This is a genomic window from Desulfoluna butyratoxydans (assembly GCF_900699765.1).
Taxonomy (GTDB): domain Bacteria; phylum Desulfobacterota; class Desulfobacteria; order Desulfobacterales; family Desulfolunaceae; genus Desulfoluna; species Desulfoluna butyratoxydans.
In genome coordinates, this window is record NZ_CAADHO010000011.1 from 8,623 (window position 1) to 123,965 (window position 115,343).

The 115,343-nt window shown below is 57.6% G+C and carries 101 protein-coding genes, 6 tRNA genes and 2 riboswitches (1 of these 109 running past the window's edge); of the genes, 61 read left to right on the forward strand and 46 right to left on the reverse strand.

What is annotated here, in order from left to right:
• The first annotated feature begins 433 nt into the window (after positions 1 to 433).
• Both MSL71_RS22080 and MSL71_RS22085 read left to right on the forward strand, forming a co-directional pair.
• Positions 434 to 952, forward strand: a complete 519-nt coding sequence (locus tag MSL71_RS22080; RefSeq protein ID WP_180145055.1) for an REP-associated tyrosine transposase — start codon at positions 434 to 436, stop codon at positions 950 to 952.
• Between the two features lie 174 nt (positions 953 to 1,126).
• Entirely contained in the window at positions 1,127 to 1,975 is an 849-nt protein-coding gene (locus MSL71_RS22085; protein ID WP_246317876.1) for an HAD family hydrolase, read from the forward strand.
• A 58-nt stretch (positions 1,976 to 2,033) separates the two neighbouring features.
• On the opposite strand, the gene MSL71_RS22090 is transcribed toward MSL71_RS22085, so the two are convergent.
• The 3 genes from MSL71_RS22090 to MSL71_RS22100 all read right to left on the reverse strand — a co-directional run bounded on the left by MSL71_RS22090 (position 2,034) and on the right by MSL71_RS22100 (position 4,336).
• Positions 2,034 to 2,594 (reverse strand): rhodanese-like domain-containing protein, encoded by a 561-nt coding sequence (locus MSL71_RS22090; protein WP_218951111.1) that lies wholly within the window; start codon positions 2,592 to 2,594, stop codon positions 2,034 to 2,036.
• A 175-nt stretch (positions 2,595 to 2,769) separates the two neighbouring features.
• On the reverse strand, positions 2,770 to 3,798 hold the full coding sequence (gene dctP / locus MSL71_RS22095; protein ID WP_180145058.1) for a TRAP transporter substrate-binding protein DctP: 1,029 nt from the start codon (positions 3,796 to 3,798) through the stop codon (positions 2,770 to 2,772).
• 337 nt (positions 3,799 to 4,135) lie between these two features.
• On the reverse strand, positions 4,136 to 4,336 hold the full coding sequence (locus tag MSL71_RS22100; protein ID WP_180145060.1) for a cold-shock protein: 201 nt from the start codon (positions 4,334 to 4,336) through the stop codon (positions 4,136 to 4,138).
• Positions 4,337 to 4,829: 493 nt separating this feature from the next.
• Here MSL71_RS22100 and MSL71_RS22105 point away from each other — a divergent pair, with 493 nt between their 5' ends.
• Positions 4,830 to 5,432 carry a hypothetical protein gene (locus MSL71_RS22105; protein ID WP_180145063.1) on the forward strand — a complete coding sequence of 201 codons (603 nt, stop codon included), beginning with the start codon at positions 4,830 to 4,832 and terminating at the stop codon, positions 5,430 to 5,432.
• A 296-nt stretch (positions 5,433 to 5,728) separates the two neighbouring features.
• Positions 5,729 to 7,093 carry an acetyl-CoA hydrolase/transferase family protein gene (locus MSL71_RS22110; RefSeq protein ID WP_180145066.1) on the forward strand — a complete coding sequence of 455 codons (1,365 nt, stop codon included), beginning with the start codon at positions 5,729 to 5,731 and terminating at the stop codon, positions 7,091 to 7,093.
• 103 nt (positions 7,094 to 7,196) lie between these two features.
• Here MSL71_RS22110 and MSL71_RS26760 read toward each other — a convergent pair whose 3' ends face one another.
• The 8 genes from MSL71_RS26760 to MSL71_RS22145 form a co-directional block, all read right to left on the reverse strand.
• On the reverse strand, positions 7,197 to 7,319 hold the full coding sequence (locus MSL71_RS26760) for a hypothetical protein (protein WP_281374545.1): 123 nt from the start codon (positions 7,317 to 7,319) through the stop codon (positions 7,197 to 7,199).
• A 1,363-nt stretch (positions 7,320 to 8,682) separates the two neighbouring features.
• Entirely contained in the window at positions 8,683 to 9,981 is a 1,299-nt protein-coding gene (locus MSL71_RS22115; RefSeq protein WP_180145069.1) for an acetyl-CoA hydrolase/transferase family protein, read from the reverse strand.
• A 22-nt stretch (positions 9,982 to 10,003) separates the two neighbouring features.
• Complete coding sequence (locus MSL71_RS22120) at positions 10,004 to 10,339, reverse strand: hypothetical protein (protein WP_180145076.1); 336 nt, start codon at positions 10,337 to 10,339, stop codon at positions 10,004 to 10,006.
• A complete protein-coding gene (locus MSL71_RS22125) occupies positions 10,332 to 11,783 on the reverse strand; it encodes a 4-hydroxyphenylacetate 3-hydroxylase family protein (protein WP_180145078.1) in 1,452 nt (483 codons plus the stop codon). Before MSL71_RS22125 ends, MSL71_RS22120 begins: the two co-directional genes overlap by 8 nt.
• A 1,119-nt stretch (positions 11,784 to 12,902) precedes the next feature.
• Positions 12,903 to 13,274 carry a hypothetical protein gene (locus MSL71_RS22130; protein ID WP_180145081.1) on the reverse strand — a complete coding sequence of 124 codons (372 nt, stop codon included), beginning with the start codon at positions 13,272 to 13,274 and terminating at the stop codon, positions 12,903 to 12,905.
• A 266-nt stretch (positions 13,275 to 13,540) separates the two neighbouring features.
• Positions 13,541 to 14,251 (reverse strand): nuclease-related domain-containing protein, encoded by a 711-nt coding sequence (locus tag MSL71_RS22135; RefSeq protein ID WP_180145084.1) that lies wholly within the window; start codon positions 14,249 to 14,251, stop codon positions 13,541 to 13,543.
• Positions 14,252 to 14,327: 76 nt separating this feature from the next.
• On the reverse strand, positions 14,328 to 15,761 hold the full coding sequence (locus MSL71_RS22140) for a hypothetical protein (RefSeq protein ID WP_180145087.1): 1,434 nt from the start codon (positions 15,759 to 15,761) through the stop codon (positions 14,328 to 14,330).
• A 481-nt stretch (positions 15,762 to 16,242) separates the two neighbouring features.
• Positions 16,243 to 18,027 (reverse strand): sigma 54-interacting transcriptional regulator, encoded by a 1,785-nt coding sequence (locus tag MSL71_RS22145; RefSeq protein WP_218951112.1) that lies wholly within the window; start codon positions 18,025 to 18,027, stop codon positions 16,243 to 16,245.
• A gap of 415 nt (positions 18,028 to 18,442) precedes the next feature.
• On the opposite strand from MSL71_RS22145, the gene MSL71_RS22150 reads away from it, so the two are divergent.
• Positions 18,443 to 18,883 (forward strand): acyl-CoA thioesterase, encoded by a 441-nt coding sequence (locus MSL71_RS22150; RefSeq protein ID WP_180145090.1) that lies wholly within the window; start codon positions 18,443 to 18,445, stop codon positions 18,881 to 18,883.
• A gap of 16 nt (positions 18,884 to 18,899) precedes the next feature.
• Here the strand turns inward: MSL71_RS22150 and MSL71_RS22155 are convergent, their stop codons facing one another.
• Positions 18,900 to 20,165, reverse strand: a complete 1,266-nt coding sequence (locus MSL71_RS22155; RefSeq protein ID WP_180145094.1) for a 3-dehydroquinate synthase family protein — start codon at positions 20,163 to 20,165, stop codon at positions 18,900 to 18,902.
• A gap of 479 nt (positions 20,166 to 20,644) precedes the next feature.
• Between MSL71_RS22155 and MSL71_RS22160 the strand changes: the two genes are divergently transcribed.
• On the forward strand, positions 20,645 to 23,473 hold the full coding sequence (locus MSL71_RS22160; RefSeq protein ID WP_180145097.1) for an FAD-binding and (Fe-S)-binding domain-containing protein: 2,829 nt from the start codon (positions 20,645 to 20,647) through the stop codon (positions 23,471 to 23,473).
• 142 nt (positions 23,474 to 23,615) lie between these two features.
• Positions 23,616 to 24,413, forward strand: coding sequence for an alpha/beta fold hydrolase (locus MSL71_RS22165; protein WP_180145099.1), 798 nt, complete (start codon positions 23,616 to 23,618; stop codon positions 24,411 to 24,413).
• 377 nt (positions 24,414 to 24,790) lie between these two features.
• Here MSL71_RS22165 and MSL71_RS22170 read toward each other — a convergent pair whose 3' ends face one another.
• Complete coding sequence (locus MSL71_RS22170) at positions 24,791 to 25,612, reverse strand: SDR family NAD(P)-dependent oxidoreductase (protein ID WP_180145102.1); 822 nt, start codon at positions 25,610 to 25,612, stop codon at positions 24,791 to 24,793.
• Between the two features lie 221 nt (positions 25,613 to 25,833).
• Here MSL71_RS22170 and MSL71_RS22175 point away from each other — a divergent pair, with 221 nt between their 5' ends.
• The 12 genes from MSL71_RS22175 (at position 25,834) to MSL71_RS22230 (ending at position 40,216) form a co-directional block, all read left to right on the forward strand.
• A complete protein-coding gene (locus tag MSL71_RS22175) occupies positions 25,834 to 27,645 on the forward strand; it encodes an acyl-CoA dehydrogenase (RefSeq protein ID WP_180145505.1) in 1,812 nt (603 codons plus the stop codon).
• A 158-nt stretch (positions 27,646 to 27,803) separates the two neighbouring features.
• Positions 27,804 to 28,397: a hypothetical protein gene (locus tag MSL71_RS22180; RefSeq protein WP_180145105.1), complete on the forward strand. Its 594-nt coding sequence runs from the start codon at positions 27,804 to 27,806 to the stop codon at positions 28,395 to 28,397.
• A gap of 649 nt (positions 28,398 to 29,046) precedes the next feature.
• The gene (locus MSL71_RS22185; RefSeq protein WP_180145108.1) at positions 29,047 to 29,970 is read left to right on the forward strand and encodes a cytochrome c3 family protein; all 924 of its coding nucleotides are present in this window, start codon (positions 29,047 to 29,049) and stop codon (positions 29,968 to 29,970) included.
• A 54-nt stretch (positions 29,971 to 30,024) separates the two neighbouring features.
• Positions 30,025 to 30,702 (forward strand): sulfate respiration complex protein HmcE, encoded by a 678-nt coding sequence (gene hmcE / locus MSL71_RS22190; RefSeq protein ID WP_180145110.1) that lies wholly within the window; start codon positions 30,025 to 30,027, stop codon positions 30,700 to 30,702.
• Between the two features lie 79 nt (positions 30,703 to 30,781).
• A complete protein-coding gene (gene hmcF / locus MSL71_RS22195; protein ID WP_246317878.1) occupies positions 30,782 to 32,170 on the forward strand; it encodes a sulfate respiration complex iron-sulfur protein HmcF in 1,389 nt (462 codons plus the stop codon).
• A 621-nt stretch (positions 32,171 to 32,791) separates the two neighbouring features.
• Positions 32,792 to 33,739: a cytochrome c3 family protein gene (locus MSL71_RS22200; protein ID WP_180145113.1), complete on the forward strand. Its 948-nt coding sequence runs from the start codon at positions 32,792 to 32,794 to the stop codon at positions 33,737 to 33,739.
• Positions 33,740 to 33,876: 137 nt separating this feature from the next.
• Positions 33,877 to 34,554 carry a sulfate respiration complex protein HmcE gene (gene hmcE, locus MSL71_RS22205; RefSeq protein WP_180145116.1) on the forward strand — a complete coding sequence of 226 codons (678 nt, stop codon included), beginning with the start codon at positions 33,877 to 33,879 and terminating at the stop codon, positions 34,552 to 34,554.
• Positions 34,555 to 34,595: 41 nt separating this feature from the next.
• Positions 34,596 to 35,987 (forward strand): sulfate respiration complex iron-sulfur protein HmcF, encoded by a 1,392-nt coding sequence (gene hmcF / locus MSL71_RS22210; RefSeq protein ID WP_180145119.1) that lies wholly within the window; start codon positions 34,596 to 34,598, stop codon positions 35,985 to 35,987.
• 440 nt (positions 35,988 to 36,427) lie between these two features.
• On the forward strand, positions 36,428 to 37,330 hold the full coding sequence (locus tag MSL71_RS22215; protein ID WP_180145121.1) for a universal stress protein: 903 nt from the start codon (positions 36,428 to 36,430) through the stop codon (positions 37,328 to 37,330).
• A 135-nt stretch (positions 37,331 to 37,465) separates the two neighbouring features.
• Entirely contained in the window at positions 37,466 to 38,257 is a 792-nt protein-coding gene (locus MSL71_RS22220; protein ID WP_180145125.1) for a DUF3786 domain-containing protein, read from the forward strand.
• A 122-nt stretch (positions 38,258 to 38,379) separates the two neighbouring features.
• Positions 38,380 to 38,874 (forward strand): Lcl C-terminal domain-containing protein, encoded by a 495-nt coding sequence (locus MSL71_RS22225; protein WP_180145128.1) that lies wholly within the window; start codon positions 38,380 to 38,382, stop codon positions 38,872 to 38,874.
• 208 nt (positions 38,875 to 39,082) lie between these two features.
• Positions 39,083 to 40,216, forward strand: coding sequence for an amidohydrolase (locus tag MSL71_RS22230; RefSeq protein ID WP_180145131.1), 1,134 nt, complete (start codon positions 39,083 to 39,085; stop codon positions 40,214 to 40,216).
• Positions 40,217 to 40,281: 65 nt separating this feature from the next.
• Here the strand turns inward: MSL71_RS22230 and MSL71_RS22235 are convergent, their stop codons facing one another.
• The 3 genes from MSL71_RS22235 to MSL71_RS22245 form a co-directional block, all read right to left on the reverse strand.
• Entirely contained in the window at positions 40,282 to 40,629 is a 348-nt protein-coding gene (locus tag MSL71_RS22235; RefSeq protein WP_180145134.1) for a hypothetical protein, read from the reverse strand.
• A 413-nt stretch (positions 40,630 to 41,042) separates the two neighbouring features.
• Positions 41,043 to 41,732, reverse strand: coding sequence for a DsbA family protein (locus MSL71_RS22240; RefSeq protein WP_180145137.1), 690 nt, complete (start codon positions 41,730 to 41,732; stop codon positions 41,043 to 41,045).
• Positions 41,733 to 41,819: 87 nt separating this feature from the next.
• Complete coding sequence (locus MSL71_RS22245) at positions 41,820 to 42,869, reverse strand: TOBE domain-containing protein (protein WP_180145141.1); 1,050 nt, start codon at positions 42,867 to 42,869, stop codon at positions 41,820 to 41,822.
• A gap of 155 nt (positions 42,870 to 43,024) precedes the next feature.
• Between MSL71_RS22245 and MSL71_RS22250 the strand changes: the two genes are divergently transcribed.
• The 10 genes from MSL71_RS22250 to MSL71_RS22295 all read left to right on the forward strand — a co-directional run bounded on the left by MSL71_RS22250 (position 43,025) and on the right by MSL71_RS22295 (position 47,336).
• Positions 43,025 to 43,924, forward strand: coding sequence for a sulfite exporter TauE/SafE family protein (locus MSL71_RS22250; RefSeq protein ID WP_180145144.1), 900 nt, complete (start codon positions 43,025 to 43,027; stop codon positions 43,922 to 43,924).
• A gap of 103 nt (positions 43,925 to 44,027) precedes the next feature.
• Positions 44,028 to 44,954, forward strand: coding sequence for a glycyl-radical enzyme activating protein (locus tag MSL71_RS22255; protein ID WP_180145147.1), 927 nt, complete (start codon positions 44,028 to 44,030; stop codon positions 44,952 to 44,954).
• A gap of 37 nt (positions 44,955 to 44,991) precedes the next feature.
• Positions 44,992 to 45,807 (forward strand): SDR family NAD(P)-dependent oxidoreductase, encoded by an 816-nt coding sequence (locus MSL71_RS22260; RefSeq protein ID WP_180145161.1) that lies wholly within the window; start codon positions 44,992 to 44,994, stop codon positions 45,805 to 45,807.
• A 241-nt stretch (positions 45,808 to 46,048) separates the two neighbouring features.
• A tRNA-Val gene (locus tag MSL71_RS22265) sits at positions 46,049 to 46,124 on the forward strand.
• 6 nt (positions 46,125 to 46,130) lie between these two features.
• Positions 46,131 to 46,206: transfer RNA gene (locus MSL71_RS22270), tRNA-Lys, on the forward strand.
• Between the two features lie 61 nt (positions 46,207 to 46,267).
• Positions 46,268 to 46,343, forward strand: a tRNA-Val gene (locus MSL71_RS22275).
• A gap of 6 nt (positions 46,344 to 46,349) precedes the next feature.
• Positions 46,350 to 46,425, forward strand: a tRNA-Lys gene (locus tag MSL71_RS22280).
• A gap of 36 nt (positions 46,426 to 46,461) precedes the next feature.
• Positions 46,462 to 46,537, forward strand: a tRNA-Val gene (locus MSL71_RS22285).
• Between the two features lie 5 nt (positions 46,538 to 46,542).
• Positions 46,543 to 46,618, forward strand: a tRNA-Lys gene (locus MSL71_RS22290).
• Between the two features lie 277 nt (positions 46,619 to 46,895).
• On the forward strand, positions 46,896 to 47,336 hold the full coding sequence (locus tag MSL71_RS22295; protein WP_180145165.1) for a hypothetical protein: 441 nt from the start codon (positions 46,896 to 46,898) through the stop codon (positions 47,334 to 47,336).
• 225 nt (positions 47,337 to 47,561) lie between these two features.
• Here the strand turns inward: MSL71_RS22295 and rarD are convergent, their stop codons facing one another.
• The 9 genes from rarD to MSL71_RS22340 form a co-directional block, all read right to left on the reverse strand.
• Positions 47,562 to 48,470, reverse strand: coding sequence for an EamA family transporter RarD (rarD, locus tag MSL71_RS22300; RefSeq protein ID WP_180145174.1), 909 nt, complete (start codon positions 48,468 to 48,470; stop codon positions 47,562 to 47,564).
• A gap of 273 nt (positions 48,471 to 48,743) precedes the next feature.
• Positions 48,744 to 49,235, reverse strand: coding sequence for a hypothetical protein (locus tag MSL71_RS22305; RefSeq protein ID WP_180145177.1), 492 nt, complete (start codon positions 49,233 to 49,235; stop codon positions 48,744 to 48,746).
• A 144-nt stretch (positions 49,236 to 49,379) separates the two neighbouring features.
• The gene (locus MSL71_RS22310) at positions 49,380 to 49,691 is read right to left on the reverse strand and encodes an IscA/HesB family protein (RefSeq protein ID WP_180145180.1); all 312 of its coding nucleotides are present in this window, start codon (positions 49,689 to 49,691) and stop codon (positions 49,380 to 49,382) included.
• 95 nt (positions 49,692 to 49,786) lie between these two features.
• Complete coding sequence (locus MSL71_RS22315) at positions 49,787 to 50,632, reverse strand: FAD/NAD(P)-binding protein (protein ID WP_180145183.1); 846 nt, start codon at positions 50,630 to 50,632, stop codon at positions 49,787 to 49,789.
• Positions 50,633 to 50,644: 12 nt separating this feature from the next.
• Positions 50,645 to 51,685, reverse strand: a complete 1,041-nt coding sequence (locus MSL71_RS22320; protein ID WP_180145186.1) for a 4Fe-4S dicluster domain-containing protein — start codon at positions 51,683 to 51,685, stop codon at positions 50,645 to 50,647.
• Positions 51,686 to 51,836: 151 nt separating this feature from the next.
• Positions 51,837 to 52,784 (reverse strand): 4Fe-4S dicluster domain-containing protein, encoded by a 948-nt coding sequence (locus MSL71_RS22325; RefSeq protein ID WP_180145190.1) that lies wholly within the window; start codon positions 52,782 to 52,784, stop codon positions 51,837 to 51,839.
• The gene (locus MSL71_RS22330) at positions 52,781 to 53,218 is read right to left on the reverse strand and encodes a hydrogenase iron-sulfur subunit (RefSeq protein ID WP_180145193.1); all 438 of its coding nucleotides are present in this window, start codon (positions 53,216 to 53,218) and stop codon (positions 52,781 to 52,783) included. The genes MSL71_RS22325 and MSL71_RS22330 overlap by 4 nt, the downstream gene beginning before the upstream one ends.
• Positions 53,219 to 53,427: 209 nt before the next feature.
• Positions 53,428 to 56,463 carry an FAD-dependent oxidoreductase gene (locus MSL71_RS22335; RefSeq protein ID WP_180145196.1) on the reverse strand — a complete coding sequence of 1,012 codons (3,036 nt, stop codon included), beginning with the start codon at positions 56,461 to 56,463 and terminating at the stop codon, positions 53,428 to 53,430.
• Between the two features lie 11 nt (positions 56,464 to 56,474).
• Positions 56,475 to 57,755 (reverse strand): (Fe-S)-binding protein, encoded by a 1,281-nt coding sequence (locus tag MSL71_RS22340; protein ID WP_180145199.1) that lies wholly within the window; start codon positions 57,753 to 57,755, stop codon positions 56,475 to 56,477.
• A 1,128-nt stretch (positions 57,756 to 58,883) separates the two neighbouring features.
• Here MSL71_RS22340 and MSL71_RS22345 point away from each other — a divergent pair.
• Entirely contained in the window at positions 58,884 to 60,608 is a 1,725-nt protein-coding gene (locus MSL71_RS22345) for a methyl-accepting chemotaxis protein (RefSeq protein WP_180145202.1), read from the forward strand.
• Positions 60,609 to 60,913: 305 nt separating this feature from the next.
• Here the strand turns inward: MSL71_RS22345 and MSL71_RS22350 are convergent, their stop codons facing one another.
• From MSL71_RS22350 to MSL71_RS22365, 4 genes are all read right to left on the reverse strand, one after another.
• Entirely contained in the window at positions 60,914 to 61,510 is a 597-nt protein-coding gene (locus MSL71_RS22350) for a hypothetical protein (RefSeq protein WP_180145205.1), read from the reverse strand.
• Between the two features lie 234 nt (positions 61,511 to 61,744).
• Positions 61,745 to 62,578, reverse strand: a complete 834-nt coding sequence (locus MSL71_RS22355) for an ABC transporter ATP-binding protein (RefSeq protein ID WP_246317880.1) — start codon at positions 62,576 to 62,578, stop codon at positions 61,745 to 61,747.
• Positions 62,575 to 63,594 carry a FecCD family ABC transporter permease gene (locus MSL71_RS22360; protein WP_246317882.1) on the reverse strand — a complete coding sequence of 340 codons (1,020 nt, stop codon included), beginning with the start codon at positions 63,592 to 63,594 and terminating at the stop codon, positions 62,575 to 62,577. Before MSL71_RS22360 ends, MSL71_RS22355 begins: the two co-directional genes overlap by 4 nt.
• Complete coding sequence (locus MSL71_RS22365; RefSeq protein ID WP_180145207.1) at positions 63,591 to 64,505, reverse strand: ABC transporter substrate-binding protein; 915 nt, start codon at positions 64,503 to 64,505, stop codon at positions 63,591 to 63,593. The genes MSL71_RS22360 and MSL71_RS22365 overlap by 4 nt, the downstream gene beginning before the upstream one ends.
• 135 nt (positions 64,506 to 64,640) lie before the next feature.
• Positions 64,641 to 64,849: riboswitch (cobalamin riboswitch) on the forward strand.
• A 204-nt stretch (positions 64,850 to 65,053) separates the two neighbouring features.
• On the opposite strand from MSL71_RS22365, the gene MSL71_RS22370 reads away from it, so the two are divergent.
• From MSL71_RS22370 to MSL71_RS22415, 10 genes are all read left to right on the forward strand, one after another.
• Positions 65,054 to 65,785, forward strand: coding sequence for a DUF2162 family putative transporter (locus MSL71_RS22370; RefSeq protein WP_180145210.1), 732 nt, complete (start codon positions 65,054 to 65,056; stop codon positions 65,783 to 65,785).
• A 21-nt stretch (positions 65,786 to 65,806) separates the two neighbouring features.
• Entirely contained in the window at positions 65,807 to 66,451 is a 645-nt protein-coding gene (locus tag MSL71_RS22375) for a MotA/TolQ/ExbB proton channel family protein (protein WP_180145213.1), read from the forward strand.
• Positions 66,448 to 66,831 (forward strand): DUF2149 domain-containing protein, encoded by a 384-nt coding sequence (locus MSL71_RS22380; protein WP_180145216.1) that lies wholly within the window; start codon positions 66,448 to 66,450, stop codon positions 66,829 to 66,831. The genes MSL71_RS22375 and MSL71_RS22380 overlap by 4 nt, the downstream gene beginning before the upstream one ends.
• 109 nt (positions 66,832 to 66,940) lie before the next feature.
• A complete protein-coding gene (locus MSL71_RS22385; protein WP_180145219.1) occupies positions 66,941 to 68,947 on the forward strand; it encodes a helical backbone metal receptor in 2,007 nt (668 codons plus the stop codon).
• A gap of 467 nt (positions 68,948 to 69,414) precedes the next feature.
• Positions 69,415 to 73,338, forward strand: a complete 3,924-nt coding sequence (locus tag MSL71_RS22390) for a cobaltochelatase subunit CobN (protein ID WP_180145221.1) — start codon at positions 69,415 to 69,417, stop codon at positions 73,336 to 73,338.
• Between the two features lie 255 nt (positions 73,339 to 73,593).
• The gene (locus MSL71_RS22395) at positions 73,594 to 74,373 is read left to right on the forward strand and encodes a sirohydrochlorin cobaltochelatase (RefSeq protein WP_180145225.1); all 780 of its coding nucleotides are present in this window, start codon (positions 73,594 to 73,596) and stop codon (positions 74,371 to 74,373) included.
• A 376-nt stretch (positions 74,374 to 74,749) separates the two neighbouring features.
• Positions 74,750 to 74,955: riboswitch (cobalamin riboswitch) on the forward strand.
• 73 nt (positions 74,956 to 75,028) lie between these two features.
• Entirely contained in the window at positions 75,029 to 77,218 is a 2,190-nt protein-coding gene (locus MSL71_RS22400; RefSeq protein ID WP_180145228.1) for a TonB-dependent receptor plug domain-containing protein, read from the forward strand.
• Between the two features lie 549 nt (positions 77,219 to 77,767).
• Positions 77,768 to 78,427, forward strand: a complete 660-nt coding sequence (locus tag MSL71_RS22405) for a MotA/TolQ/ExbB proton channel family protein (protein ID WP_180145231.1) — start codon at positions 77,768 to 77,770, stop codon at positions 78,425 to 78,427.
• 173 nt (positions 78,428 to 78,600) lie between these two features.
• Entirely contained in the window at positions 78,601 to 79,011 is a 411-nt protein-coding gene (locus tag MSL71_RS22410; protein ID WP_180145234.1) for an ExbD/TolR family protein, read from the forward strand.
• Positions 79,008 to 79,766: an energy transducer TonB gene (locus MSL71_RS22415; protein ID WP_180145237.1), complete on the forward strand. Its 759-nt coding sequence runs from the start codon at positions 79,008 to 79,010 to the stop codon at positions 79,764 to 79,766. Before MSL71_RS22410 ends, MSL71_RS22415 begins: the two co-directional genes overlap by 4 nt.
• Positions 79,767 to 79,883: 117 nt before the next feature.
• On the opposite strand, the gene MSL71_RS22420 is transcribed toward MSL71_RS22415, so the two are convergent.
• Positions 79,884 to 80,135: a hypothetical protein gene (locus MSL71_RS22420; protein ID WP_218951113.1), complete on the reverse strand. Its 252-nt coding sequence runs from the start codon at positions 80,133 to 80,135 to the stop codon at positions 79,884 to 79,886.
• Positions 80,136 to 80,516: 381 nt separating this feature from the next.
• Here MSL71_RS22420 and MSL71_RS22425 point away from each other — a divergent pair, with 381 nt between their 5' ends.
• Together MSL71_RS22425 and MSL71_RS22430 are read left to right on the forward strand one after the other, a co-directional pair.
• Positions 80,517 to 81,443, forward strand: a complete 927-nt coding sequence (locus MSL71_RS22425; protein WP_180145240.1) for a transposase — start codon at positions 80,517 to 80,519, stop codon at positions 81,441 to 81,443.
• A gap of 238 nt (positions 81,444 to 81,681) precedes the next feature.
• Positions 81,682 to 82,440 carry a hypothetical protein gene (locus MSL71_RS22430; protein ID WP_180145242.1) on the forward strand — a complete coding sequence of 253 codons (759 nt, stop codon included), beginning with the start codon at positions 81,682 to 81,684 and terminating at the stop codon, positions 82,438 to 82,440.
• Between the two features lie 41 nt (positions 82,441 to 82,481).
• Here the strand turns inward: MSL71_RS22430 and MSL71_RS22435 are convergent, their stop codons facing one another.
• Both MSL71_RS22435 and MSL71_RS22440 read right to left on the reverse strand, forming a co-directional pair.
• Positions 82,482 to 83,153 carry a GAF domain-containing protein gene (locus MSL71_RS22435; RefSeq protein ID WP_180145245.1) on the reverse strand — a complete coding sequence of 224 codons (672 nt, stop codon included), beginning with the start codon at positions 83,151 to 83,153 and terminating at the stop codon, positions 82,482 to 82,484.
• Positions 83,154 to 83,250: 97 nt separating this feature from the next.
• Complete coding sequence (locus tag MSL71_RS22440; RefSeq protein ID WP_281374546.1) at positions 83,251 to 83,934, reverse strand: Crp/Fnr family transcriptional regulator; 684 nt, start codon at positions 83,932 to 83,934, stop codon at positions 83,251 to 83,253.
• A 497-nt stretch (positions 83,935 to 84,431) separates the two neighbouring features.
• Between MSL71_RS22440 and MSL71_RS22445 the strand changes: the two genes are divergently transcribed.
• The 5 genes from MSL71_RS22445 (at position 84,432) to MSL71_RS22465 (ending at position 87,887) form a co-directional block, all read left to right on the forward strand.
• Entirely contained in the window at positions 84,432 to 85,190 is a 759-nt protein-coding gene (locus MSL71_RS22445) for a TPM domain-containing protein (RefSeq protein ID WP_180145248.1), read from the forward strand.
• A 5-nt stretch (positions 85,191 to 85,195) separates the two neighbouring features.
• Positions 85,196 to 85,876 carry a TPM domain-containing protein gene (locus MSL71_RS22450; RefSeq protein ID WP_180145251.1) on the forward strand — a complete coding sequence of 227 codons (681 nt, stop codon included), beginning with the start codon at positions 85,196 to 85,198 and terminating at the stop codon, positions 85,874 to 85,876.
• Positions 85,877 to 85,953: 77 nt separating this feature from the next.
• Positions 85,954 to 86,424 (forward strand): hypothetical protein, encoded by a 471-nt coding sequence (locus MSL71_RS22455; protein WP_218951114.1) that lies wholly within the window; start codon positions 85,954 to 85,956, stop codon positions 86,422 to 86,424.
• Between the two features lie 55 nt (positions 86,425 to 86,479).
• Entirely contained in the window at positions 86,480 to 87,019 is a 540-nt protein-coding gene (locus MSL71_RS22460; RefSeq protein WP_180145254.1) for a GNAT family N-acetyltransferase, read from the forward strand.
• A gap of 13 nt (positions 87,020 to 87,032) precedes the next feature.
• Complete coding sequence (locus MSL71_RS22465) at positions 87,033 to 87,887, forward strand: LuxR C-terminal-related transcriptional regulator (RefSeq protein ID WP_180145257.1); 855 nt, start codon at positions 87,033 to 87,035, stop codon at positions 87,885 to 87,887.
• Between the two features lie 55 nt (positions 87,888 to 87,942).
• Here MSL71_RS22465 and MSL71_RS22470 read toward each other — a convergent pair whose 3' ends face one another.
• The gene (locus MSL71_RS22470) at positions 87,943 to 88,746 is read right to left on the reverse strand and encodes a DUF3786 domain-containing protein (protein ID WP_180145260.1); all 804 of its coding nucleotides are present in this window, start codon (positions 88,744 to 88,746) and stop codon (positions 87,943 to 87,945) included.
• Positions 88,747 to 89,266: 520 nt separating this feature from the next.
• On the reverse strand, positions 89,267 to 91,669 hold the full coding sequence (locus tag MSL71_RS22475; RefSeq protein WP_180145263.1) for a DNA polymerase II: 2,403 nt from the start codon (positions 91,667 to 91,669) through the stop codon (positions 89,267 to 89,269).
• A gap of 154 nt (positions 91,670 to 91,823) precedes the next feature.
• Here MSL71_RS22475 and MSL71_RS22480 point away from each other — a divergent pair, with 154 nt between their 5' ends.
• Positions 91,824 to 92,267, forward strand: a complete 444-nt coding sequence (locus tag MSL71_RS22480; RefSeq protein WP_180145266.1) for a hypothetical protein — start codon at positions 91,824 to 91,826, stop codon at positions 92,265 to 92,267.
• Here MSL71_RS22480 and MSL71_RS22485 read toward each other — a convergent pair.
• The 4 genes from MSL71_RS22485 to MSL71_RS22500 form a co-directional block, all read right to left on the reverse strand.
• The gene (locus MSL71_RS22485; RefSeq protein WP_180145268.1) at positions 92,248 to 93,594 is read right to left on the reverse strand and encodes a uroporphyrinogen decarboxylase family protein; all 1,347 of its coding nucleotides are present in this window, start codon (positions 93,592 to 93,594) and stop codon (positions 92,248 to 92,250) included. The two genes, MSL71_RS22480 and MSL71_RS22485, sit on opposite strands and share 20 nt — an antisense overlap.
• Positions 93,595 to 93,927: 333 nt before the next feature.
• Complete coding sequence (locus MSL71_RS22490; RefSeq protein WP_180145271.1) at positions 93,928 to 94,380, reverse strand: hypothetical protein; 453 nt, start codon at positions 94,378 to 94,380, stop codon at positions 93,928 to 93,930.
• 105 nt (positions 94,381 to 94,485) lie between these two features.
• Complete coding sequence (locus MSL71_RS22495; RefSeq protein WP_180145273.1) at positions 94,486 to 95,046, reverse strand: class I SAM-dependent methyltransferase; 561 nt, start codon at positions 95,044 to 95,046, stop codon at positions 94,486 to 94,488.
• Between the two features lie 243 nt (positions 95,047 to 95,289).
• The gene (locus tag MSL71_RS22500) at positions 95,290 to 95,760 is read right to left on the reverse strand and encodes a MarR family transcriptional regulator (RefSeq protein WP_180145276.1); all 471 of its coding nucleotides are present in this window, start codon (positions 95,758 to 95,760) and stop codon (positions 95,290 to 95,292) included.
• Between the two features lie 239 nt (positions 95,761 to 95,999).
• Here MSL71_RS22500 and MSL71_RS22505 point away from each other — a divergent pair, with 239 nt between their 5' ends.
• The 10 genes from MSL71_RS22505 (at position 96,000) to MSL71_RS22550 (ending at position 102,984) form a co-directional block, all read left to right on the forward strand.
• Positions 96,000 to 96,722, forward strand: coding sequence for a MipA/OmpV family protein (locus tag MSL71_RS22505; RefSeq protein WP_180145279.1), 723 nt, complete (start codon positions 96,000 to 96,002; stop codon positions 96,720 to 96,722).
• Between the two features lie 122 nt (positions 96,723 to 96,844).
• The gene (locus tag MSL71_RS22510) at positions 96,845 to 97,456 is read left to right on the forward strand and encodes a TetR family transcriptional regulator (RefSeq protein WP_180145283.1); all 612 of its coding nucleotides are present in this window, start codon (positions 96,845 to 96,847) and stop codon (positions 97,454 to 97,456) included.
• Between the two features lie 112 nt (positions 97,457 to 97,568).
• Positions 97,569 to 98,381 carry a glycerophosphodiester phosphodiesterase gene (locus MSL71_RS22515; protein ID WP_180145287.1) on the forward strand — a complete coding sequence of 271 codons (813 nt, stop codon included), beginning with the start codon at positions 97,569 to 97,571 and terminating at the stop codon, positions 98,379 to 98,381.
• Positions 98,382 to 98,630: 249 nt separating this feature from the next.
• The gene (locus tag MSL71_RS22520; RefSeq protein ID WP_180145290.1) at positions 98,631 to 99,272 is read left to right on the forward strand and encodes a hypothetical protein; all 642 of its coding nucleotides are present in this window, start codon (positions 98,631 to 98,633) and stop codon (positions 99,270 to 99,272) included.
• Positions 99,273 to 99,453: 181 nt separating this feature from the next.
• On the forward strand, positions 99,454 to 100,035 hold the full coding sequence (locus MSL71_RS22525) for a GNAT family N-acetyltransferase (RefSeq protein WP_180145293.1): 582 nt from the start codon (positions 99,454 to 99,456) through the stop codon (positions 100,033 to 100,035).
• A gap of 51 nt (positions 100,036 to 100,086) precedes the next feature.
• Positions 100,087 to 100,452, forward strand: coding sequence for a hypothetical protein (locus MSL71_RS22530; RefSeq protein ID WP_180145296.1), 366 nt, complete (start codon positions 100,087 to 100,089; stop codon positions 100,450 to 100,452).
• Positions 100,453 to 100,487: 35 nt separating this feature from the next.
• Entirely contained in the window at positions 100,488 to 101,168 is a 681-nt protein-coding gene (locus tag MSL71_RS22535) for an HAD family hydrolase (RefSeq protein ID WP_180145299.1), read from the forward strand.
• 119 nt (positions 101,169 to 101,287) lie between these two features.
• Positions 101,288 to 101,734 carry a DUF6144 family protein gene (locus tag MSL71_RS22540; protein WP_180145302.1) on the forward strand — a complete coding sequence of 149 codons (447 nt, stop codon included), beginning with the start codon at positions 101,288 to 101,290 and terminating at the stop codon, positions 101,732 to 101,734.
• Positions 101,735 to 101,741: 7 nt separating this feature from the next.
• Positions 101,742 to 102,503 (forward strand): helix-turn-helix domain-containing protein, encoded by a 762-nt coding sequence (locus MSL71_RS22545; protein WP_180145305.1) that lies wholly within the window; start codon positions 101,742 to 101,744, stop codon positions 102,501 to 102,503.
• Between the two features lie 133 nt (positions 102,504 to 102,636).
• Entirely contained in the window at positions 102,637 to 102,984 is a 348-nt protein-coding gene (locus MSL71_RS22550; RefSeq protein WP_180145308.1) for a DUF3795 domain-containing protein, read from the forward strand.
• Positions 102,985 to 103,273: 289 nt separating this feature from the next.
• On the opposite strand, the gene MSL71_RS22555 is transcribed toward MSL71_RS22550, so the two are convergent.
• The 5 genes from MSL71_RS22555 to MSL71_RS22575 form a co-directional block, all read right to left on the reverse strand.
• Positions 103,274 to 103,729, reverse strand: a complete 456-nt coding sequence (locus tag MSL71_RS22555) for a DUF3592 domain-containing protein (protein WP_180145311.1) — start codon at positions 103,727 to 103,729, stop codon at positions 103,274 to 103,276.
• A 127-nt stretch (positions 103,730 to 103,856) separates the two neighbouring features.
• Positions 103,857 to 105,422 carry an amidohydrolase gene (locus MSL71_RS22560; RefSeq protein WP_180145313.1) on the reverse strand — a complete coding sequence of 522 codons (1,566 nt, stop codon included), beginning with the start codon at positions 105,420 to 105,422 and terminating at the stop codon, positions 103,857 to 103,859.
• 170 nt (positions 105,423 to 105,592) lie between these two features.
• Positions 105,593 to 106,423: an ABC transporter permease gene (locus tag MSL71_RS22565; RefSeq protein ID WP_180145316.1), complete on the reverse strand. Its 831-nt coding sequence runs from the start codon at positions 106,421 to 106,423 to the stop codon at positions 105,593 to 105,595.
• Positions 106,423 to 107,352, reverse strand: coding sequence for an ABC transporter permease (locus tag MSL71_RS22570; RefSeq protein ID WP_180145319.1), 930 nt, complete (start codon positions 107,350 to 107,352; stop codon positions 106,423 to 106,425). Before MSL71_RS22570 ends, MSL71_RS22565 begins: the two co-directional genes overlap by 1 nt.
• 261 nt (positions 107,353 to 107,613) lie before the next feature.
• Positions 107,614 to 109,206, reverse strand: a complete 1,593-nt coding sequence (locus tag MSL71_RS22575) for an ABC transporter substrate-binding protein (RefSeq protein WP_218951115.1) — start codon at positions 109,204 to 109,206, stop codon at positions 107,614 to 107,616.
• Positions 109,207 to 109,465: 259 nt separating this feature from the next.
• Between MSL71_RS22575 and MSL71_RS22580 the strand changes: the two genes are divergently transcribed.
• Together MSL71_RS22580 and MSL71_RS22585 are read left to right on the forward strand one after the other, a co-directional pair.
• A complete protein-coding gene (locus tag MSL71_RS22580; RefSeq protein WP_180145324.1) occupies positions 109,466 to 110,476 on the forward strand; it encodes an ABC transporter ATP-binding protein in 1,011 nt (336 codons plus the stop codon).
• Positions 110,473 to 111,429, forward strand: coding sequence for an ABC transporter ATP-binding protein (locus MSL71_RS22585; protein WP_180145326.1), 957 nt, complete (start codon positions 110,473 to 110,475; stop codon positions 111,427 to 111,429). The genes MSL71_RS22580 and MSL71_RS22585 overlap by 4 nt, the downstream gene beginning before the upstream one ends.
• A gap of 71 nt (positions 111,430 to 111,500) precedes the next feature.
• Here the strand turns inward: MSL71_RS22585 and MSL71_RS22590 are convergent, their stop codons facing one another.
• The 3 genes from MSL71_RS22590 to MSL71_RS22600 form a co-directional block, all read right to left on the reverse strand.
• Positions 111,501 to 112,250 (reverse strand): nitrogenase component 1, encoded by a 750-nt coding sequence (locus tag MSL71_RS22590; RefSeq protein WP_180145329.1) that lies wholly within the window; start codon positions 112,248 to 112,250, stop codon positions 111,501 to 111,503.
• Between the two features lie 79 nt (positions 112,251 to 112,329).
• The gene (locus tag MSL71_RS22595) at positions 112,330 to 113,733 is read right to left on the reverse strand and encodes an ammonium transporter (protein ID WP_180145333.1); all 1,404 of its coding nucleotides are present in this window, start codon (positions 113,731 to 113,733) and stop codon (positions 112,330 to 112,332) included.
• A gap of 51 nt (positions 113,734 to 113,784) precedes the next feature.
• Entirely contained in the window at positions 113,785 to 114,123 is a 339-nt protein-coding gene (locus tag MSL71_RS22600) for a P-II family nitrogen regulator (RefSeq protein WP_180145336.1), read from the reverse strand.
• Positions 114,124 to 114,733: 610 nt separating this feature from the next.
• On the opposite strand from MSL71_RS22600, the gene MSL71_RS22605 reads away from it, so the two are divergent.
• Positions 114,734 to 115,343, forward strand: partial view of a FecCD family ABC transporter permease gene (locus MSL71_RS22605; protein WP_180145339.1) — the 5' portion only. It continues 509 nt past the right edge of the window; 610 of the gene's 1,119 nt are visible here — the first part of the coding sequence; its start codon is at positions 114,734 to 114,736; the stop codon falls past the right edge of the window.

Sequence of the window (115,343 nt, forward strand, 5' to 3'; positions counted from 1 at the left end):
GGGACCCGAGCAAAGATGGGCACGCTTCGCTTTGCCCATCCTACGTGTGACACACTTCAATCGGTGGCGATAAATCGAGGAGATGTAGGATGGGCAAAGGCCAAGCCGTAACCATTAGGGTGATGATGGCCTGGGTGCCGTGCCCATCGCGCGTGACGAAGGATTCCAAATGGGGTGTGGATCTCACACATGGATATGGTGTTTGAATGGGGGACCCGAGCAAAGATGGGCACGCTTCGCTTTGCCCATCCTACGTGTGACACATTTCAATCGGTGGTGATAATTCGAGGAGATGTAGGATGGGCAAAGGCCAAGCCGTAACCATTAGGGTGATGATGGTCTGGGCGCCGTGCCCATCGTGTGTGGGGATCAAAGCTTGTCACACGGCAACCGGTGGAGATATTTCGAGACAGAGCAAGAATGCGAGGATGCCATGAGATATCGAAGAGTATATCAACCTGGTGCACGGTATTTTTTTACGGTGGTCACGGAAAACCGGTGCCCTTTGCTTATTGAGCACATCGATCGGTTGCGCGAGTCTTTTCGGTTGTGTGTGAATCGGCACCCGTTTGAAATTGAGGCGATCGTCGTGTTGCCGGATCATGTGCATACCCTGTGGAGGCTTCCGGACGGTGATATCAATTTTTCCATGCGATGGATGGTAATCAAACGCCATTTCTCAACGGGATTGCCGAGGGGTGTTATCGGGTCTTCCAAAGCGAAAAAACGGGAGAAGGGCATTTGGCAAAGGCGGTTTTGGGAGCATATGATTCGCGATGAAGAGGATTGGCGACGCCATGTGGATTACATCCATTACAATCCGGTCAAGCATGGGTATGCCTCAAAGCCTGAGGATTGGGAATACGGTTCTTATCAACAGGCGGTTCGCAAGGGGTGGTATGAGGCGGGAGTCGCGATTGATGTGGAGACCCTGGTGTTGGATTTTGAGTAACATGTTGGGCTGTTAGAGGAAGATGGGCACGCTCCGCTTTGCCCATCCTACGTATGACGCACGGTGACCGGTGGCGATGGTTTGCGGACTGCATGCCCCTTGCGCTGTCGGCCCTGTCTGTTTTATTGTGTTTCCGTCTTCTTTCTTTTCGATTTTGCTTCAGGGAGGTTGCCTGTGTCCAATCTGATTCCCATGGCCATTGCGTATGATTTTGACGGAACCCTGTCTCCGGGGAACATGCAGGAGTATGACTTTATTCCGAGGCTGAAGGTGGCGTCCCGGGATTTCTGGGCGGAGGTGGATGCGTATGCCCGGGAGCAGGATGCCGACCAGATCCTGGCGTACATGGGGCTGATGCTCAAAAAAGCCCGGCAGCATGAGGTGCCGGTAAGGCGGGAAGATTTTCATGCTTTCGGGGCGGGCATCGAGCTGTTTGACGGGGTGGAAGGGTGGTTTGATCGCATCAATACTTACGGGGCGGAGAAGGGGGTGAAGGTGTGTCATTACATTGTCTCGTCCGGGCTGCGGGAGATGATCCGCGGGACGGTGATCGCAACGTGTTTTGACGCCATTTTTGCCTCGGGGTTCATGTACGACCACCACGGCATCGCAAGCTGGCCTGCCCTGGCCGTGAATTACACCACCAAGACACAATACCTTTTTCGCATCAACAAAGGGAGTCTGGATGTTTATGACAACTCCCTCATCAACAAGCGCATGCCCCGGGAAGACCGGGTGGTTCCGTTTTCAAACATGGTGTTTATCGGGGACGGGGAGACGGATATTCCGTGCATGCGGGTGGTGACGAGCATGGGAGGCAATGCCATTGCAGCCTATGCGCCGGGGAGCAACGGGGCAAAGAGTCGGGCTGCCGGACTGGTGGACGACGGCCGTGCCACCCTCATTGCCCCGGCGGATTACACGGACGGCAGCCCCATGGACCGGAGCGTCAAGGCCATGGTGGACAAGGTGGCGGAAAATGGGCATGTGAAAGCCGTGGGGATAAAAGAGGCTGACGAATAGGACTTTGTGAAGAGCCTCCGGCGGGGCGCCGGAGGCTGAACAGGATCGGGTGGGCCCGTTAAGGCAGGTAGAGAAGCTCCCGGTTCAGGTCGTAGGTCCATTCCGCCCCGGCGTTTTTCCAACCGTTTACTGTGCGTTTGCCGTAGTCTTCATGGCCCGTCTCTTTCAGGGTGTCTCCCTCAAATCCATCCACAATATTGTAGACCTGGGTATACCCTTCCTTGGCCAGGATATTGATGGCCATGGCGCTTCGCCCGCCGGACCGGCAGAGAACAAGAAGGCGGGTTTCCGGTGGGTAGACTTTTTTGACCTGCTCAACAAAATCGGGGTTGGAGGACATGGTGATACGCTCGCGAATGGGCTCCATGAGCATCACGGGGATGTTGCGGGCCATGGGGGGATGGCCGATGAGCATGTACTCTTCCTGGGTGCGGACATCAAGGATTGTCGTGGCTTCGGGGTGTTTCTGCCATTCGGCCCAGGCGTCTGCGGCGGTGATGTAAAGGCCGAGGCTTGTCTGTTTCATCAGGGGAACCGAAGAAGGCTCGGCAAAAGCCCCTCCGGCAGGGATCACCGTTAAAAGAACGAAGGTGATGACATACATGAGTCGCTGGCGCATGGGAACTCCTGTTGCTGTAATCAAGCGCGGCGCAGGGCCTTTGGGGCCGTGCCGTGTCAGTCAATGGGCTGTTTTCCTTTTAAAAGGGCTCATTGTGGGGGAACGCCGCGCTGGTGTCAAGACGATATTTCCGAGTGTTTTGCTATGAAACCTTCGGTAAGCTTTGGGCCCTCTGCTATTTGTCTGCGTACGACGCCGCGAGCTCCTTCATCCACTTGCGAGACATCTCTTTTTCAAACCCGGGCCACACGCTTTCCCGGACATAGTCGGCCATGGCGCGGAGCTCATGCCTCGAAAATTCATTGACCGTAATGCCTGCCTCCGTCATCTTCCTCCGGTAGGAGATCTCCTCCTGCTCGGCAACCTCAAAGCTCTTGAGACTTTCTGCGGCAAAGGCCTCGGCCACCACTTTCCTGTCAGCCTGGCTGAAGGAACGGAAGACCTTGGTGCCCATGATGTACTGAGAGTTCACAACGTTTGAGTTCAGCTGGTAATAGGTGGTGATGGCTTCGCGGAATCCCGAGTAGGTCAGACGGGGAGGGCCGCCGACCCATCCATCCACCACGCCTGCCTTAAGGGCTGCAAGGACATCCGAGTAGGGCAGGGCGGTGGTTCGAAACCCCAGTGCCTCCATGCCGGTCTTGACCGCGGCTGAGTCGGATATACTCACAACAACACCCTTGTCTGTGCCCAGAGAACGCAGGTTCTTGGCCTCCCCGGTGGTTCCCACCCCCATAAATCCTTCCGTGTAATAGCCGAAAAAGGTGACGTTTTTTTTGTCGAGGAGTGTTCCGACTTGCATGGGGATGAAGGCGTCCGGAGCAAAGATTTTCCTTAGCTCCCCGTAGTCCCGGGCGATGTAAGGCAGGTCTCCGGTGTTCAGCCGTGGGTCGTCCTGGGAGGGAATCCAGATGTGCGCGGCGTCAATGGTGCCGTTCTGGACCCCTTCGAAGACCTGGCCCGGCTCTCCCAGCTGGTTCTCCGGAAAGACGGTAATGTTCACCCTGCCGTCGGTTCCTTTTTCTATGGCCTCCTCAATGCGCAGGGCGGCAGCATGGGCCGGGTGGTCTTCAGGGTACTGGGTGGCCATGCGAAGGGTCACGGGTTTTGTGTCCGTTGGTGTGTCTGAACTCTCTTTGCCGCATCCCGCAGAAAGTCCCAGGGCCAGGAGGGCCGCTGCCGCCGTGTTGAAAAATCTGTTCATGGAAAGGTGCTCCTTTACGGGGGTTCATCCATAAAACAAATGGGTTTACCGCCATGCCCAAAAACGGGCTCATGGGGTCGACTAAAGGGGAGAATGCTTGATAACCGGCTGTTCCGGATCGGAAGGGGCAAGCTCGTGTGTGATGGATCCGGTGAGAAGAAAACTTATTTTATCCGGTTTGCAGTGGCAAAATCAACACCGGGTTATGGAAGGGGAATGGCTCGCGGGGTGTGTGCGCAGGCTGGAGGGAAGGCTCGGGCACAAAATAAAAAAGCCCCCTCACTGTAAAGCGAGGGGGCTTTCAATATGCTGAAAAGGCCGTCAGGCCCTAATCAAGCTACTGCACGGTTACGTTGACAGCAGCGGGACCTTTCTGGCCCTGCTCGATGTCGAAAGTAACACGGTCGCCTTCATTGAGAGTCCTGAAGCCGCTGGAGTTGATTCCAGAGTGATGTACAAATACATCGGGGCCGTTTTCCTGCTCAATAAAACCAAAACCTTTAGATTCGTTAAACCATTTTACGATTCCATTAGCCATTGTGACGTTTCCTTACTTGGTATGTGTTAATTTTTGTTCGATACTTCAGGGTCTGCCACTTCTTGAAATGGATCTTCCTTAAGATAACGAAACACTAAAGCCTCCGGTGAGGCACTGGAAACGTATAGTCTATGAAAATGTTCGATTGGTCAAGACTTTTTTTCAGTTTTTTTAACCAATTGGCATTCTCAGGGGACAAATGGGTTGAAAATGAAAGGGCGTGGCTTGGGGGCCGATCGGCCGGAATTGCCTGATTCTGTATGGGTTTTTCGCAGGCGGCCCATATCCGTTGCCGCAGTGTTTCAACCCCGTTGATTTCTGGGGGCCTGTGCCCTGCTGGAAACCGGCTGCCCGTGGGGGCCTCAGGCTTTTAAGCGCTTTTGGCCCTTTGCAGGAACTTCTTGAATTGTCGTAAACGGCGGTGATAATCTGCCTATGTTCGCTTTGCAATAACATGATTAACGTAACAATAACGCACGAACAGGAGGATGACGTGAAAACCAACGTATCAGTATTTCTGTGTGCCGTTGCCCTTGGGGCTCTTATGGTTTGTTCAGCGCCCCTTTATGTTATGGCCGATGACGGGAAAACCGCAGCCGTTTCCGAGATGGAGTCCGGGTTTGAGCTGGGCAGCGGAAAGGTCATCACGGCGGAGGTCGTGGGAATCGACTACGCTGATCGTGTGCTCATGCTTTCCGGACCGGATGGCGACGTGGTGCACTATGAGGTGAGTGAGGACGCACGGAATTTCGATCAGATAGATATCGGCGATCGGGTTCGGGTGGAATATTACGGATCGGTGGCCCTGTACCTGGGGGACCACGGGATGAAACCCGCCACCCGCAGTGGGAGCGTTACCGGCAGGGCGGCCAAAGGGGAAAAGCCTGCAGGGATCCTGGTGGAGACCGTGGATGTCTCTGCCGAGATCGTGGCCATCGACAGGGAAAACCGAAGCGTGACCCTGAAGTTGCCGGACGGCAATGTCATTACCACCCGGGTCGATACCTCGGTGGAAACCTTTGACACGCTAAAGGTGGGCCTCTCCATCCATGCGCGATATACCGAGGCCATTGCTGTGTCCGTGGAAAAATCCTGACGTGGCACAGCCTTTTTAGCATGGTGATGTTACCGATTCGACACATGTTGGTGCTCTTTGGCCCCATGTCTTGATTGTTTCATGTATTCAGCGGGTTGCCAGGCAGCTTCGGCCGGAGTGTGGCGTAATAACCCCAGCCACGACAATGAACATGTGTCTTGTCGAGAAAAGACGTTCAGATGTAAAGCGATTGTTAATTCAGATGGTTAATAAATTACCCCGAAGGTTGGCATAACTCCTGAAATGCCGAGTAGTTGTTGGTATTCAATTTCCATAACGAAAGATAAGGGGTACTTATGATCATCGATTTTACGAAGGATGAGTATAAAGCGAAACTGGTATCAGCTGATGAGGCCGTGAAGGTCGTAAACAGCGGAGACTGGATAGAGTATGCCTTCGGCGTGAATGCTCCCAATGAACTGGACGCCGCCCTCTCCAGACGAAAAGATGAACTGGCAGGGGTCAACATTCGATGTGATATCGGTGCCATGCCCCACCATACAAACGATGTCGACCCAACGGGTGACCATTTCTATTGGAACAGCTGGCATTGCGGTGGCCTGGACCGCAAGTATTACAAAAAGGGCCTGCTCTCCTACGTGCCCATGAAGTTCCATGAAAAGCCCTTTATGGTGCGCAACAACTGCACCAGCGCCAAGGTCTGCATGTTTACGGCCAGCCCCATGGACCGTCACGGGTACTTCAGCTTTGGTTCCGGTGCCCCTGCCACCATGGCTGCCATCGAGATGGCGGACTACGTCCTCGTGGAGGTCAACGAAAATTGCCCCAGGGTCCTTGGGGGCAACCAGGAGTGCGTGCACCTGTCCCAGGTGACCCATGTGGTGGAGAGCTCAAATCCTGCCCTTCCGACCCTGCCTGCGGCCAACCCGTCCCCGGAAGAACAGAAGATCGCCTCCTATATCATCGAAAAGCTTTACGACGGCTGCTGCCTCCAGCTTGGCATCGGGGGCATCCCCAACGCCGTGGGGGCCATGGTGGCCAAGTCCGACCTGAAGGACCTGGGCGTGCACACCGAAATGTACGTGGACGCGTACCTGGAGATGACCAGGGCCGGAAAGATTACCGGCCGGTATAAAAACATCGACAAGTACAAGCAGGTCTTCTCCTTTGCCATGGGAACCCAGGACCTCTACGACTTCATCGACGACAACCCCGGCGTCATCTCCTATTCCGTGGATTACACCAACAGCCCGGTGGTGGTGGCCAAAATCGATGACTTTGTCTCCATCAACGCCTGCATTGAGGTGGATGTCTTCGGCCAGGTCTGCTCCGAGAGCGTCGGCACCAAGCACATCAGCGGCACCGGCGGCCAGCTCGACTTTGTGGAAGGGGCCTACAAATCCCAAAACGGCCAGAGCTTCATCTGCATGACCTCCACCTTCAACACCCCCAACGGGCCGGTGTCCCGCATCAAGCCCACCCTGACCCCCGGGGCCATCGTTACCTCTCCCCGTACCGCCACCCATATGATCGTAACAGAGTACGGCATTGCCCAGATGAAGGGCAAAAGCACCTGGGAACGTGCCGAAGCCCTTATCTCCATCGCCCACCCCGATTTCCGCGAGGCGTTGATCAAAGATGCCGAAGCCATGGGGATCTGGAGGGCCTCCAACAAAAAAGGGGCCACCAAAGTCGCCTGATCAATGCGGCGACTGCTTAATGATGTAAGGTCTTGCTTCGGAACAGGTTGAACGAGGCGGGTTCGGGCGGAAGGGATGGGTTCATCTCTTCCGCCTTTTTTGATCAGGAGGCGTTGGGATACTGACCCAGCTCAACGGCAGATTCCAGCATGGCGATAACGTTTTCAGGGGGCACGTCGGACCGCATGTTATGGACGGAAGCCAGGTCGCCGATGCGTTTAGCCACTCGAGTCCTGTGGGATGGGCAAAGGCATAGCCGTATTCGTTGGGGTGGAGACGGCCTTGGCGCCGTGCCCATCGCGTATGGCGTGGGCTTCCTTCATGGGGTAGGGCCGTGCGGGTTAACGATGCAAAGATGGGCACGCTCCGCTTTGCCCATCCTACGTGTGACGCATGGCGACCGGAGCGGTTCTCCCGAGTCCTGTAGGATGGGCAAAGGCATAACCGTATTCGTTGGGGTGGAGACGGCTTTGGCGCCGTGCCCATCGCGTATGGCGAGGGTCTCCTTCATGGGGTAGGGGCGTGCGGGTTATCGATGCAAAGATGGGCACGCTTCGCTTTGCCCATCCTACGTGTGACGCATGGCGACCTGAGCCGTGAGCCCGAGTCCTGTAGGATGGGCAAAGGCAAAGCCGTATTCGTTGGGGTGGAAACGGCCTTGGCGCCGTGCCCATCGCGTATGGCGTGGGCCTCCCTCATGGGGTTGGGACGGTGGGGGACCGGCGCAAAGATGGGCACGCTTCGCTTTGCCCATCCTACGTGTGACGCATGGCGATCGGAGCCGTTAGCCCGAGTCCTGTAGGATGGGCAAAGGCATAACCGTATTCGTTGGGGTGGAGACGGCTTTGGCGCCGTGCCCATCGCGTATAGCGAGGGTTTCCTTCATGGGGTAGGGGCGTGCGGGTTAACGAGGCAAAGATGGGCACGCTTCGCTTTGCCCATCCTACGTGTGACGCATGGCGACCGGAGCCGTTAGCTCGAGTCCTGTAGGATGGGCAAAGGCATGGCCGTATTCGTTGGGGTGGAGACGGCTTTGGCTCCGTGCCCATCGCGTATGGCGAGGGTTTCCTTCATGGGGTAGGGGCGTGCGGGTTAACAAGGCAACGATGGGCACGCTTCGCTTTGCCCATCCTACGTGTGACGCATGGCGATCGGAGCCGTTAGCTCGAGTCCTGTAGGATGGGCAAAGGCATAACCGTATTCGTTGGGGTGGAGACGGCTTTGGCGCCGTGCCCATCGCGTATGGCGAGGGTTTCCTTCATGGGGTAGGGGCGTGCGGGTTAACGAGGCAATGATGGGCACGCTTCGCTTTGCCCATCCTACGTGTGACGCATGGCGACCGGATCCGTGAGCCCGAGTCCTGTCGTGTGTGTGGATGAAACACGTGATGGGTTTGGGATGCTTCCCATCCGGCCCGCCCCGTCTGATGTGGGAGCGTACGGGGCGGGCGGTGGGAAGAAGTCGGGAGGTCAGGCACTGGCGTTGATATGGAGGGAGGCCTTGGGTCCGACTCCGGCGGCGCCGATGGAGGGACAGCGCCGCCGGAAAGTCTGGGAGAGGGACTCAAGGGTGCCGGCCGAAAACAATCCCTATTTGTCTCTGTAGATCTCCTCGAATTCGTACCAGAGGGTATCTCTGAACTCGGGTGCAGAGATATCGATGAGGGCTTTGGCCCTCTGTTCAAGGGTTTTCCCTGTCAGGTGGGCGAGGCCGTGCTCGGTGACGATGTAGTCCACATCGTTCCTGGGCGTGGTGACGGCCTGGCCCGGAGCCAGGGTGCTGACGATTCGTGACATGGTACCTTTTTTTGCCGTGGCAGGCATGGCGATGATGCTGCGACCGTTTTTCGAGCGCCGGGCGCCGCGGACAAAGTCCACCTGGCCCCCGGGGCCGGAAAATTGCCGGGCCCCCATGCTGTCCGCCGCCACCTGGCCCAAAAGGTCCACGGCGATGGCAGAGTTGATGGAGACCATGTTGTCGTTCTGGGAGACGATAAAGGGGTCGTTGACGTAATCCACCGGGTGCATCTCCACCATGGAGTTGTGGTCCAGCCACTGGTAGAAGGACTGGCTGCCCATGGCAAAGGTGATGATGATTTTCCCCGGGTGGAGCTGCTTGCGGCGGCAGGTGACGACCCCTTTTTCCACCAGGTTCATGACCCCGTCGGAGATCATCTCCGAGTGAATACTCAAATCTTTCTTTTCGTCCAGGAAGGTGAGGACCGCGTCGGGAATGGCGCCGATGCCGAGCTGCAGGCAGTCGCCGTCTTCAATGAGCCCGGCCACATGGGAGCCGATGGCTTTCTCCACCTCGCCGATGCGGGGCAGGGGGAGTTCGATCATCTGGCGATCGCTTTTTACGAAAAAGTCGATGTCCGAGGCGTGGACGTACGCGTTGCCCCCGATGGTGGGCATGTGGGGAGAGACCTCCGCGATGACGATTTTCGCGGACTTGGCCGCCTCCAGGGTGTAATCCACGGAGATGCCCAGGCTCATGTTCCCCATCTTGTCCGGCTCCGAGACCGTGATCAGGGCCACGTCCACGGGCAGGTGTCCGTTTCGGAACAACAGGGGGATTTCGCTGAAGTAGCAGGCCGTGAAGTCGGCCCGGCCTTCGGCAATGGCCTTGCGGGACCCGCCCCCTGCGAAAATGGAGTTGTGCCTGAAGTTCTTCTCGTATTCCGGCAGGCAGTACGCGCTCTTGCCCATGGAGACCATGTGGACGATCTCCACGTTTTCAAGCTCGTCGGCCCGGTCCACCAGGGCGTCCAGGATGGGCTCGGGGGAGCCGCAGGCGTGGCCTGCCACCACCCGGTTGCCCGATTCGATTTTCTGTGCGGCCTCCTCAAGGGTGATCTGTCGGTTTTCGTAATGTGCGTTCCAGTTCATGTGCTCTCCTCATCCAACCACTTCAGAGTGTGCTCCCGGCCAGGTCACGGCTCGGTTCGGATCGTATGTCGTCGATAAATCGGCGGGCGTCGGCCTCGCACCGGATCCTGAGAACAGGCAGGGGCCGGAAGTCCGAGGCATCCACACAGCATGTGGGGCAGCCCGCTACAATGAGTATGGCTTCCAGCCCTTCCGCGTCCGGGGAGAGCAGGGTGACCAGTCCGCGGAGCTCTCGCTCCATGGCCTTGACCTGCCCGACCCGGTCGTAGCGGGGGGCACACCCCCCGCAATACTTCAGGCCGATACGCCGTGGGCCGGGTGGGAGGCCTTTCAGGCCCCCCGGATCCGACTTACTCATCGTCCTTTGTGATGCCGCACAGGCGCTTGGCAACTTTTTGCTTCTGCTTGAGGTTCACCTGGCGCGAGATCATGATGCGCTGGGCCTGGGGAGAACCGGCGCCGTGCATGGACTCGGTGAGGTAGCCCACGGCTGCGGTGCCCAGGGTGAGGTTTTCGATGAGGCGCAGCATGCGCATGCGGTCTTCGGTATCCACCTCGTCGTTGCCCTTGAAGTACTTTTTCACCCATTTGCCCACTTCCGGAGAGCGGTAATCGTCTTCAGAGGGCAGGGTCACCATAAGGCCCCCTGCGATGTCCTGGGCCAGCCGGGAGATCTCGTAGGGGAAGCGCGTGACGTTCTGCTTGCAGACGTTGGCCAGCAGGGTGTTGACCAGATAGGTACCGGACTTTTCTTTGTGGCCTTCGGCCGCACAGGCAACAGAGCCGCAGAAGAGGGTTTCGTTGAGATGGTTCATCTCGATGATTTTGTCTTTGACGTGGGAGGCCTTCTGGGCGCCGTTAAATTCGGCGATGGTCTGGGTGGCTCCGATGAGGACGTCGCCCACGCCAGCCTTGCAGGCATAGCTCTGGCGGTGGTAGGAGGCGAACTGCTCCACAAGCTGGCCGGCAAAGTCCCACTCCTTGTACATGAAGATGCGATCCCAGGGCACAAAGACGTCGTCAAAGACCACCAGGGCCTCATGGCCGCCGAACAGCACGTTGCCGCGGTCGATGTTGCCCTCTTCAAGCTTACGGGTGTCGCAGGACTGGCGGCCCATGATGTAGGTGATCCCTTCTGCGTCGCTGGGCAGGGCAAAGCTGATGGCGTAGTCCTTGTCCTCTTCGCGCATGGAGATGGTGGGCATGATGATGATCTCATGGGAGTTCACCGCGCCGGTCTGGTGGGCCTTGGCGCCGCGGACCACGATGCCGTCTTCCCGCTCTTCCACCACGTGGAGGAACATGTCGGGGTCTGCCTGCTTGTGGGGGGGCAGGCCGCGGTCGCCTTTGGGGTCGGTCATGGCGCCGTCGCAGACCAGATCGTTCTCCTGGACAAATTCGAGATAAGCAAGAAAGCGCTTGTTGTATTCGGTGCCGTACTTGGCGTCGATATCAAAGGTGGTCATGGACAGGGCGTTCATGGCGTCCATGCCCACGCAGCGCTGGAAGCAGCATCCGGTCAACGAGCCCAGAAGGCGGCACATCTTGGTTTTTTTAACAAGGTCCTCGGTGCTCTGGTGGATATGGGTGAAACGGTTGATTTTTTTGCCGGTGATGTGGCTGGTGGCCGTCATCAGGTCTTCGTACTCGGGTTTGTGGGCACAGTCATAAGTGGCGGCCACGGCGTTCATGGAGGGGCGAATGATGGGATCGTCCACGACATTTTCTACTTTTTTACCGAACTGGTAGACGTTCAGATTGAGTTCTCTCAAACTTGCTTCGTATTCCGCTGCGGTTTTCATATCGCTTACTCCTTGTTCTAACTTCATGGATGGAACGTCCCGACATCAGGGCGTTAACAAGAGATTGAATGGGGTGAAAGCCGGCCATCCAAAATGACTGGTGATAGATATTCCAAGAAGCATGCCAGGAAGTCATTTTTCAGTCTTAATTTACTTGATTGGTTTCGATTGTTCATAATAATAGCCTGTTACGCTGAGGGCTGTGCAGCCCGGGCCATGGGCACCCCTTCGGCAGCCCATTGGGATGAGAGATGCACGGCGGCATCGCTTTCGCGGGTCCGGGGTCAGAAATTGCATGCAAACAAGGGGTTGGACGGGAGATGCATGGACGCATTGTGATGCGCTGGTGCATCGCAATGCCATGACTCTAATTGTGAGTGAGTGGGAAAGTCTGTATCGGTCTGAATTTATGTTGAAATCTATAGTTTGTAGAGCTCTGAATATGGTGCATAAATTCACCCTACGGGATGTGGAGACACGGGCGGGTTATGTCGATTGAGGGGCATCGGGGCTCGTAGGGTGCGTCCCACGCACCAAAACGAAAGCCGTCGGTACCCTGGACGGATACGCAGCATGACAGCCACCGCCGCCGGTGCTGCAAACCTTTTCCGTAAATAGGAAGTGTCTGGCGCTTCGAACATGGAGCATAAATGCACCCTACAGGGTGTGGAGACGCGGACTTATGATGAAAATTGAGGGGACATCGGGGCCCGTAGGGTGCGGCTCCCGCACCGATTTACTTAACGCAAACCATCGGCTTTGGGTTAACCACCTGCCAATCGGCATGTCCTCATGAAATCGGCTAATTCAGAGGCATGAATCGCCTGCGGTGCGCACGGCGCACCCTACAACACCCCGTGGCACCAACAAAAAAACCACCGATCGACACCACGTAGGGTGCGTCCCACGCACCGAGACGAAAGCCGTCGGTGTCATGGGCAGATACGCAGCATGATGACCACCGGTGCTGGGGATTTTTATGGGGAGGTTGGGCGGGGATGGAACGACTGGGCGCGATACGTTTTTAAGGAGAGGGTTTACAGGCACAAAAAACCGGAAACCGTCTTGACTGACCCTGAGATCTCTTTTTTTGTTCTATCACCTATCACCTATCACCTATCACCTATCACCTATCACCTGTTTTCCCTGCTTTATCGCCGCCACCCCCATGGCAAGGGTGGTGATGAGAAAAAGGGAGAGGGACACCAAGGTGACCATGAGGTGAGAGGAGGGCGGTTGCTGGCTCAAGGTGGCGGCGGTGCCCGCAGAAAAGAGGACCATCAAAAGGGAGACCACGGCGCATCCGATGGCGCCGTTCTTTTTGTCGGACAGGGCCAGGGTGAAGGAGAGAAGCAGCAGGGTGACTTTGATGAGGGAGAGGCCCTTGAGCACGAAGATGCCGTAGCCAAGGTCCAGGGTCCATGCCGCCGTGAGGGTGGCCAGGGCGATTTTTCGGGTGGGGGAAAGCGTCAGGCGGTGCAGGCTGTTCATGGCAAAACTCCCTTTTGTATGTGATTAACCTGGATATTTCACGAGTCGAGTGCACCCATATTCAAGGCATCAGAGCTGCAGATGTAGTGTTTTACCTCAAAGCTCTGATAACGCAGAAGATGGGTGCATTCGGCTCGCCCGAAGGGTGAAGAAATCAAACAGCAAACGCTGATTTACATTTTCACAATAGCTGACATTTTTATTGAATCCATTTGAAATCATATTATTTTTCTTTTGAATGGTTGTTTTCTCATGAAAGATCCGGGTTAAGCGGTGTAGCGCTTGAGGAGATAGGCGGTGATGGAGTCCACCATCTCCTTGGAGATGATCTCTTTACGGCCCGACTCAATGAAAGAGGGCAGACGGCTTGCCTCCACCATCATGATGCCGTCCACGGCCTTGGTCCGGCTGGGGTGCGCTTCATGGGGAACAATGACGGGCATGGGCATGATCTCCTGGCTCCAGCCTTTGCGGATGACGATGTTCAGCAGGTGGCAGATGCGCCATGTGCTGGTGCAGAGGCTGTCCAGAGAGGTCTGGCCCGCGTGGAGGATTTTTTCCTTTACGTGGAGCTCGCCCTCTTTGCGGACGCGGCCCAGGACAAAGATGCCCCAGGGAGAGATGACAAGGTGGTCGATACGGAAGAGCTCCAGGGTGAGGTTATTGAAGACGTAACAGCGGTCGGAAAGGGCCTCCAGATGGGTGATGACCTTTTCTTCCCGGGCCACGGCTTCCCCAAACCGGTCCTTTTTGAAGAGCATGGTCAGGGCAAGGGGATTGGAGCGAAAGGAGACAAAGCCGATGATGGCGGCGCAGACCACGGTGATGGCGGCAATGGGACCTGCCTCGGCCATGGGGTCCTCGGAGAAGGCGAGCATCATCCCTGCCAGGACCACGGTGACGGTGCCCATGAGAAAAAGGTGGCGCGTGACGGTCTGCTTGAGCCCTTCAACGGGGTTGCCTTGAATGTATGCCATGGCGTGAACTCCTTCTGGGGTGTGATGCCGCCCCACCGCAAAGGGGCGGGGCGGCGTCGTGTCGGTTTACACCGCGTTAGGCGACGTTGCCCACGTGTTCTTCGATCTCTTTGTTGATTTTTTCAGGAGAATCTCCGGGGAAGACAGGCTCTTCCTGAATGTAGGCCTTGCGCTTGTCTCCGCCCAAGTAGATGAGGGCGCACATGACGATGGCAGCCCCCAGGCCCCAGGCAGCCCCGCGGGTGGCCACGATGGCGCCGGTGACCCCTGCAATGCCCAGGTCGTTGTAGGACCGGGATTTCAGGACGCCGATGCGGACACTTACATAACCCTGGATCAGCATGGTGGAGGCCAGGCCGATGCCCAGGATGGGCTTCACCGCCGAGACAATGGGAGCCAGGAAGTAGCCGGTCCAGGTCCCGAAACGGAAGGAGGCTGCGCCGCCGCTGATGGAGTCCATGGCTTCCGGCCCGTGCTTGTATCGTTCGCACAGGACCACCTGCATGGCCGCCCACAGGGGTCCGCACATGGAGATGTCCGGACCGATGACGCTCATGATGGTGTTGCGCACGCCGAAGATGATGTGGGATCGGTTGGGGTTGTAGTCGATGTCCTCATCGGGGCGGTACTTCTGGGCGTCGTCGAGAAGGGCCTGGCTCTGAATCACGTCGCCGAAGATAACGAGGTAGGCGCTGACCACCATGGGGATACTGGAGATAAACATGTGGCCCGAGGGCATGGGGATGTTGCCGAGGATGGTGAAATCCCTGAAAAGGGTCGCAAAATCAGGGGAGGTGATGATCTCTCCGGTGAAGGTGGGCCAGGAGAGCTCACCGGTGAGGGGCCCCACAAACACGGCCAGGGCCAGGGTGGGCATCATGCCGAGGTTGGCAAGGTAGAAGAAGAATTTGTTTTTGGTTCGAAGGCTCTTGAAGTGCTCTGAAAACAGGAGGTAGAAGGCAAGGCCCACGCAGATGACCACGGTCCAGGGGAAGTTGTCGAAGCTTTTCAGGCCGTTGCCGGGCTTAAAGACGATCATGACGGCGGCAAAACCCGCCCCCAGCACGATGCCGGACTGCATGGCGTTGGGGATGATGGAGACAAACTTCTTGGCCAGCCCCGAGACCCCCAGGATTACACAGAAAATCCCGAACATCATCTCAAAGGCGATGAGACACTGCATGCGCTCCACCCCGGGGGCGTAAGTCTCCACATAGGCGATGAGAAGGGGGATGGCCGGGGTGACCCAGCCAGGCACCACCGGGTCGCCGAAGGTGACGTGGGCAAGGTAAAGGGTGCCGTTCATGATAACGATGGCCAGGGCCACCTCAAAGGACATGCCCAGTTTGCCGGTGAGGACGGGAATAATGGCCAGGCAGACGGTGCACATCAACAGGCCCTGAAGGTAATCCGGCCATTCGAAACGGTAGTGAATAAAGGGCAGCCTGAGCGTTAGGGGCCCCATGGGGATCCCGGACTGCTTGCCACCGTGTTCGCGGTATTTACTCATGCTTCATTCTCCTTCCAACATCTGACGTTCAGTGCTCCGGGCAACGGCAAGCAATGTGTTCCCTGCAATCCGTCCGGTCTGACAGTGTATGTGATGCACACAGACTGTCACCCGACGAGGAATCCACCTGCCGAAGACCGATCATGACCGGCTTTCGAAGGTGGTATTTCGCAAGGAGCATGCCAAGCCGCGGGAATGACTTACTCCGGTGGTAAAAAGGGTCGGCCCCTGCCCGGAGGACCCTCTGAGTGTCCAATGTTTACGGGGCTTACGGCCATCACGTCACAGGAGAGATGTTTGACGGGCGACAGGTGCGGACGAAGGGGAGACGCGGTACACCGGCGATGCACGGCGGCATCTCCGGTGGCGAGAATTTGGTGGGTAGAGTCAGGTAACATGCTAAAATACTTTTTGAAACGGTCTATAGTGATCGGGTGATGCCGTGGGGCATCGCAAAAATGCAGCCATGCATCGGTTCGGGTCAGGGGCGCAAGCCGTATCGGGACGCCTTGCGCACCACGGTGGATTGGTTGATTCCCAGGGCTTCGGCCGCTTTTCGGGTGGTGCCGTGGGTTTTCAGGGCCTCCGTGATGGCCCGGGCCTCCACCTCTTCGAGGAGCTCCTTCAGCGGTTTTCCCGTCAATGAGGGAAGCCCTCCGTTTCCGTCCGGGTTTCGGATGGAGTCCGGGATATCCGCTGCACCGATCAGCTCTCCCGGAGTGATCACCACCAGGCGCTCGATGACGTTCTCCAGCTCCCGGACGTTGCCGGGCCACGGGTGGGCCGTGAGGATGTCCACGGCTTCCCGGTCGATCTGCTTGGCAAACTCAAAGCGTTTGTTGTACTTGGCCAGGAAGTGCTGGATCATGGGCACAATGGCTTCGGCGCGTTCCCGTAAAGGGGGGATGTGGATGGGGACCACGTTGAGCCGGAAGAAGAGGTCCTTGCGGAAGGTTTTTTCCTGAACCATCTTTTCCAGGTCGCGGTTGGTGGCGGCGATGATGCGCACGTTGACCGTGATGGGGCGGGTGTCCCCGATGCGGGTGACCTCCTTTTCCTGAATGACGCGCAGGAGCTTGCTCTGCAAGGGCAGGGACATCTCCCCCACCTCGTCCATAAAGATGGAGCCGTTGTCGGCGGCCTCAAAAAGGCCTGCCTTGCCCTTTTTGGAGGCCCCGGTAAAGGAGCCGGGGGTGTAGCCGAAGAGTTCGGCTTCCAGGAGAGCTTCGGGGATGGAGGCGCAGTTGATTTTGATAAAGGGCTTTCCCTTGCGCTTGCCGTTTTCGTGGACCATTTCAGCCACCATCTCTTTGCCCACCCCGGATTCGCCCTGGATGAGCACCGTGGAGTCCACCTGGGCAATGCGCATGGCAAGGGCTTTAATCTCCAGCATCTTTTTGGAGCGGATCACATACTGGCCGTCTCCCTGCTCCTGGCGCAGGCTGTTGATCTCCACCTCGTAATGGGAGCGCAGGGTCTGCATGGAACAGAGTTCATGCTGGAGGCGGTTGAGCTGGGTGACGTCCCGGACGTTGGTCACCACCCGCGTGATCTGCCCTTCTTTGTCCAGCACCGGGGTACCGGTGACCATGATGGTCTTGCCGTTTTTGACCTCCTGGAACACCGACTCGGGCTGCCTGCTCTTCAGGACCTTTAAGGTGACAGACTCGCTGTAGTACCCTTTGCTGACGAGCTCTGTCATGGATTTGCCCATGATCTCGGAACGCTTGATGCCGGTGAGGCGCTCGTAGGCGCGGTTGAGCCGGGTTACCGTGCCGTTTCCGTCGGTGACGAAGATGCCGTCGAAGGAGGACTCGATGATGGCCTGGAGTTCTTCGTTGGTATCGCTGGAGTGCTTCAGCTCATTGCCCAGGGCTTCGATGCCCGTGATATCCTGAAGAAGGGCCATGGCCCCCACCACGTTGCCGTCGTTGATGATGGGGGTGCGGTTGGCAAGATAGAGCTTTCCGGCGATGCGGATTTTTTTGGCGGCCTCGGTCTTTCCGGTGTTCACAATGTGGGTGAGCCGGGTTTCCGGGATGATGGAGGCAATGGGCGTGCCGATAACCTCGTCCCGGGACCGTCCCACCACTTTGGTGAAGGTCTGGTTGCACAGCACGACACGGCTGCGGCTGTCCACTCCCACCACGGGGTTGTGGATGGAGTCCATGAGCACGATGATCTGTGCCGAGATATTCTGCATGAGGTTCTGGAAAAATGATGCGCCAGCATCGCCTCGGGCCACGGGGTTGGTCTGCTTGGTCATACAACCTCTCTCCACCTGCAACAAACCGGGCTCTCGTCCAAAACGGGGTGTCGGGGCCGCATCATCCTTGATGGGCTGGCCGTCATCGCACCAGATTCGAAAAAGATCCGGGCTTGATTCACCTGGATCATCTGTTCACGCGGCAGGACATCGTCGTCCTGTCGGCAAAATTGGAAATCCATGGGATGCCATGGGTGTGCCTGGAAAACAGTATGTGTTGTAACAGGCAAAAGATGACGGGATCAATCCTTTTCTGACAGCGGGAAAACAAGGAATGAGTTGCCTTGTTTCGGGTTCCATTTTCGGTTGCTTTCAGCTATCACTGGAATCCGGCCGATGGTCTGGTTGAGAAAAAATACGTGTCCTTCAGGCCTCCGGGGCCATGGACCCAAGATACTTTGCACAGGAAATAATCATGCCTCGAATCAAGCTTGCGCTGAAAGAAGAGTACCCGTTTACCTGCGATATCCAGGTGCGGGTGGGGGACCTGAACTACGGCGGTCATGTGGGAAATTCAGAAATGGTGGGGATTCTCCACGACGCCCGTGTGGCCCTGTTTCGGGCCATGGGTGTCCACGAAGGGGACCTGGGGGACGGCAAGACCGGCATTGTCATGGACGATCTGGTGGTGAACTTCAGGGCCGAGGCCTTTCTGGGGGACAACCTCACCGTGGGGTGCGCCTTCGGTGAGGTGGGGGAGGCGGGGTTTCGGATCCACTATCATGTGACATGCAGCGGCAAAACCGTTGCCGTTGCGGAGACAGGGCTCGTTGCCTTCAACTACGCGGCGCGTCGCATTGCGTTTCTGCCCGCGGCGTTCAAGGCGAAGGCCCTTGATTTTGGGCGTGGCAACTAACCCTGTCTCTGCGAGGTTATTGGTCTGCGTGGGCGCCTTGGCCCGACAGATCGGTTTGCGCGGTTTTGTTCCAGGGGGTAACCACAAAGAGGCGGCGATCCCCGGAGAACTCCTTTCGGCAGTGCCCCCGAAGCACGCCGATTCCCTTTTCAAAGGCTTTGAAATCAAGGTGAGAGATGGCTTTCAACGCACCGAGGCCGTCGGGGACCATGAGGGGCTCTGATGTGTTTTGAAGGGAGCGGGCGATCATGGCCGTCACCTCCAGGGAACCCTTTTCGGACCGGGTTTCCAGGAACCGGTTCCAGACCGGCAGGCCACTGGTGACAAGCCCGTTGACGAGCCGGGAAAAGTCCGCCTCGGACAGGGAGCCCGTGTGGCGTGCGTAACTTGCGTTGAGGGCAATCCCCACGGACAGGGCGTGCCCGTGGGGGAGTTTGTACCCCGAACGGGTCTCCAGCCAGTGGGCGACACGGCATCCCAGGCTCGATCCATCGTCTAAGGTGGGTTCGCTGGATGCACGGGCCCGGTCCAGGTGGAGGGTGGCGGTTTTATGGACCACTTTTTCCACGGTCTCCACGTCGTTTTGACGCAGTTTTCTCGCCTTCTTTACCAGAAAAGTGAAAAATTCCGTATCGGTGGACAGGGCCATCTTGAACGCCTCGGCCATGCCGCTGATGTGGTGCTCGAAGGGGAGGGTCCTGAGAAGGGAAAAATCGATGAACACGGCGTAGGGAGGGGCGGTGATACCTGAAAAATTTTTGATCCCTCGGGTGTTCATGTAGCGCATGGTCCCGATTCCGGCCGCACACTGAGAGAGGGTGGAGGTGGGGACGTTGATGGTTTTGATACCGCCCCTGCACTGGGCCAGGGCCGTACCGGCCGCGTCCAGAAACGCTCCGCCCCCCACCACGAACACCAGGCTTTCCTGGGTGAGGCCGTGGGCGTGGGCGATGGTGGCGGTCTCCTCCACCATACGCTGGCTGTTTTTGACGGACTCCCCGCCGCACATGATAAAAGGCGCGTGGCAGAGTTCAAAGAAGGGATGCTCTTTTTGAAAGTGGCGGATGATCTGCTTAACCAGATTCCGGTTGCGGGCCACCACACCCGAGTCCACGAGAATGGCGCATCGAAGGGGAGCATCGTGCCCCATCTTGGTCAGGGTCTGGCGAATGGTCTGGTTGGTGCCGGTAAACAGATTGTTCGTAAAGCAGACGGGATAGCTGTGGTGGGTGTGAAATTCCTGGGTATAGGTGGGAAAAACCTGAAAACGAGTGCGATTCATCAAAACCTCCCCTGAAAGGGTTGTCGTGACTGAGTGACGGGATCCAAAATCCGTGGTTGGAAATAACGATGAGAATCAGGAATAACAGTGCTGTCCAAGGTTCATCAACGGCGTGGGTAGCCGATATGACAGCAAAAAATTAACAAAACCATAGCATATTCATTTTATGATGACAATTTGAGAATGTCGCCCTTTCAAGGGGCATTGACAGCATGGAATCGCGACGGATTCTCTCCGGGCGATATCGCGCACGCCGGTTTCGCAACCCCTTGTCGTCACACGGTAATATGCGGAATATCCATTGACACCCCACATCGGTTTTTCCATAATATAAAGAAAAAGCCGCGGCTGTTTCGCCGGATGCCCTCCATCCCCTTCGTTTTTTCCTTCCTTCTTCCCAACGTTTTTTTCAGCCTTTTTTCTTTAACGCTTCGGTGATTTGATAAACCCTCTGCCCAACCCATCAGCGAGGACCCGCCATGCTGACCAAAGAGTATAAAGCCTTTTTACGCGCCATGAAGCAGGTGATCCCTTCGGAACGGATGACCACAGACCCCCTTTACACCCTGGCCTACGGCACAGATGCCAGTTTTTACCGCATGGTGCCGAAGATCGTCATCACCGTGGAGGAGGAACGGGAGGTGGTGTGGCTCCTTCGGGAAGCCGGGGCGCGAAACCTGCCGGTGACCTTTCGCGCGGCCGGAACCAGCCTTTCGGGCCAGGCCGTCACCGACTCCATCCTCGTCAGGCTGGGGCACACCTGGCAGGGGTGCGCGATTTTTGACAACGCAGACAAAATAAGGCTCCAGCCCGGGGTCATCGGAAGCTGGGCCAACAGCCGGCTGGGGCAGTTCGGCCGGAAGATCGGCCCGGACCCCGCCTCCATCGACACCGCCCAGATCGGGGGGATCGTCGCCAACAACGCCAGCGGCATGTGTTGCGGGGTCTCGGAGAACAGCTACAAAACCATCGCGGATATCCGGGCGGTGTTTTACGACGGCACGGTCCTCGATACCGAAGACGATGCCAGCCGAAGCCGTTTTGCAGACGAGCACCCGAACATGCTCAAAGGGATCTGTGACCTGCGTGATGCCGTCAAGGCCAACCCCGAGCTTGCCGACAGGATCCGCCGGAAGTTCAAGATCAAGAACACCACAGGCTACAGCCTCAACGCCCTCGTTGATTTTGACGACCCCTTTGACATCATCAAGCACCTGCTGGTGGGGTCGGAAGGGACCCTGGGGTTCATCTCGTCGGTGACCTACCACACCGTGGTGGAGCATCCCCACAAGGCCTCGGCCCTTCTTTTGTTTCCCGACATCGAGACCGCCTGCAACGCCACCATGATCTTGAAAAAACAGCCCGTGGCCGCCGTGGAACTCATGGACCGCGCTGCCCTGAAATCCGTGGAAGACAAGGAGGGCATGCCGCCTGTCATCAAGGGGCTGGCCGACGGCGTCACCGCCCTGCTGGTGGAGACCCGGGCCGAAACCCGGGAAGCCCTTGCCGCCCAGGTGGAAACCGTCACGGCTTCCCTGGCCGGTCTTACCCAGGTGGTTCCCACGGTGTTTACCCCGGACCCGGAGGAGTTCACGCGTCTCTGGGCCATTCGTAAAGGGCTCTTCCCGGCTGTGGGGGCGGTGCGGGAAACCGGCACCACGGTGATCATCGAAGACGTGGCCTTCCCCATGGACTCCCTGGCCTCGGCCACCCTGGAACTTCAGGCCCTCTTTAAAAAATACCGCTACGACGAAGCCATCATCTTCGGCCACGCCCTGGAAGGGAACCTTCACTTCGTGTTCACCCAGGCCTTTGAAGAACAGGACGAAATCAACCGCTACCGGGATTTCATGGACGAGGTGGCCGGCATGGTGGTGACCACCTACGATGGCTCCCTCAAGGCCGAGCACGGTACCGGCCGCAACATGGCCCCTTACGTGGAGATGGAGTGGGGCAGGGAAGCATACGCCCTCATGAAGGAGATCAAGGCCCTGTTCGATCCCCGGGGGATCCTCAACCCCGGGGTGATCTTAAACGACGACCCCCAGGCCCATATCACCCACCTCAAGCCCATGCCCGCTGCCGACGAGATCGTGGACAAGTGCATCGAGTGCGGGTTCTGTGAGCCTGTCTGCCCCTCCAGAAACCTGACCTTTACCCCCAGGCATCGCATCACCGCCTGGAGGGAGGCAAAGCGCCTTGAAAACGGTTCCGGTGCCCGGAAGTGGAAGAGGGGATACCAGTACCCTGGCCTTGAGACCTGTGCGGCAGATGGCCTGTGCGCCCAGCGGTGCCCGGTGGGGATCAACACCGGTACCTTCACCAAAAAACAGCGGGCCGAGGCCACCGGGAAAATGGGCAACCGCACCGCCTCTTTTCTGGCCGACCACTACAACGGAACCACCCGCACGGTGCGGGCAGGGCTCAAAGGGGCGCACATGGTGCATAAGCTTGCCGGGGACGGCATCATGGAAGCCGTGGCCATGCATGCCCGGCGCCTCTCCCTCAAGACGCTTCCCATGTGGAACCGTGCCCTTCCCGACGCAGCAGGGAAAATGAGAAAGCTCAAAGGAAAATCATCGAATCCCCTGAAGGTTGTCTACTTTCCTTCATGCATCAGTCGAAGCTTTGGCGCCTCGCTTCAGATGGAAGATAAGCGTCCCCTGGGGGACGTGACCCTCTCCGTCCTTGAAAAGGCGGGCTACGACGTGATCATCCCCGAGGGACTCAACACTCTCTGCTGCGGCCTTCCTTTTGCCAGCAAGGGGTATACCCGCCAGGCCGATAAAAAGGCCGCTGAGCTTGAAAAGGCCCTGATGGCGGCGAGCCGGGACGGTGAATACCCCATCCTTGCAGACACCAGCCCCTGCCTTTACCACATGAAAGAGACCCTTTCCGAATCCCTTGCCCTGTATGAGCCCGTGGGGTTCATCCTGGAGTTCCTGAAAAAGCGCCTCATCTTCAACCAAAGCGACGACAAGATCGCCGTCCACGCCACCTGCACCACCCTCAAGCTGGGCCTGGAGGGAAAGCTCAAAGAGCTGGCCGAGCTTTGTGCAGCCCGGGTGGTGGTGCCGGAAGACATCAACTGCTGCGGTTTTGCAGGAGACCGGGGATTCAACGTGCCCGAGCTGAACGAAGCGGCCCTGGACGGCCTGAAGGATCAGGTGGCAGGATGCCGGGAAGGATTTTCCACCAGCCGTACCTGCGAGATCGGCCTCTCCCTCCACGGCGGCATCACCTATTCGTCCATTCTCTACCTGGTGGACCGGTGCACGGAGCGTATCGTGAGGACCGGGGAGATGTAGGGGAAACAGGATAGAGGGAAATAAGGTCATAAGGTATGGGGGCAGGGGCGGCGGGGGTGCATGTTTGGGCAGCCCGTGATATGGGTCTCCTGTGTTGCGGGCTGTTTTGCGTCTGAGAATTCCATGGAAAGGTCTGAGCAGTATGGAGAATGTAAGAACGTACGGGAAGGCACCCTTTGGGGTGGCTGTTGTGCACGGCGGGCCGGGCGGGGCAGGGGAGATGGCACCGGTGGCCCGGGAGCTCTCACACCAATGGGGGGTGCTGGAGCCCCTTCAGACGGCCTTGAGCCTTGAAGGCCAGGTGGCAGAGCTTCGCTCGGCGCTTCTGGAGCATGCCACGTGCCCTGTGGCCCTCATCGGATTTTCCTGGGGGGCGTGGCTGAGTGTGATCCTGGCCGCTCGCTTCCCGGAGCTTGTGAACCAACTGATCCTGGTGGGTAGCGGCCCTTTTCTCGAAGCCGATGCCGCAGGCATTGATGCCGAGCGCATGGGGCGCCTGACGCCTGAAGAGCGGGCCGAGGTCAAGGGGTTGCTGCCGGACCTGAAGCATCCGTCTGCGCGTGTCCGCAACGAGGTGTTTCTCCGGTTCGGCAGGATCTTTTCAAAGGCCGATGCCTTTGACCCCATGGAAGGTGATAAGGCGGACATCTTTTGCTCCGCCGACATCTTCAACGCGGTGTGGCCCGAGGCTGCTCAGTGCCGCCGAAACGGCTCCCTGCTGACCGCGGCCTCTTCCCTGACCTGCCCGGTGACCGCCATCCACGGCGACTACGACCCCCACCCGGCCGACGGGGTGCGTGTCCCCCTTGAAAAGGCCCTTGATGAGTTTCAGTTTTTTCTCTTGCCGCAGTGCGGCCACGTGCCCTGGAAGGAGACACAGGCCAGGGCTCCCTTCTATGACCTCCTGAAAAAAAGCCTCCGGCGGCCTTGCCGGAAGTAACGCTTCTAAAGCGTTTTACATACAGACCTTAATTAACAGGTTCCGCCTGGGCATGCGTCTCGGAGGCTCTGCCTCCATGTGCTACCCGCGGTTTGATTTTGCATATGGGCAAGGCGGAGCCTTGCTTTGAACACTCCCAGGCAGAGCCTGGGAGCGAAACACATAAAGCAAGTCCTGCGGAGCGGACGCTGCAGGGGGATGAGGTCGGTTGCCCTTTGCGCACCTCCGAAGAATTGTGAAGGTCATGAAAACCCATGCAGCAACAAATGCCATTGCGCTTTGCCCTGAGGAGCGAAGGGCAAAGCGCAATGGCAACCTGCTTTCGAGGTGGCTCACCTCGCCGCCGGAGGCACGCTTTTGTCTGCTTGTGTCTGGTGTTAGTTCAGTTTGAACTTCTTCATCAGAATGGCATCGCGTCGCTGCGTGGGGACCCATTTCTTGAGGAAGGGCATGAGGGTGCTGTGGGTGCCCAGGCGGATGACCGGGGGGATGGGCTCCCGAAGGAGGATGGCTGTGAGCTTTTCGGCGAATCGGTCCAGGGGCATGGCGCTCTCCTGGGAGATGCGGGTGCGCCGGACGATGGCGTCCATGGAGGCGGCGTAGTGGTTGAGATTTTTCGTGGTCTCTTTGAGCTGGGCCTCGGCGTTGGCGGAGAAGCGGGAGGCGATGCCCCCGGGTTGCACAATCACCACCTTGATGCCAAAGGGGGCGAGCTCCAGGCGCAGGGCGTCACTCGCGGCGTGGAACGCCGCCTTGCTGGCGGCATAGGCACCGGAGAACGGAGTGGGCAGGATCCCTGAGACGCTTCCGATATTGATGATGTGTCCTGCGCCGCGCTGGATCATGGCGGGGACAACCGCCTGGATGAGGGCTATCTGGCCGAAGAGATTGGCTTCGAACTGCCGCCTGACCTCGTCCACGGGCATTTCGGCCAGCGGACCCATGGCTCCGTACCCGGCGTTGTTGATGAGCATGTCCATGTGGCCTTCCCGGCCCAGGACATGTTCCACGGCTTCGCTGACGGATGACTGGGCTGTGAGGTCCAGGGCCACGGGCTGTGCCCCGAGGGAGACAAGGGGCGTCAGGGCGTCGCGTTTGCGGGCAGTGGCGTAAACGGTCCATCCGGCCTTGAGAAAATTCTGGGCCAGGGCCTCTCCGATACCGGATGAGCATCCGGTGATGAGTACAATCCGTTTCATGTCAGTGGGCCTCCCGGAAGGGAAAAAAGAAGATGGGTGAGTGTTTTTCTTCAAATGGTAACAAAGTTTACATATGGAGACAATCATCTTGACACGGACGGGGTCTCTTAGCTAAAGCTTACGTTAACGTTATTATGGAGATCCCGCGGCAGTCCCATAAAGCGGCCGGAGCACTTGCACCATGTTGTTTATTCCGAGTTTTCAACCAGAGGAGAGGCATGATGGCACACCAACTTGCAGATCGACGTGACGTTGAATTTGTTCTTCATGAGCAGCTGAACCTGAGTGACCTGAGCAACCATGAAACCTACGGAGAGTTCAATAAGAAAACCATCGACCTGGTGATCTCCGAGGCGCGGAACCTGGCTTTGAAAGAGGTGCTTCCCACCAACGCCCCCGGGGACCAGACCGGTTGCAGCCTGGATAAGGGGCAGGTGCAGATCCCCGAGGAGTTCAAGCGGATCTGGGATCTGTATCGGGACGGGGAGTGGATCGCCACAAGCGAAGACCCGTCCTGGGGCGGCCAGGGCATGCCCCACGCCCTCTCCATGGCATGCACGGAGTACCTCTCCGGGGCCAACATGGCCATGTACATGTACGTGGCACTGACCCACGGCGCCGCCAACCTTGTGGAGGCCTTCGGCACCCAGAGCCAGAAAGAGAAGTACCTGCGCAAGATGTATTCCGGCCAGTGGACCGGCACCATGCTCCTCACCGAACCCGGCGCCGGTTCCGACGTGGGCGCCCTGACCACCACGGCCACCCCCAATGCCGACGGCACTTACAGCATCAAGGGCAACAAGATCTTTATCTCCGGGGGCGATCACGACATGGCCGAAAACATCGTGCACCCTGTGCTGGCCCGCATCGACGGGGCTCCTGCCGGTACCAAGGGCATCAGCCTGTTCACCGTGCCCAAGTACCGGGTTGCCGAAGACGGCTCCGTGGGGGAACTCAACGACGTGGTCTGCACGGGCATCGAGCACAAAATGGGTATCCACGGCAACTGCACCTGCTCCCTTGCCCTGGGAGAGAAGGGCGGTTGCGTGGGCGAGCTCCTGGGTGAGCCCAACAAGGGCATGCGCGCCATGTTCCAGATGATGAACGAAGCCCGTCTCTTTGTGGGCATCCAGGGACTCAGCGTGGCCGGGGCTTCGTACGCCAACGCATTGACCTACGCCAAGGAGCGTGTCCAGGGGCCCAACCTCATGTCCATGATGGAGAAGAACCCGCCTGCCGTGCCCATCATCCAGCATCCGGACATCCGTCGCCAGCTCATCACCATGAAGGCCAACGTGGAGGCCATGCGAAGCCTCCTCTTTTACATCGGGTACTGCTCGGACCTCAAAAAAGTGAGTGATTCCGAGGAAGAGAAGGAACGCCTCCAGGGAATCATCGACGTGCTCATCCCCATCGGCAAGGGGTACGTCACGGACCGCTCCTACGATGTCTGCTCCCACGGCATGCAGGTCTACGGGGGCTACGGGTTCATTGAAGAGTACCCCCAGGCCCAGCTGCTCCGGGACTGCCGCATCACCATGATCTACGAGGGCACCAACGGGATTCAGGCCATGGACCTTCTGGGCCGCAAACTCGGCATGAAAAAGGGCAAGGCTGTCATGGACCTCATGGGCGAGATGCAGAAAACCATTGCCGAAGCGCGCGGGGTGGAGACCCTTTCTCCCCTTGCCGACGAGCTTGAAAAAGCCGTGGGCAAACTCGGCGAGGTGGCCATGTACATGGGCAAGACCGCCATGAGCACCGAGGTGATGAACGCCTTTGCCAGCGCACATCCCTTCATGACCGTCACAGGGGACGTGGTCTTTGCCTGGATGCATCTCTGGCGGGCCGTTACCGCAACTGCGGCCCTTGAAAAGGCCAAAAAGAAAGACAAGGATTTCTACGGAGGCATCCTGTCCTCGGCCGCCCACTACATCCAGACGGAGCTTCCCGTGGCCCAGGGGCGCATGCGTGCCATCCTCAAGGGATCGGATGCCGCCATGACCATCCCGGAGTCCTCATTTTTCGGGTAAGATGCCTGGCACACAAGCCCTCCGTGATTGACATCGCGGGGCGTCAGGTATAGATATCGTTCCAAGGTTCCGGTGTATTGGGGCTCTGGCAGATAGATCCCACGATTTATCTGCCAGGGCCTTTGTTCTGTTTGCTGATTGTGGATGTGGAGGCGGAGATGTTTTTTCTGGGGGCGTATCTGGAGCGGGAGCAGGGGACTGCCGAGGTGGTTGTGGTGGAAAAGGGATTTTACAGCGGCACCAAGCGGTACCGCATCGCCCATGCCGAAATCCTTCAGGAAAAAGACCACGACACCTTGACCCGGACCCTCCTTGACATGCGCCTGGATGATCGCTGGACAGCGGTGAAGAAGGTGTTCAGCCAGAGCGGTCGTCCCCCCAAGACCAAAAAAGAGCCTCCGTTGATCCTTCTCTCCTCCTGGGACGACGAGGTGCGCATGGCAGAGGCCATGCGAAGGCGATGCGCGTCCGTGGAGGTGCTTTTAAGCACCGAGCCCGATGAGACCGCCCGGCAACGCCTCAAATCCGATGCCTTTCACAACTGCCATGTGGTGACCGCCTCCATGATGGCGGAGGCCCTGGGCAAGGCCGTGAAAAAAGGGAGCTTTAACATGGACCAGCTCGGGGCGTACCCGGTGGTCTCCCTTGCCCCTGCCGAGGGCCAGATGGCAGATGAAAGGTCTGCCTGGCTTTGCGCCCTGGGCGGGTGTCTCTGGCACGGTGAATCCATCCGGCGCGTCAAGCGCTACTGATCACATTCCCTCCTTGATTGCCGTTCAGGCTTGTGAGCATGCGGGCAGCCCCTGGTTCGGTTACGGGGGCCCGGCGGTGGCCTCATGCCTTCTCCCTCTCTTCTTTTCCCTTTATTCCGCGTGTCAGCCATGGCTTGTGCTGTTATCTGCAAACGGTTGATTTGTTCCTTTATGCCTCCCTCGCAATTCTATTGAAAGATATCATCAGTATAATTGATGATGCCTTTTTAATTTCTTCACCAAATCGGGATGAAATACAAAATGCGTTTACGGTCTTCTCTTTGTAATGCACTCGAATCATGTTGTTTTTATGGAATAACGCGCATTCTTCCTCAGCCCTTTTAAAAAAATTAATTGACAAGGATCACACACGGGGCGTAGGGTTTCATTGCTCATACGCAGTGAGCATGGAGTATTGATGAGTAATACATTGAGAGACACATAACGGGGCGATTTTTACGTTGCGGGCCCACGCCCGCAGGAATCCACATTTTGAGAAATTCGCCTTCTCAGCAGGGATCACAGGAGAACGCATTTCCCGGCAGCGCTGCCGGGGGATCTGTTTGTTTGGACCGATGCCGCAGTCGAGATGACTGGGCCCGATATATCCATTGTTTTCTGTTAACCTGAGCCATGAGAAGGAACCGTTATGCGAAAACGAGTCGAGGCAACCCTGGCTGTTCTTTTGATCCTGTCCTGTGTGGGGTTGCGGCTGGCGTATACCGAACACCGGATGCCGCCGGAAGAAGGCGTTGATCTCATTACCATTGATTCCATTGCCCCGTTGGACACCCTTCAACGTCCCCCCGTTCGATTCCCCCATGGGATTCATGTGGCGGCCACAAGCGAGTCTGCCGGCTGCCTGGCATGCCATGACCCGGCCCCCGGAGCCGGTCATGGGATCTCTTTTTCCATGAAAAACCGCCATGAACTCTCCGGTGAGGCGCTTCAGGACCTCTACCACGACCAGTGTATCGGATGTCATGCTCACCGTGAAACAGCAGGGCTGCCCACCGGGCCCCAGGTTTGCAGCGGTTGCCATGTAAAACCCATCCCCGACCCTTCCCCCGTGTCGCACGCCATAGCCTTTGACCCCCGTCTCCACATGCGCCATACCGACGATGCAGCCCTTGACTGCCAGGTATGCCATGACGCCCTGCCGTCCGGTGAGAGCCGTGGGGAGGCACACGACCTGTGCGTCACCTGCCATCTGAACGCCGCGTCCGTCTCCACTGCCGACGCACCTTTAGAGTGCACCGGGTGCCACGCCCTTTCCGCCTCTCAAGGGGAGGGACATGGAGCCGTTCATGGCGGCGAGGTCGATTTCGATCACGATCTCCATGAGGAAGCCGATATCTCCTGCGAGGTCTGTCACCACAAGGAGCCTGAAACCGGTTGCGCCGAGTGCCATCCCAGGCGCGGTGAGCCCGGGGGCGACAGCGTCTCCCTCCAGGCGGCCATGCACTCCCGAACCTCTGATCGCAGCTGCATTGGATGCCATGACATCATGGGTGCCGGCGTGGTGGACGACTGCACCGGGTGCCATGCTCCCTTCGGCACCGAGACCGAGTAGGCAACTGTCTTTGCGCCTGTTTTCTTATCGGATCCTAATTTTGGAGGACATATCATGTACCAGTTTATTACCGGGCCCCTTCTCTGGCTCGCCTTCAGCGTTTTTTTTGTCGGGTGCGTTGTGCATGTGGTTTTGTACGTCAAGAACCTGGACCAGGATCTGGACCGGGTCTCCTATGGTTCACACGTGGGCTGGGGCATCCGTGGTGCCCTGCGTTCCCTAGTTTTCTGGATGCTTCCCTTCGGCACACGAAGCTGGCGGGTGAAACCCGTTTATACGGTTATCTTTTACCTTTTTCACCTTGGGGCGGTGATCGCACCCCTGTTTCTCTCCGCCCATGTGGTGATCCTGAAGCTGCGCTGGGGCATTGCCTTGCCGACCCTGCCCGATGTGGTGGCGGACTGGATGACCGTGGGGGTGATCCTTGCGGCCCTGGCCATGGTGATTCGCCGTCTGGCGTTGCCTGAAGTGCGAGTTCTCACCACAAGTCGGGAGATCGGAACCCTTGTCATCGCCGTGGCTCCCTTTGTCACCGGGTTCATTGCCTATCACCAGATCGGGGACAGCACCTTCTGGACCCTGGCCCATATTCTTTCAGGGGAGATGCTGCTGGTGGCTGTTCCCTTTACCAAGCTCTCCCATGTGGTGCTTTTTTTCTGCTCCCGGATTCAGCTGGGCATGGATTTCGGCATTAAGCGAGGGGGGATGAAATCCGCGGGCATGCCTGTGTGACCCCCTGGTAGAAACGGAGACAACAACGTCCCTTAAGGGGCTTACGATGTGTACGGACCATGATCATAAGAAGGAAAAGATGATGCCGGAAGGAACATTTTGCAACAGAAAACCCATCGATACCAAAGACGAACTCCAGGCGTTCATGCAGGACAAGGGGGGCGCCAGATATTATGAAGAGATGACGTCCCTTGAGGTGGATGTCCCCGCCCTGAAGGCAGAACTCAAGCGGACCCTCAAATCCAGATTGAAAACCTGGCTCAATACCTGCCAGGGGTGCGGCCTCTGTGCCGACTCCTGTTTTTTCTATCTTGCCAACGACAAGGATCCCAAGCAGGTTCCGTCCTACAAGATCCGGTCCACCCTGGGCGAGCTGGTGCAGCGGAAAGGGGAGGTGGACACCGACTTTATGATGCACTGCATGGATGTGGCCTGGGGCCAGTGCACCTGCTGCAACCGATGCGCCCTCTACTGCCCCATGGGCATCGACATGGGGGTGATGTTCAGCTACCTGCGGGGTTTGCTCTACTCCCAGGGGTTTGTGCCCTGGGAGATGAAGATCGGTTCGGGCATGCACCGGGTCTACCGCGCGCAGATGGACATCACCACCGAAGACTGGGTGGATACCTGTGAGTGGATGGAGGAAGAGACCGAGGAGGAGTGGCCGGGCCTGAAAATACCCGTGGATCAGGAGAACACGGACATCATCTACACGGTCAACGCCCGGGAACCCAAGCATTATCCCGAAGACCTTGCCGACGCCGCCACCTTGTTCCATCTGGCCGGGGAGAGCTGGACAGTCCCTTCCGAAGGGTGGGAGGAGACCAGCCTGGCCATGTTCGCAGGGGACTGGGAGGCTGCAAAAATGCAGGTTCAGTCCGTCTACTCGGCCATTGATCGCCTCAAGCCCAAGCGCATGGTGGTCACCGAGTGCGGGCACGCCTACCGGGCCACGGTCATTGAAGGGCCTTACTGGGCAGGGATCAAGGACGGGAAGCCGCCGGTGGAGACCCTGCACTATGTGGAGTGGGTGGCAGAGGCCCTGCAGACCGGCAAGCTCAAGATTGACCCGGCCAGGCGCATCAAGGAGCCCGTGACCTATCACGACTCCTGCAACTACATCCGCAACGCGGGCCTGGCAAAGGCCGCACGGTATATCATGGGGCAGATCGCAGAGGATTTCAGGGAGATGACGCCCACCCGCGAACACAACTTCTGTTGCGGCGGGGGAGGGGGGCTGAACGGCATCGGGCGCTACCGCCAGGAGCGCAATACCGGCATGAAGGTGAAGCGGGACCAGATCCTGGCCACCGGGGCCAAACTGGTGATCACCCCGTGCCATAACTGCTGGGACGCCATCCGGGACCTTGAAGAGGTCTACAAGATCGGGATCCGCTGGTCGTTTCTCAAGCCCCTGCTCATCAAGATGGTGGAGGTCCCCGAGTACCTGACCCACGTGGAAGAGTAGGCCGCGGGGGAGCTCCTTTTCAGGGGGATTTTTTTGACAGCATCAGGGCGTTCGTTGCCCCGGGCCCGGCAGGCGGGATCTTCGCCTGCCGGGCTTTTTGCTCAGGAAGGTCTGTGGCGCGTTGAAAAGGGTGTTTAAAAAGTCTAACTGAGGAATGTATTCAATTGAATTTAACATACCATCGCAATCTATACTGCTATGGTATAGTAAATGAAATTCGGAAAAATTTCTTAACTTAACACTTTGTATTTTAACGATAAAAAATGCAGTGCTCAGGAGCATGCTCTCCGTTTTTTGTTAAAAAATATTTGACAATGAACCGCCACATGGTAAAGTGCTTTTGCTCATACGCAGTGGGCTTGGAGTTTTTTATCTAGTAATACGTGTAACATAATTGCAGGCGTTATAACGTCTGTTGTGGGGATAGTTATTCCCACGCCCTGACAGGCTGCACCTTTGCACCAAATGGTGTCGGCCCTCATTCAGCAGGAAACAAAGAGAAGCTGTTTCTGAATTTCAAATTCAGGGACGATTGCTCGGCATTGAAACCGGCGTCGCGACGACCCGGTACGGATATAGCCATTGTTTTCTGTTAACTTGAGGGTTTGGTAAGGAGCAGTTATGCGCAAACGAGTCGGGGCAAGCCTGGCATTTCTCCTTGGTCTTCTGTTTTTCGGCCTCTGTCTTGCATATTCCGAGGGCACCGACGAACAGAATCGGGGTGTAGATGTCATCTCCATGGACACCATCACTTCCTACGGGGTACTTCAGCGCCCCAAGGTACACTTCCCACACGAAAAACATGTGATTGATGCCGAGAAGGACACGTGCCTTCAGTGCCATGAGGAGCGGCCAGACGGCGGGGTTTCCCTTGCGTTCAGGCAGCGTAAAGGGCTCTCCGGCATGGAGGCCAGGGACTATTACCACGCCCAGTGCATCCAGTGCCACGCCGATGCGGCCGCGGCAACAGGGGCCACAGGGCCCCAGGTCTGCGGCGGCTGCCACGTTAATGGCGAGCCCGCATCATCACCTTCTTCGTCCCACGCCATCGATTTTGACGATACCCTGCACAGCATCCACACCGAGCAGGCCACCCTTGACTGTCGCACATGCCACGACAGGCTCCACGGGGAGCCCGGTGCAACGGACAGTCCGGCCATGTCGCCGCGGGAAACTTCCCACGATCTGTGCGTGAGCTGCCATGTATCCACCCTTGATTCCGGTGAACCCGGCGGTCCCGTAACCTGCACAGCCTGCCACACCGACCCTGTGGACACCTCCTCCATGCCGCGCGTTGCCGCCGGTGGCGGTGAGGTGCTCTTTGACCACGACCTCCATGAAGGCGCAGACATCTCCTGCGAGACCTGTCACCACAAGGAGCCGGAAACCTCCTGCTCCGAATGCCATGACGCGTCGGGCTCTTCCCGGGGCGGCGGCGTCTCCCTGTACGCTGCCATGCACAGCCGGCAAGCCGACCGCAGCTGCATCGGCTGCCATGACGCCATGGGGGCAGGGGAGGTGGACGACTGCACCGGCTGCCATGCCCCGTTCAGCGGGGGAACCCCTTAAACGATCGGGATGGACACCTCCCGGGCTCGGATGATTTCCCGAGCCCGGGGACCGGACCCTTCGCATCCTGGCGGCAGCACCGCCGGGACGTGGGCGAAGGGCCGCCTTCTTACAGGAATGAACAAAGAGGAAACACCATGTATCAATTTATCACCGGGCCGCTGTTGTGGCTTTCCCTCGGGATTTTTTCCATCGGTTGCATTGCCCATGTGGCTCTTTATATCAAAAACCTCGACGCCCGCCTGGACCGGGTGGCCTATGACACATGCATCGCAAGCGGGCTGAAAGGGGCCCTGCGCTCCATTGTGCTCTGGCTGATTCCCTTCGGGACCCGTTGCTGGCGGCAGAACCCCGTACACACCCTGCTGTTTTATCTCTTTCACGTGGGGGCCGTGGTCGCTCCGCTGTTTGTCTCGGCCCACGGCATCCTGCTGAAATACCGCTGGGGCATCTCCATTCCGGCCATGCCCGATGCCGTGGCCGATGCCCTCACCGTGGGTGTTCTGATAGGGGCCGCAGGGCTTCTCATCCGCCGCATGGTGCTCCCCGAGGTGCGACAGCTCACAAGGCCCCGGGACATCGGCGTGCTCTTTTTGTCGGTGGCGCCCTTTGCCACCGCTTTCATGGCCTATCACCAGATCGGAGACGTCACCTTCTGGACCCTGGCGCACATCCTCAGCGGGGAACTCTTCCTCGTGGCCGTGCCCTTTACCAAGCTCTCTCATATCGTGCTTTTCTTCTGCTCGCGCATCCAGCTCGGCATGGACTTCAGCATCAAGCGCGGTGGGCTCAAGGCCCCTGGATTTCCCTGGTAACCATCTTTTTTAAGATACAACGATTTTGTGAGTGAGGAACCATGACCAAGCAGCAAGGCATACTGTGCAACCGAACCCCCATCGGAACCAAAGCAAAACTCCAGGAACTCCTCGGGGACAAGGGCGGCGCCCAGTACTACAAAGAGATGGAGAGCCTCGACGTGGACGTCCCGGCGTTGAAGGCCCTTTTGAAAAACACGTTGAAATCACGGCTCAAGACCTGGCTGAACTCCTGCATGCGATGCGGGCTCTGCGCCGACTCCTGCTTTCTTTATATCGCCAACGACAAAGACCCCAAGCAGGTCCCCTCCTACAAGATCCAGTCCACCCTGGGTGAGCTGGTGCGTCGAAAAGGGGAGGTGGACACCGCTTTTATGATGCACTGCATGGATGTGGCCTGGTCCCAGTGCACCTGCTGCAACCGGTGCGCCATGTATTGCCCCATGGGCATCGACATGGGGGTGATGTTCTCCTATCTGCGCGGGGTGCTCTTCTCCCAGGGATTCGTGCCGTGGGAGATGAAGATCGGATCGGGCATGCACCGGGTCTATCGCGCCCAGATGGACATCACCACCGAGGACTGGGTGGACACCTGCCAGTGGATGGAAGAGGAGACCGAAGAGGAGTGGCCGGGCCTTGAAATCCCCGTGGACAAAGAGGACGCCGACATCATCTACACCGTCAACGCCCGCGAGGCCAAGCACTACCCCGAAGACCTCGCCGACGCAGCGGTCCTCTTTCACCTGGCCGGGGAAAACTGGACCGTTCCTTCCGAAGGGTGGGAAGAGACAAGCCTGGCCATGTTCGCCGGAGACTGGGAAGCCTCCACCATGCAGGTGAAGTCCGTTTACTCCGCCATCGACCGGTTGAAGCCCAAGCGCATGGTGGTTACCGAGTGCGGCCACGCCTACCGGGCCACGGTGACCGAAGGCCCCTACTGGGCGGGCATCAAATCGGGCAAAGCCCCGGTGGACAGCCTGCACTACGTGGAGTGGGTGGCCGAAGCCCTGCGCACGGGCAAGCTCAAGATCGACCCGGCCAAACGGATCAAGGAGCCCGTGACCTTCCAGGACTCCTGCAACTACATCCGCAATGCAGGCCTGGCCGACGACGCCCGGTACATCATGAGTCAGATCGCCGAGGATTTTCGCGAGATGACCCCCAACCGCGAACACAACTACTGCTGCGGCGGGGGAGGGGGCATGAACGGCATCGGACGATACCGGGAACAGCGGAACATCGGCCTGAAAGTCAAGCGAGACCAGATCCTTGAGACCGGAGCCAAGCTGGTGATCTCTCCCTGCCATAACTGCTGGGACGCCATCCGGGACCTGGAGGAGGTCTACCACATCGGGATCCGGTGGTCTTTCCTGAAACCCCTGCTCATTCCCATGGTGGTGGTGCCGGATCATCTGACACACAATGAGGAATAATAACAAGCCTCTATCAATGGCTTGGATTGCCGTTTTCCACTGGGAACGCCCCTTTCATAAGGAAAAAAACACCCCATGGACGGTAATTGATTGAACTTTGAAAAAATAACTGCTTTAGTTAGTAGTTAGTTATGACCCGTCTCCCCCGGCTGCAACTCGGCACCCGGGGGAGGCCATGGCATGGCACCGGAAACCAGGAGCCAGGGACATGAAGCGTATGACGGCGACAGCATGGGACGTGCCGGTCTGCGGGGGAGACCCCTTCCGCACCCCGACGCCGTGTCCGTCCCAAAGCCCGGCCCCTTCGGTTTTCCTTGCCCGTGTCACCCGGTCTCCCTGCACCAACCTCCCTTTGCCTCTCTCTTCCCGTTTCCCCTGACCTCTTTCGTCGAACCATTCGATCGAGTTTGATGCTGACACTTCAGACAGGCAGGTTCCTTATGTTCAAAAACATTCTGTTCACCACCACCGCGTCGCCCATCTGCGACGAAGCCGCCCGGTTTGCCTACAACCTGGCCGAAAAATTACACTCCGGTTTAAAAGTCCTTCACATCTACGGGTTGCCCTCCCACGGCTTTACAGCCCAGGTCCAGGCGTACTCCCCCGAAAGCGAGGACGTGCCGGACGCGGATTACGAAACGCTCCTGACCCGTGAAATCCGGGCTTCCCACGAACACCTTGCGAACAAATCCATGGATTGCGAGGTGGTGGTTAAACCCGGGATCCCCGCAACGGAAATCCTGCGCCGGGCCAGGGCCTGGGAGAGCGACCTCATCGTCATGGGGACCCACACCCGGCTGGATTGCACCGGGGCGTCCCTTGCGTTTCGCAACACCGTGGGCAACACCATGCAGAAGGTGGCAAAAAGCGCCAGGGCACCGGTCCTTATCATCAACCGTTTCTGTCCCCTTCCGCACTGGAATTTCAAGAACATTGTCTTTGCCACCGACCTTTCGCAGGCATCGGACGCCGCCTTTGCCTTTGCCGTGAAGATCGCCCGGAAGTCCGGGGCAACCCTTCACCTGCTCCATACCCTGGAGATCTCCGGGATCCCCGAAGATCCCGTTGCCATGGACAGGCGCCTGGCCCACGTGCGGGCAGCCGTGGAAGCCCGTTTTCTAAGCCGCACCGGGGATTTCACCAACATGGAGGTGGAGGTGTGCGAAGGGACCCCGTACGTTGAGATCCTGAAGCTGACCCGCAGGTGCCACGGAGACCTTGTTGTCATGGCGCACCATGGCAAAGGACCGGAGGAGAGCCCGGCCATGGGCGGAACCCTGGAGCAGGTTGTCATACGGGCCTCCTGTCCGGTGGTGAGCGTCAACCACGGCGAAAAGGGATAATCACCCGTAAGGAATCGCCGCCTGCGTTCATATTTTGGTTTGTTCCCGGCTCTCTTTGGGCTATGAATGAAGGTAGGTTCCCTTTGCGACCGTCCTCATCCTCATCCTGAGACCCAACAATACGGAGGTATACCTGTGTCCCGACCCAAAAACGCCATGGAGATATTCAAGCACCTGGAGAAATCCAATTGCCGGGAGTGCGGCGAAAAGAGCTGTCTGGCCTTTGCCGGAGCGGTGTTTACCGGCGCCAAGTCCATAGACGCCTGCCCCAGGGCAGACGAGGCCACACGGGCCCTGTTCAGGGGCGGGGCAGGGGAGACCGGAGACAATGGCGATATCTATCTTGCCGCCCTCCAGGAAAAAATGGGGACCTGCGATTTTGACGAGGCATCCCGGCGCATCGGGGCAACGCTGTCCGGCGAGGTGCTGACCCTCAAAGTGCTGGGCAAGGATGTGGGGGTGGATCACCAGGGCCGGTTTCACACCGACCTGCACGTAAACCCTTACCTTGGGGTGCCCTTTCTCAACCATGTCCTGGACGGCAAGGGCGTTCCGGCCAAAGGGCAGTGGGTCTCTTATCGGGATATTCCGGGAGGGCGCGAGCAGTACAACCTGTTTCACCGGCGCTGCGAGGAGAACCTTCTGCGCCTGGCGGACGGACACACCGGCCTGTTTGACGACCTGGTGCATCTCTTCGACGCAAAAGAGGTGCCGCCCCAGTTCCAGTCGGACATCTCGGTGGTCCTTCATTTTTTCCCCACGGTTCCCTTTATGATCTGCTACTGCAACGATCAGGACGGCCTGGGTTCAGCCGTGAATGTTTATTACGACAGCACCGCCATCGAAAACGTGGACGCTGAATCCCTGTTTTACCTCGGCGTGGGATTCACGTATATGCTGGAGCGCCTGGCCCTTCGGCACGGGTAACAATGGACATGCGCCGACGTGCCTCGGGACCTGAACCAATATAAGGTTGGGAGAGGCCCTCTTCTTCCGGTGGTCGCAGGGGAGGAGCCCCTTTCGGAACGAGAGCTGCATGGAGGTGAGCCATGACAGGAAAAGGAGAAAAAAAAGATGAGAGGAAAAACCTGAGAACCCTTGGAATGACCCTGGGAGGCATGCTGCTTCTGGTGGTGATGCTCACAGGGCCCGCCTTGGCCGAGTTCAAGGTGGATGAAAAAAAAGGGGTGGTTGTCGACACCGCCACAGGGCTCATGTGGCAACGCCAGACAGGCAATGACAATGAGGCCCTGACCTGGGCCCAAGCGGTGGCCTACTGCAAAAAACTCGACCTGGCCGGGTACGACGACTGGCGCCTGCCCAGCTCCGATGAACTCCAGAGTATCATTAACTACCTGAGCTACGACCCTGCGGTGGACCCCCGGGTTTTTCCGGACACGGCGTCCTCGGGGTACTGGTCCTCCACAACCTACGAAGCCAATTCCGGCTATGCCTGGCGCATCGATTTCTACTATATCGGGTACGTCAACATCAGCAACAAAGCGAATCACTATTATGTTCGGGCCGTGAGGTCCCTTCCGTAAAGCGCCTCTGCCCACAGGCCGTACGGGGCGGTGACGTTTTTTTCCTGCTTCCTGCGGGCATGATGGTGGTAGCGTACGCTGAAAGGGCAAAGGAGACGCCTCTTTTGCCGAGGGTACCCTTGTGCCCGTGATACGGATGCGTTCCCCTTTGGGCCAAGGTCAACAAGGGCACGGTGCTGGTGCCCGTCAGATATGAGACAGGATGATTATGGATGAAGATTTGGTGACACTGCGGCAGGCGCTGCATCGCATACCCGAAGCCTCCGGGCAGGAGGAGAAAACAGCAGGGATGGTTGCCGACTGGCTCGCTGGCTGTGACCACCACGGCATGGTGAGGGATTTGGGCGGCCACGGGGTGGCGGTTTTTTTTGACGGGACGTCCACCGGAGAGACCCTTCTTTTCCGGGCCGACCTAGACGGGGTGCCCGTAACCGAGATGACGGGCCTTCCCTATGCATCGGTCCACAAGGGGTTGTCCCATGCCTGCGGCCACGACGGGCACACGGCCATCCTCTGCGGCCTGGCCCGTGAACTCTCAAAGTCGCCCCCTAAGCGGGGGCGGGTGGTGCTTCTCTTTCAACCGGCCGAAGAGACCGGGGCCGGGGCCGATGCCGTGATCAAGGATCCTCGGTTTCAGGGCATCATCCCGGACCGGGTCTTTGCCCTCCACAACCTGCCCGGCAGACCCCTGGGGCAGGTGTGCGTGCCGGACAGGCTTTTTGCCTGCGCCTCCCTGGGCATGGATATCCATCTTTCCGGCACGCCGAGCCATGCTGCCTGGCCCGAGCACGGGAACTCCCCCATGCCCATTGTGCAAGCGCTCCTGGCCGATGAGGGCCTGCTGTCAAGGGAACAGGGCGAACCGTTTTTCATGAGCACGGTGACCCATCTTCAGGTGGGAGGGCCCGGGTTCGGGGTGAGCCCCGGCGAAGCGCGGGTGCAGCTCACCCTGCGGGGGGAGGCGGACGCATACCTGCATTACCGCATGTCCCGTATCAAGGAGGCGTTGGAGGAGAAAAGCGGGCTTTCAGGCCTGGGGTGCGAGGTGATGGTGACCAATGAGTTTCCGGGAACACCCGTGGACCGGGAGATGGCTGAAATGGTGATGGAGGCCGCCACCGATGCGGGCCTGGACGTCACCACACTCTCCGAGCCCATGAGGTGGAGTGAGGACTTCGGGTGGTTCACCCACCGCTACCCCGGGGTGATGGTGGGGCTGGGCTGCGGCGAGGGGCCGCAGCTTCACAACGCAGATTACAACTTTCCGGACGCCCTTCTCGGGCCGGGCATTGCCCTGTTTTCCGCCATCATCCGGACATGTCAGCGCAGCATGACCCCCTGACCCGGCTCGCCCGAAGGGTGAGAAAATCAGGATGTTTTCTCATGAAATATCCGGGCCAGGACAGATCAGGTGCTCCACAACCCGGAGTTGGAATTGAACACCGCCTGGAAGCGAAGGCGCGGGGCCTCATTGCCGTTTTCGTCCCGGGGCTCGGTCGTCTCAAATCCGGAGGCGTCTTCCTTGGCCGGGGGGCGGATGGTCACCCTTCCCCTGGAAGAGCAGGTGCACTCAGCGCCCTTGAACAAAAGGGAGAAGGGGGCGCGGACAAAACAGGATTGGGGCCTGTCTGTGCGGGACTCGGGCAACGTGTTGTCCGTCAGGGCAAACTTGCGTTCCTTGCCTTCGCTGTTTGTTATGGAAAAACCCGTTGCTTTACCCTTGATATCGTGGTTGGTTGAAAATGGCTTGAGCATGGAATTCTCCTGATTCTTAAAGAATGAAAAACAGCGACTTACAACCCGTCACACATCCCTGCAACCCCGTCTGTCCCATGGGGAAAGCAGGCGCTTTATCCGTTCCGCGGCAGGCCGGATCGACCCGAAAGGCGTGTCAGCCTTGCGGGATGGCCCAATGGTTTGGCTGCTTCATGATGGCTGGTGCCCGGGCCTGGCCCGGCGCCTTCGGTCTGGGAGCCTGATGGAGAGGTGGGTTTTGGTAGAAAAACGCAGTGGGGATGTGGAGACGTGGGGGTGTCCGACCGTTTACGGATGATTGAATTATGTCACGGCACGGAATGAATATGAAGTGTTATTTTTCTAAACATTGATATAAATATTGAGATGTTGCGATACGTATTACCCTGAAAGAAACCCGGCGCGCTCACGCGTCAGGAGGCGCGGCCGAAGATGAGGAGGGCTGGGGTGATCTCGGAGGTGGGCAGGGTGCCCGTCACCCAGTCATCGAGGATGCCGGTGAGGGCGGAGAGCGGTTTGTAGCCCTGGTTGAGCACCGATGCCGCCTCGCCTTCCCTGAGAACCAGGGCGGGAAAGGCCAGGGCGTTGTAGTCCCGGGCCAGGGCAAAATCGTCGAAGGTCTCTGCACGGACGGAGTCGCTTTGTGCAAGGGGCAGAAACTGCTCCGGGGACACGCCGATCCCTTTGGCGAGGTCGCAGAGGATCTCCGGCCGCGTTATGTCTTTCATTTCCAGGTAAAACGCGTGATGAAGGGCCCGATAGTAAGGCAGGGCCAGGGCAGGGTTCAGGCGCCTGACGGCAACAAAGGCCCGGCTGGCCGGTGCCGAGTCGTAGAGAAAATCCGGGGCATCTGCCAGCAGGTGGCCGTTGATGGGCTGGCCCGTGGCCCGGGTCACCCCGTGCCAGTTTTCAAGGAGCTTCGGCTTGATGGCGTCGGTGATGGCAATGGGGTCCTCCACCCGCAGTCCCCCCATGATAAACCGGAAGGGAACCGAAGACCCGAGGCGCTCCATGAGGGCATCAAGGACCGGCTCAAATCCGAAGCACCAGGCGCACATAGGGTCGCCCACATAAATAATCTCTTTGTCCGTTGTCTGGCTCACGTCTTTCGTCCTCCGGTTCCCCGTTTGATCATCACAAGATCCCACTTATACCATACCTTGCCCCCAGCTCAAGGCGCCTTTTTGGCGCTACAGGTCCCCCATACGGAGAATCACGGAAAACGCATCGATGAGGGCCCAGGCCGTATCGTCCTGCCGCAGCCCCAGGTCATCGTCCCCGGAGCGGGTCATGAGGGCGCAGACCTCGGTGCCGTCCTTGAGACCGAGGATCACCTCTGTTGTGTTTCCACCTTTAATAATACGGCGCACCTTTCCTTCAAGGGTGTTGGCGCAGCTGGTCAGGGGCGGGTGGGGCCCTGCGGCCACCAGGACCCAGGGGGCCTTTACTTCGGCGGTGAGAAGGGTTCCCGGCTTCAGGGCCAGGCGGTCGGCGCTTTCATTGGTAATGATGGCGGTGATGGGGTAGCCCCCCAGGGTGTCCAGGGTGACCACCGTCTGGATCTCTCCGGAAACCATGCTGGCCACCTTTCCGGCAAAGCTGTTCCTTGCGCTTGTTTTGATCCTGCTCTCGCGTCGGGTGACATGGGCCACCACCCGCTGCATGTCCTGTTCGGAAAAATCGAGCCAGGAGGCGGTCAGACCTGCCGTGCTGTGGCCGAGCATCTTCTGAACCACGGGAAGGGGCAGGTTGCTGCGCAAGAGCTCCAGGGCACGGGACCGGCGGATGACGTTGGGGCTTCCCATGGCCTTGGCCAGCCCGCAGGACTCTGCCTGTTCATAGAACTTTCTTCGCACATGCCCCGGATCCACGGAAAAAGGGGCTTCGGTGGATGGCGGCAGGACCTCGAGGATTCCCTCGGCCACGTGGGGAGGGATCTGGACATCCCGGTACCCGGCGGACCGGCTTCCGATATGCACGGTGTGGCCCGTAAAGTCGATCTGATCGGTGGAGGCGATGCCCAGGATTTCCCCTAAACGGGCACCGGTGTAGCGAATGAGCAGGAAGATGCAGAAAATTCTCTGCCGGGACCTTCGCACGTCGGAGCGCCGTGCAGCCGAGACCCAGTCCCGAAAGGCTGTTTCCAGGGCGGCCAGCTGAACAGGGTCGAGGGTGCGCTCCTCCTCGGAAGGCGTGAGGATGGTCGATGGGTTGGCGGATGCATGCGGCGGTGTTTTCATGGAGGGCATTATAGCGACAGATCCGTTTATTTCCAAGGAAATCGGGTTGACATGGTTGGAAATCGGGTGGTACAAGTGACATGTAAATTATAAAAACCGTGCCAATTGACCAACAGGCGCACTTCATGACAACCCCCTGTTCAAAGGAGGTGACCATGCTTTTCGAAACCGCAGGCGTTCACGTGGCCCCCTGGATCCCCCCCGTCGTGGCCTTCGGCGTCTCCTTCATTACCTCCATGGCCGGACTCTCCGGCGCCTTTCTGCTCCTTCCCTTTCAGATGTCCGTCCTTGGGTACGTGCATCCCTCGGTGAGCGCCACCAACCAGCTCTTCAATATTGTTGCCATCCCCTCGGGGGTGTGGCGGTTCATCAAGGAGGGGCGCATGGTCTGGCCCCTGACCCTGGTGGTGGTGGTGGGCACCATGCCCGGGGTGATCCTGGGTGCGCTGATCCGGGTGCTCTACCTGCCGGACCCGCTTCACTTCAAGATGTTTGTGGGCATGGTCCTTCTGTACATCGGGTTTCGCATGGTCAGGCAGCTCCTCGATACGAGGGGAAAAGAGCCGAAAACGGAAGAGGGGAGTGATTTTAAGACCACGGTCCTTTTCTGGAACCTTCGGGAGATGGCCTATACCTTCCGCGGGCGCACCCATCGCTTCTCGGTGCCCGGCATCTCCTTCATGAGTTTTGTGGTGGGAATCATCGGAGGCATCTACGGCATTGGCGGCGGGGCCATCATCGCGCCGTTTTTTGTTTCGTTTTACAGGCTTCCGGTCCACACCATCGCCGGAGCGACCCTCATGGGCACCTTTGTGACCTCCGTTACCGGGGTGCTTTTTTATCAGGGCATGGCCCCTTTTTTTCCCGCCATGCACATTGCCCCGGACTGGGGCCTGGGGCTTCTCTTCGGCCTGGGCGGCATCGCAGGCATCTACATGGGCGCTCGATGCCAGAAATACATGCCGGAGCGTGGGCTCAAGTGGCTCCTCTGCATTGTCCTGGCGGGAACCGCCGGAAAGTATATCGTTGAATTTATCCTGTATGTCCGCCCGTAGATAAGGATTGACCGCTTTTGTAAACATGGTTACGGTATTTCATGCCCATAGGGACTGATCCGACGTAAAAACAGATGGATTTACCCCATACATGAAAGTGCGCATGAACCCCTTAGCAACGGCTGATAAACGTGATGCGCCCCTGGTCCTGGAGATCAAGGGCGCGTCTCTGGATGACGGCCCCGGTATCAGGACGGTGGTTTTTCTCAAGGGGTGCCCCCTTGACTGTGCCTGGTGCCATAACCCCGAAAGCAAGAAGGCCGGACCGGAACTCTCCTTCGATGCGGAAAAATGCATCGGTTGCCGAGAGTGCCTGTCAGTGTGCCGGGAAGGGGCCCTCGACCCCGGGAGGGGGCCGGACCGTTCCCGATGTACCCTCTGCATGGCATGCACCGAGGTGTGTCCGTCAAAGGCCCTGGAGCCTGTGGGTCGTACCATGGAACCGGATGAGGTGGTGTCGGCGGTGTCAAAAGACATGCCCTTTTTCGACGCCTCGGGGGGCGGGGTGACCCTGTCCGGGGGGGAGCCGACCCTGTTTCCCCGGTACTGCGGCGAGCTCATGCAGGGACTCAAGGCACGGGGCATTCATACCCTTCTGGAGACCAGCGGCCATTTTTCCCGGTCGGCCTTTGACGCCCACATCCGTCCCCACACCGACACGGTATACTTTGATATCAAGCTCATCTCCCCGGAGGCCCACAAACAGTATTGCGGTGTGGGCAACGCACGCATCCTCGAAAACCTTGAACATCTCCTGGCCTTTCACCGGGCAGGGGGCCTGGAGCTTCTCCCCAGGATTCCCCTCGTCCCCGGCATCACGGCAACCCTTGCAAACATCACGGCCGTGGCCGACCACCTCAGCGCCCTGGGGGCCCGGAAGGTGCAGCTCCTGCCTTACAATCCGCTCTGGCACGGGAAAACCGTTAACATCGGAGGCCGCGTGGACGGTGTCCCGGGCGGGTTCATGGCACCGGAGGAGGTGGCACAATGGGAAACCTGTTTTGAAAAGCGAGGCATCGAGACCTTGTAACCACCGGCAACATTCCTACTACGATAAGGAGGCGACCATGGACTGGAAGGGTATCACTGTCTACGTGACGGGTGGCTCAAGCGGTATTGGGCTGGAGACAGCCAGGCAGCTTTTTGACAACGGGGCCCGTGTGGCGCTTTTTGCCCGGGGGGAGAAGGCGCTGACCGCCGTGGCCGGTGCCTTCAGGGCGCGATCGGACGAGCCCGAGGTGTTCTCCCTGCCCATGGATGTGTCCGACTGGGAGGATGTGAACGGCAAAATCGCCCAGGCCGTCGCCGACTTCGGGGCACCGGATGTGGTGATCAATTGCGCGGGGGTGGGGGTTGCCGACCATTTCGAAAACATTGATGCCGAGGCCTTTGACAAGGTGCTGGCCATCAACGTCTCGGGCAGTCGCAACATTGCCGCGGCCACCGTGCCCTGGCTTAAGAAGAACAAGGGCGCCCTTGTCCTGGTTGCGTCCTCTGCCGGATTTATCCCTGTGTTCGGGTATTCGGCGTACAGCACCTCCAAGTTTGCCGTCATGGGCTTTGCCGAGGTGCTGCGCTGTGAACTGGCGCGCTTTGAGGTGCAGGTCAGCCTGTTCTGCCCGTCCGAGGTGGACACCCCCATGCTGGAGCGGGAAAAGCCCACCATCCCCAAAGAGACCCGCGCCCTCAAGGATTTTGCCGGTGTCCTTCCCGTGGACGTGGCCGCCGCCAAGCTGATCCGGGGCATTGAGCAGGGCCGGTTCCTTATTGTTCCCGGTGTGCGCACCAAGCTGTTGTACTGGGTGCGTCGCCTTATCCCCGGGCCCATCTATCGGTTCGGTGCGGACTTCACGGCCATGCTGGGGGCCGCACGGGTGAATTAGCATGTAACCCAGGCAGGAACGCTGCGGGTGCCTTCCGGCCGGTCCCGTGGGGGCTGAAACCGGCCCCAAACGGGGTGGAAAGGGGGATTGCCCATTTTCGATTATCAACCGTTTTAAAATAATGGTACAATATCGATTGATATTCCGGCCCCATAGTTCCCAGAGGCTGAAAGCATCGAAAAATGTGGCTTTCAGGTGTTGACATGCATGGGAGGGTCCTGTAAAAGTTTCCTCGTTCTTCGGGCGAATAACTCAGTTGGAAGAGTGCAACCCTTACAAGGTTGAAGTCACAGGTTCGAGCCCTGTTTCGCCCACCACCCATTGGGTCGTTAACTCAGTCGGTAGAGTATCTGCCTTTTAAGCAGAGAGTCACTGGTTCGAGCCCAGTACGACCCACCAGAAGACAAGCCGGCATGGCTGGCAACACATATGACGCCTTTGGGCGTCGCTCCGGATGTCCGGGCGAATAACTCAGTTGGTAGAGTGCAACCCTTACAAGGTTGAAGTCACAGGTTCGAGCCCTGTTTCGCCCACCATCTTTCGGGTCGTTAACTCAGTTGGTAGAGTATCTGCCTTTTAAGCAGAGAGTCACTGGTTCGAGCCCAGTACGACCCACCATACATAAGGCGCCTTTTGGCGTCGACCCGGTTGACCGGGCGAATAACTCAGTTGGAAGAGTGCAACCCTTACAAGGTTGAAGTCACAGGTTCGAGCCCTGTTTCGCCCACCATCCGCGGGTCGTTAACTCAGTCGGTAGAGTATCTGCCTTTTAAGCAGAGAGTCACTGGTTCGAGCCCAGTACGACCCACCATCATGAAAAAAGCCGAAGCATATGCTTCGGCTTTTTTCGTTGGGCCTTTTTCCCGGTATCGACATCCCTTGTGGACACAGGGGCTGTATGGTAAACTTCACAAAGGAAAAAATGATCTGCCACAGATCACCCGAAAAGGGCCCCTGACAGACACCACGCGTCTCTCATCCGTTTTCACAAAACCGGATCCCACCGTCCGTGACGTCCCCATCGCCCCCTTCTGCACCCGGTAAGGCCCTCCCTACATTCCATCCAAAACAAACAAGGAGTGCCGTGTATGGATGCCAAACGATTTGACGAGGATATCAAGAAAACCTTCGAGCAGTTCGGAGAGACGGGCGTGAATGTTCAACTCCTGTCCGCCAAGGACAGCCATGTCTCCCAACCCCCTTACGACTGGGTCCAGGTGATGATGAAAGTCATCCCTGTGGTTCCTGACCCCGAGCCCTGGGCCGAGACCTGGCGCTACGGCGGGGTGCTTCAGCACGACAAGATCCCGCTGCCCATCGGCATGCGGCCCATTGACGTGAGCCGCATGATCAGCGCCATTGATGCCGCCAAAAAACTGCCGCCGGGCTTCGACCTCCAGGGAGCCTCCTGCGATCTCTACTGGGCCCTGCACCCGGATGTCAAGGAACCGTACTACCATTTCACCTCAGGGGACCTGACCATCCTCATCGGCGCCTACAGCGGAGACGTGATGGAACCCCAGTTCTAAAGGCTGTACCCTAAAATAGTAAGACATAACGATACTCGTTATGTGTCGACGCAACGATCAAAAAACCATGCCGAGGACTTTGGGGCTGATCCTGTCATGTGTTGATGTGTTCTTGGCATGGCCCTAATAAAAAAAACGCCCCGGCAGGCGGGGCGTTTCCATGTACCATAAAAAAGCGGAGCACCGGGTAACCGGTCTCCGCTTTGTTGTTTGTGTCTGTTCAGGTCATGCCGCCTCCGCGGGTTTGGCCTGCCTTCGGTAGACCGCAATGGAGTCCCAGGTCACAAGGGCCAGGGCGCTCCAGATCAGGAGAAAGGTGCGCACCAGAGACGGATCCAGGGGCTCCTTGAAATAGAACACGGCCAGCAGAAAGGTACAGGTGGGGGCCAGGTACTGAATAAAGCCGATGGTGGACAGGGTCAGTGCCTTGGCGCCCAGGTTGAAGAGAAGCAGGGGCAGGGCCGTCATCAGGGCGGTGCCCATGAGGAGAAGGTCCGTGGCGACCCCTGTGTGGAGAAAGACGCCGTCTCCTGCTGCGGCCAGGTTTCCCAGATAGAGTGTGGCCGGTACCGCCATGAGCAGGGTCTCCACGGTGAGGCCCACCAGGGGACCTACGTCCACCACCTTGCGGATAAGGCCGTAAAAGGCAAAGCTGAAGGGCAGGGCAAGGGAGATCCAGGGCAGGGTCCCGTAATCGATGGTGAGCCAGGCCACGCCGAGCCCTGCGAGGAGCACGGCGATCTTTTGCCTGGTCGTGAGCCGCTCTTTTAAAAAAATCATCCCCAAAAAGACGGTGACCAGTGGGTTGATATAGTACCCCAGGCTGGTCTGCATCACATGGCCATGGTTGATGGACCAGATGAAGAGGAACCAGTTGCCCCCCACCAGGCAGGTGGTGACAGTAAGGACGGCCAGGGTGCGAAGACTGGTGAGGGCCTTTAAAAAGGGCCCCATTTTCTTCTGGAAAACAAGGATGGGCACCAGGAAGGCCAGGGACCACACCACCCGGTGCATCAGGGTTTCAAAGGCCGGGACATGGGAGAGGTGGTTCCAGTAAAGGGGAGAGAGCCCCCAAATAAGAAAGGCCTGCATGGCAACAAGCAGGCCGACGGCGGATTCTGAACGAGACGGCATGGGACATTCCTGTAAGTCATGGGTTGCCTTGATATCAAACATCAAGACGTTAAAAAGAGTGTGATAACATGGGCCGTCTGGGCTGTCGAGGAAAAGAGGGGGCGTTACTCAAGGAAAGGCTGCGGGATTTTACCGGAGTGCTGCACACATGAAATAACGGCATCCGTCGCGCCGTGCAAGGGCCAGGGGGGGCGAAGTGCCTTTGTGGTTGACACAACCCCCTCCGCCCTTAACCTATTCACCATTCACCATTCACCATTCACTATTCACTATTCAACCGTTCTGCCCCCTCAACCCCCTGAAAATCACGCACAGGTCCTGCTCGGTGACCCGGGCAAGGAGGAGGTCATCGTAATCGGGTTCCCGGCAGCCGTCGAGGGCAACGGCAGGTTCGGAATCGCCCTGGGTCACGGGCAGGGTCCTGATGCGCGTCAGGTCCCCGGGGTTTTCCACGCCCCTGTTGTTTTCGATCCAGGCCGCGCAGCTGTCATGGGGTCCGATGAAGAGCAGGAACAGCTCGTCGTCTTTTTTGACCCCCAGCATGCGGTAGCCCTTGCCGATATCGAATTTCACGGCATGTCGGATCCGGCGTTCGCCGTGGTTGCTGAGCTTTCCGGCTTCGTGCAGGGGGCCCTGGCCGTTGGCCGTAAGGCGGTTGATGATGGTGTCTGCCTTGCGACCTGCGGCAACGGCCATCTTTGATGAACGCCGCATGGCGCTGAGCTGTTTTTCAAAGCGATGGGTGAGATGGATGCAGCGGATCATGGTGCCTCCGGGCAAAAAGGTGTCGTCCCCGGCAGGCACAAGGCTGTAAGCCGTCAGCCGTGTGCCCGCCGGGTCAGACAGGACAAATCGTTCAGGTACCGGTTATCCGTGGAACGAACACAACCGGCACCTTATCGGTGTGGGTCAGGAACAGCAGGAGCCGTGGCTGCCGCAGGATGAGCATCCGCTTGACAGCTTGAGGCTTGAGCTGAGCTTGAATCCGACATCTTTAAAATCCACCACCAGGGGTTGGGCCTGGTTGAGCAGATCGGTTTCGATGACATACTCCATGCCCCCGATGGTGTAGAGGGTGTCCCCGTCTTTCTGCATGTCAACGGCCATGGCCAGCTGGGCACCGCCGCAACCGGAGTTGAGGAAGACGCGGATGGGGGCAGGGGTTCGGTTTTCAAAGTAACGGGCGATCTCGGTTTGAGCCGCTTCGGTGACGGTAAACATGTGCTTATGTACTCCTTTGTGTCCATGGGGGGGGGATGCCCCACCGGTTAAACAAACGCATCAGTGTATGCGTTTAACATCTTGATTGTATGTGCTTAAAATTCACCTGGCGTCATATTGATCTCCGCAAGGGTGAAGACGGGCCCGTCCTTACAGACCAGCTCTTTGCCGATGTTGCAGCGGCCGCACATGCCGATGCCGCACTTCATGCGGTTTTCCAGGCTCATGATGATGCGGTCGTGGCTGTAGCCGAGTTTTTCCAGCACCGGCAGGGTAAACTTGATCATCACAGGGGGCCCGCAGACGATGGCGTAGGTGTCTTCAGAGGCGGCCGGGGCCACCTTCTCGGTGAGGGCGGGCACAAAGCCTGTGTGGTAGCCCCAGTTGGGATCGTCGGTGGTGTCCACGGTGATGTGCATGTTGATGTCGTCCCGCTTTTCCCAGGCCATGAGCTCCTCTTTGTAGAGAAGCATCCCCGGGGTCCGGGCGCCGTAGACCACGTCGATGGTGCCGAATTTCGACCTGTTCTCCGGTTCCAGCATCATCTTGATGGAGGAGCGCAGGGTGGTGAAGGCAAACCCACCGCCCACGATGAGGATGTTCTTTCCGGTGAGGGTCTCCCAGGGATACCAGTTGCCCAAGGGGCCCCGAATGCCCATGATGTCGCCTTCCTTCATGTCGTGGAGATGGGCGGTCACCTTGCCTGTCTTGAACACGGTGAACATGACGAAGCCTTTTTCCGTGGGGGAAGAGGCTATGCCGATGGGGATCTCCCCCTGACCGGGGATGGAGAGCTCGGCAAACTGCCCGGCCTGGTAGGCGAATTTATCCTCATCCCCGGGGTTCAGGAAGCTGAAGGTAAAGGTCTTTAAGCTTTTGTCTTCGGTGGCCGTATCGACGGCGTCGATGCGGACCGGGTAGGGTACGTACGGATTCTGCATGATGGACTCCCCCTATGCCTGGCTGTTCATGGTGTTGCACACGTCTCGGATGTCGATGCCGGCGGGGCACTGCTCGATGCACCGTCCGCACCCCACGCACATGATGCCCTGACCGTATTTGTCCGGGAAATACTTCAGCTTGTGCATGAACCGCTGCCGGGTCCTCTGCATGGGGGTCTCCCGGGGGTTGTGGCCGGACCCGTGCCGGGTAAACAGCGAGGTCATGCAGGAGTCCCAGTTTCGGATGCGGTAGCCCGTCTCATTGTGGACCTCGTCCTGGATGTCGAAACACCAGCAGGTGGGGCAGGCATAGGTGCAGGTGCCGCAGTTGATGCAGGCGAAGGTGGTCTTTTCCCAGTGGTCCGCCCCGTAGATGTCCAGGACGGCGCCGTCCTGGATGCGGTTCCAGGCCATGGACGAGGTGATGGCCTCCTCCGCCGTTTTTTTCATTTCGGCGATAAGGGCGTCGGCCCCGTCTTCAGCGGGTGTTTCAAATCCGGCGGCCTTGGCCCAGACAGCGCCTTTGTCCGTCAGCACCCTGGCAAGGTAGTATTCGCCGTCATCCACCAGCATTACGTCCAGGCAGGACTCGTCAAAGGGCCCGGTACCGCAGCTTGTGGAAAAATCCATGGCAGAGGGCGCCTGGACGGCCAGGCCGATCCAGGTGCAGGCCTCATAGGCTTCCACCACATAGGGGTCCTTGTACTCATCGGTGTCAAAGTTGAGGCGGACAAGCTGAAGCGCTTTGGCGTCGTTGGGACGGATCCCCACCACCGCCCGGGGTCGGGTGTCGATCTCCACTGCTTCGTAGATGTCTTTTTTCGGGTCCCCTTCTTTCAACGAGCAGGTCATCATCACCTGGGAAGCTGGAAACACGACGCCCTTGGGAGACAGGCGGGTCTGCCCGCCGTCCATGATGGGGTACTCACTTTCTTTGAGCTCCCGAAAGCCCGGGACCTCTCCATCCGGAGCGGGTCCCACCAGGGCGTAGGCTTGACGCGCCCTGTCCAGCCCCTCGGTCCAACGTGATTTATCGATACGTAATATGGTCATCGGTATGATCCTTTATATAGCCCCTGCACCCCGGGGTCGCGACTGCCTATGTAAACGACATGGGGTGTCATCGCATGGTTGGGTGATCGCTGCCTGCCTTTGCCCCGGGAAACATCGGGAAAAGGCAGGCTGTGACCTGGGCATCCCCTGGTTACAGAATAAACGCTTCCGGGTCGTCGAGGCGGAAGGTGTCCTGCGCCGGTCGGGTCTCGGTGGTGAGGCCCGCTTCGAATCCCCAGTTCTCTTCCACGGCTTTTTCCATCTTGCGCGTCAGAAGGCGCACAGGCACGCCCATGGGACAGGCAGATTCGCAGGCGCCGCAGTCGGTGCAGCGACCGGCACAATGGATGGCCCGGAGCATGTGGTAGGTGCGCACGTCCACGGGGTCGGTACCCTTGCCCACCCACTGGGGACGGGACTCCTCCGTGAAACAGGTGGGGCAGTAGCACAAGGGGCACGCGTTTTTGCAGGCGTAGCAGCGGGTGCATGACGAAAAGGCCTCTTCGAAAAAGGCCCACTTTTCCGCGCTGGGCCTGTCTTCGATCTCCCGGATATCGGCGTAGCGGTCGATACCCTGGGGCTCGGGCACGGCATCACCTGCCATGGTGTCTGAGATCACCGGGTTGGGGTGGGCGCAGAGGGCGCAGTTCTGCCGCAGCACATCCGCCTTGGCGATGCGTTTTTCTGCCGTGGCCGTGGTGAAGACCAGGTGGTCCCCGTCTTCCGTAGCGCTGAGGATTTCTCCGCCAGCTGCGTCCATGGCCTTTTGAGGATCGATCATGCCGGTGCAGGGCACCCCGATGACCACCACATCCTCACGTTTCACACGGTTCTCAACGATGTGGCCCACGATGTTTCTTGAGTCACACCCCTTGGCCACCACCGCCACCTTGCCCATCCCTTTGTTCAGGTAGGCGGCCAGGTTGAGGCGGCAGTTGGCGTCCCAGGTGAGTTTTTCGGTCTCTTCGGGGGTTGTGGCCATGAAGGGTTCGGTGGAGAGGGGCAGGCTCCCTTTGCGAAAACCGATGACCGCTTCCACCTCCCCTTTGACGAGGAGCTCCTTGGCCGTGGCTCGGATGGTTTCTACGATGGCATTCATGCGGCGCTCTCCTCCGGACTCTCTTTGATAAACACGGTGGCGGGCCCGAGGGCTTTCACCTCGTCAATGACCTTGTTGGCCACCTCGGCGAACTTCACCCCTTCGGCGGACGAGATCCACGAGAAGTGGAGGCGTCCCGGCTCAATGCCGTTGAACTCCAGCATCTCCTTGAGGAGGGTGAACTTGCGCCGGGCATAGTAATTCCCTTCGATGTAGTGGCAGTCGCCGGGGTGGCACCCGGAGATCCACACCCCGTCGGCTCCTTTGCGAAGGGCCGCCAGGACCATTTTGGGCGAGATGCGGCCCGAGCAGGGCACGCGGATCACCCGCATGTTGGGGGGATATTGAAAACGGCTTACACCCGCCAGGTCGGCGGCGCCGTAACTGCACCAGTTGCAGAGAAACGTGACAATTTTCGGTTCAAGCGAACTCATTGATGTTCTCCTGTATCTTAAACGTCTTGCCTCCGGCGGCCCTGCCGGGGGCCAAACTTTCGAAAAGTTTGACAAGCAGGCCTTGAGCAAGTCTTTCCAGGCTTCGCCGAAATAATTTCGACTTTTCTATTATGGAAAGTTTTTTGCGGAGCTTTTTTTCAAAAAAGCGACCCGCCGGAGGCCAGCTGAGTGGTTACATGGTTACGGGCCTAGATGTTATCAATCATGGCCATGAGCTGGGCCTCTTCAAACCCTTTGAGCTGCAGGGCGCCGGAGCGGCAGGAGGCGACGCAGGCGCCGCACCCTTTGCAGATCACGGGGTTGATGATGGCCTTGCCTTCGTCCCTGCCCGATGCCTGGAGGCTCGGGGCGTTGTAGGGACAGACCGCCACGCAGACCCCGCAGCCGCTGCAGAGAGACTGGGAGACCTCGGCCACGTTTCCGCTGGTGTTGATGGTCTTGCCCGAGAGCAGGCGCGTGGCGCTGGAGGCGGCGGCCTGGGCCTGGGCAATGGATTCGTCCACCGGCTTGGGATAGTGGGCCAGGCCGCAGAGGAAGACACCGTCCACGGCAAAGTCCGAGGGCGCCAGTTTCACGTGGGCCTCGGCAAAGAAGCCCTCGTCGTTGATGGGCACCTTGAAGAACTGGGCCAGCTTCTCGTCCCGGTGGGGAACCACGGCCGCGGCCAGGGTGAGCAGGTCCGCCTTGATGGCCAGGGGGCGGTTGAGCACGTGGTCGGTGACGGTGACCGTCAGGTGATCCCCGCTGTTTTCCACCACGGGTTTGTCATCCACGTTGTAGCGGACAAAGATCACGCCTTTTTCCCGGGCCTCTTTGTAGAGGGCTTCGCGCTCGCCGTAGGTTCGGATGTCCCGGTAGAGCACAAATACCTTCATCTCGGGGTTCTTCTCTTTAAGATGCAGGGCCGAGGACATGGTGTGGGTGCAGCAGATGCGAGAGCAGTAGGGACGCCCCGGCTCCCGGGAGCCCACACACTGGATGAAGACGGCGCAGCTTGCTTTCTCCAGCATGGGATCGTTTGCGATGAACTTTTCGTCCAGCTCCAGGCCGGTCAGGACACGCGGATCCTTGCCGTAGAGGTACTCATCCGGCGTGTGCTCGGCAGCGCCGGTGGCAATGACGGTGACCCCGTGCTCGGTCTGTGTGTTCTTGTCCTTTTGGGAAATGGTGGATGAGAAGTTGCCCACAAAGCCTTCCACCTCGGAGAGCTCGGCCCCCAGGAACAGGTCGATGTTGGGATCGGCTTCCACCTCGGCGCTCATGGCTTTAAGGCCCTGCTGAATGGACTCACCCTTGGAGGTCGTGAACAGGCTGTTGGCCTGGCCGCCCAAACGCTCTTCTTTTTCCACGATGGAGACGTGGTACCCCTGGCCGGAGAGGGCTCTTGCTGCGGCCATGCCCGAGAGCCCGCCGCCCACCACCAGGGCGTTCTGGTCAATGGAGAGCTCGGCTTCGGTGAGGGGCGTGAAAAGGGCCACCTTGGCCACGGCCATGCGCACCATCTCCATGGCTTTTTCCGTGGCTTCTTCCGGGTGGTCCTTGTGGACCCAGGAGTTGTGGTTCCGGATGTTGACCATCTCAAAGAGGTACTTGTTGAGCCCAGCGTTGATGAGGGTCTCCTGGAAGAGCGGGTCGTGGGTCCTGGGAGAGCAGGCCGCCACCACGATGCGGTTGAGCTTCTGCTCCTTGATCACCTTGGTCATGGCGTCCTGGGTGTCCTGGGAGCAGGAGTAGAGGTTGTCTCCCACATACTCCACAAAGGGGAGATCCCTGGCAAAATCCCGCACGCCGGGCACGTCCACCACGCTGCCGATGTTGATGCCGCAGTGGCAGACAAAGACGCCGACCCGAGGGCGCTCGCCCGTGATGTCGGTCTCGGTGGGGGTGGCCACGGCCTTGGTGAGGGTGCCCCGGGCCGAGGTGAGGGCCGCGCCGGCCGACAGGGCGGCAGAGCCCGCTTCAATGACCGACTGGGGAATGTCCTTGGGGCCCTGGAGGGCGCCGCAGACAAAGACCCCGTCCCGGGTGGTGGCAACCGGGTTGAAGGAATCGGTCTTGCAAAAGCCTCCGGGGGTGAGTTCTACGCCCATGGTGTGGGCGAGCTCCTTCACCTCGTCTGAGATCTCCATGCCCACGGAGAGGACCACCAGGTCGTAGATTTCCCGGGTTACCTTGCCCGTGGCTTCGTCCACGTAGTCGATGACCTGTCCCACCTCGTCTCCGGCCTGGCTGAAGACCGAGTGCACGCGGCAGCGCACAAAGCGGATGCCGTGCTTCTCCTTTGCCTCGTTGTAACAGCTCTCAAAGCCTTTGCCGTGGGTCCGCATGTCCATGTAGAAGATGGTGCAGTCCAGGCTCGGGTCGTGCTCCTTGGCGATGATGGCCTGCTTGATGGCGTACATGCAGCAGACGCTGGAGCAGTGGCCGTTGTCGCAGGTGTTGATGTCCCGGGAGCCGATGCACTGGAGCCAGGCGATCTTCCGGGGCTCGGCGTGGTCGCTCATGCGCACCACGTGTCCCTGGTTGGGGCCCGAGGCGGAGAGGAGGCGCTCGAATTCCAGGGAGGTGACCACATCCGGGCTCTTGTCGTAGTTGTAGATGGCTTTGCCGCTGGGGTCGTAGGCCTTGAATCCCGGTGCCAGGATGATGGAGCCCACGTTGAGGGAGAGGGTTTTGTCCGTGTCCTCGTAGTTGATGGCGCCAGCAGGGCAGGTCTTTTCACAGATACCGCATTTGCCCTTGGTGAGCTTGAGGCAGTTGTCGGCGTCGATGCAGTACTTCAGGGGCACGGCCTGGGGGTAGAGGGCGTAGATGGCCTTTCGTTTGACCAGGCCCTGGTTGTAAACGTCTTCCACCTTTTTGGGACACTTTTCGGTGCAGGCGCCGCAGGCGATGCACTTGTCCATGTCCACATAGCGGGCCTTTTGAAAGACCTCCACCGTAAAATCACCCTTTTCCCCTGAAACCCCTTTGATCTCGGCAAGGGTGAGGAGCTCGATGTTCATGTGGCGTCCCACCTCCACGAGCTTGGGGGACATGATGCACATGGAGCAGTCGTTGGTGGGAAAAGTCTTGTCCAGCTGGGCCATGACCCCTCCGATGGAAGGGGCCTTTTCCACCATGTAGACTTTGTACCCGGAGTTGGCCAGGTCCAGGGCGGCCTGGATGCCGCCGATGCCGCCCCCGGCAATGAGTACCGATCCGATGGTTTGTTTTGCAGTCATTTCCAATCTCCTTACAGCCCGTATTCGGCCAGGTCCGGCCCGAGATAGGTGCGCTCGTTTTCTCCCAGGATCCCCAGAGAGAGGCAGATGAGGGTCCAGAGGTGCACGGTGTGATAGGTTCCCTCAAAGTGGTGGCCGATGTCCTCCACCTGGGCGTGGCAGTTGTGGCAGGGGGTGATGACGTAGTCGGCCCCGGTGGCCTGGATCTGATTGAATTTCACCTTGCCGTACGCCTGGCGCTCGTCCGTGAAACCGGCCTGGAGGGAGCCGCCTCCGCCCCCGCAGCAGAAGTTCATGGAGCGGTTGGGCACCATGTCGATGAAGTTCTCCTCGCCCACCACTTTTTTCACCACAAAGCGCAAGTCGTCGGCCAGCTTGTCCCCCAGGGACTTTCGCACCACGTTGCAGGGATCCTGGACGGTAAATTTGATGCCGCCTGTGTTCCAGTCGGAGTTGACCGGGAGTTTGCCCTCGCGGATCCACGTTGCGTAGTACTCGATGATGCTGCGGAACTCGAAGTTGTGGGGGATGTTGAACCGGCGGAGCCCCTGCCAGACCGCGAAGAAGGAGTGGCCGCACTCGGTGTTGATGAACACCTTGCAGCCGAGCTTTTCGATGTGCTCCACCTGTGCGCGGATGATTTTTTCCCAGGGTTCGTCATCGGCCAGGAACATGCAGTAGTTCTCGCCGCCCCACATTTTGGAGTAGTAGGTCCAGTCCGCCCCCACCGTGTGGAGGATCTTCCACAGGGGGAGGAGCTCATCCGGTTCGGTGACGGGCTCCCGTGAGTTTTGGTTGAGGGCAAAATAGGCACCCTCTCTGTCCAGGTCGGCCCGGAGCTCTTCAAAGCCGGGCTGCTCGCGGCACTCCTCGGCCAGGTCCTCGATGGTGAACTTGAAATCCTCCAGGGGCACGCCCATGGCGCCGCCCTCGGAGTTGATGTGGTGGTCGCAGGAGCCGAGGATCCCCTTGGGACGCTCCTCCCGTGGCCACTCCGCCCGCAGGTCGTAGATAAGCTGGGGGATGTCGATGCTCATGGGGCAGGCGTCGTAGCACCGCTTGCACATGGTGCAGACCCATACCCAGGGGTGGCGCTCAAGCTGTTCATCCATGCCAAGGACTGCCATGCGCAAAAACCTGCGCGGGTCCATGCCCATCTGTCCTGTTGCCGGACAGCCGCTTGCACAGGTGCCGCAGGTGAGGCAGGCGCTCAAGTTCCCGTCCGGGATCATGGCCAGGGCCTTGTCTCGAATGCGTGATGGGGTTCCGGTTACTTCCAGTGGTTCAATCATTGTGTGGTCGTCTCCTCTTCAAACAACGTCTCGCTCCGCCGCCCGATGCATGCACCTCGGGTGGGCGGGATGTAAGATTCCCGTGGTCGACGGAAATGGTGTCCACAATCATCAGGAGCCCGGTCCGCAAGAACCAGGCAAGGGGAGGTGAAGAGGAAATGGGCCGTTTAGATAAAAGGCGGGGCACATTTCCGGGTATCACCTGACGCACGCACAGAGGGCGTGCTTACCTGCAACGGAAATCCGCCGAGCACGGGCGGATTTTGTTGCTCTGTCAGTTGTACCCGGAAGGAAATCGCATCATGTCTCCAGTGCAGTCAGTGTGTGGGGGACCGAAAACGCCTGCAACCCCTTTGCCTGAGGGGTTCGGGTCGGTCCATGGGATTCGGTTTAGTGATATATAGACATATTAAATATGTCAAATAGGAATATTGAATATTGCTACAGAAAAAGATTGAGGAAACAAATCGTTTCGTTGCGGATTAAAAACGCCCCCAACGCATGGGATGCGCTTTTCTCCTGTGCAAGGGCAAAAGCCCATCTCCCTTGATGTAGTTTGCCCTGGAAAAACTGAACGGGGTTCATATCGTCCTTGATCGTGTCTCGGTGCAGGAGATGATTTTTGGAGGAATGTCCCGGGGAAGTCTGTCAATTTTATTCTCTCGGCCCCGGCGTGGCAAAGCCCCGTTCAGTAGGGCGTACGGCTCAGGAGACACGATTTTTACGGGGGCTTTTCATGCAATGATGAAACATGGCGTGGATGTCCTGTATTTAAGGGGCGATAGGGGCTGCGGGAAATTAATTTGGTAAATTTTACTAAATTGTGCGTTCCTTTTGGCGATACGTATTCTAATCACTATCATTTACAAAATGGAAAGAAGATCAGTTACACAAACCATTGGACATGGGCCTGTATTGGTGCCCATTCCGGGAAATGATTCTTCTAAACGGGGGAAAATAGCGGGGAGAATTTCAGGAAAAACAAAAAGAATATACCGAGATGTTCAGCACGTGCGGGAGTGCCGATGGTCCCGCCTCGGATCCGTTGAGGGGAGTCCTCAGATTTGGTCGGCAGCATGCTGTGCTGCCGTGACACGGATGTCACATCAAAGACGATAAGGAGTGGTAATGTTCAAGAAGGTCTCAATCAAAGCAAGGATCTATATCATCATCGGTATGGTTTTCTTTCTCTTCATCGGGATGCTGGTCGGATCATTCAAGATCGGTTCCATGGCAAGGGACGCAGGGATCCATGAAGCCGGAGAGGTGATGTTGAAGGGGCAGAAGGAAAAGCTCAAGGTGGCGACCCACGCCATGGCCCTGGCCCTGGGCACCGCCCTTAAAAAGGCGCCGGAATCCGAGTCGGTCGAAGACGTTGTCCGGGAGATTATTGTTCCCATTCGATTTGAAGAGGACCGGTCCGGCTATTTTTTTGTCTATGACGGTTTTAAAGTGGTGTGCAATGCAGCCAACCTTTCAATGACCGGGGAAAACAGAAAAAATTCCAAGGACGCCAACGGCGTCTACTACCTCATCGAGCTTGAAAAAGCCGCCAGCGCCGGGGGCGGGTTTGTCCCCTACAGCTTCCAGAAACCCGGAAAAGGGGTTCAGCCCAAGATCGGCTACGCCGAGAAAATTCCCGGGACATCCTACTGGGTGGGCTCCGGCGTCTACATCGACAACATCGAAGAAGAAAAGACCATTATCGAAGAGGTGATTGCGAGTGGCGTCTCCCGGGGCGTGACCCTGGTGGCGGGTATCGCAGGCGGATTCTTTCTTTTGATCATCCTTCCCGTGACCCTGATGATGGCTGTTGCCATTACCCGCTCCCTGAGGCAGGCCATCCTCGGCCTTAAGGACATCGCCGAGGGGGAAGGGGACCTGACCACCCGGCTTGCCATCACCAATGAGGACGAAACCGGGGAGCTGGCCCGCTGGATCAACGTGTTTATTGAAAACCTGCAGACCATCGTCCGGGATGTGGCGGAAAATGCCATGGGGCTTAACAGCGCTTCCACGGAACTCTCTGCCGTGGCCACCCAGCTCTCCCAGGGTGCCGATGAAGCATCCTCCCGTTCGGACAGCGTGGCTGCCGCCGCCGAAGAGATGAACGTTACCATGACCTCAGTGGCCGCAGCCAGCGAGCAGGCCTCCACCAACGTGGGCATGGTGGCCGCCGCCTCCGAGGAGATGAGCGTCACGGTCCAGGAGATCGCCTCAAATTCCGAAAAGGCCAGCGGCATTACCCAGGGCGCCGTGTCAAAGGCAAAGACCGCCACGGAAAAAGTGGACCTCCTGGGCGTATCGGCCGACGAGATCAGCAAGGTCACCGAGGCCATCACCGACATCTCGGAGCAGACCAACCTCCTGGCCCTGAACGCCACCATCGAAGCGGCCCGGGCCGGTGAAGCGGGCAAAGGGTTTGCTGTCGTCGCCAACGAGATCAAGGCCCTTGCCGCCCAGACCTCCGAGGCCACCCAGGAGATCAAGCGCCAGGTGGAGGGCATCCAGGGTTCCACCCGGGAGACCGTAACGGAAATCCGCTCCATCTCCGACGTCATCGTGGAGGTCAACGACATCGTCTCCACCATCGCCGCGTCCGTGGAAGAGCAGGCCGTCACCACCCGGGAGATCTCCGGCAACGTGGCCCAGGCCGCCCAGGGCATTGAAGAGGTCAACGGCAACGTGGCCGAGACCTCCATGGTCTCGGAGAACATCGCCCGAGAGATCAGCGCCGTAAACGCCGGGAGCGCCGAAATCGCATCCAGCAGCACCATGGTGAGCACCAGCGCAGAAGAACTTTCCCGGCTTTCGGAGTCTTTGACGTCCATGGTGTCGAGGTTTAAGGTGTAGGTCAGAAAGGCGAAGGGCTAAAGGTTGAAAGGCGAAGGGCCAAAGGCTAAAAGGCGAAGGGCCAAAGGCTAAAAGGCGAAGGGCTAAAGGCTGAAAGGCGAAGGGCTAAAGGCTGAAAGGCGAAGGGTTAAAAGCTGAAAAGGCGAACGGGCTAAAGGTTGAAAGCGAAAAGGGCCGTTTGCCCCATAATTGCTGAAAAAAGCGTCTCCACGCATACGTGGGGGCGCTTTCATTTTAACTTGACGTGATCAAATGATCGTATATTTTCCCTTAGCCCTTAGCCCTTAGCCCTTAGCCCTTAGCCCTTAATTTATACTCGGCCCCTCCATAAAATCAGTCTCCTGCATGGGGCCGTGGAACACCTCGATGCGGGTGCGGATGGATTCGAATTCTTCGTCACCGATGACGCCCTGAACCTTGAGCCAGTGAAATTTGCGGATCTCTTCGCCGGGGTCGTTGGCGTAATCGATCTCTCCGTACCAGGAGAGGAGCTGGCTTTTGCGTCGCTTCATAAGCTCGTCAAAAATCTCGTCATGGCGTTTGCCGCTGATCAGGTAAATATCCCCGGATTCGGTTTTCAAAACCGTATACCGGGTGAAGGCAAACCGATAGATGATAAGGCAGATGGATGCGGCAATGGGAAGGTAGAGGGCAGGGCCCGTCTGCTGGGACGGCACCGCAAGCCAGGTGAGGAGGCTGCACACCCAGACGATCCCGAGCACGGCCGCTGCGTTTCGAAACCAGGAATTTCGTGCTTCCACCATCGTCGTCTCCATGGGGATGTCGGCATAATACACCCCGAACGACCGGGATCCTGATTCCTGCCCCATGGCGTAGCTCAGGCGTTCCTTTTCAAAGGTGAAGCGCGTCCTGTTCAGGTAGCGTTTCTGTTCTATCTCCATGCATCCCTCCGGAGATGGCTGGGTTTACATACATGACTTGGCATGCAAGGCTCTGGCGAAAACAATCCCTCAGGGAGGATACCCTGAAGACGTGCGGCTTTATTCATATGACGGCACGCGTTCGGGCAAACATTAAACAAACTCGTCGTGAATGGCAATAACAATATGGTTCCTTAGGCAAGTCCGGGGTGTCTTTCCAAAGAGGGAAGCCATCGGTGAAGGGGTAATCAGGTCTCAATGGCTCGCTGCGTCCTTGCTCATCCGGGCAGGGACGGGGGTGATGCGCAAGCTTGAGGCTGCCGGGCTCTCTTCCACAAACAAGCGGCACCCGTAGACGGTTTCCAGTCGTTTTTTTTCCAGGACCTGGGGCGGCGCCCCTATGGCCGAGACAGTCCCCTGATGGATCAGGCACAGGGTATCGGCATACATGGCCGCCAGGTTCAGGTCGTGGGAGACCATCACCACCCCGGTTCCACGCTCCAGCTTCAACCTCTCCATCAAATCCATGACACGCACCTGATGGGCCAGGTCCAGGGCCGAGGTGGGTTCGTCGAGGAGAATGAACTCAGGCTGCTGGCATACGGCCCGGGAGATAAAGACCCGCTGCTTTTCCCCTCCGCTCAACGCGTCCACGGACCGGTCGGCCAGGTGCAGGACATCGGTAAAGGCCATGGCCTCTTCGGCAAGGGCCATGTCTTTGTCTTTGTGAAAGCCCAGCATGCCCAGGTGGGGCGCCCGCCCCATGAGCACCACCTCCCGGACCGTCAAAGAAAACGCACTCTCCACCGACTGGGGCAGAAACGCGATGCGCCGGGCCAGCTCCCGCCGCGTCATCCGGGACAGCGGGGTACCCTCAAGGGACACCTCGCCGGTTCGGGGGCGGGAAAGTCCGGCCAGGCATTTCAGCAGGGTGGTTTTACCCGTGCCGTTGGGCCCTGCGATAATAAAAAAGGAACCCCGGGGAACGGAAAGGGTAATATCCGTGAGCACTTCATGGCTGCCGTAGCCCGTGGAGAGCTCGCGGGTGGCGAGCTGAGTTGCAGTGGACGCATTGTTGTGTGTCATCATCGGGCCCTCCTTTTAAGGAGCATGATGAACAAAGGGGCTCCGATCATGGCGGTGATGACCCCCACGGGGATCTCTCCCTCCCTGGGAATCCACCGGGCCAGCAGGTCGCAGATGACCATGAAGGCGCCTCCGCCCACGATGGTGGCCGGCACCAGCACCCGGTGGTCCGAGCCGAACACCTGCCTGAGGATGTGGGGCACCACCAGACCCACAAAGCCCATGAGGCCGCTCTGGCAGACCATGGCGCTGACCATAAACGAGGTGGCGATAAGAAGGATAAGGGTGGTCCGCCGGATGGAGACCCCCATGGCACGCGCCATCTCTCGTCCCATAAGCATGAGGTTCATCTTGTGGGAGAGAAGAAAGATAACGACAAAGCAGGGCAGCACCAGAAGGGCCACCATGCCTACCTGGGGCATGTCTGCAGAAGAAAGGTCTCCCATGAGCCAGAACATGATGTCGTGGAGCTTGTTCTCTTCGGAAATGGAGATGAGAAACATGATCATCGCCGAGCAGAAGGCGTTGACCATGACTCCGGACAACAGCATGGCGTCCCGGCCCACCCGGTTCTCGCCCCGGGAAAGGACAAGCACCATAAAGAGGGTGACCATGCTGCCGGCAAAGGCGGTGAGGCTGACACCCGGCACCCGGGCAAACCCCGCAAGGATCCCCATGATGGCCCCGGTGGCTGCGCCGCCGGAGATGCCCAGGATATAGGGCTCGGCAAGGGGGTTTCCCAGAAGGGCCTGAAAGACAAGCCCGCCCAGTGAAAGGACCGCTCCGCAGAACAGGGCCATGAGTACCCGGGGAAGCCGGATACGTTCGATGATGGCAATTTGGAGGCTGTCTGCCTGGGAATCGCCCGTCACGAGCTGTGCCACGGGTGTAAGATCAATGCCCGAAGGCCCCGTGGCCAGGCCCAGGAGCACCGCAGCCCCCAGAACAATGGAGAGCAGGGCGGTGATAAGGAGAATTCGTTTCAGCAGGCGTCCCCGTACCCTGGATGTGTCGTTCACCGAGCCGCCTCCTCAAAAAGGGTGGGGTGGATCAGGGCCGCCAGCATGGCAAGGCCCTCCACCACACGCGGGGTGGGGCGATCCAGGATGTCCGAGTTGACGACATGGATGTTGTTGGTTTGGACGGCGGGAAGGGACGGCCAGCTTGCCCATTCCTGTCGCATGACCTCAAAATCATCGTTTCTGGCCATGGAGGTGATGATGATCATCTCCGGTGCCAGGGCCAGGACCTGTTCCTTGGAGAATCGGGGATAGGGCGTTTCGCTGGTGACGACGTTCTCGCCGCCCGCCCGGCGGATCATTTCGTTTAAGAAGGTGTTTTTGCCCACGGAGACAATGGGGGCGATGCCGATCTGGAAAAAGAGGCGGGGGGTGTGGGATGCCTTGGCAACGGTTCGGTCAATGGCCTCCAGCTGCGCACCCATGGCGCCGGTGATGGCCCGCGCTTCAGGCGTTGCATTAAGAATATTGCCTATCTCATTGATAGAACGGATGATCGTGTCAATACCGTCGGGATTGACCGTGTACACGGGGATACCGAAGGCCCTGATACGCTGGATCACGTTATCCGGGTTGCCGTCTTTTACCGCCAGGCAGAGATCTGGCTTTAAGGAGACAATGGTCTCCAGCTCCGGTCGGATGTAGCTGCCGACCCGGGGAAGCTTTTGTGCTGCTTCAGGGTAGTCGCTGTATCGGGTGACCCCGGCAAGGAGATCCCCCTTGCCCAGGGAGAAGACGATCTCTGTGATGCTCGGGGCAAGGGACACCACTCTTTTGGGGGCGTCCGGCAGCGCGACCACGCAGCCTGTGGTATCGGTGACGCTTTTGGCCTGCACACGGGCAGCGAAGAGGCCGCACCAGGCCACGCCCAAAGCAAGAAAGAAAAGGGTGCGTAAGGCTCTATTTTTCATGATGTTATCCGTGACCTCCCACGAAGCCGGGTTCGCGCACATCCCTGGATATGCTTGAATCCAAAGGGTTCGAGCCTGATTGCCGGATTCTCCCCTCAGGGAAAATTATCCTTGACATAGGACATTTCTATGGAATAGTAAACGAGAAATTCAGGTGCTTTTTCCTTTGCATGGTTCAAGGGAAAAGGAGAATAGGGAATCCCGTGAAATTCGGGAACGGACCCGCCGCTGTAAGTGGGGACTGTTTCGGCCACCATGCCACTGGGTGTTGTTAAACACTCGGGAAGGCGCGCCGGACGGGATGATCCGCGAGTCAGAAGACCTGCCTGGATGGAGATGTCTCAATGCCCGTGGTAAAGGCTGAGATATGCCGCGATGCATGCATGGATTGTGTGTCACGCTTTTTTTGTGGGAAAATACGGATCCCCGCACCTTGATACAGGTGCGGGGATTTTTTTGTTTTTATGCCCGCATCCCTCCATCCCGGCCTTACGCAACCCGACGGAGACCACTCCGTTGCCGTATCATTTGGAAGGAGTTTACGTACCATGGAATGGAAAAGCCTGATTGCCGGATTGGTCTTTACCATGGGAATGTACGCCGCCAAATGCGGCATCGGCCTGGCCTGCGGGTGGACGCAAAGGGAAAGCCGCCGCCTATCCTTTATCGCCGTGGCTGCCCTTGCCTATACCCTCCTGTTCGCCGGGTGCTTCCTGCTCCTTACCCGTGTCAACCTGTTAAACAAGCTGCTTATCGTAGAGCACCTGGTGAAGTGGGCCATGGCCGTTCACGCGGCCATGGCCTCGCTTCTCCTTGTGTGGGGCTCCGCCCTGCTGAAAAAACCTGCCGAGGGAACAGAGCCCGTGCGGGGATGGCTGCTCTTTGCCTTGCCGTGTCCGGTGTGTATGGGGGTGATTCTGCTGACCATCGCCTTTGTCATCGGGTTTTTCCCGGAAAATGCCCTTGCCATGACCGCCATGGCCTGGGGGATTTTCGCCGTCGTTGCATCGGTTGGCTTTCTGGCCACCCGATGCCTGGGGACCCGGTTCGCCCCCCCCCACCACGTCATGGGAACGATGATGGTCCTTGCGGCGCTCTGGTTTCTCCTGACGATTCTGGTGGTTCCCCATGTCTCGGAGTTGCCGGATGTGTTTGCCATGGCATCCGGCGCAGCCGATTCGGCCCGAGGCGGGGAGAACGCATCCATTACCACGGCCATTGTTGCATGCTGCCTCTTTGGGGGCGGCATCTTTCTGGATCGTTTTTTCCATACCCATTGACGCTTTTTTAAGGATTCGTACGTGCAAACGGCAGCTCTCATCAAAAGTTATATCTATGTGGTCTCATCATCCCTTCTCTACCCGGTCCTGATCCTCCTGGCCTTTCTCACCTTCTGGGCCGTGGTGTGTGCCGGGGCCCTTTTTTCCGAATGGGTGCGAAGGCATCGCATGGCAGGGGACAACGACGGCCCGGATGTGTTCTTCCGACCTGACCACGACCTGCATACCACGCCCCGGGTCAGCCGCTATGTGGCCCGGCTCAAGGGGCTCCTGGAAAAAAACGGCGGCACCTCGGCCCTTGAGGTGGAAGGGCTCCTCCAGGACACCACGCGCAGGCTCTTTTCCTCCCTGGACATGTATCGTCTGGTGGTTCGCGTGGGGCCGGGACTGGGCCTCATCGGAACCCTGATTCCCATGGGAACAGGCCTGGCTGCCCTGGGGCAGGGGGACCTGTCCATGCTCTCCTCGGAGCTGGTCATCGCCTTTACCACCACGGTGGTGGGTCTTGCCGTGGGGCTTCTGGCCTATCTCTTCCTCGTCATCAAGACCCGATGGGCCGATGAAGACCTTCTGAACATGGAGGTGGCCACCGAAGCCCTGGCCGGAACCCCGCAGGGCTCATCTTGCAACGGCACAACAGGGGCGTCCGCCGGGGAGGCGGCATGAGGTACCTGAAAAAACGCCGGTATGCCGTGGGGGGCGGAAACCAGACAAGGCCCATGGCCTCGGACCCCATGGACGGGGTGGCCAACCTGTTTGACATCGGCCTGGTCTTCATCGTGGGGCTTATCGTGACCCTGTTTTCAACCTATCGCCTCCACGACCTCTTCAACGAAGAGAGCGAGATGACCATCGTCAAAAAAAACAAAAACGGGGAGATGGAGATCATCACCAAATCCAAGCGAAAAATCGAAGCGCTGAAGGTCTCCAAAACCATGGGAGAAGGGGAGGGGCACCGCATGGGCGTGGCCTATCGCCTGGAAGACGGCTCCATGGTGTACGTTCCCGATGGAAACGAAGCCGGACGCACCGGACCAAGGGAGTAGATAAGACGCAGATATACGAATTATCCCGGCAGCAAAAAGTTTTCTTGCCGCCGGAGGCAATGACAATCGGAGTCATTAACGTTTACGCCACGCAATCAGGAAACCGACCATGACATGGATTCGCCGGGGGATGGCTGGGGCCGTTCTCACTCTTTTTCTCTTTGTTTTTTTGCCCGTTGCCCGGGCTGTTACCATCACCGATTCCGCAGGACGCACCGTCACCTTTGACCAGCCCCCCGCACGGGTGGTGTCCCTGGTGCCGTCCCTCACCGAAGCCCTTTTTGTCATGGGAGCAGGAGACCATGTGGTGGGGGTGACCCTCCACGACACCTGGCCTGCTGCGGCCAACACAAAAACCGTGGTGGGGGGATTCTTCAGGCCCTCGGTGGACAAGGTACTTTCCCTTACCCCCGACCTGGTCTTTGTCTCGGGCATACAGAAGGAGATGATAGACGCCCTTGAAGGCGCCGTACCCCTTGTGCAGCTTGACCCGGGCTCCGTGGACGAGTCCTTTGGGCAGATGCGGCTCATGGGGCGCCTCATGGGCTGCGAGGCCGGAGCGGAAAAAATCATCACGGACAACCGACAGATCCTTACCGATATCCGGAAAAAAACGGCGGCCATTCCTGCGGACAAACGCAAGCGGGTGATGCGCCTCATGGGACGCACCAGCATCATGACCCCCGGGGCCGACTCCTTTCAGCAGGAGCTCATCGCCCTGGCAGGGGGCATCCCCCACGGGATCAAACGGGACGGCGCCGTGATTTCCATGACCGACGCGGAGATTCTTGCCTTTAACCCGGACGTCATCTACGGGTGCGGTGGAGACAAAGAAGCCGCAGAGCTTCTTTACGCCAACCCGGCCTTTCAAGCGGTTCCCGCCGTTAAAAACAAACGCATGGACTACTACCCCTGCGAGCTCACCTGCCGGGCCTCCACCCATGTGGGCTATTTTGTCTCCTGGCTCTCCTCAAACCTTTACTCCGCAGAATTTTCCATCCGGAAAAACCAGATTCACCCCGATGCGGTAATCGAACGGACCCCGGTCTCCCTGGACCTGGCGTACGTAAAAAAAGCCAGCTTAAACCACGCCACCCTCTACGACTTTCCCTCCAGGAGCCTGGAGGTGACCTTCACATCCCCCAAGACCATCCTCTCTACCCTGGACGGCTGGCGGGAGAACATCACCACCGTGGGCAACAACTACATGCCGCCCCAGTGCTGGCGGCTGGCCCACGAAGGGGGCTTTGAGGGCATGAAGCAGGATATCTTCGCCATGCTGGGGGTCAAAGGGGAAACCACGAGTTTTCTTTTTACCGGGGCGGACATGGACAACTTCAGCAAAAAGACCGCCTCCTTCAAGGACATGAGCGTCACGGTGCTGGCAACGGCCGGGGTCTGCTCCAATGCCATGCGCATGGGCAAGGATACGGGCAGCTATTACGAGCCCGGTACCATCAACATACTCATCCTGCCCAACATGCACCTATCAAAGCGTGCCATGAGCCGCGCCATCATCTCGGCCACTGAAGGCAAAACCGCCGCCCTCCAGGACCTGGACGTGCGAAGCAGCTACACCCCTCTGGTGAATCCTGCCACGGGAACGGGCACGGACAACATCCTCATCGCCGAAGGGGAGGGCGTTTCCGTGGACAACGCCGGGGGCCACACCAAGATGGGCGAGCTCATCGCCACGGCAGTCTATGAAGCCGTTACCGAGGCGATCTTCAAGCAAAACGGCCTCACGGCGAATCGCAGCGTGTTCAGGCGCCTCAAGGATCGGCAGCTCTCCGTCTCCGATCTTGTGGGGGACAGCACCTGCCCTTGCAACGCATCCTCCGGCGGCGCGGGCACCCCCGCCTACGCCAAACTGGAAACCCTGCTGCTGGACCCGAAGTACGCCGCCTTTCTGGAGACGGCCATGGCCCTCTCCGATGCCTGGGAGCGCGGCCTGATTACCGATCTTTCCGCCTACAAAGGCTGGTGCAACCAGATGGCCACGGAAATCGCAGGGGGACAGGTTCCCGATAAGAGCTTCACCGGGGACACCGACCTGCCCAAGCCCCTTGGCCTTGCCGTGGACGCCCTGCTTAAGGGGATTGAATACAAAAAATAGACAGGGAGCAAAAGCATGCCTCCGGTGGCGAGGTGGAGCCACCTCGAAAGCTGATTGCGCGTGCGCATTTTCCTTCGTTCCTCAGAAAAATGCGCACGCGCCTTCGGCACGGGCTTCGCCCGATACGTAAGCTGGTGGTTTATGCAAAGGATCCCGCAAACCTTGGATGGCCAGGATGCGTTATCGTAACCCGTTGATGATCAGCTTGAACCGGAACAACTCCGGCGGCCAATCATTTAAAAAATTGGACAAACAGGTCTTGCGAACGTCTCTGACCGGCCCAAAGATATCAGCACGCCGACTGTTTTAAACATATCGGACATGCATCGTCTTCAGCCGTTCAGCCCAACGGGGCTGAACGGCTGAAGACGATGCGACCGGAACGTTTTTGCGGAGCTTTTTTCAAAAAGCGACCTGCCGGAGGCATGCTTTTTAACACCTGATGTACCCACGAGAAGGCATTGTCATTGAGAGTATTTATCACCACATGTCTGGCCTGTTTGTTTTTTGCCGTCGCTGCCCACGCAACAACGGTTTCCCTTGTCATCAGCGAGTCGGACACCGGGGTGGTGAGCCGTGGGCTCTCCGAACTCAGCGACACCGAGGACATCGAAGCCCGCTACTTCACCCACGCCGAACTTCATGCCTCTGAAAAGGCCCGCACCTTTCTGCGCTCATCGGACGTTATCCTGGTGGATGTGATGCACCGGGAGCTTCCCGCATATTTGGACACCCATGTGGACTTTTCACAAAAGAGTGTGTTTGCCCTGCGGGGCTCCCGGGACACCGAGGGGCTCAAGAAAAAAGGGTACCGTTTTGATGACAAAATCCGGGGGTGGTATTCGGTGCTCACCGAGGCCCATGTTGCGTCCATGGCCCGGTGCGCCGTGGCTGTGGCCCTGGATCGCCCCGAGGGGTGTGCCGGTGAGCCGGTGCGCATTGAAAGCGGTATCTACCACCCCGATGCACCGGAGCTCTTCGATTCCAGGGAGGCCTACCGCAGCTGGTACCATCCGGTGAAGGGCGCGCCGTGGATCGGGGTGACGTTTTACACCCCCACGGTACTCCGGGGTGACGAAGGATCGGCGGCGACCATTATCAGGCGTCTGGAAAAAGAGGGCTTTAACGTGCTGCCCTGTTTCGGGCGGGAGAAGGTCCTTTTTGACAGGTTTCTCCTGAACGATCATCGCAAAGGGCGCGTGGACCTGGTCCTCGCCTTTTCCATGAAGTTCTATTCGGCCCTTTCCGAGCCCACCAAAAACGGGTTGCGGGATTTGGACGTGCCCGTAATCAACGCCGTCACCCTCTACTCCACAAAAATCAACGCATGGCGAAAAGACCCTGTGGGAATCCCCGTAACCGATCTGATGTGGGCGGTGGGAAATCCTGAGATTTCAGGCCTCATCGAGCCGACGCCCCTGGAAGGCAAGGTGAAAGTCCAGGGGCCGAAAAAAGAAAAACCCCTGTTTGCCACCGTGCCCATCGAGGAGAACATGGATCGGCTCATGCCCCGCCTCAAGCGGTGGATCGCCCTGCAGCGAAAGCCCAACGCCGAAAAAAAGCTGGCCCTTCTCTACTACAACCACAGCCAGGGCAAACAGAACATCGGGGCCAGTTACCTTAACGTCTTCCGATCCATCGAAACCCTCATCACCCGCTTCCGGCAGGAGGGGTACCGGATGGGTGACGGCAGGGATCTTTCCGAGGCCGCCATCAAGGAGATGATTCTGCGTACCGGCCGAAACATCGGCTCCTGGGCCCCGGGGGAGCTGGACAAACTGCTGGCAGCGGGCAAGGTGGTGCGGATTCCGATGGCCACTTATGCTGGATGGTTTCGGCAGCTTCCCAACGCCTTTCAGGATGCTGTGATCAAACAGTGGGGGCCACCGGAGTCTTCCTCCATCATGGTGAAAGACGGCCAGTTCATCCTGCCGGTGGTGATGAGCGGGAACCTGGTGATGATGCCCGAGCCCTCCAGAGGCTGGGGGGACGACCCCATGAAGCTCTACCACGATCCCAGCGTGTGGCCCCACCATCAGTACATCGCCGCCTATCTCTGGATTCAGAAGGGATTTAAGGCTGACGCCATGATCCACCTGGGAACCCACGCCACCTACGAATGGCTTCCGGGCAAACAGGCCGGGCTCTCCCCGTCCTGCCCGCCCGAGGTGATGGTGGGGGACCTGCCCAATGTTTACCCGTACATCGTGGACGATGTCGGCGAAGGGATCCAGGCCAAGCGGAGGGGACGCGGGGTGATCATCGATCACATGACGCCCCTGTTCCAGAAAGCAGGACTCCACAGTGATTACGCCACATTGTACGAGCTCATCAACCGGCTTGCCCGGGGCCGGGCCGTGGGCAGCGCCACCGTGCCTGCCATTTTAGAAGAGATCAAGGCCCTCTCTGCCAAGACCGGATTCCACGAGGAGCTCTCCCTGTCCAGCTACGACGAGGGCGAGAGCGAGACCCTGGAGCACGCCATCCTGGAGTTGAAAGAGACCCTCATGCCCCATGGGCTCCACACCTTCGGCATGTCGCCGTCAGACAAAGAGGCCGACGACTTTTCCGCGCTGGCAGCAGAGCTCCGGCCCGGTCTGGATACCGGGGCCATGGCCCAGGGAATCCGGGACTCCGGTAACCTTGAGCTGGAGCGCACCGTCCGGGCCCTTTCCGGCCGGTTTGTCCCGGCGGGGGAGGGCAATGACCCCATTCGGAACCCTTTGTCCGTGCCCACGGGCAAGAATTTCTACGGTATCTCGTCGTCCAAGATCCCCACCAGGGAGGCCTGGAAGCTCGGAGCCAAAGCAGGGGAGCAGATTCTTCAGCGGCAAATCCGTGAAAAAGGGGAGTACCCGGAAAAGGTGGCCGTGATTCTCTGGGCCACGGAGACCCTTCGCAATGAAGGCATCAACGAAAGCACCATTCTCTGGCTCATGGGGGTCGAGCCGGTGTGGGATGCGTCCGGGCGCGTTTCCGGAACGCGTGTGGTGCCCGGTGCCATGCTGGGGCGGCCGCGCATTGATGTGCTCATCAACCCTTCGGGGCTCTACCGAGATCTTTTTCCCGAAAAGATGACGCTTCTGGACAAGGCTGTGCAGCAGGCCATCGCAGCAGATGATGTGGAGAATTTCCTGGCCAAGCACAGCGCACGGACCCGTAGCACGCTGGAAGAGCAGGGCATTTCCCCTGAACAGGCCGAGATCCTTTCCCGGGTCCGCATCTTTACCGGAAAACCCGGTACGTACGGTAACGGGGTCTCGGAGATGACGGGCATGAGCGGTTTCTGGGAATCCGACCAGGAGATCGCTGACGTGTGGAAGCGGCGCACCGGGTTCGCCTTTGGCCAGGGCCTCTGGGGCGAGGAGGCGCAAGGGCTGCTGGCCGAGAACCTGAAAAACGTTTCAGCAACGGTCCACAGCAGCTCGTCTGCCCTGTACGGCACCATGGACAACGACGATGTTTTCCAGTACCTGGGTGGCCTCTCCCTTGCCGTGGAAAAAGAGACGGGCACACGCCCCGACGTGGTGCTGACCCGCCAGGGCCGCCCGGACACCGTCACCGTGGAGGGCATCGATAAGACCATCGGCCGGGAGCTCAGGAGCCGCTACATCAATCCCAAATGGATTGAGGCCATGAAAAAAGAGGATTACGCCGGGGCCCGGGAGATGGCCCACTTTGTGGAGTACATGTGGGGCTGGCAGGTGACGGTTCCCCATGCCGTTAAAGAGAGCTCCTGGCAGCAGACCTATGACGTCTATGTGAACGACAGCCTGGACCTGGACCTGAAAACCTTTTTCAACAAGGCCAACCCCTGGGCCTATCAATCCCTTACGGCCCGTATGCTTGAGTCCGTAAGGAAAGGGTACTGGACCCCGGATGAATCCGTGACGAAGAACCTGGCCAGAGAATACGCCGTGGGCGTCATTGAAAAGGGCGTGGCCTGCTGCGATCACACCTGCAACAACCCCTTGCTCAATCAGATGGTGGTGACCCTCATCTCCATGCCCGGCATGCTCTCCCCGGAGATGGTGGAAAAATTCACCCTGGCCATGGAAGAGGCCGTGGGCACGACCCTTGAAAATCAACGAGCCAAACAGGCAGCGCTCCACGACAAGGTGCTGGCGGCCGCTAGCACCAAGCCCGGCACAGCTGCGGATAAATCCGAGGTATCAGAAACGGACCATGCAAAGCAGGAAGCGGCCGAAAAAAACGAGGTCGCGGAGACCGGCAGCGGTGACAGAAAAGTCCAGGGGTACAAGATGGAAAAAATCGAAACCAGGGAAGAGACCACAAAACTCTCCTCATCGGGGGTGATGTGGTATGCGGCGATTTTTCTCCTGGGCTTTATCGGGCTGTTTGCCTGGGGCATGGGCAAGGTGGATGCATAACCCGGGTATTTCGTGGAACCCTGCAACCGCAGGCAGTCTCCGCCGGAGATACTCATTATCAAAAAAATGTTGTACCTGGGGCGATTGCTTCTGGTAGTAGTTAAGTCGTTATAAAAAGTACGATTCAGATGTCTTCGGCGGTTCCGAGTCGTGGGCAGGATCTGTTTGGCAAACCTTTTAAACGTTTGCGATCCGGCAGAGCCGCCGTAGGCAACTTTGAGCTGAATAGTTACAAAAAAAAATTTGGAGGAACATATGAAGCCGGTCATCGTACCTGTGGCCTTCGGGACCACCAGCAAGGCCCTTGAGACCTACACCGTCATTGACGAGGCCATCAAGCACCGCTTTCCGGAACATGAGGTGCGATGGGCCTGGTCCTCGCGGATGGTCCGGGATGCCATGAAGAAAAAAGGACGCCATTTCCCCCATCCCCACGAGGTGCTGGCCGAGCTGGCCGACGAAGGCAAAGAGTGGGCGGTGATGCAGTCCATGCATCTTATCTGCGGCCATGAGTTCACCCGGCTCCTTGAGGAGGTCCATACCGGAAAACCCCGGATCTCCGTGGGACTTCCCCTGATTACCTCTCCCGAGGATTGCCGCTGTGTGGTGGACGCCCTGGGGCACCTGGTCTCGGACCGCAAAGATGAAGCCACCCTGTTTATCGGACACGGCACCGATCACCCGGCATGGACCACCTACTTCGCCCTGGACGCGATGCTGAAAAACGCATACGGTCCCAGCGCCTTTACGGGGGTGGTGGAGGGTTTTCCCGAGGCTGAAGATATCGTGGATACGGTTAAAGCAGCCGGTTTTACGCGGGTAAAGATTGTTCCATTGATGCTGGTGGCAGGAGTGCACTACCTCGAAGATCTGACAGGTGATGACGAAGACTCCTGGAAAAATCTTTTTGCGGCAGAAGGCATCGAATCAAGCTTTATCGACCGGGGCATCGGGTACATGCCGGAGATTGTGCGGCTCTTTGTCCGACATCTGGAAGAGGCCATGGACATGGTCCTTGAGTCGGAAGCGGTGTGACACCTTGAAGAACTTTTTTTCTTGTAACTATTCAGATCAAAAAAGCCTCCGGCGGCCCTGCCGGGGGCCAAACTTTTAAAAAGTTTGATAAACAGGTCTCAAGTAATCATTTATAGGCTCCGTCAAAACGAAGCACGGGTGCATTAGAAACGTTTTTTGCGGAGCTTTTTTTCAAAAAAGCGACCCGCCGGAGGCAACTGAATAGTTACTTTTTCTTTTGTGATACGCTTTGTGTTTCGCTTTAATGTCGGCATTTTATACCTTTAACTTCAGGTGATTGAAAAAGAAAAAAACCGTACCTTCTGTCCACAAACAGATAGAGTGACAAAAAAGACAAGAAAGTGTTTGACACACGGCGAATATCTTGTGTAGATAAACATACAAATTGATCTCTGGTGCGCGCTTCTTTTTTAGTAAAAGGGACGCTGCTTAAAAGGGAACCCCGTGAGAATCGGGGACGGGCCCGCCGCTGTAACCGGGGACGAACTTCGTACATACGCCACTGCTCATGATTTGAGCGGGAAGGCGCGAGAGTTCGGACGATCCGGAAGTCAGAAGACCTGCCAGGGTGAATTCACCTGCTTATGTAGTTTAACGTACAATCAGGTGAGGGGTTTCGTTCTCGCGGTAGGAACGGGAGACCTGATCAGACGACATGGGAAAAACGGCCCCATGCCACCTTTGCGACCAAAGGGCGGCATGGGGCTTTTTTGTTTCAGGCGATACATCCGTGGTGTCTCACTTCTCTCCTTATAGCCATTCCTTCCTTGAATGGGTCAATTTCCCCGTAATTTGGAGCAACAGTGGTTCAGGTGGCCGTTCTGCATGGAAGGTCGCCGCCTTCGGTGCAAAACAAAGTCTTATGTTTGAGGAAGGAAACACAATGAAACGAAGTCTCATGATTGGTGCTGTCGCCGCCTGGGTGGCTGCCAGCTCCCCGGCCTGGGCCACGGATGCTGCCCTGGATGAATATGTGGTGACCGCTTCGCGAGCCAAAGAGAGCATCACGGAAGTGGCGGCGGCTGTGACGGTGATTGACTCAGAAGCAATTGAGAACTCCTCGGCGAGAAACCTGGGAGAGCTTCTTGTGGAAAAAGGCGGCGTTCAGATCCGCGAGTACCCCGGAGCTCTGACGACCGTGAAGATCCGTGGGTTCAGCACAGACACCCATGGAAACGATCTGATGGGCAATGTACTGATCCTCATTGACGGTCGCCGTGCAGGGACCGGCAACGCGGCCAAACTGATCACAAAAAATGTCGAACGTGTGGAAATTATCAAGGGGCCAGCTGCCGTTCAATACGGTTCGGCGGCCATGGGTGGCGTCGTAAACGTCATCACCAAAAAAGGGAACGGAAAACCCGCTGTTTCAGCTTATGCAAAGACCGGCTCTTATGACTACAACGAATTTGAAACTGACGTGTCGGGAAAAACAGGGAAAATTGATTTCTCTGCGTCTGTGTCCCATTCCGAAGAAGGCGATTACGAAACAGGCAGCGGCAAGGAATACTTGAACACAGGCAATGATGGCATCCTTCGTGCCAGCCTGAACACAGGGTATGAATTTTCTCCCGGACACCGCATCGGGTTGACCTATACGCTCTTTGATGGCGATAACATCGGTAACCCAGGCAGTATCGAGGCAAACGATCTGGACAACACAAAAGATTCTGAAAACAGCTCCTACGACATTACCTACGACGGGAAAAACGGCACATCGTCCCTGGCGTGGATGCTTCGATACTTCGGCGGAACGGACAAAGACACGTGGAATGACCCTGTAGATAGCAATGCCTCGGGATGGGATGACGGAATACCCAGTGAACATGAAACAGACAGCAAGGGCGCTCAGGCCCAGGTTTCATACGATGGTCAGCGGTTCGGTCTTACCACCGGCGTGGATTGGGTGGATTATGATGTAACCAACGAGCCCAGTGCACCGAACAAAACAGCATTTGACAACACAGCTGGATTTGCACTGGGAAAGGTTAAATTTCTTGATCAGAAATTGATTTTCCTCGGCGGTGCTCGATATGATCACTACTCCGTGGATATTTCGGGTGACCAGGGCAACGACAAGTCCGACGATGACCTGAACCCAAGCCTGGGTGTTGTTTACAATCTGACCAAACAGATCAAGCTCAGGGCATCCTTTGCCGACGCCTTTCGCATGCCGTCTGCAGAGCAGCTGGCCGCTGATTTTACGTCATACGGAACGCATTATGTGGGCAACCCGGATTTAAACCCGGAAAAAAGCCGAACCTATGAAGCGGGAGTGGATGTCACCCACGGTCGTTTAAAAACAGGCCTTACCGTTTTTACCACTGAATATGATGATAAAATCGTGACGGACCAGCAGCATGGCTTTACTACCTACAAAAACCTGGATGAAGCAACCATCAGTGGTGTTGAAGGGGAATTTTCTTACACCTTCTCCGATCTTTTCGGGGGCTGGGAGCTCAGGCCCTACGCAACGCTGACACATCTTTTTAAATACGAGGATGCAGAGACTGACAAGGATCTCAAGTATACATCGGATCTCGACATTTCAGCAGGTATCGCCTTAACGGATCTGGATGGGTTCTCTTCTGATCTCAGCGTCTCATACCTGAGCAGCCAGGATGTGGTTAAATACAACCCTGACTGGTCAACATCCGATGTGACACTTCCTTCGGTTACCGTCACCAATTTTACCATCACCAAACGCGTGCTGACCACGGACAAGTTGGGGAGCCTGTCCCTCCGCGGTGAAGTGAAAAACCTGTTTGATGAAGATGCGGCCTATGTTCTGGGATACCCCATCCCAGGCCGCCGTTTTTTTGCCGGGGTTACCTGGTCCTACTAGTCCGGGTTATCCCCACGACCCGGGCTGGGACCGGTTTCCCCGCTCACCAATTTTCGCCGGACCTGTGACACCGGCGGAAAATCAGGGGGGCATCGTCGCCCCCTTGAAAACCCCTTGAAGGCCGTGCCTGGCGCATCAGGGCAGGCCGCCCCCGTTTTTCCCGTCCTTGGCTGTATGATTGGGCAGCTGCTAAGAGGTCGGGAGATCCTCCTTGCGGAGGGCGGTTCGGTTCATTTTGGACCGAATGCAAAGGAAAGGGCCGGAAAAGGGGTGTTGCTCCGCCCGTTGACTCGGAGCATCATGTGTATCTCCTGATCTGTGGTTGGAATCAGGGGCAGGGGAGGGACAACGGCGTCCCTCCCCCCTCCCATGATATCCGGCTGGATTCGGAGATTTTTTGTTGATGGGATCATCTCGCATTGCCGGATGATTTGTGCTATATATCGCAGCGATCATGGCTATTGATCCCTTGTTATCACAGCGCCTTGCTGAAATGATTTTGTTTCTGCGAGGCTTTGGTGTTTCCATCCCGAAACAGGTACAGGCTACATGATTCATTTATTGAAAAGCGGCGGCCTTCTGATGCTGCCGCTGGTCTTATGTTCTTTTGTGTCACTGACCCTCATCATTGAGCGATCCATCTTCTGGCTCCGCATCAGGCGGGATAAGGACCGAGACCTGGTCTATCGGGTCCTGGACCTCGCCGACCAGGGACTCTGGGACGAGATCCGCCTTGCTGCACGGGGTTCCCGAAACTTCATCATCCGTATCCTGATCAACGGTATCCTGCATCGCGACTACTCCATGGCCATGGCCATGGAATCTGCGGCATCGGATGAGCTGCGCAAGATGAGGCGTTTCATGGGCGTACTGGAAACCATCATCACCGTGGCTCCCTTGCTGGGAATCCTGGGGACCGTGGTGGGCATCATCCACTCCTTTGATATGCTCGGGGCCAAGGGTATCGGTGATCCCCAGGCCGTGACGGGGGGGATTGCCCAGGCCCTTATCACGACGGCTGCGGGCCTCTCCATCAGTATCCTGACCCTGCTTCCCTGCAACTACTTCAACGCCTGTGCCGAGGCTTCGGCCCTTGCCATCGAAAAATACGCCACCTCCCTTGAGATTACCTATGAGAAAAGAGCCAACGGCAACCGCGACGTGCAACACCCTGAAGAGGGAAAGCTGGCTGCCGGGGGCAGGGGATGAGTATGCGCGCACAAATGATCTGAATTACCCGGTACCGGGGGCATGCTATGTATGGAGCAGACCCTGTGTGATGAAATCCGGGGCATGTTACGTAGTGTACGTAAAGGCACCATCGCCTCCCCAATAACGTGTGATCACTCTCAGGCGGTGTTTTTAAGAAAAAGGTTTTCCAGATGAAAGTCAAACGAGATTTCAGCATCAAGAACAAGCCGGACATGCTGCCCCTCATCGACGTGGTGTTCCTCCTGCTCGTTTTTTTTATCTACGCCATGCTCTCCATGAGTTACCACAACGGCATCCGTCTTGAACTCCCGGAATCCGCACAGGCCGAGCACATGGAAGAGGCAACGGAGCTCATCATCTCCGTGGAAGCAGACGGCCGGGTGTACATGGGTAAGGAAGAAGTGATGCTGACGGACCTCGGCACCAGGGTAAAGCGATACTTTGAGGGAAAGAAAAAAAAGCAGGTCATTCTCAGCGGCCACAAAGACCTGTCGTATCAAAACCTATTTCATGTCATGGACACCATCCGCGGAGCGGGAATCTGTGATATCGCCCTTCAGGCGGAGGTCGCAAAACCGTGAATCGCCTGATGCTTTCCGCCTGTGCAGCCGCCTTGTTGCATGCTTTTTTTTTCCTGATGCCCTTGCCCACGGCTCCGGTTACCCCACCATCGGCCCCCACCCACGGCACCACGATTTCCGTTTCCATGACGGTTTCGTCGGTGCAGTCTGCTGCCCCGCCCAAAGCGGTGGCAAAGCCAAAACCCCTGAAAACGCCACCAAAAAAGAAAAAGCCGGTTCCTTCCAAAAAACCTCCTGTTCAAAAAAAGAAAACACAGGCAAAGCGCATCAAGCCCAAGAAAGCAGCAAAAAAGAAGGTCCCCGTTCTTGAGCCCGTGGAGGAGCTTCCCACGCCTGCTCCACCCGTGGCGGCTGAAGAGCCGGAGCCCTCGCCCAAATCAGACGAGCCGTCTGCTCCGGTGGAGGTCGCCATGGCCCAGGAGGCCGATCAGGAGTCCCAAGAGACCGTGGAGCCTGCCTCTGCGCCTGCCGTCGGGGGAACCCTCACCGACGCACAGCCCACGTCGGTCTACGCGCCGGAGCCCCGTTATCCCAAGGCGGCCATCCGCAGGGGGTATCAGGGTGTGGTTCTTCTCGATATTCTGGTGGCAGGCGACGGCCACGTGGAAAAGGTAAAGTTGAAGACGTCGAGCGGCCACGGCGTTCTGGATCGCAGCGCCCTAAAAAGCGTTAAAAAATGGCGATTTTCCGCCAGCGGATCTGACCAACCCACCTGGGTCACGTTGCCCGTAAGATTCGAATTGCGCGGAATATAAACAGTTCTGAAGACTTTTTTGGGGACAGGTTCTTTTTTTACATACCCTCGTAAGGAGGCAACGGGGGGCGTGATTCATCAAAATTTCAAGGGATACCGGTTATTCGAATTTGATGCTTTACTTGAATTTAATGGCAACGGCCTGGGCGTTACCACGGTCAAAGCCGGTGGTGCCTCCACCCTTCAGACCCCAGGTCCCTTCGTTGGCAGATCGCACGATCACGGCATCGGCCCCGAGCTTGGCAGCCTCTTCCTTGAGCTTTTCAATCATCCCTTCTGCGCTGCGGTCATGAAAAATGGTCTGCCCTGTCTGGGTGGTCACAAGCCCCAGCTCCACGTATTCCCGGTCAGTCGGGGGGCTGTAGAACACAATCACGTCTCCTGGTGTTTCCTGTTCTGTATTTAAAGGTGTTGTGGTGGTTTTGGTACACGACAACGTCATACAGGCGACCAACAGAACGATCACCCATGCTCCTGCCAGGGGGCGGGACAAATCAAACCTCATTGGGGCACCTCATTATTTTGTCTGTAAGGTTCATAGCAGGCTATCACGTCACCATTATGCTGGCTTTTAAATTTGACTTCAAGTTCACGTCTTTTTAGGGACAGGCTCTTAATGCTGGACTTTCCTCTGCCATGTGTGAGACAGTGGTCGCGAAGATATCATCCTTGAATTATAAAAGATTTATTTTTAAATGATTCACACCAACCGATCGCCGTATAAATTCCGGGTTTCAGGAAGGAGGGTGTTATGCCGCGAATTCCCCGTTTGGTTGTCACGGATCCAGGACAAAAGACCGCGTACCACATTATCAGTCGGACAGCACTTGAAGGCCTCCCCTTTGGCCAGGTCGATAAAGATAAACTGGTCAGCATCATTCAGCGCTTCTCCTCGATTTATGTTGTTGACGTATTGGGATTTGCTGTGATGGGCAATCACTTTCATCTGCTTGTGGAGATTTCCCCCAAATCCATGGTCCCCGACGACGAGGTAAAACGGCGATTCAAGATTCTTTACGGGAGGGACGCTGAATTTCCGGAAGGATTGCTCAGCGATTACCGGGAAAGGTTTTGCAGTCTGTCTGCCTATGTCAAAGATATCAAGCAATGTTTTTCCGTCTACTACAACAAACGGAAAAATCGCAAGGGAACCCTCTGGGGGGAACGCTTTAAAAGCGTTCTCGTTCAGCAGGGTCATTCCTTGATTCATTGTCTTGCGTATATCGACCTGAATCCTCTGCGGGCTGGAATTGTGAAACGCCCCGAGGATTACCGCTGGTGCTCCATCGGCTACCACCTGCAAACGGGCAATAAAGATGACTTTCTCTCATTGGACTTGGGTCTTGAAGATTCCAGAACGACTGACCGGGTGGCTCGGCTGAAGGATTACCGGAAATTTCTCTACCATGTGGGTGCCGTTGAAAAGCAGGGCAAGGCGAGCCTTGCAAAGCATATCCTTGACAGGGAGACAGCCCATGACTTTGAAATTGCCCGGGTGAGGCGATTTCGCTTTAAAACACGCTACTTCACGGATTCAGGAATTATCGGGTCAAGGGCCTTTGTCGAAAGAACATACGGTTTGTTCAAGGATAAGCACCAAACCGCACGGGATAAAATTCCCCGAAGCGTCAAAGGGATAGATGGGATGTACTCCTTAAAACGGCTAGTCGGCGCCTAACCCATGGTTGAAAGTCTGATTCCTGTCGGCCCATATAGGGCATTGTGTCAGGGTGCGCCTTTTTTCTTATTTTTGCATCGATTTTTCCGGTGAGTGTTTTTCCCATGGGTTCTTAGAAGGCGTTCCACCTTAAATCGAACAAAATAATCCGCCGATAGTCAAAGAGACACACCCGATTTTTCGGCTTTGTGTTACAAAGTACAAAATGAACCTGTCCCCTAAGAAAGAAGGAGTTTTTATGAAACGCGCCATGTTTTTTGTATTGACGTTTTTCTTTTTGATTCCCCTCACGGGCTGCATGTCGCTCCTGCAGGGCTATGTGGTCTCGAGCATGAAAAAAGAGCCGGTCTGTGAGCGGTTTTATATCCACCCGGATCCCAAGGTGGGGGACACGGCGTTTTACACCTCGGACAACGAAAACATGACCGGAAACGGGAGTCGGGTTACCTTGGTGTCCCGGGAAGACAGGGTGAATCTGGTGTCCATCGAGCCCGAGAACCGAAAAATGCTGGATTTCAGGAAACTCTACTGGGTCACGGACAACGGGCGGGTGCTTAGGGCGCAGCTTGAATACAAAGGGGAAATCACGCCCCTCAAGGTTGAGGGGGAGAACCCTGAATCAGGCTATTTCCGTCGCGTCGCCTTTGAACGATGCGCCGTACCCCAGCATTTCGATATCAAAGGGAGGTCGTACAACGTTGTCTACATCCAGACTCAGCAAATGGTTCACCACTCCGGAGACCCGTTTTTCGGCACCGTGGACGCGGACATGACCCAGGTAAACTTTTATGACCCGGACGTGCCCTTTGGCCTTGTCAAAACGGTCCTCAGCGGAAAGACCAAGGCCGGGGCAGGGGCCTTTGATTTTATCGGGGCAGCCCTGAAGGCCACCCAGCCCGATGTATTTTCCACACGGGAAGTCCTCAATGACATCTATGCATCCTCCAAATCCTCGGAGCATTCCTTTATCATGGATTTCAACTACACCCCGGAATAGCGGATAAACCAAAAGGAAAAGGGTGGGGATCCGCCCGTCGATTACTTTAAATAGGGATACAAAACGCGGCGGCATGAAGGGCAGATGCTGTGACTGAAGTTGGCCTCCGGGTGAAAGGACTCAATGTCCTGCCAGTTGCCCTGGGTGTCTTTTATGCTCTTGCAGTTGGCGCACATGGTGATAAATCCCCGTAGCACCTGTCGCTCGGCAAGACTCCGCGTGATTTTTCTGTTTTGTTCCACCATGGCATGGTTGAGGCAGAGAAGCGCAAGGTGGGATTCCATCTGTTTGGTAAAATGATGCAAAAGGTGGCGTACGGGATCGGGAAAGCCCTTGCTGACCCTGTCCAGGACGCACAGGGTTCCGTAGACTTCGCCGTTGGGAAGCAAGACAGGATACCCCAGATAGGAAGTCATGTCCCGGTTGGTCCTGGAGTTGGCCAGCCACCTTTCATCCTTCATGGCATCGCAGACAACAAGGGGCTCCCGGGTTTTGATGACGGCCTCACAATACAATCCTGAATTGTTCAACTCCAGCGTCTCACCCGGGGAGTAGGGGTTGCCGGTGCCGATGCTTGACACAAACACATCCACGCACGGGTCGGAAAACCGCATGATAAGGGCAACGGGCGCTCCTGTGATTTCGGTTATGAGGTCGGTCATGTCCTGCCAGGTTTTCTTGATATGCTCGGGAACGTGAATTGCCTTTGTCATCCTTGGTATCGCCCTGCTGTAATTCCGACCCCAACGGTACCTCGGTACGGAGTGGACCGTACGTATCCCTGAAGGATCATGTGTGAATACCCGACATCTATTTGATGGTGGGGACAATGAGTTTTCGATCTTCGGATATGATTTTACCGGTCCGTTTTAAAACCTTCATGGCACGGGTAATGCTCACCCTGTGGGCGCCGGTTAAAATCGACAGCTCCTCATGGGTCAGCGGAAACTTGATGATGATGCCCTGGGGACTCTGTGTCCCGTGTTCTTTGGCTATATTCAAAAGAACATGAAAGAGGCGATCTTCAATATTGGGCAGAGACAGGCTTCTCACGCGCCGTGTCAGCCATGAGATCCGCTCGCTCATGTTTTTGATCACCTGGAGACCTATCTTCGGGTACTCCAGGATGAGCTGCTCAAACTCTGTTTTGCTGAAGCCGCACGTGGTCGTGTCTTCCATGCAATAAGCCGTGACAGGATACTGGGCCCCTGAAAGGAAAATGTTTTCACCGACAAAATCCCCGGATTTCCGCATCTCAAGCGTCAATTCGTTGCCGTTCTCAAACACCTTGTTCAACTTGACGCGGCCGGCGGTAATCAAAAACAGCTCCTCGGCGGCAGCTCCCTGAAGAAACAGGGCATCTCCCTTGGCGGCTCTCTTTTTCCTTGCCTTGAAGATAAAGGCTTCAAACTCCGGCGAATACGTGTTTTCTAAATTAAAATCTATTGATAATTTGTTGATATCATTACCTGCAATTTGTTTAGCACGACACACGATTCAACCCTTTCTTACTCCACCTGGATTGTAGATAATGATGGTGCTTCTATTAAGTATAGAAGATTATTCTTGTCTGTAGCAGCGGCTACAAACTGAGTGAAAAACCTATGGGGAGTGAAAGGGTGATACGATGCATTTTTTATACCAAGAACCTACCTCAATACAGGGAATAGAGCCATCACGCAAGGGGAGGGAACACGTCAAACACGTGACCGGTCGGGCCTGAATCAGCACGGCTCAGCCCCGACAAACGGAACCAATTGACAAACCTGCCGTATCTTATTACTACTCGCCGGAGAGAAGGGGACAGGTTCTTTTGCCGGCACCTTTTCAGTTGTTAGAGATGCAGGTAAAAACACACTCCCGCCTCGTTTTGAAGGGGTAAAATCATACAACATCAATGTAAAATCGTGTGGTTATCCTTGAGCATATCTGATATTCAACATTATATCGCAGGTGTGTTAACCATCAACACCTTGAAGGGACATCAATAGATGAACAGAAAAAAATGGTTTGCATGGGCGGCGATTCTGTTGCTGACGCCCATATGTGCCCTGGCTGCAACGTTTCCGGACAAGCCGCCGTCGGAGCATTTTTACGTGGATGAAGCAGGGCTCATCGATGCCCGGGCAGGGGCCAAAATTGATGAGATCGCTTCGGCTCTCCTTGCCGAAGAAAACATCCCATTGTATGTGGTCACCATACCGGCCCTTGCCGTCCAGGATGCCGTCACCATGCGCATAGAGGAGTATGCCGCCGCCCTCTTCAACCACTGGGGCATCGGCTGGGAGGATCGCAACTACGGGATCCTGCTCCTCGTCTCCGAAGGGGATCGCAAGGCCCGCATCGAGCTTGGGGCCGACTGGGGCGGGGCACATAACTATGAGGCCGGCCAGATCATGAATGACCTCATTATCCCCGGGTTCAAACGGGGCGATTACGCAACAGGGATTGCCGACGGGGTCCGTGGACTGGATGCCATGGCACGTGGGCTCTCCCTGCCCAAACCCCAAGGGCCCTGGTGGGTGATTCCCGCGGTGCTGGGCGGTATCGCTTTGATGGTGATGCTTATCATCAACCTGTTCCGTTCGGGGCGAAAGGGATGGGCCTGGGTGCTCCTTGGAATTCTTGGTGTCGTTCTTTTATTTATTATCCAGATTTTGCTCTCGGCTGACTCCTCTTCTGACGGAGGAAGCGGCGGGGGCTTCGGAGGCGGCTTTTCCGGCGGAGGGGGGGCAACAGGATCATGGTAACCGGTATGAAAAAAGCGACCAGTCTGTTGACAGACGACGAAATTCGAAGCATCGAAGCAGCCATTGCCGACGTGGAAAAGAACACTTCGGCCGAAGTGGTTCCGGTCATTGCCAGTGCCTCCGGGCGTTACGACAGGGCAGAGGATCTCTTCGGGCTCCTGTTCTCCCTGATTGTGCTCGGGTGCACCTGGGGATGGATTCAGGGCCTGGCACCCGTTGTCGATACCTGGGGTGCCTCAACGGCATCACGCCTTCCCATGGCCGCGGCCCTGGCGGTTCTTGCCGTCTCCTTTTTTATGGGCATGGCCCTGACGAGCCATTTTCCCGTGTTGAGGCTCCCTCTCATCACAAAACGAGAGATGCAGGAGGAGGTGGAGCGCCGCGCACGGGAGACCTTTCAGCGACTGAAAATCAGGAAAACCGAAGACGCCACCGGCGTGCTGATCTATGTCTCCCTGTACGAGCATATGGTCCACGTGGTGGGAGACGACACCATCAACGCCAAGCTCACCAGGGAAGACTGGCAGACCCTGTGCGATACCATCATCACCGGCTTCAGACACGGCAAGCCCGAGGAGGGCATGCGCAAGGGGATCCTGCGATGCGGCGAACTCCTGGCCAGCCATTTCCCCGTTGCCCCGGACGATGCCAACGAACTGGTGGATACGCTTTACCTCATCGATTAACGGAAAATTTTTCCGTAACGAACCTGTTCGACTGAGCCCCCGGCGGCCTGTCGGGGGCAACAACAATGGGGACGACCATGATGAAAACCGGCAATCCATGTCTTGCGGTTGCAGGGTGTTGCAGCGTGGCCATCGCCGCGTTGCACACGGGCATTGTCATCGGGGGCAGGGACTGGTACCATTTTTTCGGCGCCGGTGAGTCCATGGTCGCCATGGCGGAAAACGGCTCATGGGTCCCCATGGGGATTACGACGGCGATTATCCTGGTCTTTCTTGTGTTCGGTCTCTATGCGTTTTCCGGAGCCGGGTATGTCCGCAGGCTTCCCTTCACCAGGGCGGCCCTTGTGATGATCTCTTGTGTCTACCTGACCCGGGGCATCGGCAGCATCCCTGTGATCGTCTTTGTGGAGCATCCCTATCTGGAAGAGATGAACACCAGGATCGTGTTTGTCTTTGTCTCCTCCGTGCTCTCCCTTGTCATCGGGGTCTTACACGGAATCGGGACCCTGGCCCTCTGGACGATGGGGCCGGAAAAAAATGGCCCTTGAACCATGGGGCGCCCACCCCCAGAAATACCTTCGATTCCCATGGAGAAAGCCCGCGATGTTTTATCGACAACTCGACAGACACATTCAACTGCGGCTTTCCGTGCCTCATTTTGCCGACGAGTTGTTTCAACTCACGGAGAAAAACCGCGATTACCTGAAACGATGGCTGCCCTGGCTCGACTCCATCAAAAAGCCGGAAGACACCCGTCACTTTATTGATCTCCAGCGGCACCGTTTCAGTAAAGGCCTGGCCCTGCATGAAACGATCTTTTACCGTGGGCGCATCGCAGGGGTCCTCGGGTACAACCTGCTGGACCATGCCAACGGTATCGGGCACATCGGATACTGGATGGGGGAAGAATATACCGGAAAGGGCATCATGACACGGGCCGTCAAGGATCTTGTCATGATGGGGTATCATTACTGGGACCTGCAGAAAGTGGAAATCCGGTGCGGTGTGGAAAACATCAGGAGCAGGGCCATCCCCGAACGGCTCGGGTTCACTGAGGAAGGCACCCTTCGCAGGGTAGAAAAATTCTACGATCAGTACAGGGACCTTGTGGTCTACGGCCTGTTACGGGAAGATACAGAGTAAGGAACGGTACGCCTTGACGACGAATCGCATCCAATACCACACCTTTTTCACCTGCCTTGAAGGCCCCATGGCCAAACCGGGCTCGGTCCGTCGCGCCTCGGTGATGACAGGCTTTTTTTTCGACACCGATCTCTCGTTTCTCTTTCCTTATATCAACGCGGTCATACCGGGAGCCGAACTTCACGAGACACCTGCACTGATGCGCTTTGAGCTGGACGGGGCCTTCTGCGTGCTCTACCCGTTTCGCTGCCTTGCAACGCCCTTTGAAGACCGCGACGAAGCCGCAGCCTTCAGGGACAGGCTCCTGGAACAACTCAACGCCATCCTAGATAAAAAAGAGACCATCCTACCCAGGCACAGGGTGTTCAAAAAGATTGCCGTTCCGGATATCTTAAAGCTGCTGCCCCTGACCAACTGCAAAGCCTGCGGGTACCCCACCTGCCTTGCCTTTGCCTCCATGGTCTCCAAACAACGGGCCGTTCCCGGTCAGTGCCCCCACCTCGGTCCTCCCATCAGTGAGCAGGTGACCTACCCGGTTCTGGACCCCGACGGACGCCCCGTGGATTCTGTCACCTTTGACGTGGACACCCGTTCAGCCCCGCACCAGAGCCCCCCAACCCCCGACAATCATGTACCCTCCGGCCGTGCCGTGGATGAGGCCAACGCCTCTCTGCTCGCCGCCCTGACACCTCGGGAGATCGAAGTCCTGTCCCTTTTGGGCAGGGGCTTTACCAACCCGGAAATTTCTGCCGAGCTCGGCATCAGCCCCCACACCGTCAAAAGCCACGTTATCCATCTCTTCAACAAGCTGGGCGTCAGCGATCGCACCCAGGCCGCGGTCTGGGCCGCCCGCCGCAGGATTATCTGAACCATACGCCGGTCCACCTGCTTGAAAGCAGCCCTTCAACAACCGCGCTCGCCAGCTAAATGCGCCAGTGCCTCCGGGCAATCTTCTCGAACATCCTCACGATCCCCGTGGTGACCGTGTAGATGGTATCCACGCCAGCGTTGTCGTCGGCCGAGGAGTCGAAGAAGAGATGGAGGTCGGAGTCCATGCCCTCGTCGGGGCTCCAATAGCAGACCAGCAGCGGAACCCGGGGAAGGGGACGGAGCACAAGGGCGATATCCGATTGGAACCGCTCCTCAATGGATTCTCCGTTGAAAAGAACAATGAGCTCTTCAAACAGGTCGGGGTACATGTCGGCAAGGGATTTGAAAGGCGACTCCGAGCACTGGACAAAAAGGCCGTTTTTTTCCCGTCCCCCTTTGAGCTCCCGCAGGGGAACCCAGTCCCCGGTAAGTTCAGCGCCGCGACAGGAGAGGACGTAGTTGAGCACCACGGAGGTGATCCACGGGTTGATATGGATATCTGCCGAAAGATTCCCGGCGTTGTCTACAGACAGGGGCTTTCCAAACATTCTAAGGGTCAGTTTGCCGTTCTCGTAGACCCCGTCCACCCGTTGGGCCGCTTCCTTTAAATCGCAGTCGGCCAGTTTTGATTTCAGCGCATTGAGACCCTCCTGCCGCTGTTCATCCAGGGTTTTGATGCTGGTTCCCTCTGTTTTCTCTTCGCAGGAAATGTGGGCGGCATGGGGACACAGGTCCAGGGGCTTCTGACCCAAAAACACCTTGGAAGCAAAGGCGAGGCAGGTGGGTTCATTGCAGGCCCGGCAGTTTGTTCGGGGCAAATGCTTGAAAATCTCCATGGCGTTGCGGAATTGACTCATGGCGTCCTCCTTATTGTGGATGCTGTATTGCAGCCGAAAGGGATCCGTGTGCGCTTTCATACAAATCCATAGGAGAGAGGCCGTAAAAAAACATCCCCCATTTGGGGGAGAGACCTAAAAAAAAGCCTCCGGCGGCCCTGCCGGGGGCAATGCGGATAGATCCACATTGGACAAGTAGCAACAACGTATCCTGTTACGTCGAAGCTTGTGAGCCTACCCGCATAAACCCTCAGCGTTCATGTCGGGCGTAGCCCGAGCCGGAGGCCCTTGCGCTTTGGCCCGAGGAACGAGGGACAAAGCGCAAGGGCAATATGCTTTCGAGTTGGCTCACCTCGCCGCCGGAGGCTTGCTTTTGCTCCCGACTTTGAGGGCTGTCGGAAACAAATAATCACACAATGGTTCGCCAGAATACCGCTGGGATTTGACCCGAGGAACGAGGGGCAAATACCGGCGGTAATTTGCTTTCAAGGTGGCACACCTTGCCGCCGGAGGCTGTTTTTTGTGCTTTTATTTAAATAGATCAATCGTCAAAGAGGCTCAGCTGGCGACCGTGGATGATCTCATGGAAGGAGGTGCCGAAGAACATCATCACCGCATCGAAGATGGGGATCAGCTGCTTTTCGATATAGTGGCCGTAGTCGAGGTCGGGGTGGGGGAGTTCAACGGGAACCGGTCCCCGAAGGGTCATGACGTAGCGGCTCTCCCGGGCGTTTTCACCGGCCTTGCCCAGGAGAAGGGCGGCTTTAACATGGGGCGGGATGGCCTTGGTGTACTCTCCGGGCGGCTTGGTGAGGCGCTTGCGGTAGATGAGGTCCGCGTCGTAGACGTGGTTTTTGAGGTCTGTTGCCTTCTGCTTGATCCAGGTCTCCACCTCGTCGTCGTTGAAAATCCGTTGAAACAGCTCAAACTGGAGGTCCCGTGCAAAGCGGGTCCAGTCGGAGCGCACGAATTCCAAACCGGTGATGACAAGTTTTTCCGTATCGCCGGACCGAACCATGCCTGCGTAGCGTTTCTTGGCGCTCTCCCCGCCGCCCCGTAAGGAGGGGAGAAAAAAACGGGTAAAATGCTTTTCAAATTCCAGCTCCAGCCGGGAGGCCACACCGAACATGTCTTGGATGGTTCGGGCCATGAAGGCGTTGAGCTTTGCCACAAGCGCCTTGGGAGCGTCCTCACCTTCGGCGATTTCCGAGGCCTTGAGGCAGACAAACACCGAATCTGTGTCCCCGTAGATCACCTGGTAACCCTGATCTTCCAGATGGTTCCGTGTGGTCTTCAGGACCCACTGACCGGTACCTGTGACGGCAGAAGGGAGATCCGGGTGATAAAAACGGCACCCCGGGGTTCCCATGACGCCATAAAAGCTGTTCATCAATATTTTGATGGCCTGGGAGAGGTGCGGGTCCCCGGCTTTTTTGGCCTGTTCCCTTTTCTCCATGAGGGACTGGATGTAACCGGGCAACACGTTTTCGGACCGGGAAAAATCGATGCCCGGAGGGGTGGACACAGGGTCTGTCTCCGCCCGGAGCCGTGAGAGGGGATCGATATGAAAGGTTCGGATAATGGAGGGGTACAGGCTCTTGAAATCCAGCACCACCACATGCTCGTAAAAACCCGCCTCCCTGGAGAAAACAAAACCTCCTTTGGCGTGGCCCGCGCTCTCCACGTCCCGGACGTTGGCGGCCACCAGCCCCTTGCGGTGGACCTGGGGCAGCATAAAGTAATCAAAGGCCGCCACGGACATGCCCACCCGGTCCATGGGAAGGCCGCTGATGATGGCCCGCTTGAAGAGATGGTCGATGAGGCCGGTTTTGCCGAAAATATCCGTCACCAGCGTGCAGTCCAAGAGGTTATAGCGGGCCAGGGCCACCTTGTCCTCCCGGAACCGGCGCTCGATCTCCGCCACCTTGTCGACGTCTTCGCCGATCTCTTTGCCCGTGCCCAGAAGCTCTTTGGCCACGGTCTCCAGTCGAAAGTTGTCAAAGGTGTAAAAGGCGCCCCGCAGGGCAGGGGGACCGTCCACGACAATCCTGCCGCAGGCCTCGACCCGGTAGATGCCTTTGCGCACCTCGCGGATCCTTGGCGGTTTTTGGTTTCGCCCCATCAAGAAAGGGATCTTCAGTTTTTTGCACTTTGCCTCAAGGAAGAGCAGGTCAAAGCCGATGACGTGCCAGCCAATGAGGATGTCCGGATCCAATTCTTTCAACACCCTGAAAAATCCGTGGAGGAGTGCCTTTTCGTCAGGAAAACGGTGCATCACGCCCCCGCCGGGAAGAGCTTCGCACGGGGTACCCGGGAGCCTGCCGTGAAGGCGGGGAGCAGCAGTGTTTCGGTGTTGCGATCCTGGATCCAGCATCAGGACGATGCCTTCGGAAACCTGGCTTTCGTCAACGCCGCCTGCCACCGGTTTTGTAAAGTGGCAGGCCACGGAGTAGAGCTCGCCGCGCTGGCCGGTCTCGATGTCCAGGGAAAGAACGGAAAAAATCGGGGCCACGTGGGCTTGGCGGATGACCGGGTCGGTGAACCGGATCACACCGTCCTGAATCCTTGAGGGGCCATGGATCTCCACGCCTCCGTAAATAAACCGCTCCATGAGGTAGCGGTCCTCGGGGTAGACATCCGCTTCAAAGGTCTGGATGCTCGACTCCTCAAAAAGCTTCCGGGCTTTGTAGTGGGCGTTTCGGCTTTCAAAATAGAGGGCATCCACCGGGCGGCCTTTAAAATCGGTCAACTCGACGGCGCGCCGCTCACATGACGGGAGGCCCGTGGGAAGCGGGGTTCCCCGAAGGAGAAAAAACAGGGGGCGATGGGTGGTGATGGTGATTTCAAAGGGCCCCCGGTCGCTGGTTCCGGCATACCGGAGATGATGAGAGTCACGAACATCCACCCCTTCGCGCGTCAGTATGTACCCTTTAAGCGACTCCATAAACCGTTCCCTTAAACCTGTCCCTTTGCCGTTGTATTTCCCTGGATTCTATGGTCCATTGGGCTGTGGCGGCAACGGCTGCGCGGTGTGCGCCCTGCGTTGCCTTGCCAACACACTAAACTGTTCTCACCAAAAACGCACACAGGAAAACACCATGCCCCGATCCAAACACCTTCCCCTGATTCTTTCGGCTATTGTCTTTACGGTGATGCTCGCATCCTGTGCAACACAGATGGGGGCAACGCATTCACACGAATCGTTTGACTGGGCCCGCGAAGACCCCCTTGCCTTTCTGGCGTTTTTACAAACAAAAAAAGACGATCCCTGTCCCACCGTTGTGGTGCCGGAGATACCGGACACCTGGCTGACAAAGGAGCATCTTTCGCGACTTCAGGAGCTGCTGGATTCCCGGGAACCGTGCGCCAACGTCCACAGCATCTATTCTTCGTTCAGGGATTGCCGCATGTCCACCGTTGGACACGAAGCCGCTTTTTTGATGGAGGGGTTCAGGAAGGGGAGCTACCCTCCGGAGATGAACTCCGGAGGGGCGGAACTGGATATGGAGGCGCTAAGACACCTTAACCCAATGCGGCCTTGATCTCCGCTTCCAGGGTTTCACGCGTGGGGATCAGGGAGACGTGTTTGACCTCTCCGTTGATGAGCATGGCCGGTGCATTTTCAAGGCCCACCTTTCCCATAAAGGAGACATTCTCCGGATACATGATGGAGCGTTCCACCACCTTGACCTTGTCCCCGAAGGAGGCCGAGCCGTCCTGGGCCGAGGCGAGCATGTAGCCGCAGGCCGCGCAGGTCTGGGCGTCGATGGTGACCACCTCGATGAGGACGTGATCAAGGCTCTGGTAGTCGGGCAGCTCAATGTCCGGCAGGTCCTCTTTTTTCACGTAGGTTTCAAGGGCTTTTCGCACCGCTTCCTTGTTGTTGACGGCCATGCCGATGCCCACGATGTTCTCCGGCGGCACGTTGAAGGGCACGTCGCAGCCCGGGGCCAGGATAAAGTCCTTGGTCCCCAGGGCGTCCATGAGGTCGATGGCCGCCTTCTGGTTGTCCTGCTGGGACCCGAAGAGCATGGTGATGGTGAGCTGGAGGTTGCCGGAGATCAGGACCCCGTGTTCGTCGGTCACCTTTTTGGCTTCCACGATGTCCACGTTTTCATCAATGGCAATGGCATCGGGCCGGGTGGCGCACATGGCCGGGATGTTCTTGGTGGCGTCCCCGCACACAAAGAAGGTGGAAGGAATATTTTGGTCCCGCAGCTTCTTGAAATAAGCGGCAAAGGGCTCGCTTAAAAACTGCTCGAAGGAGGCCGGAGAGATCTGGGAGACCAGGGGATCCACCGCGCCGATGACATCGCATCCGGCCTCTACGAGAAATTCCGAATACTCGCTGACCACCTCTTCGCAGTAGGTAATCAGCGCCTTGACCTGGTCCGGGGCGGTGTACATGTCCATGAAAATGTTGGTGCCGCGCAGGTGAGACGCCAGGGTAAAGGGGCCGCAGACCAGTCCGTACAGGGCGATGTCTGGCTTCATCTCTTTGAGGCGGCGGGTGGCCTCCATGATGATGGGGATTCGGCCATCCTCCCTGGTCAGGCGACGGGTGGGGATGGTGAATTCATCGGCCAGGGGGTGGCTGCTCACCGTGGGCGGGGTGTTGGGGTACCACTTCAGATCGCACCCGAGGATCTCAGCTTCCACCTGCAGATCGAACATCACAGGGAGGCCGTCGGGCGCATACTGGGCCTCGGCTTCCAGGAGGCACGCCACGAGTTTGTCGACGTCCTGAAACATCTCATCGGCAGCATACCCCTTAAGATTCGCAATCTGGGCCCCGGTGTAGGGCACCCAGGGCGTTCGGGGGACCTCTTCGTGGTTGAGAGCTTTCAATATAAGGGCTTTACCATTCATCGTCATCCTCCTGATGTCTGTGGTGTGTCATGGTTTTTGCCCGGCAATAAAAAAGGCCGGGCAGGGGAGATGTCCCTCTGCAAAACGCCGTTACTATGGCACGGGAAAACCCACACTGCAACACAATATGGGATTTATATATTGATATTCCATATTGTGGAAAACAAAACAACAAAACCCGATCCGGCCGTGTCGTCGAATCGGGCTGTGTTTTTGGACTGTTCACGATGGATGCACTGGAGATTTTTAAACGAACCGGCGGCCAAGACAGATCCGTTCTAGCCTGGACATGTGCCCCGTGAATCAAGTCCGTGGGCTGTGTTGGCCGCAGGCTTACTCTTTATCCAGGGCGTTGGCCACCATCTCCCCGTACTGGTACGCTTCACACCCGTTCTCTTCGTCGATGAGGGTGTATTGCCCCGCCTTGATGGCTTTGTTTTCTTTTGCCAGTCGACCCAGGCGCCGGTACAGGGTTTCCGCAGTACGGCTGCCGTTATAATTTTCCGGTATGTAGGTCCGGCCGACGGCCACGCGAAGGGCGCCGTCCTTGGCGCGGCGTGCCCTGACCTCAAGAACCCGGCCCTTTCCGTTGGTAAAATAGGTGACGCCTCCTTCATTGCGTTCCATGGCCCGGGATCCCAGGGCATGGAGTTCCGTTCCCGGGGTCGCCTTGGGGCCGAAGAGAAAATCAAACCCTGCGGCCGACGCCGGGGAGGCAAAGGCAAAAAACGCCAGCAGCATGGCTGCAGTGAGAAACAGGTGTTTGTTGAGTGTCAGTCTTTTCATGGATGTCCTCCTGTGAATTGCGGAGATTCGAAGGGCCGTGGAGCCCCTGCCCGTGTCTCCGTCTCTTTGAGTTTAGATACTAAACAATAAGGGTAAAAAAAAGGCTCAGGCTGCTTTTTCAAATAGCGCCCCAAGGGTCCGTCGCCCTGGGCGGTTGCTGAGAACGTGGAACCCGCACGCTTCGGCTGCGGCCACTTCGCGATCAAAGGTTGCCTGGGAAACGTGACCGGCGGGTTCGGAGAGCAACAGTCGCCCCCCCGGTTTGAGGACCCGAAACGACTCTTCAAAGAGAGCCTTTGCGTCGGGGACCTCGTGGACCACTGCCGATGCCAGCAGGAAATCGTAGGGTCGACCGGGGGTCTCGAGGTGGAGGGACGTGGGGGAAGAGACCCGATATTCCAGCACATCATCCACCCCGGCTTTGATGGCGCGCTTCTTTAGCTTTTTAAGCATTCCTTCCTGAATATCCACACAGACAACCCGCCCGGTGGGCCCGACCATTTGGGCCATGGGAAGGGAGAAGAACCCCATGGCACTGCCGATGTCTCCCACGGTCATGCCGGGTTTCACGTACGGGGTTAAAAGGTTGTCCGGATTCTGAAGTCTTTTCCGCAGTGGGTTTAAAAGAAGGTATCCGACCCAGAAAGGGCATACGTTAGTGTTCATGGCGGTTTCCTTTGCAGATGGGTTTAAGGTTTAGGTGCTAAACTTTAAACAAACGGTATAGCTACTAAACAAAACTGTCAACCCAATTTTCATTTTTTTTAAGCGGGAGTCTGCAAAAGGGGGAAAGGACGCGCCAAGGGCCTGCGTTTCGCGTGCGCCCTTTGGGATCGACACAGCACGTCAACACATGGAATCGGAGGGATAAAACGAAGGCTTGAAGCGTGGGGGGGGGGAGGGGGGGGGTTATTCGCTGAGGACCTGGTCGCAGAACCGCTCAATGGCTTGAAATACCGACACCGTAAAGGCGATCTTTTCTTCGTCGGCTTCATCAATGAGTTCCAGAAGGATGGGGTCTATACGGGAGTGAAACTTCTGATGGGCGGCGTTGGCGGTTTTGCCGGTGGGGGAGAGCACGAGCAGGACTTCCCGGTCCGACTTTTCATCTTTCATACGGATCACCATCTCTTTATCCACCAGTTTGCGGATCACCTGGGACACCGCCCCTTTGGTGACGCCCTGGAGGGCGGCGAGATCCGTGACGTTGATGCCGGGGTTCTTGCCAATGGCCTCAATGGTGTGGATCTCCGAGGGATACAGGAGAATGTCCGTCCCGAAATAACGGGGCTTTTGTTCGATGCGTTTCATCTTGTTCATCACCCGGTGAAAGATGGCATCAAAGGCCGCAAATTTTGTTGAAAGGTAGTCTGAGTCCATGGCCTGACTGTATAGTCACTAAACAGGTTTGTCAATACACGGAAGGGGGATGGAAACTCCTGTTGCCGTGAAAAAACAGGGGCGTCCGTTGAAAGCCCTTGACGCATACATACACGAGTGTATATAAACTGCCGCACATTTTACATACATTAATGAATGTATAAATAACATCACCCAAGAAAGGTTATGCAATGCAAGAAGTAAACAATTATCGTGTGCGAGGCGTCCTGGTATGTTTAATGATCCTGCTGTGGGCCGGTGGGGCCCAGGCGTTCGACGACGGCCGCAAGCTCAGTATCGGATTCGGAGGTGCGGCCTCCTCACGGCTTTACAAAGACCTGGAAAACGACAAGCGCTACCTGCCCATGCCGTTGATTTTTGGCGAAGACCGTCGCTTTTTCGTGGAAGGCATCAAGGCGGGCGTCAAGGTGATCAACATGGAGCAGTGCCGCCTCGACGTATTCATTGCACGCGGGATCAACGGGTACGAGGCCTCGGACAGCCCTTACCTTGAAGGCATGGCCGAGAGAAAGGAGGCCATCGAAGCCGGGGCACGGATCACATACTGGAGCCCCGTGGGCGGCATCAAGCTCAGCGGCAGCCTGGACGCATCGGATACATACAACGGCGGGGAAGCGACCCTGGCTTACCTGATGCCCATCCGCACCCGGCGGTTCACCCTGGTGCCGTCGGCCGGGAGCACCTGGCGCAGCGGCAAACAGGTGGATTACTACTACGGTGTGCGGGAAAATGAGGCCACGGACTTCCGCAAAGCATACAAACCCGAGGCCGACGTCAGCGGCTTTGTTGCCATGGAGTTTGACGTGCCCCTCACAGCCAACCTGAACATGGTGGGAGGTGTCAAGGCAGAGTACTTCGGCGATGAGATCCACAACAGCCCCATTGTCAATGAGGATTACATTGTGGCCGGTCACCTGGGGGTGGTGGTGACCCTGTTGTAAACCGAAGGATTCGGGACCGCGGTCTCGTCGCCCCGGTCCCTTTATAGAAAAGCGATGCCTGTTGACGGATGAAATGATTCGCCGGATATGTTACAAGACCCAAAACATCAGGAGGCCGCTGCATGGCACGTAAAACCAAAGAAGACGCTGAAAAAACCAGGCTCGGCATCATGGATGCCGCCCTGACTCTGTTTGACCTCAAGGGCTACTCCCGGACCACCCTGGGGGACATCGCCGATGAGGCAGGAGTCTCCCGGGGTGCCATCTACTGGCATTTCCAGGGAAAAGAGGACATCCTTGCCCAGTGCTGCGACTGGGTCAAAGGCACCATCGACGACCGGCGATTCAAACTCACCGATTCAGAACCCCACACCTGGGAGACGGTGCTGAAAGCCCTCCACAGTTACCTGGCCCTTTTGGAGACCAACACACGGTATGCCAGGCTTTACCGTGTCCTGAAGTACAAGGTGGAGTACACCGACGAGATGCATTCGTTTCTCACCTCCCAAAAGCTCAATACCGAGGAGGGCATCGCCAACGTCACCGAGGTGTTCGCCGCCCTTGCCGAGGCCGGAGAGCTGAAGCCCGGCCTGGATCCCAGGTTGTGCGGAATTTCCCTGGTCTCCTTTACCTGGGGTATCGTGGAGATGTGGATCCTTGATAAATCCATTATGGGCCTGACCAAAGACGGTTATCCCCTCCTTGAGATGCACATCGACACCATGAAAGGGTAAGGCCCCGGCCTTTTCTTGATCTGTTTTTCCCGATTCATTATTCCTATTGACCCGGCACCCCTGACATCGTCTTCTTCAGCCAGGGTTGCCCACAGTGTAAAGGCATCCGGCCGTGAGAAGCACCCTTATCGACAAACTGGTAGAAGAGAGCCCGGACACCCCCGTCATTCTGGGCCATCGAGGCGTCCGACACGCCCATATCACTGAAAATACCCTCGAAGCCTTTGAAGAGGCCTTCCGGCGGGGTGCCCGCGGGATTGAGATCGACGTGGAGTCCACGGCCGACGGCAAGCTGATTGTCATCAACCGCTGGTTCTGCAAGGCAAGGCTCGGGTTTTTCCCCTGGGAAAAAGAACTGGCTGAGCTTCGGGCCGCGGCCAGGCAAGAGGGGATAGAGGTCCCGTTGTTCCACGACGCCTGTGGGTTCATGGCATCAAGGAAAGAGAGTATTTTCAACGTAGAGATCAAATCAAGCCACCGTTTTATCTGCCACACCGCTCGAAAAGCCGTCAATATCATCCGCCATCACGGCATCGACGACCGGGTAATCCTTTCCTCCTTTGACCTGAACACCCTTATTACCACACGCTTTTTTCACCGCACCATCGAGACGGCCTACCTGTTTCGACTCAACGACCGCACGGTACGGATCGAAGACAAAAAAAGATGGCGGTTCAAGATCAACACGCTGCTGAACCGGTCCGGCATCAAGGGATTCCTGGCGGGTGCAGACACCCTCCATCCCGAAATAACGCTCTTTCCCAAGCCCGGATCCGGGGAAAAAATCTGGATGAAGGGTGCAAAACTCCTGGGAAAACGGGTCAACGCCTGGACCGTGGATGAACCCGAGGAGATGGAAAAGGCGGTGGCCGCAGGGGTAGGGGTGGTGATCTCCGACAAGGTGGGCGGCAATCCTTCTTTGTGATGTGCCTGTAAAGTAGGGTTTTACTGCTTCTCAAAGAGCGAGTTTGCCCTTGCACAGGCATAGGAACTATGTTCTTATCGATGATACATGAATTCTTAAGCCTGATTTATTATTGAGGGGAGTCATGCATTAAAACTCAACCCTTCAGAATTTCCATGTTCATGCCCCTTCAATCAGACACGTTGTCTCCACACTTTTTTCAGGCCCGATTTTCCACCCGTGATTCGACCGCTTAAGGAGAAAGACACGATGAAGTCATTGGTAAAAATGATCTGTGCAGCCGTATTGTTGACAATTATTTTTTCCGGTTGCAGTAAAGTGGATCAGACCCCCTTGGTTAAAGAGTCATTTCAGCAATACAAATCGGCACTTCTCAACCAGGACGGGTTTACGGCATATTTCTACGTAGATTCCAACACAAGGGCCTATTATGATGACATCCTTGGCAAGGTCATGACGGCATCGGAATCCGAGACAAAGAATATGTCATTCGGCACGAAGATGATCGTTACCATGGCCCGTCACTCCATCAGCAATCAACAGTTGAGGGAAATGAACGGGGAAGAGCTGTTTATTTACGCCGTTGAAAATGGGTGGATCGGCAAAGAAAGCATTTCAAACCTGGAGATAACCGTCTCAAGCATTGAAAAGAATGTTGCAGAAACCCATGTCGTTAATGAAGAGGGGGAGGCTCCCTTTGGGTTTACCTTTCGAAAAGAAGACAAGACATGGCGCATTGACTTGACCTCCATGTTCTCGATAACTGAAATGGTCCTTGAAGAGCAAATCAAAGAGAGTGGGGTGGATGAAGATGTCTTTATCTATGCGATGCTGACCCAGACATCCGGTTTTCGGCCGGATGAATCGATCTGGGAGCCCGTAAACCCTTAACCCTTATATGTCCCGAAGGGTGAGATAAGAAAGCAGCAAACGCTGATTTACATTTTGCATTTTTAAAATAGCTGACATTTTTATTGTTGCCATCCAAAATCATATTATTTTACTTTTGAATGGTTGTTTTTCATGAAATATCCGGGTTAAATCCGAACAGATTTTTACAAAGGCGAACGATATGAGCAATATAACCATTTCGCTGATGCAAAAAAACGAGGCAAAAAAAGCGGCAAAGGTCCTCAGCCTCGCCATGCTCGACAACCCCCTTCATCAGGCCGTGTTCCTGGGCAGCGGCGAACAGGAACGCCTCGAAATCGAGGCCATGTTTGACGACCTTTTGACCCAGAGACCGGGCATTGTCTTTCTGGCAAAAGAAGAGAGAGACATCGTAGGCGTCATGAGGATGAATTCGTGCTCGGGCCGTGATTTGCCGGACGGACCGCCCGAATTCGACGGAAAAATGGACATCCGGTGGAGAAAATTTGTCTGGCTGAGGGAGTGGGCACTGAAGGATCCCAAGGAGCTGCATTGGCATTTAGGGCCCATCGGCGTGCTTCCATCCCACCGCCGGCTGGGTATCGGTTCAAGCCTCATGCAACGATTCTGCAACGAGGTGGATGCCTGCGCCGCCACGGCATACCTGGAAACGGACAGGGATGAAAATGTGCTGTTTTATGAGCTTTTCGGGTTTGAGATTATCGCCAGATCACAGGTGTTCGATGTGGAAAATCGCTACATGCAGAGAGAAGCCCGCCCCTGATGTTTCCGGAGACGGGCGAAGGTGTCTTCATCACTATTTCCGGAGGAAACCATGGAATGCAGTAAATGCAACGCCTCGATTCCCCGAGGAGAAGAGAGAGAGCACAACAAAGAGATGCTCTGTGAAGATTGCTACATCGATGTGCTCTCTCCGGCAGCCTTTTGCGACCCGTGGGCAACGTACAATGCCGAATCCTTCCACAAGCGCAACCCGGAAACAGCCGTTACAGACAGCCAGTTGAAGATACTCAGCACCCTGAAAGAGAGCGGCGGCCTGGATCCCGACGGGCTCGCGGACCGTTTGACGGATCACATGTCCCGCCAGGATGGTGAAAGAGAATGCGCTGCCCTTCACCGAATGGGAAAGATTTCCATCGAGAGCAGGAACGGTTCGGTGTTTATCTGTATTAAACAGTAGCCCGGAAATATCTCCGGGTGAGCAGTGGGGATATCATGACCCTCGTCGTATTCGATCTCGGAGAGACCCTCGTTTCCTATGACGGCATTCCGCTGAGCTGGAGCGAGCATTACATCGATGCCATCAACGATTTTCTGGTGAAGAACAGTATCTGCGTCACCACGCCCGATCTGGAGCTGGCCGTCTCCATCCTGGATTTTTACAACACGCGGACCCATCAACGCACCTTTGAAGTCGCAGAAGGGGAGGTCACCCGGAAAATCGCCACGGTGCTGGGAGTGGACGGGGCAGCCTTTGGGCGCAGCTTCTTTGCCTACTTTCAGCGAAGGGCCGTTGTGGAAGCGTCTGCGGTCACGACCCTTACCGAGTTAAAAAACGCAGGGGTCTTTACGGCCGTGCTCTCCGACGTGCCCTACGGCATGCCCCGAGATTTTCTGATGGACGATCTGGGGCCGCTGGTTCCCCTCATGGATCGCGTTGTGTCGTCATGCGAGGTGGGGGTCAGAAAACCCCATCCATTGGGGCTCATCAACTTGATGAAGGCGTTTGGCGCAAACCCTGCCCACGTTTTTTATGTGGGCAACGAAGAAAAAGACATGGCCTGCGCAGCAAACGCGGGGGCCAGATCCATCCTGCTGGCACCCGGGGAAACAGCAGATTACGGGCAAACCTATTCCGTTCAAGCCCTGTCCGGCGTTTTAAGGCATGTGCTCTGAGGCGGTGGCGTTTTTGTTTTTTTATGCCATCGTGGTATAAGGAACCCCTTACGGAACATTGATGCACGTACCCAGAGACATCATCGGGCCACGGCATCGGAAACACAAAGGGGAGAATCATGGAATCCAACGACCCGTCCGCATGGATCAACACCATCCTCAGCGAGCTGAGCACAAGCAAAAGCCCCGATGCCGCAGCAGCCGTGGAAAACTGCGGCAGGGCCTGCCTGAAGTCCTCCGAGGGGTTTGAAGCGATCCGCAATCTTCGGGAATCCGTTGCCCACAAGGACGACATGGATCTCCTGTTTGCCACCTACAAGGCCAAACTGTATGACAACAGGCCATCCCTTTACAAAAAAGAGGAAACAATCTACCTGGAGTACACCGAGTGTGCCTGCGGCATGGTGACGTCCGGCAAAGTAAGCCATCCGTTTCTCTGCAACTGCACCGTCGGGTATACCCGGCAGATTTTTGAAACGCTCTTCAACAGGCCGGTGAAGGTCACCCTGCAGAAATCCATCCTCAACGGGGACACCATCTGTCTTCAAGAAATTACCGTTGTGTAATTTGCCCATGCCCATGACGACACCCCCGGAATACGCGGAGTACAGGCCCCATCCTCTCCTTGCGTCTCTCATCGATTGCTACTGGTCCTGCCGTGTCCTGTGCAGGGAGCGGCTCTCGGCCCGCAAACCGGTGATACCCGACGGCTGCGTGGACATCATTTTTGATCTGGAACCCGCAGCTCCCTTGAGGTGTTTTGTCGTCGGTGCCATGACAAAGCCCGTTCAAAGCCGGAAAACCAACCTTTTTGGGGTGCGATTCCACACCGCCATGGCGACCTCCCTTTTCAAGACCCCCATGCATCACTTCACCGACCTGATGGTGGACGCCTGTGACGCCTTGGGCGATCCCACCCATGCTCTGTCGGATCAGCTGGCGGAGAAGGCTCTGCCGCAAGATCGCGTCGCACTGCTCAATGAGGAGTTCCTCAGGCGGCTGGCCGATTGTTCTCCCCCGGAACGGCCCCTGGCCGAGGCCCTTCGACTGATCCACAATGCAGGCGGGCAGTGTTCAGTGCAGCAGGTCAGCACTGCCGTTGGCTGGAGCAGGCAGCATTTTACCCGCCGCTGCCTCCACGACACGGGCCTCTCCCCCAAGTTCCTGATGCAGGTGGTGCGCCTGCACCAAACCATTGCCCTGCACAAAAAAGGGGGCCTCCATGGCTGGTGCCACCTTTCCCAGGAGGGCGGCTACTTTGACCAGTCCCATATGATCCGTGAATTCAAAGGCATCACCGGTCTGACCCCCGCAGAGTACTTTTCCCCCGCATAAAAGGTTCCATTTTTCCAATACACCGCTGCTTTCCTTCAGGTACGCTTTTTTACCGTCAACTGATGTTCAGCCCGGATATTCGTGACTTCGGGGTGGAGTATTGCACCGTTTTTTTTTGATGAAAGGATCAGAAATGATAGCTCGTTGTGGTATGGACTGCTCGCAATGCGAGGCGTATAAAGCGACCCGGGATGATTCGGATGCCAGGCGCAAAGAGGTTGCCGAGGCGTGGACCATTGAGTACAAAACCGACATTTCTCCGGAGCAGATCAACTGCCGGGGATGCACATCGGAGGGAGAAAAATTTTTCTTCACCGAATCGCTGTGTGAAATCCGGAAATGCGCCATGGAAAAGGAGGCGCCTCACTGCGCAACGTGCCCGGACTATATCTGTGAAAAGCTGAAGGGCTTTATCGCGCAGGCCCCGGTTGTCGGGGAAGCCCTGGAGGCCTTGCGGCAAAAGCAAGGGGGCGGCAGGTAGCGTCATCGGTTCCGGAGAACAAAAAAGGATTCGCTTGACGTTAACCGGAATGAAGCATTTCAAACAGTTCGCGATTAAAACTGTCTGAATGAATGTCGCTTTAAAGGCGGATGTGCTTTGACCCGAGAAGCGAGGGGCAAAACGCATCCGCACCCTGGGTTCAAGGTGGCTCACCTGGCCGCCGGAGGCTTTTTTGACAATAAAAAACGGTTGCCTCCCGCACCTTGGGAGAGCAACCGTTTTTTATATGGTAGAGCCGGAATGCATCCATCAGGATGCAGGGGCCTGATTACAACTCATCGTAATCATCATCATCTTCTTCTTCGTCGTCATCTTTGGACGCAAAGGGGTTGTCCAGAAAGAACAGGGCAATGCCGGTCTGAATGAGCCCCATGACCCCTGCAATGAGCGCACCGCCCCAAAGGGCGAAAAAGCCTTTTTCACGGGCGTTGGAAGGGTTGGTGGCGTCGTAGAGAAGTTCAACTTTCTCGCCGTAAGCATACTTCGGCTTGGAGCTGCCTGATTTGGCATCAAAGGTGATGATTTGGCCGTCCCGGGTGGTGAAGGTGAGCACGGGGTAGTAGTAGGTGGTTCCGTCGGATTGACTGGTCGTGTAATCCACGACCTCTCCGTAGGTATGCTCGGCGTTTTTTGTGATGTCCCAGGATTCAAAAAATGACCTCTGAGAGAAGTAGAGCAAAAGAATCCCGAAGAGAAGCACGGGGATCATTACCAGTCGTGTCATGGGTCCATCATCCTGTAAATGAGTTGAGAGAGAATTCCTAAGGGAATGCAGGGCCAGCCCCTTGAAGTTCCCGGGGCCATGGCCCTGTTTGCCATGGTGCGGTGGTATCCTGCGACCTGGTCGCTTATTATACCTCGTTGCCCCCCACAATGGTTTTAACCACAGAGGCTTTGAGGACGGACTTTTCCGGTTCGTCAAAGGCATCGTCAAAAATGGTCAGATCTGCCCACTTGCCAGCCTCGATGGTGCCGGACTTTTCCTCCACACCAGCGGTCCATGCAGCGGTTCTGGTGTAGCCGTCGATGGCTTCCCAGAAGGTGAGGGCCTCTTCGGGGAACCAGCCGCCGGTGGGCTTGTCCTGGGCGTCGGTGCGGAACATGGCCGCGCGGATGCCGATCATGGGGTCGTTGGACTCCACGGGCACATCGGAGCCGAACTGCATGCGGATGCCTGTCTCCTGAATGCGTTTCCAGGTGTAGGCCTGGCGGCAGCGGGGGAGTCCCCATTTGGCCTCGGCGGTCTTCCAGTCCGTGGGGAGAAACCCGGGCTGTACCGAGGCGGTGACGTCCATCTCTTTGAAGCGATTCAGGTCCTCGTCGGTGACCCGCTGAACATGCTCGACGCGGTCCCGCCGGGTGCCGGGGTACTTCTGGCGCATGGCGGCAAACCCGTCAAGGGCGGCAGAGACGGCCCGGTCCCCGATGGCATGGATGGCGACGCTGCGCCCGGTTTTGTAGGCCAGCTCAATCTGGGTGTTCAGTTCTTCGGTGGTGAGGCAGGCCAGGCCGCAACACCCGGGAGAGCCTTCGTAGTCATCGAACATCCAGGCGGTTTCCGCGCCCAGGGAGCCGTCCATGAAGAGCTTGACGTGGGTGTGCCAGAGATGGTCGCTGCCCGAGCCCGCGGTGATGCCCAGGGCATCGGCTTTTTCCAGGTCTTCCGGGGGCAACAGGTGGCAGACACGCAGCGTGAGTTTTCCCTCTTTTTCCAGCTCGGCGTAGGCCAGGTAGTCGACGAGCTCTTCGCAGACGTGGGTGCCGGTGAGACCATAAGCCAGGGTACGCTCCTGGGCTTCCAGGATGGCAGCCTTTCGCTCTTCGTGGGTGACAGGGGGGATGTGGTCCCGGATCACCTCCAGGCACTCGCGGACGATGCCCGTGGGAAGGCCGTTTTCATCCCGGTCGATCTGGCCTCCTTCGGGGGTGACGGTCTCTTTGGTGACCGCGGCCACGTCAAGGGCTTTCTGGTTGACCCAGATCAGGTGGCCGCAGGCCCGGGTCATGACCACGGGATGGTCGGGGGAGATGTCGTCGAGGTCGGCCCGGGTGGGTTCGCGCTGCTCTTCCCAGAAGTGATGGTTCCAGCCCCGTCCGATGATCCAGGTACCGGGTTCGGCCTGGGCCACGGCCTCTGCGATGGCTTTTCTGCAGGCGGAAAGGGAGGGCAGGCCCACGAGGTTGACCCGGGTCAGGGTCAGGCCGTAACTGGCCAGGTGGGAGTGGGCGTCCACTAGCCCGGGCACCACCAGGTGACCGGACATGGAAGAGACGGTGGTGTCCGGGGTGACCCGGGACATGATCTCTTTGGTGGTGCCCACAGCCGTGATAAGGCCGTCTTCCATGAGAAGGGCTTCTGCAAAGGGGGCATCGGGTACCCCCGTGTAGATTTTGGTCGATACGATGGCGCGCTTCATGTTGCCTCCGGCGGGTCGTTTTGTCAGCACAAGCTTAGCACCATGTTCCCGTTGTTGCATTAGAGAAGGGACAGCCCGCATTGTGCGATTAAGGAAGAAACGACCCCAAATGGGGTTAAACCCAGGTTATCAGTCTGGCCCCCGGCAGGGCCGCCGGAGGCTCGCATGGTTTAATGCTTATGGGGATCCAGAAGGTCCCGCAGGCCGTCGCCCAGAAGGTTGAACCCAAGGACGGTGACGAAGATGGCCAGGCCCGGATAGATGGAGATCCAGGGGGCCGTGAAGAATTCTTCCCGGGCGTTGGAGAGCATCCCGCCCCAGCTCGGGGTGGGGGGCTGGGTACCCAGGCCGAGGAACGAGAGGGACGCCTCCGTCAGGATGGCGTAGGCGATGCCCAGGGTGGCCATGACCAGAATCGGCCCCACCACGTTGGGCAGGATCTGGCCGAACATGATGCGCCACTTGCCGTAGCCCAGGGCCTCGGCGGCCCGGACATACTCGATGCGCTTGGCCGAAAGGACCTGGGACCGGGTGATCCGGCAGGTAAAAGACCAGTTGGTCAGTCCCAGGGCGATGTAAACGTTCACCAGCCCCGGGCCCAAAAGGGCCATGATGGCCAGGGCAAAGATCATGGAGGGGATGGAGAGCATGATGTTGGTGAGCCCCATGACCAGATCGTCCCACCAGGTGCCGAAGTACCCGGCGGTGACCCCTAAGATCACGCCGATGATGGTGTTGATGAGCTGACTCACCAGCCCCACGGACAGGGAAATCCGGGAGCCGTAGATCACCCTGGAGAGAACGTCCCGTCCCTGGGTGTCCGTGCCGCAGAGGTAATCTGCGGACGGGGGCTCCTCAGAAACCATGAGGTCTGCGTCGTTGATGGGGTGATAGGGTGCCAGCAGGGGGGCGAACACCGCCATGCCGATGACCAGGGCGGTAAGCACCGCGCCGATGATCAGGTTGCTTCTGCCTTTGAGTGCCGCTTTGGAAAATGCCATCAGTATTCAATCCTCGGATCCACCACCGAATAGAGAAGATCCACCACAAGGTTCACGATGAGAAAGACAAGGATCATCACCAGGATACAGCCCTGGGTGACGGGAATGTCCCGCTGAAAAATGGAGTCCACCAGAAGGGAGCCGAGCCCCGGCCAGGAGAAGAGCTTCTCCACGATGACCGTCTGGCCGATGAGGGCACCGAACTGAAGCCCTGCCGTGGTGAGCACCAGCACCATGGTGTTGCGCATGACGTGGCGCCAGTTGACCAGAAGCTCGGAGAGGCCCTTGGCCCGTGCGGTGCGGATGTAATCCTTGTGCAGCACTTCAAGGACAGCCGCCCGGGTGGCCCGGGCGAGAAGGGCGGTGTAGCCGATGCCCAGGGTAATGGCGGGCATGATGAGGTTGGCGAATTTTCCGTGGCCGTAGCCCGAGGAGGGCAGCCAGCCGAGAACCACCGAAAAGAGGTACATCAAGAGGAGCCCCAGCCAGAACTGGGGCAGGGAGACCCCGGAAACCGCCCCGATCATGGACGCCGTGTCCACAAGGGTCCCGCGCTTCAGGGCCGAAATAAAGCCTAAGGGGATGCCGATGCCCACGGAGATGAGAAGGGCGGCAATGGAGAGGCGCAGGGTGGGCCAGATGCGTTCGCCCACCAGCTTGTTCACCGGCTCACGCCGCAGAAACGAGGTGCCGAGATCCCCACGGACAAGTCCTTTGAGGTAGATAAAATAACGGGTGTGCACCGGCTTGTCGATGCCCCACTCTTTTTTGAGCTGCTCGACGATCCTGGGATCAGGAGCCTTGCGCTGGTCGCCCGCCATGAGGGCGGCGTTCCCCGGCAGGAGGTTGAGCAGCACGAACATGATCACCGAGATGATCAGGATCGTGGGGATGAATTGTAAAATACGGCGAAAGGCGTAAGCTCTCATACGTTGAACAACCTGGGATAAAAAATAAATGGTGCCGAAAAGCGTATCAATGGCCCCGCAGGTATGCCGGCGAGGCCACTGGTGCCTTGCGATGGGCAGGGTGTGCCGACGCAGGCCTTTCCGAGAAATTGTGGTGTAGCGGTGCCCATGTGACGCACTCAATGGCAAAACCACAGAGCCTGTTTGCCTTACCGGCAAGGCCCTGTGGTTCCATGTGTGAATCGGGGGAGAGAGTTCTCCCCCTTGAGCGGCCTTCCGTGCTTACTTGCGCGGAGAGCTGTCGTCGAGTTTCAGGTTGGTGAAGTCCTGAAGCATCATCTCGATGGCCACGGGCTTGATGCCGTGAACCCAGGGATGATAGGCGATGATGGCCTTGTTGTAGTTGAAGAACCAGAAGGGGGCGTCCTCAAAGAGGATGCGGTTGGCTTTCTTAACCCACTCGATTCTCTCGGTCTCGGAGGAGGCGGCGGCAGCCTGGTCCAGGGCCTTGTCGTAATCGGCGTTGGCATAGGCGGTGTAGTTGCCGGCAGACCTCGGGGTGGTGGAACGGAAACGGTTCAGGGTCTCCAGGGGATCAGGACCGGACTCGATGGACCAGATAAAGGCGTCGAACTTACCGGTGCGGCAGCGCTCGCCCAGGGCGGCGCCTTCGAGCTGCTGGGGCTTGACCGTGATGTTGATGCGTTTCATAAAGGGGATCAGGGCCTCCACGATGCCCACGCCCCAGCTCTTGTTGGCCGTTGCGATGCACTCAAAGGTAAAGCCGTCTTCGTAGCCCGCCTCTTTCATCAGCTCCTTGGCCCTGGCCAGGTTGTAGTCGTAACCCTTCATGGCCTTTTCATAGGCAGGGGAGCTGGTGGGCAGGTAACCGGTGGCGGGAACCGCTTTGTTCTTGAGGAGCTTTTTAATGATGAGCTCGGCGTTGATGGCATGGTTGATGGCCTGGCGCACGCGCTTGTCGGCAAAGGGCTTGAACTCGGGGTTGAAACCAATGATGCGGGTGTACATCTCGGCCACCTCGATCATGTTGTCCTTGATCTCGGGGTCGCGCTGGTAGATGGGGTACTGGGAAGCCCCCACGATGTTGGCGTCGAGTTCGCCTGCGCGGAATGCAATGTCACGGGCCGCGCCTTCGGGCATGATCTTGTAGACCAGCTTGTCGATGTAGGGCTTGCCGGGTTCAAAGTAGCCGTCGAATTTTTCGAGGATCACTTCGCTGCCGCGCACCCACTTAACGAACTTGAAGGGGCCGCAACCCACGGGGTTGGTGGCGAATGCCGCTTCTTTGCCTTCGAGGGCCTCACGGGGAACGATGGCTGTTTCCACCTTGCAGAGGGAGTACCCGATGGCAACGGGGTGCTTTAAGGTCATCTTGACGGTGTGGTCGTCAATCTTCTTCAGGCCGGTGATGGTCTTTGCCTTGCCTGCGATAACAGCCTCGGCACCGTCGATGTTGGCGATGTAGCTGGCCGCGGAAGAGGTGGTCTCGGGCTGGGCGATGCGGTTGTAGCTCCAGATGACGTCATCGGCGGTCAGGGTGCGGCCGTTGTGGAATTTGACGTTCTTGCGGAGGCTGAAGGTGTAGGTTTTGCCGTCGGCGGATACCTTGGCGTCGGTGGCCAGGTCGAGGACGGGTTTGCTCTGGTCCGCGTCCCACTTGTAGAGGCTGCGGTTGATGTTCAGGCCCACGATGTAATCCTGGGTCCGTGAGGTTCTATGCATATCCAGAGAAAAAAGGTCCCCGCCGTAGGGCGCGCAGAATACAAAGGTCCCGCCGGATGAGGCCGCCGCCCCACCCGCCGTCACCAGAAGAGCCGTCGCTGCGGCAAGCAGCAACAATCCAATCTTCTTCATCAAAACGATCCTCCTGAGTTACTGTGACTGATTATTCGAAAACAGTTTTTTACGAGAACTAAAAATAGAACCACACCATCAATGGGCTGTCAATAAGTTATACTAAATCTGATTTTATGTTTCCGCTTAAGGAACGTAAGAAATGAAAAGCATCCGCTTAGGTATATGTTTAAAGGCGATGGAGTTTTTTTTAAGAGTTGAATGGACAATGATTTGCTGGTATTAATTTTTGCTCAATTTTCATTCAATCAGGGGAACCATGCAAAACGATTATTTATTGGAAGTGAAGAACCTCACCACGCGGTTTCACACCCAGCGAGGTGTGGCCCACGCGGTCAACGGCGTCTCCTTCGGGATGTACCCCGGCGAAATCCTGGGCGTGGTGGGGGAGTCCGGCTGCGGCAAGAGCGTCACCGCCCAATCCATCATGCGCCTTATTCCGGAACCTCCCGGGCGCATTGAGAGTGGCGAAATCCTCTACGACGGCAAAGACATCGTGGGGCTCTCCGCCCGGCAGATGCGAAAAATCCGCGGCGATCGCATTTCCATGATTTTCCAGGAGCCCATGACCTCCCTGAACCCGGTGAAAACCGTGGGCAGGCAGATCGGTGAGGTGTACGCCCTCCATCGCGGAGTCTCCAAACGGGAGAGCATGAACAAAGCAGTGGAGATGCTGGAAAAAGTCCAGGTGCCGGAACCCGCACGACGGGTAAAGGAATATCCCCACCAGCTCTCCGGCGGCATGAGGCAACGGGTGATGATCGCCATGGCCCTTGCGTGCGATCCGGAAATCCTCATCGCCGATGAGCCCACCACGGCCCTGGACGTCACGGTCCAGGCCCAGATCATGGACCTGATGCTCAAACTCCAGGCCATGCAGAAGACGGCCATCATGATGATCACCCACGACCTGGGCATCATCGCGGAGATGGCCAACCGCGTCATCGTGATGTACGCGGGCCGCATCGTGGAGTCCGCCCCCACGCGCACCCTGTTTCGAGAGACCGGCCATCCCTACACCAAAGGGCTCATGAACTCGGTGCCCGTCATCGGCACCAAAGACGCAGACGGCAACAGCCGCCTCACGGAGATCACCGGCATGGTCCCCAGCCTCTACGATCTTCCCAAGGGGTGCAGCTTTGCCCTACGGTGCCCCCACCGGAGCGAGCGGTGCGATGCCGAGCTGCCGCCCCTGTTCCAGGTGTCCCCGGACCATGCGGTGCGATGCTGGCTGTGTGAATCCACCGGAGCGAAAGGAGCCGCCGCGTGACAGACCTTCTGACCGTTGACAACCTGAAAGTCCATTTTCCCGTCAAGGGCGGCTTTTGCTGTAAGGACGTGGTCCACGCCGTGGACGGCGTCAACCTGACCCTGGGCCGGGGCGAAACCCTGGGCATCGTGGGGGAATCGGGCTGCGGCAAGACCACCACGGGCCTTGCCGCCATGAAACTCATCGAGAAAACCCACGGAAAGCTCATCTTCAACGGCACCGACCTGGACAGCCTCAGCCCTGCCGAAATGCGGCGCACCCGCCAGAAGATGCAGATGATCTTCCAGGACCCGTTCTCCTCCCTGAACCCCCGCATGACCGTCAACCGTGCCATCAGCGAGCCCATGAAGGTCCACGGCATGGGCAGCGAATCCGAGAGAAGCGACCGGGTGGCCTGGCTTTTAAATAAGGTGGGCCTCTCTCCGGAGCAGGGGAACCGCTATCCCCACGAATTCTCCGGCGGTCAGCGCCAGCGCATCGGCATTGCCCGGGCCCTGGCCCTGAACCCCATGATGATCATCGGCGACGAGCCCGTCTCCGCCCTGGACGTCTCCATCCAGGCCCAGATCATCAACCTGCTCATCGACATCCAGCAGGAATTCAACCTCTCCTACATCATCATCTCCCACGACCTGGCCGTGGTGGAGCACATCTGTGACCGCATCGCCGTCATGTACCTGGGCAAGGTGGTGGAAGAGGGGACCTGCCAAGAGGTCTACGCCAACCCGAAGCACCCCTACACCAAGGCGCTTCTTTCGGCCATTCCCTATCCCGACCCGGACAGGCCGCGGGAACGCATCATCCTCTCCGGGGATGTCCCGAGCCCCATCCATCCGCCCAAAGGGTGCAGTTTTCATCCTCGGTGCCCCAACCGCCAGGAAGGGTGCGACATGGTGGAACCCGAACTGGAAACAAAAGAGGCAGGCCGAAAGACGGCCTGCCACTATTGCTGATGTCCTGAAAAACGGTGCAGGCCCCTTTGCCGACGGGGCCTGCACGATTCCCGCCCAAAACGTAGTTCGCCCTATCTTTCCATGACGGCAAGGGCTGCCCTTACCGTCTCCTTCGTATCCCCGGACACCTGCACCAGGGGAATACCGTACTCCACCTCCATCATAAGGGCCAGTTGCAGCATGGCCCCGTCGCCTACAACAAGGTTGAGGGATGCCCCGTGGCTGCGGCGGATCTCCGCCACGCTGCTGCACCCCGGCAGCACGGCCACCACTTCGGTCCCCAGCTCCCGGCAATGGCGCTTCAGGGCCATTGCGGCACACCTGTTTCCGGGCCCTGCCAGAATGTTCACCGAAGCAGGGGAGATACCGACGGTGTCCCCGGTGCCCATGAGCCGGAACAGAGCCTGGCAGGCTGCACGATCCGCGGCCTTGCGCTTCCCTTTGAGGTCTTCGGAGTGCACGGGGATCACCGGGATGCCTGTCTCTTCTTCCACCCGACTGCACACCGCGTCCACCTCGTCACCCAGGCGCTCTCCCTTGCCCGTGGGGTAGACAAAGGCCGCGGCCGGGTGATGGCCGTCGATGAGATCCGTCAGGCCCCTGTAGAGCATGCGCCGTTCCTGGGAAAGGCCCCGAACGCCCGTCAGGTGCACGGACAGGGGCGAGGGTTTTTTGGCCTGGTTGAGGTTGGCTCTTCCATGCAACGGGACGGGGCAGGTCCTGTGAGCTGTGTCGCCGTAGACCAGGTGAAGGGCATCGGTGACGGGGGAGAGTACGGCTCCCGGTTCGCAGCAGTGGGATAAACGTGACATGGTGTGCATGGAAGACTCCTTTCGATTCCGGCCTTCGGCAGTGCGGAAAAGCACCGCCGAAGACCGTTTTTGCATGGGGTTTCGTGGATCAGTGGGCCGGTTCGGGCGGCCTCTCGTAGGCACCGGAGGCGCCCAGTTCGCCTGCAGGCTTGGCGGACCCGCCGCCACCGCCGTAGTTGAACACTTCAAAGTTGGGGTAGGCGGTGCCACCGTGTTCGCAGAGGTCCAGGCCTTCCATCTCCTCTTCGGGGGAAACCCTCAGCCCCATGGTCTTTTCAAGGAGCTTGAAGAGGCCGTAAGCCGTGGGGAAGGTCCAGGCAAAACAGGCCGCGATGCCGATGAGCTGAACGCCCACCACGGACATGGAGAATCCGTTCATGTCGAAAATTCCTGCTGCCAGGGTACCCCAGGCACCGCACACGCCGTGGACCGAGATGGCACCCACAGGGTCGTCGATGCGGCATTTGTCGAAGAAGAGCACGGAGAAGACCACCAGGACGCCTGCCACAAGCCCGATGATAATGGAACTTCCCGGGGAGACGTTGGCACAGCCTGCGGTGATCCCCACCAGTCCGGCAAGGGCCCCGTTCAAGCTCATGCCCACCTCGGGCTTGCCGAAGATGATCCAGGAGGCGAACATGGCGGCCACGGCGGCCGAAGCAGCCGACAGGTTGGTGTTCACAAAGATCATGGCGATGCTTTTGTCTGCCGTGGTGGTGGACCCGGGGTTAAACCCGAACCATCCGAGCCACAGGATAAAGACGCCCAGGGCTGCCAGGCCGATGTTGTGGCCCAGGATGGGCTTGACTTTGCCGTCCTTGGTGTATTTGCCGAGCCTCGGCCCCAGGACCATGGCTCCGGCAAGGGCTGCCCAGCCCCCGACGGAGTGAACCACGGTGGAGCCTGCGAAATCGATAAATCCCAGTTTTTCAAGCCATCCGCTGCCGTTGAGGAGGCCGCCCCAGGCCCAGCTGCCGAAGATGGGGTAGATGATGGCGCTGATGAGTACACTGTAGATAAGGTAAGCGGAGAACTTGGTCCGCTCAGCCATGGCGCCGGAGACAATGGTGGCTGCCGTGGCCGCAAACACCACCTGGAACATCCAGAAGGCAAGGATCCAGGGATCCCCGCCGGGGGTGTAGTCGCTCAGGAAGAAGCCCGAGGTACCGATGAGGCCGCCCTTGCTCACGCCGAACATCAGGCCGAAGCCCACGGCCCAGTAGGCCAGGGAGCCCATGGAAAAATCCATGAGGTTCTTCATCATGATATTGATGACGTTTTTCGCCCGGGTAAAACCGGCTTCCACCAGGGCAAAGCCCGCCTGCATGAAAAAGACGAGGCATGCGGCCACCAGGGTCCAGACAAAGTTGGCATGCTCCTGGACCAGTGCAATGGCGTCCCGGTTGGTCAGGACAGTAGGGGTGTCGTCCCCTGCCCAGGCTGACGAAGCTGCGACCAGCAGCGCGGTAAGTGTCATGAATCTTTTTTTCATCTCTCTTTTCCTTAAGCGTTTGGTTGGATGATTCTCTATACAGGCTTCTGGTTAGAGGGCTTCCCGGCCGCACTCACCGGTGCGAATCCGCACCGCCTGCTCCACGGGCAGGACAAAGACCTTGCCGTCTCCGATATTTCCGGTTCCGGCCTTTTCTTCGATGACGGAGATCACCTTCTCCGTGATGGAGCGCTCCACAATGATCTCGATCTTAATTTTCGGGATAAAGTCCACCTGGTACTCTGCGCCGCGAAAGATCTCGGTGTGGCCCTTTTGCCTCCCGAACCCGCGGACTTCGCTGACGGTCATCCCGTTGATGCCGATTTCGTTGAGGGCATCTTTTACCTCGTCCAGCCGGGACGGCTTGATGATTGCTTCAATTTTTCGCATGAAACTCTCCTTTTTTGTCGTGGATTCCTGTCTCCGTGATGTTGACTTGTGTATAGTGCAACGGGTATGCCAGGTTTGCGATGCGGCCCCTTATGTACGCCTTAATCACCTGAAACAAAGAAGGATAGGAGCTATAGCCTTACCCGTCACCACGTGCAGTCCGGTTCATCAATGCTTTGGCGGAGTAACATTTTTGTGTTTTGAAGAAATAAAAAATACATATTTGTTATATCGACCTGCATCGTCCCGTCGCCGTCGGGGCGATGGGACACAAGCCCCTGGAGCCGGGCCACTTTTTCCCATGGCGCCCACCACGTCCTTGACAACAGCGAAAAAGCCGCTTAAGTGTAGATAAATTGCGGCAAGAAGCCGTTGGTATTCGATTGACATATCGTTATTGACATCCCCGGTGATCCGGTGATGCGCCAGGCTCCATGGCCGGCGCTTCCGGTGCCGTAGTCCGCAACTCAAAGGCCACGAAGGCTCAAGCCATCTCAAAAAGAGGTGGTTGAGCCTTCGTGGCCTTTTTTATTTTCCGGACAGGGAAGGGTGCCTGGCCTGATGATTTTTTCATGGATCACCGGGCAAGCCTCCCTGTCGGAGGGCATGCATGGAATACATGGTAGCAAGAGGGAGCCATATCGGCACAGGCGAAGGGCAGGGTGCTGTGGCCCGGCTGTACGGAACAACCCTGGCACGACGGTCACTGCTTTTTGCAGGGTTGTGCATTCTCCTCGTGGGCCTTGGAATCTGGGCGGTCAGCGTGGGCTCTTACCAGCTTTCCCTTACCGAAGTGGTCCGAAGTCTCATGGGCCTTGAGACGGGAACGGGCCGCATTGTGGTGTGGAGTATCCGCCTGCCGAGGATCACGGCCGCCGTGGTGGCCGGATGCGGGCTGGGGCTCTCGGGTGTGGTTACCCAGAGCCTGCTCAAGAACCCCCTGGCTTCCCCCTTTACGCTGGGCATCAACCAGGGCGCGGCCTGCGGCGCGGCCTTTGCCATCGTGGCCCTGGGTGCAGGTGGCCTGGACCAGGGCGCCCTGGCAGCCTCAGGGCCCCAGGCCTGGTCGATCCCAGGTGTGTGCGCCGTAACCCTCTGCGCCTTCACCGGGGCCATGACCGCCACGGTGGTGATCCTGGTGCTGGCCCGGCTCCGGGGCATGTCCCCGGAGTCCGTCATTCTTGCAGGTATTGCCCTGTCGGCCCTTTTTACCTCGGGCA

Bases quoted from the DNA above. Each gene is read 5' to 3' on its own strand.
- MSL71_RS22080 (WP_180145055.1), top strand. From the start codon at position 434: ATGAGATATCGAAGAGTATATCAACCTGGTGCACGGTATTTTTTTACG.
- MSL71_RS22090 (WP_218951111.1), bottom strand. From the start codon at position 2,594: ATGCGCCAGCGACTCATGTATGTCATCACCTTCGTTCTTTTAACGGTG.
- dctP (WP_180145058.1), bottom strand. From the start codon at position 3,798: ATGAACAGATTTTTCAACACGGCGGCAGCGGCCCTCCTGGCCCTGGGA.
- MSL71_RS22100 (WP_180145060.1), bottom strand. From the start codon at position 4,336: ATGGCTAATGGAATCGTAAAATGGTTTAACGAATCTAAAGGTTTTGGT.
- MSL71_RS22110 (WP_180145066.1), top strand. From the start codon at position 5,729: ATGATCATCGATTTTACGAAGGATGAGTATAAAGCGAAACTGGTATCA.
- MSL71_RS22115 (WP_180145069.1), bottom strand. From the start codon at position 9,981: ATGAACTGGAACGCACATTACGAAAACCGACAGATCACCCTTGAGGAG.
- MSL71_RS22120 (WP_180145076.1), bottom strand. From the start codon at position 10,339: ATGAGTAAGTCGGATCCGGGGGGCCTGAAAGGCCTCCCACCCGGCCCA.
- MSL71_RS22125 (WP_180145078.1), bottom strand. From the start codon at position 11,783: ATGAAAACCGCAGCGGAATACGAAGCAAGTTTGAGAGAACTCAATCTG.
- MSL71_RS22130 (WP_180145081.1), bottom strand. From the start codon at position 13,274: ATGAACAGCCTGCACCGCCTGACGCTTTCCCCCACCCGAAAAATCGCC.
- MSL71_RS22135 (WP_180145084.1), bottom strand. From the start codon at position 14,251: ATGGCATACATTCAAGGCAACCCCGTTGAAGGGCTCAAGCAGACCGTC.
- MSL71_RS22140 (WP_180145087.1), bottom strand. From the start codon at position 15,761: ATGAGTAAATACCGCGAACACGGTGGCAAGCAGTCCGGGATCCCCATG.
- MSL71_RS22145 (WP_218951112.1), bottom strand. From the start codon at position 18,027: ATGACCAAGCAGACCAACCCCGTGGCCCGAGGCGATGCTGGCGCATCA.
- MSL71_RS22150 (WP_180145090.1), top strand. From the start codon at position 18,443: ATGCCTCGAATCAAGCTTGCGCTGAAAGAAGAGTACCCGTTTACCTGC.
- MSL71_RS22155 (WP_180145094.1), bottom strand. From the start codon at position 20,165: ATGAATCGCACTCGTTTTCAGGTTTTTCCCACCTATACCCAGGAATTT.
- MSL71_RS22160 (WP_180145097.1), top strand. From the start codon at position 20,645: ATGCTGACCAAAGAGTATAAAGCCTTTTTACGCGCCATGAAGCAGGTG.
- MSL71_RS22165 (WP_180145099.1), top strand. From the start codon at position 23,616: ATGGAGAATGTAAGAACGTACGGGAAGGCACCCTTTGGGGTGGCTGTT.
- MSL71_RS22170 (WP_180145102.1), bottom strand. From the start codon at position 25,612: ATGAAACGGATTGTACTCATCACCGGATGCTCATCCGGTATCGGAGAG.
- MSL71_RS22175 (WP_180145505.1), top strand. From the start codon at position 25,834: ATGGCACACCAACTTGCAGATCGACGTGACGTTGAATTTGTTCTTCAT.
- MSL71_RS22180 (WP_180145105.1), top strand. From the start codon at position 27,804: ATGTTTTTTCTGGGGGCGTATCTGGAGCGGGAGCAGGGGACTGCCGAG.
- MSL71_RS22185 (WP_180145108.1), top strand. From the start codon at position 29,047: ATGCGAAAACGAGTCGAGGCAACCCTGGCTGTTCTTTTGATCCTGTCC.
- hmcE (WP_180145110.1), top strand. From the start codon at position 30,025: ATGTACCAGTTTATTACCGGGCCCCTTCTCTGGCTCGCCTTCAGCGTT.
- hmcF (WP_246317878.1), top strand. From the start codon at position 30,782: ATGATGCCGGAAGGAACATTTTGCAACAGAAAACCCATCGATACCAAA.
- MSL71_RS22200 (WP_180145113.1), top strand. From the start codon at position 32,792: ATGCGCAAACGAGTCGGGGCAAGCCTGGCATTTCTCCTTGGTCTTCTG.
- hmcE (WP_180145116.1), top strand. From the start codon at position 33,877: ATGTATCAATTTATCACCGGGCCGCTGTTGTGGCTTTCCCTCGGGATT.
- hmcF (WP_180145119.1), top strand. From the start codon at position 34,596: ATGACCAAGCAGCAAGGCATACTGTGCAACCGAACCCCCATCGGAACC.
- MSL71_RS22215 (WP_180145121.1), top strand. From the start codon at position 36,428: ATGTTCAAAAACATTCTGTTCACCACCACCGCGTCGCCCATCTGCGAC.
- MSL71_RS22225 (WP_180145128.1), top strand. From the start codon at position 38,380: ATGACAGGAAAAGGAGAAAAAAAAGATGAGAGGAAAAACCTGAGAACC.
- MSL71_RS22230 (WP_180145131.1), top strand. From the start codon at position 39,083: ATGGATGAAGATTTGGTGACACTGCGGCAGGCGCTGCATCGCATACCC.
- MSL71_RS22235 (WP_180145134.1), bottom strand. From the start codon at position 40,629: ATGCTCAAGCCATTTTCAACCAACCACGATATCAAGGGTAAAGCAACG.
- MSL71_RS22245 (WP_180145141.1), bottom strand. From the start codon at position 42,869: ATGAAAACACCGCCGCATGCATCCGCCAACCCATCGACCATCCTCACG.
- MSL71_RS22250 (WP_180145144.1), top strand. From the start codon at position 43,025: ATGCTTTTCGAAACCGCAGGCGTTCACGTGGCCCCCTGGATCCCCCCC.
- MSL71_RS22255 (WP_180145147.1), top strand. From the start codon at position 44,028: ATGAACCCCTTAGCAACGGCTGATAAACGTGATGCGCCCCTGGTCCTG.
- MSL71_RS22260 (WP_180145161.1), top strand. From the start codon at position 44,992: ATGGACTGGAAGGGTATCACTGTCTACGTGACGGGTGGCTCAAGCGGT.
- MSL71_RS22295 (WP_180145165.1), top strand. From the start codon at position 46,896: ATGGATGCCAAACGATTTGACGAGGATATCAAGAAAACCTTCGAGCAG.
- rarD (WP_180145174.1), bottom strand. From the start codon at position 48,470: ATGCCGTCTCGTTCAGAATCCGCCGTCGGCCTGCTTGTTGCCATGCAG.
- MSL71_RS22305 (WP_180145177.1), bottom strand. From the start codon at position 49,235: ATGATCCGCTGCATCCATCTCACCCATCGCTTTGAAAAACAGCTCAGC.
- MSL71_RS22310 (WP_180145180.1), bottom strand. From the start codon at position 49,691: ATGTTTACCGTCACCGAAGCGGCTCAAACCGAGATCGCCCGTTACTTT.
- MSL71_RS22315 (WP_180145183.1), bottom strand. From the start codon at position 50,632: ATGCAGAATCCGTACGTACCCTACCCGGTCCGCATCGACGCCGTCGAT.
- MSL71_RS22320 (WP_180145186.1), bottom strand. From the start codon at position 51,685: ATGACCATATTACGTATCGATAAATCACGTTGGACCGAGGGGCTGGAC.
- MSL71_RS22325 (WP_180145190.1), bottom strand. From the start codon at position 52,784: ATGAATGCCATCGTAGAAACCATCCGAGCCACGGCCAAGGAGCTCCTC.
- MSL71_RS22330 (WP_180145193.1), bottom strand. From the start codon at position 53,218: ATGAGTTCGCTTGAACCGAAAATTGTCACGTTTCTCTGCAACTGGTGC.
- MSL71_RS22335 (WP_180145196.1), bottom strand. From the start codon at position 56,463: ATGACTGCAAAACAAACCATCGGATCGGTACTCATTGCCGGGGGCGGC.
- MSL71_RS22340 (WP_180145199.1), bottom strand. From the start codon at position 57,755: ATGATTGAACCACTGGAAGTAACCGGAACCCCATCACGCATTCGAGAC.
- MSL71_RS22345 (WP_180145202.1), top strand. From the start codon at position 58,884: ATGTTCAAGAAGGTCTCAATCAAAGCAAGGATCTATATCATCATCGGT.
- MSL71_RS22350 (WP_180145205.1), bottom strand. From the start codon at position 61,510: ATGGAGATAGAACAGAAACGCTACCTGAACAGGACGCGCTTCACCTTT.
- MSL71_RS22355 (WP_246317880.1), bottom strand. From the start codon at position 62,578: ATGATGACACACAACAATGCGTCCACTGCAACTCAGCTCGCCACCCGC.
- MSL71_RS22365 (WP_180145207.1), bottom strand. From the start codon at position 64,505: ATGAAAAATAGAGCCTTACGCACCCTTTTCTTTCTTGCTTTGGGCGTG.
- MSL71_RS22370 (WP_180145210.1), top strand. From the start codon at position 65,054: ATGGAATGGAAAAGCCTGATTGCCGGATTGGTCTTTACCATGGGAATG.
- MSL71_RS22380 (WP_180145216.1), top strand. From the start codon at position 66,448: ATGAGGTACCTGAAAAAACGCCGGTATGCCGTGGGGGGCGGAAACCAG.
- MSL71_RS22385 (WP_180145219.1), top strand. From the start codon at position 66,941: ATGACATGGATTCGCCGGGGGATGGCTGGGGCCGTTCTCACTCTTTTT.
- MSL71_RS22395 (WP_180145225.1), top strand. From the start codon at position 73,594: ATGAAGCCGGTCATCGTACCTGTGGCCTTCGGGACCACCAGCAAGGCC.
- MSL71_RS22400 (WP_180145228.1), top strand. From the start codon at position 75,029: ATGGGAAAAACGGCCCCATGCCACCTTTGCGACCAAAGGGCGGCATGG.
- MSL71_RS22405 (WP_180145231.1), top strand. From the start codon at position 77,768: ATGATTCATTTATTGAAAAGCGGCGGCCTTCTGATGCTGCCGCTGGTC.
- MSL71_RS22410 (WP_180145234.1), top strand. From the start codon at position 78,601: ATGAAAGTCAAACGAGATTTCAGCATCAAGAACAAGCCGGACATGCTG.
- MSL71_RS22425 (WP_180145240.1), top strand. From the start codon at position 80,517: ATGCCGCGAATTCCCCGTTTGGTTGTCACGGATCCAGGACAAAAGACC.
- MSL71_RS22430 (WP_180145242.1), top strand. From the start codon at position 81,682: ATGAAACGCGCCATGTTTTTTGTATTGACGTTTTTCTTTTTGATTCCC.
- MSL71_RS22435 (WP_180145245.1), bottom strand. From the start codon at position 83,153: ATGACAAAGGCAATTCACGTTCCCGAGCATATCAAGAAAACCTGGCAG.
- MSL71_RS22445 (WP_180145248.1), top strand. From the start codon at position 84,432: ATGAACAGAAAAAAATGGTTTGCATGGGCGGCGATTCTGTTGCTGACG.
- MSL71_RS22450 (WP_180145251.1), top strand. From the start codon at position 85,196: ATGAAAAAAGCGACCAGTCTGTTGACAGACGACGAAATTCGAAGCATC.
- MSL71_RS22455 (WP_218951114.1), top strand. From the start codon at position 85,954: ATGATGAAAACCGGCAATCCATGTCTTGCGGTTGCAGGGTGTTGCAGC.
- MSL71_RS22460 (WP_180145254.1), top strand. From the start codon at position 86,480: ATGTTTTATCGACAACTCGACAGACACATTCAACTGCGGCTTTCCGTG.
- MSL71_RS22470 (WP_180145260.1), bottom strand. From the start codon at position 88,746: ATGAGTCAATTCCGCAACGCCATGGAGATTTTCAAGCATTTGCCCCGA.
- MSL71_RS22475 (WP_180145263.1), bottom strand. From the start codon at position 91,669: ATGGAGTCGCTTAAAGGGTACATACTGACGCGCGAAGGGGTGGATGTT.
- MSL71_RS22480 (WP_180145266.1), top strand. From the start codon at position 91,824: ATGCCCCGATCCAAACACCTTCCCCTGATTCTTTCGGCTATTGTCTTT.
- MSL71_RS22485 (WP_180145268.1), bottom strand. From the start codon at position 93,594: ATGAATGGTAAAGCCCTTATATTGAAAGCTCTCAACCACGAAGAGGTC.
- MSL71_RS22490 (WP_180145271.1), bottom strand. From the start codon at position 94,380: ATGAAAAGACTGACACTCAACAAACACCTGTTTCTCACTGCAGCCATG.
- MSL71_RS22495 (WP_180145273.1), bottom strand. From the start codon at position 95,046: ATGAACACTAACGTATGCCCTTTCTGGGTCGGATACCTTCTTTTAAAC.
- MSL71_RS22500 (WP_180145276.1), bottom strand. From the start codon at position 95,760: ATGGACTCAGACTACCTTTCAACAAAATTTGCGGCCTTTGATGCCATC.
- MSL71_RS22505 (WP_180145279.1), top strand. From the start codon at position 96,000: ATGATCCTGCTGTGGGCCGGTGGGGCCCAGGCGTTCGACGACGGCCGC.
- MSL71_RS22510 (WP_180145283.1), top strand. From the start codon at position 96,845: ATGGCACGTAAAACCAAAGAAGACGCTGAAAAAACCAGGCTCGGCATC.
- MSL71_RS22520 (WP_180145290.1), top strand. From the start codon at position 98,631: ATGAAGTCATTGGTAAAAATGATCTGTGCAGCCGTATTGTTGACAATT.
- MSL71_RS22525 (WP_180145293.1), top strand. From the start codon at position 99,454: ATGAGCAATATAACCATTTCGCTGATGCAAAAAAACGAGGCAAAAAAA.
- MSL71_RS22530 (WP_180145296.1), top strand. From the start codon at position 100,087: ATGGAATGCAGTAAATGCAACGCCTCGATTCCCCGAGGAGAAGAGAGA.
- MSL71_RS22535 (WP_180145299.1), top strand. From the start codon at position 100,488: ATGACCCTCGTCGTATTCGATCTCGGAGAGACCCTCGTTTCCTATGAC.
- MSL71_RS22540 (WP_180145302.1), top strand. From the start codon at position 101,288: ATGGAATCCAACGACCCGTCCGCATGGATCAACACCATCCTCAGCGAG.
- MSL71_RS22545 (WP_180145305.1), top strand. From the start codon at position 101,742: ATGCCCATGACGACACCCCCGGAATACGCGGAGTACAGGCCCCATCCT.
- MSL71_RS22550 (WP_180145308.1), top strand. From the start codon at position 102,637: ATGATAGCTCGTTGTGGTATGGACTGCTCGCAATGCGAGGCGTATAAA.
- MSL71_RS22555 (WP_180145311.1), bottom strand. From the start codon at position 103,729: ATGACACGACTGGTAATGATCCCCGTGCTTCTCTTCGGGATTCTTTTG.
- MSL71_RS22560 (WP_180145313.1), bottom strand. From the start codon at position 105,422: ATGAAGCGCGCCATCGTATCGACCAAAATCTACACGGGGGTACCCGAT.
- MSL71_RS22565 (WP_180145316.1), bottom strand. From the start codon at position 106,423: ATGGCATTTTCCAAAGCGGCACTCAAAGGCAGAAGCAACCTGATCATC.
- MSL71_RS22570 (WP_180145319.1), bottom strand. From the start codon at position 107,352: ATGAGAGCTTACGCCTTTCGCCGTATTTTACAATTCATCCCCACGATC.
- MSL71_RS22575 (WP_218951115.1), bottom strand. From the start codon at position 109,206: ATGAAGAAGATTGGATTGTTGCTGCTTGCCGCAGCGACGGCTCTTCTG.
- MSL71_RS22580 (WP_180145324.1), top strand. From the start codon at position 109,466: ATGCAAAACGATTATTTATTGGAAGTGAAGAACCTCACCACGCGGTTT.
- MSL71_RS22590 (WP_180145329.1), bottom strand. From the start codon at position 112,250: ATGCACACCATGTCACGTTTATCCCACTGCTGCGAACCGGGAGCCGTA.
- MSL71_RS22595 (WP_180145333.1), bottom strand. From the start codon at position 113,733: ATGAAAAAAAGATTCATGACACTTACCGCGCTGCTGGTCGCAGCTTCG.
- MSL71_RS22600 (WP_180145336.1), bottom strand. From the start codon at position 114,123: ATGCGAAAAATTGAAGCAATCATCAAGCCGTCCCGGCTGGACGAGGTA.